Source organism: Bacillus sp. 01N42_2, from assembly GCF_056399565.1.
Genome location: NZ_JBFTRO010000003.1, coordinates 1 through 113,305, shown reverse-complemented (window position 1 = coordinate 113,305; position 113,305 = coordinate 1). Strand labels below are relative to the sequence as shown.

The window sequence follows — 113,305 nt, the reverse complement described above, 5'->3', positions numbered from 1 at the left end:
CCGTTGTTATATTTTGAAATGATTTGTTTGGCGATTTTTTGGTTAATGCCGCTGCTTTTGGTTTTGCGGATGACGAGGTTGGTTTCCAGCAATTCTTCTTCAAGCACCGTCATTTTCTTTTTTAACTTGTAAATTTCCTGCATGGCGGAAAGCTGAAGCGTTTCAAGCTCCTGTTCCACGTCTTTCATCGGATCTCTTTGAGAATATGAGAATGCAATAAGCGCTATACTGACGATAAACAACGCAATAATAGCAATTTCCACGTTTCATCACCTTCTATTATTAATTTGCCCTTCTTTTTTATACCATAAAACGCCGCCATTCTAAAGGAAATAGAGAAAAAAACAGAATTTTGTCGGAAAATCTTTTTTATTCGGGGGGCAAACGGATATTTCTCTATAGATTTCGCATATGAAAGCCCTTTTTTGTCCTGTTTCGTCATTTTTTGTATGCGTCTTGCGCAAGGTCATTCAGAGGATCAGAAACATAAACTGATGTTTTCTGCACTTAAACAACATTTCATGTAAATCAGCTCTAGCATTCCGTGCATTATAGTGGTATTATGTATAAGTCTGAATAAGTAAATGATATTTAGTTTGGAGGGAAAATAATGCGCGTTAATATTACTTTGGCTTGCACTGAATGTGGTGAGCGTAACTATATTTCTAAAAAGAACAAACGCAACAATCCGGACCGCGTTGAATTTAAAAAATATTGCCCACGTGATAAAAAATCTACGTTACACCGTGAAACAAAATAAGCTGTTTAAAACGGCGGAAAAAGCTGGAGCTTTCAATAAAGTTCTGGCTTTTTTGTCTTTCAGGGAGGTTTGAGAAACGTGAAAGCACAAATCAGAACCGATATAAAAGCAAAGCTTTCCGGCATAACAGAAAGTGAATGGGAGGCAAAAAGCCGCAGCATGCATAAAACGCTGTTTTCTTTAAAAGAATGGAAACAAGCCCGCATGATTGCCGTCACCATCTCGAAACGCTTGGAAATTCCGACACGGCCGATTATTGAACAGGCTTGGAAAGAGGGAAAACAAGTCTGTATCCCGAAATGCTTCCCCCAGACGGGAGCGATGGAATTCCGTACATTTTCTGCGGATGATCAGCTGGAAACCGTATATGCCGGTCTCAGTGAACCGATCGAAAGCCTGACTGAAAAAGCGGCTCAAAAAGACATTGATCTTGTTATTGTGCCGGGTGTGGCTTTTGACCGGGAAGGCTTCAGAATCGGATACGGCGGCGGATATTATGATCGCTTTCTGACCGGTTATGAAGGACGTACCGTGTCGCTTCTCTTCGACTGCCAGCTGACAGACCGCATTCCCCGCATGCCCCACGATATTCCGGTCGATATGATCGTGACTGAATCTGAAACCATCGCATAAAAAACTTCTTGCATCCGAATAATTCTCGCTGTTTGACAAACGATAGGGGCAGGAGGGATAAAATGAAAAAATTGTTGATCTACTCATTATGCGCCGTCTCTGTTTTTGCCGTTTACCAAAACCGCTACCGTCTGATGAACACCGTGCTCAGCCAGCCGGGGATCAGACGGTCGTTTATTCATCTCTTTTTAAAAATACCGTTTATCAGAAATAAGTTCATTCAGCAGGCCTTTTAAACAAATCCCGTTTTCAGCGGGATTTTTTGCATGAAAAAACCTGCCTGTAATGACGGCAGGTTTTTCTCGTCATATCAGTTTTTTTTCAGGAAACCGAGAAGGATTGAAATGATCGGTGAAATGTACAGGAAAAAGGTAAACGGCAGGTAATCGATGACAGAAACCCCTAATGCGCTTGCCATGAAAGCGCCGCTTACTCCCCAAGGAATCAGCGGATTGATCAATGTTCCGCCGTCCTCAATCGATCGTGCAAGGTGAAGCCGCTTAATGCTGAGCCTGTCATATAAAGGTTTATAAGACTGACCCGGAATTAAGATCGACAAGTATTGCTCGCCTGTCGCAAGGTTTACGCCAATGCTTGAGAAGACGGTCGCCATGACAAGACGTCCTTTCGTATGCACGCCTTTTATCAATCCTTGAAGCAGCGCTGCGATCAGGCCTGTTTTTTCCATCAGGCCGCCGAGCGCAAAGGCGATCATGATCAGAGAGACTGACCCCATCATGGATTGGAGTCCGCCTCTGTTGATAATGCTGGCTACAGCCTGGTCGCCGGTTTTAAAAGCCGTGCCGCTTTGCAGGGCGGATATAAATCCTTGAATGCTGCTGTCAGGAATAAAAACGGCAGTCAGAAGCCCTGCGGAAATAATACCGGCGGTAAGCACCGGAATAACGGAAACCCGTCTGACCGCCAAAATGATTACCAAAAGAGGTGAAAGAAGCGACCAAGGCGTAACGTGCACGGCCTCTTTAATTCCGGAAATGACTGCCTCAATATTTTGCGTTGAAGCGGCATTTATTGAAACGGATGAACCGAGAATATAAAAAAGAACGATTGTGATCAAAAGTGCCGGAACGGTCGTGCCCATCATATGGCGGATATGCTTAAAAATCGGAATTTCGCCGATACCGGCGGCAAAATTCGTCGTGTCGGACATCGGTGACATTTTATCACCGAAACAGGCCCCGCAAATGACTGCTCCCGCCGTCCATTCGAGCGGAACTCCCGCCGCGCTTGCCACCCCTAACAGCGCGACGCCGATTGTACTGACAGTTGTCAGACTTGAGCCGACAAGCGTGCTGATGATCATGCATGAAAATAATGCGGTCAATAGCAGCTGACTCGGCTGTATTATTGATAAAGCGTAAACAGTGACGGCGGGAATGGCCCCGCTGTACATCCAGGCGCCGATCAGCATACCGATCAAAGCCAGCACGATAATCGGCTGTACACCGTTTTTCAATCCGCTTACAATTCCTTTTTCAAGACTGCCCCACGAGAAACCGAGCCGCAAACCTGCCAGAGACAGAATAATGACACAAAAAAACAGCGGCATATGCGGCTCCGTATGAAAGAAAAACAGGCAGGAAATAATGACTGCTAACATTAAAACAAATAAACCGATGGCTGAAATGAACGTCAGCCTTTTTTCTTGTTTCAAAACAACACCCCATCAAACTTTAATCCTTTTGTGCTTTTGGGCACGAAAGTATTGTAACAGAAAAACGCATAAATGAGTGTTTTTTTACAATTATGAATATAGATTTTACCAAAAAGACACAAGTGAATTTTATCCAATTGTTTTTTACTTGACGCCTGCTTTAGAGATGAAATACGCTTATACTGAGAAGAAAAGAAATGGTGAAGAAGATGAATTCATTTTATGACGTACAGCAGCTGTTTAAGTCATTCGGACATATCGTGTATTTCGGTGACAGACAAGCTGAAATTGACTTTATGAAAGATGAATTAAAGGAAATGTACTTGTCAAACGTGATTGAAAGAGACATATGGCTGAAGGCCTCCGGAGTTCTACAGCAGGAATCTGAGAGGATCAAAAGAAGAGACAACAGCAGGATTTAATAAGAAAAGGAGATCATTATGGAAGAGACATGGTTTGCGGGGATTGATCTTGGGGGAACAACTATCAAGCTGGCCTTTATCAATATGTACGGTGAAATCCAGCATAAATGGGAGGTTCCGACCGATAAGACAGGAAACACTATAACGGTCACGATTGCAAAAGCGCTTGACCAGAAGCTGGAAGAATTGAACAAGCCGAAACGAATCTTGAAATGGATCGGCATGGGAGCGCCCGGACCCGTGGAAATAGCGACAGGGATGGTTTATGAGACGACTAATATGGGGTGGAAAAACTATCCGTTGAAAGACCATCTGGAGGCGGAAACGGGTATTCCGGCCGTTATTGAAAACGATGCCAATATCGCGGCGCTCGGAGAAATGTGGAAAGGCGCAGGTGACGGAGCCAAAGATGTCATTTTAGTGACGCTCGGAACCGGTGTCGGCGGAGGCATCATCGTCAACGGCGAAATCGTTCACGGTAAAAACGGGGCCGGCGGAGAAATCGGTCATATTTGCAGCATTCCGGAAGGGGGAGCTCCGTGCAACTGCGGAAAATCCGGCTGTATCGAAACGATTGCGTCCGCAACCGGCATCGTCCGCATCGCAAAAGAAAAACTTGCGTCGGTTTCCGACTCTTCGCTCTTGCAGGTGCGTGATCTGACGGCACGTGACGTGTTCGATGCAGCAAAACAGCAGGATAAAACTGCGCTTGAAGTCGTTGATTATGTCGCAAAACATTTAGGCCTCGTGCTCGGAAATCTGGCAAGCGCCATGAACCCGACGAAAATCGTGCTCGGCGGAGGCGTGTCTAAAGCAGGCGAAATACTGCGGTCAAAAGTGGAAGAGACCTTCAAAATCACCGCGTTCCCGCGTTCTGCGGAAGCAGCCGATATTTCGATTGCGGCACTGGGAAATGACGCCGGAGTCATCGGCGGAGCATGGATTGCCAAAAATGAATGGCTTAAATATCAAAACTGCTAGAGAAAGTCTGCCTGCCCATATAGCGGGCGGCTTTCTTTTTTTATCTCCCCTGTCATATAGTTTTAAAAAAGGGGGATGAACATGGCGGGAATTCGTGTCAAACCTGAAATAAAACGGCATATGAAAGATGTTGCACAGGTGCTTTCAATTGATAAAAAACTGTTGGAAGACGCCAATAAAACGGCGGAAAGCGATGAATTATTTTGTCCCGGCTTCCTCGTGAGCGGTCAGCCAGAATGTCCGATAGAAACGCTTAGCGGGCTTTCGCAATACATCCGGCACTATGAAAGCGTTCTTTCCGCTGATCAATGGGTGAAGGAAGAAAAGGTGTACGGCTCTCAATCGGTTTATGAAGAAATTGAGAAAATAACGGAGGTCTTTCCGTTTGTCACGTGCCGTAAAATCGGCAGTTCCGTTTTGGGAAAACCGCTCTATGAGCTGAGAATAGGCGCGGATACGGCCGAGAGAAACGTGCATGTAAACGCCTCTTTTCATGCCAATGAATGGATTACCACGTCGGTTGCGATTAAATGGTGCAAAGAATATTGCGCGGCATTATGCGAAAATAAAACGGTTTTCGGACATTCCGCTATTGATATATTCAGCCGGACATCCTTATCATTCGTTCCGCTCGTAAATCCTGACGGTGTGGATCTCGTACTTTACGGATGTGAAGATTTATCAGAAAAAAATGAATTTCTCAATGAATTAAATGAGCACCGCCCGGATTTCCGCGAATGGAAGGCGAATATAAACGGCGTTGATTTAAATAAACATTTCCCATCGAATTGGGAGATTGAACAGAGGCGCAAACCGAAGGCTCCCTCGTACCGTGATTTTCCGGGCACGGCGCCGCTCACTGAACCGGAGGCGCAGGCGATGCACCGGCTGATAACGGAGCAGCCGCCTGACAGGCTGATCGCGCTTCATACACAGGGAGAAGAGATTTATTGGGGGTACGAAGGATGTGAACCGGAGCAATCATGTGAGGTCATCCGGGAGTTCGAAGCGATAAGCGGAAACCGCTATCAAGGTGTAAAAACCATTGACAGCCATGCCGGTTTCAGGGATTGGTTTATACAGCAATACGGAAAAGAGGGCTATACCGTTGAGCTCGGGAAGGGGAAAAATCCTTTGCCTTTTCATCAGTTTTCGGATATTTATCAAGCGACGGAAGGAATATTGTGGAGGGCGCTTGTTTTTTGAGACATCTGTGAAATTTCTCATTTGTTTATATTAACAAATATGGGACAATAGAAAAGAATGGAGGGAAGGCTGGTGAGATACTTGTGTTGTGTTCTGCTGTCCGCGTTCGTTCTGTGTTTAGCGGCCTGTGAACCATCTCATCAGCAGCCTGACACAGACGTCTCAGCAAAAGCAGCAGAACAAAAAATCGTTCCGCTCAGTAAAAATGAAGCGGAGAAAACGGAAGGATGGCTGGATAACAGGACCATTCTGTATACAGCACATAATCAGCTGATGAAATATGACCTTTTCAGCGGAAAATCCGAACGGCTCTACGAAACAAAGGGCCATATTGTCAATGTAAAGATCAGCCTGAAAAAAAAGCTGATTCTCGTTCAGGTGACAAACCGCGGACAGACTGAGCTTGTGCTCATGAACAAGCAGGGGAAAAGACTTTATCACAAAGCCTTTAACTCTTATGAGCTGGAGACGGCTTGGAATCCATATGACCCGTACCAAATGATGATTACCGTTTTTTCTGAAACATGGGACTTCACAGCCTATACGGCCGATATGAAACGCGGCATTTTAAAACTGAGTCCCGTTCAGGCCCCCTTTGTCCATTGGACGTCCTCTGATGAATTTCAATATATTAAGCAAGGAAAAACGGAGGAAGAGGGCCCTTTATATTCTTATGATCTGCAGACGGCAAAAGAAAAAAGAGTGCTTCAACATGTCATCTGGGCAGATTCCCGCCCGGGTATGACGCTTGCCGTCAGACAAACGGATAAACCGGACGGCGACGGCGAGTTCCTTTTCCAAAAGCCGGCATCCGTGACACACCGCTTTCCTCTTCAAAAAAAGTATGAGAGCTTTGCGCCGATGGAATATGATTACGATCAGATCCACAAGCGGTTTTACACGTTTAAGCCGGAGGGCCGGTTATACAGGCTGATCAGCTTTGACTTGGGGGACAAACGGGAGCGGACGGTGCTTAACAATACGGAAATGGAACCGATTCAGATCTCTCCGAACGGGGAATACGCTTTATACGGCTTTACGTATGATCGTCTGATTTCACTGAAAACAGGCATGACAGAACCAATCATAACAAATGAAAAAGGAGTTTGAATCAAATGGCAATCGCAGATGTGACAATTATTCCGATCGGAACAAAAACACCGAGCGTCAGTGAGTATGTAGCGGACGTGCAAAAGATTTTGGAAGGCTACAAAGCAGCCGGCAAAATCAAATTTCAGCTCACACCGATGAACACTTTGATTGAAGGGGAGCTGAGCGACTTGTTCGCGGTCATTCAGGAGATCCACGAAGCCCCGTTCCAAAAAGGGCTGCACAGAGTGGCGACCAATATCCGCATTGATGACAGGCGTGATAAAGAAACGACGCTGGAGAGCAAAATCAAAAGTGTCAGCAAACATTTGCAGCAATAAAAAATAAGCCTGTATCCTAATGGATACAGGCTTTTAATGTGCAGTCGGATATCCGCTTGTAACAACGGTCATTACGGTAAACCAGCCGAACACGCCCAGTGTGGCGGCGGCTAACAAAAATCCCAGGATATTTCTCTGTCTGACAGCCCGCAGGACTCCTAACACAGCTAATAATGCGACAAGGCCGAAGATTACAACAAGTAACATCATGCTCCCCCTTTGTCATTGGAACCTGAAAATCTTTCCATTTTATTTTAACCGTTTTCATTTTGTTTGTCGATAGTGTTTTCCCAGCCGCATTCATTGAATCTTCGGCAGAAAACCTTCATAATAAGGGCATATACATAAAGAGGTGATGAAAGTGAAATGGAGACGAATGCCGGCCGGTCCGATTCAGGCAAACGCCTATTTTCTCGTCAGCGAGGATCAATCTTGTCTAATTTTCGATCCGGGCGGGGAAGCGGACAAACTCAACAATTACATAAAAGAAAACAATTTGAAGCCGCTTGCGATCTTGCTGACGCACGCCCATTTTGACCATATCGGCGCGCTTGACGAGGTAAGAGACAGGTGGGATGTTCCCGTATATCTTCACAAAAATGAAGAAAAGTGGCTGGAGGACTCTTCCTTAAACGGATCAGGCATATTGCGCGGCATCGCTGTCACGGCACGGCCCGCCGATCGGCTGATTGAAGGCGACGGCATATTGGACATCGGCCCTTTCCATTTGGAGACGCTGTTTACGCCGGGACATTCACCTGGAAGCGTTTCTTATTATGTGAAGGACGCTGATTTGGTGATTTCAGGCGATGTGCTCTTTCAGGGAGGCATCGGCCGGACGGATTTACATGGAGGAAATCAGGACGTATTGCTTGATTCCATCCATCAAAAACTGCTCACGCTTCCCGGACATACACTTGTGTTAAGCGGTCATGGCGCGGAAACGGACATCCAGACAGAGCAGGAGCGAAATCCGTTTATTAATGGATTTTCATTGTAAACGAAAAAAGACAGACCGTAATCGGTCTGTCTTTTTCAGTCAGTGGGTTCCGCCGCCCGGTGTCATAATAAAAATAGAGTAATATGTAAATCCGGCGAAAAATACGGTTAAGTACGCTCCGAAAATATAAATATACATCCGCTCAGTCAGATTCAAATAAGAAAGAAATACAAAAAAGATCGTCTGTCCAAAAAACAAAAGAGATGCGTCTTTCATGCCGCCTAAAAAAAACATGACTGCAAAAATCCCCGTCCAAAATCCTAACACCCGGAACATGCGATTCATTCCTTATCCCCTCCCGAGAGTCTATCTGAAGTTTATTATAATAGATCGGCAGTTAAAATGTAAACATTTTCATGATTATATTTATTGTGGAATTTATGTCTTTCCCTGTGTTTTATATCTTATGCCGTTCTCTAAAAAAGATCCGAAAAATCTTTTTGAAATACGTTTAGCGAAAAAAAGTTCAGGGTACTTATGTTAACAAAGAGACGGATAATCCGAGGGAGGAATTTTTAAAAATGAAAGATCTTATTTTTTATTCATACCCGAGCTGCACATCATGCCGAAAAACGAAACATTGGTTAAAAGCCCACAATATTGACTTTCAAGAGCGCCACCTATTCAGGGAGACACCGTCAATTGATGAATTGAAGCAAATCTTATCCTTAACAACCGAAGGAATTGATGAAATATTAGCGACGAGGAGCCAAACATTTAAAAACCTCAACCTGAACATTGAAGAAATGACTGTAAATGAAGTGCTGAAGCTTTTGACTGAAAAGCCGAAGCTGCTGCGGCGTCCGATCCTGATTGATCGCAAAAAGCTTGTTGTCGGATATAATCCAGGAGAATTGATGAAGCTGACGAAGAAAAAAACGGTACATCAATCTGTATCATAAGAAAAAAACGAAGATCCGCTGATCAAACATTATCAGCTAATCTTCGTTTTTTGCGGTTCCAGGACTGGGCTAGCTGGATTCGAACCAACGATCACGGAGTCAAAGTCCATTGCCTTACCGCTTGGCTATAGCCCATCGAATGCTAATTACAGTATGTGCATCCGGCGCCGGTTTATACATACAAGTCAGATTTGAATGGAGGAAACCCGTGAAACATTTAAATGAAGTATTATCTCAAGTATTAATGGAAGAATCAGGCGAAATCATACGTCAATGGCTGCTCATCCCCGAACCGGGGCGGCCTTCAGATGATCAGAAAGCGGAAACGCAGCACCGCCTGTTAATTGAAATCGTTGCCGGCATTTTATCGGGGAAAGACGGCGGAGAAGAGGAGCTGACAAAGTGGGCGCTGCAGTTCGCAAGAGACAGGGCTGTGCATGAAGTCCCGGTCTATGAAAGCGTCGCAAGCTTTAAAGAATTCCGGAGATTGGTCTGGAACCGCATACAGACATGCAGTGAAACGATGTCTGAGAAGCCTGATACAAATGCGGTATTTACATGGGGAGAAAAGCTGAACCAAGCAATTGACCATATGATTGAAGTATTTACAGAGGAATATCATAAAGTGACGATAACGCAATTAAACGCCCAAAAAGAAATGATTAACGAACTAAGTGCGCCGATTATGCCGATTGCCGACGGTATTGGAATTTTGCCGCTTGTCGGCGAAATTGACACTTACCGGGCAAAAATGATTTTGGAATCGGTGCTTGACCAATGTTCTTCGCTCCGGCTTTCTTATTTATTTCTCGATATATCAGGTGTGCCGATTGTGGATACGATGGTCGCTTATCAAATTTTTAAAGTGATTGACAGCACAAAACTTCTTGGCATAGAAACGACAATCTCAGGCATCCGGCCGGAAATCGCGCAAACCGTCGTGAAGCTCGGCATCGACTTTTCTCAGGTGAAAACGGAGCAGAGTCTGGCGAAGGCGCTGGCAAAAAACGGTTTTGTCGTAAAAGAATCATTAAGATGATATAAAGCTGAATGGCCGAGAGGGATTCCCCCCTCAGCTATTCAGCTTTGTCAGCTTTGTCAGCTTCAATCGTAATGATATGATGGCTGTCGATTTCTTTTACTGTAAATGTGTACCCTTCAAAATCAATGGTGCTTCCGGGTTTTGCATCAATATGCTGAGTAAGGAACCAGCCCCCGAGTGTATCGACTTGATCGGCCGTAATCTCAGTTCCGAGTACGTCATTGACGTCACTTATCAGCAATTTGGCGTTGAGAAGATAACGGCTGTCTCCAAGCTTTTGAACGGAAGGTGTCTCATCCGTATCAAATTCGTCCCGGATCTCGCCGACGATCTCTTCAATGATGTCTTCCACGGTTACTAATCCCGCGGTTCCGCCGTACTCATCAATGAGAATGGCCATATGGGCGTGTTCTCGCTGCATTTTAACGAACAATTGATAAATCGGGATCGTCTCAATCACGTGGATGGCCGGCTGAATGTAAGGGCTGAGCTCGTGTTTTGTAAACGATGCCCCTTCAGACAGGAATCTGAATAAAACTTCTTTTATATTGATGATGCCGACAACATGATCTTTATCTCCCTTTACGACAGGATACCGGGTATATTTATTTGTTTTGATAATGTCGCGGAGCTTATGTCCTGATCCGCTGTCTAACGGCAGGCTCACCATTTCATTCCGGGGCACCATGATTTCTTTCGCAGTGCGCTTATCAAATGTGAAAATGTTATTTACGTAATGCAGCTCGCTTTTTTTAATCATGCCGCTTCGGTAGCTTTCAGCAAGCAGCACCCGCAATTCTTCTTCCGTATAAGCCATTTCATGTTCTGAAGCCGGCTTCAAGCCGAACAGGGCTGTAATCAGGCGGGCGGAATGGTTAAGCAGCCAGATGAACGGAAACATTAACTTATAAAACAAAATGATCGGTCTGGCAAACAAAAGCGTAATCCGCTCGGCTTTTTGAATGGCAAAACTTTTCGGGGCGAGTTCACCGATGACAACATTCACATATGTAACAAGCAAAAATGCGATAATCAGCGACAGTACATGGGAAACCGCTTCATGAAGCCCGGTTTTTAAAAATAACGGCTGAAGCATTGCTTTGACTGTCGGTTCACCAAGCCAGCCGAGTCCCAAGGCGGTTACGGTGATGCCCAATTGGCACGCCGATAAATATTCATCAAGGTGTGTAATGACATGCTTGGCTGCTTTTGCCCCTTTCACACCTTCCTGAATGAGCTGATTGATGCGGGAGCGCCTTGCTTTAACGATTGAAAACTCGATGGCGACAAAACACGCCGTTAATAAAATAAATAGTACGATGGCAGTCAGTTTGATGATATACAATGTAACGCCTTCCGCGAAGGAAGGCTTGCACCTCCCTTTTTTCGGAATAATACCACTCTGGAAAGCTGCTCAAACATCAAACCTGGTTTAGCCAACTTCATTTACGGTAATTAAAAACAAGAAAGCGAAACTGGAGGCTGACAAGAGATGAAGATACATTCGGGGACGGACTGGTTTTGGTACCAGCTCGGTCCGCATGAAAAAGCGGAAGCAAAAAAAATGATCCACCACAATCACTGGCCGCAATGCGAAAAGTGGTTTGAACATGAAAATCATATAAACTTTCTGCGTGCAGATACAAATGATCAAAATAATGAAGCAGTTTTCGGATCTTTAATCTATCATCAAGGATTAGATGATGAAAAAAACCATACCGTATTTCACTTTTATATTACGAGAGACTTCTTTTTTACGATTAATTTTGATTTTTCGCTGCTGCGCGGTGTAAAAGAAAAGCATGCCACACAGCAGATTCAAACCTGTGAAAATCCGATTGAAGGCTTTTTTGTTCTGCTGGGAGAGCTGATGAATTCCTATCTGATCGGACTGGATGAATTTGAAGTCAAGCAGCGGACGCTCAAATGGCAGATTCATGATGACAACAGCAAAGGAATCTTGGAAAACGTGCATAAGCTGCGCCATGAGCTGTTCATTTGGAAAGGCCTGATACTGGGGGCTAAAAAAGTGGAAATGGCTTTAAAAGAAGCGTTTCTTCCGAAAAATGACAGGCAGAAAGATTACCTCAGGGCTCATCAAAAGATGGAAAGAGGGATTACATATATCAATGAGTTCGATCAGGAGCTGAGCAATCTGCTGCATGCCGAGGAAGTCATTACCTCTCAAAGAGGAAATGAAATTGTAAAAGCATTGACGATCTTTACAACTCTCTTTACACCGATGACGGCGCTTGGCGCTCTCTGGGGAATGAACTTTGATAATATGCCGGAGCTTCATTGGAAATATTCGTATATTTGTTCCATCGTGCTTATTATCGTATCAACCCTGCTGATTTACATTTATCTGCGGCAGAAGGGCTGGACAGGGGATATTCTGCGGGAGAATCAAAAGAAATATTTGCGGAAAGAGAAGAAACGCTAAGAAGAGCAGGCACATGCCTGCTTTTTTGGCGGCCGAAAATGACTGAATGGTTCCGGATTTCATTCAGTAAATCAATATCATGCAGCTGATTTTTGATCTTTTTACGTTTTACACTGTGTAAAAAATATTATTTCTCTTTTGCCGGCTCTTGTCTATTTGATTTACAATACGTGTCGGAAGGAGGGAAATCTTATGGAGAATATAGAAACATACAGCAGGAATATTATAAACGAGGCCTATACGGCAAGAGCTTCAGATATACACATTGTGCCGCGTGAAAGGGATGCTTTCATTCATTTTCGCATTGGTCATGCTCTTGTGAAAAAAAGAGTTTTAAAAAAAGAGGAATGCGTAAGGCTTATTTCTCATTTTAAGTTTTTATCGGCGATGGATATAGGAGAAAGACGAAAGCCGCAAAACGGATCATTGTCTCTGCCGCTTCCATCTGAAACCGTTCATTTAAGGATGTCAACCTTACCGACAATGAATGATGAAAGTCTTGTCATCAGGCTGTTGCCTAAGCGGCAGATTCCCCCTCTGGATAAACTGTCCTTATTTCCGGGGGCAGGCGCCGCACTATTGTCCTTTCTGAAGCATTCCCACGGCTTGATTCTTTTTACCGGTCCGACCGGATCTGGAAAAACGACCACTCTCTACTCACTTGTCAATTATGCAAAACGGCATTTTAACCGGCGGATTGTCACGCTTGAAGATCCCGTAGAAACGAGAGATGAAGATGTTTTACAAGTTCAGGTGAATGAAAAAGCCGGAGTCACATACTCCGCCGGTTTAAAAGCGATTTTAAGACATGACCCCGATATGATCATCTTAGGGGAAATCAGGGATGCCGAGACGGCTGAAATCGCAGTCCGCGCGGCTATGACGGGGCATCTTGTTCTTTCAAGCCTGCATACAAGAGATGCTAAAGGCGCTATATACAGGCTGCTGGAGTTTGGGGTGAACATGACGGAAATTGAACAAACCGTTATTGCCATTGCCGCTCAGCGTCTGGTTGATTTAACGTGTCCGTTTTGCAAAGCGGAAAACTGCTCCGTGTACTGCCGGCTTTATACGCAGACGCGCCGTGCGGGAATCTATGAACTGCTTTACGGGAAAAATCTCACTCAATGCTTTCAGGAAGCAAAAGGAGAGCACGCCAATTTTCAATATCAGACGCTCCGCAGGCTGATCCGAAAAGGAATCGCGCTCGGCTATGTCACGACTGACAACTACGATCGGTGGGTGTATCATGAAGCGGATTAAAAGAACCTGGCCGTTGAAGGATCAAGCGGCTTTCTTGAAAAGGCTCGGTGAAATGACCGAAAAAGGGTACAGTCTGATCGAAGGGCTCAGACTGCTGAAACTCCAGCTTCATAAACGCCAGCTTGCAGAGCTGACGGACGGAATCCGCCGGCTGAGGGAAGGCGATGCGTTTTACGAAGTGCTTGAGGCATTGTCTTTTCATAAAGAAGCTGTCTCTATCTGCTATTTCGCGGAAAAACACGGAGAATTGCCCGGAGCGATGAAACAAAGCGGCGAATTGTTACAGAGAAAGCTCATGCAGACGAATCAAGTCAAAAAAATGCTCCGGTATCCGATGTTTTTAATCTGCTCCGTCTTTGTCATGTTTTATATTCTGCAAAGTATGATCATCCCGCAATTTTCAGGGATTTATCAATCAATGAATATGAATACTTCCGGTTGCGTCAGTTTCATTTTTTCGTTTTTTCAGCATTTTCACGAAGCTTGCGCACTGGTGCTGTCAGCCGCTCTCAGCTTGTTTTTGTTCGTTTGGTTTTTATGTAAGAAAAAATCCCCGCAAGACAAAATGCTTATCGTTGTGAAAATCCCCTTAATAGGAAAAGCAGCCGTTCTTTTTAACAGCTACTTTTTCTCTTTACAGCTCAGCAGCCTTCTGAAATCCGGTCTTTCTATCTATGACAGCTTAACGGCTTTTAAGGAACAATCTTTTCTGCCTTTTTATCGTGAAGAAGCGGATATGCTCATTACACGTTTGAAAGCAGGTGAGACAATAGAATCCGCTCTTTCCGGGCATCCGTGTTATGAAAAAGATCTAGCGGCTGCAGTCAGCCACGGACAGGCAAACGGCAGGCTTCATCGCGAGCTTTATACGTACAGTCAGTTTATGATGGAGCGCCTTGAACAAAACGCGGAGAAGTATACAGGCATTCTCCAGCCTGTCATTTACGGCGTGGTGGCCGGTATGATTCTGATTGTCTATATGTCAATGCTGATGCCGATGTACCAGATGATGAACCAAATGTAAGGGAGTGCTTCGTCTGAAAAATCAAGATGGATTTACTTTAATTGAAATGCTGATCGTATTATTTATCGTTTCAATTCTGCTTTTAATAACGATTCCTAACGTTACAAAACATAATCAAAGCATACAGCATAAAGGCTGTGAAGGACTGCAGAATATGGTGAAAGCCCAAGTGACGGCGTACGAAATAGACCATGAAGGAAGAATGCCGGATATGAAAGACTTACAGTCAGAGGGATATATCAAAAAGAATACAGCCTGTCCGAATGGAAAACAGATCTTAATTAGCGGCGGGGAAGTTACAGTTGAACAATAACAGGCTGACAGAAAGCGGATTCACCCTTCTTGAAAGCCTGATTGTGTTAAGCCTGGCGTCCGTTCTGCTGACGGTCTTGTTCACGGCGCTTCCGCCGGTTTATACCCATCTGGCCGTTCGGCAAAAAACGGAACAGCTCCAAAAAGATATCCAGCTTGTTCAGGAAACGGCTGTCGCAGAGCATAAAAGAACAAAAATCATTTTTCTCCCAAAAGAGCATAAATACAAGTTCCAGTCAGCCGGAAAGGCTGTCGAGCGTTCATTTGATTCGCTTCATATTACACTTATGACCTTGCCGGAGAGTCTTGAATTTAATGAAAAAGGCCATCCGAATTCCGGCGGAAAGATTCAATTGAACCACGCAGGGGTCACTTATGAAATAACAGTTTACCTAGGGAGCGGAAATGTCCATGCAGAACGGAAATAAAGGGTTCTCTACTATTGAAACACTATCAGCAATGGCCATTTGGCTGTTTCTTATGATTTCTATCGTTCCGGTCTGGACGGACATGCTGACGGATAATTTGAAAACAGAGGAACGTCAAAAAGCGCGCCAGCTTCTCCAGGAACGTATCAGCGCTTATATGATGTCCGGAAAAAAGCAGCCGTCTTCCGGTGTGACGTGGAAGGAGGATGGTGATTATTATAAAGTTTGTACGGCTGTCCGCGGCGAAAAAGAAATGTGTCTCAGCATTCTCAAAACAGACTGGCTTTACGCTTCTTAATGTTTTGTTTTCCTTGGCAGTCTGTCTCTTCTTATCAAGCACCCTGAGCCCGATTTTACATTTGTTTTTATCAGGCCAAAGCGATAACGGCGGAATAGACAGCCGGGAGTATCATATTGCCGTTCAGCAGATTATGAATGAATGTAAACAGGCAGAGACTGTAAAGCCGGCGGACAGCGGACGGGCATTAAGCTGCCGGAAAGCAGGAGGCGAAGAAGTGCGTTTTGAAATCTACCATATGATGATAAGGAAAAGAGTGAACGGAAAAGGCCACGTGCCGATCCTGCATCATGCGGCATCTTTAACGGCTGGTGTGAAAAACGGCCTGCTTTTATTAGAGATCTCAAGCGATACAGGTAAAAAGAATCAGGCAGCCATTCCGGTTTACAGCTCTTTAAAAGGTGATTAAATGTACAAATCTGACGGGTTTATATATCCCGCGGTTCTGTTTGTTTCTGCCGCGGTTTTACTTGTCATCAGCTATACTTCATCTGATTTCATCACCCGAAAAACCTTTGCAAAAGAGGCCGGGGAGTACTGGATCGGTGAGAACCTGCTTCAAAACGGCGCGCTGCTGTCAAGCCGTCATGTGATAAAGGGACAAAAGGACCGAACCGATACACATCGTTTTCCGTACGGAACCGTTTCCTTTCAGATCACCGAAAGCGGTAACCCGGAAGCGGTTCAGGTTACAATTCAGGCGGAAACAGCGTCAGGGACGAGACGGGAGGTTCACCTTTTGTTCAATCAGAAGAAGAAACAGCTGATTCGATGGACAGAAGTATAAAAAAGAGGCAGCGGGACAACACTTCATAGTAAAGACAGCAATATGAGGTGAGAGCCGTGAAAACAAACGATTATGTAAAATATATGACTGAGCAATTCGTTAAATATTTCGATACGCCGAAACAGGAACGGAAAGAGCGAAAAGAAGTGCGGAAAGAAAAGAAAGTGCCGGCTTCCCAGCACTGGTTCGGAATATTGCCGTATGGTTTTAAGCTGTGGATGCAGCGGAAAAAATAAAGTGTAACACACGAAGGTCCTCCTGATACAGGAGGCCCTTTATTGGTATTCCTCAATGACGGCAATTTTATTTACTTTTTGGCTGTAGGGATTAAAAGAAATCGTAACAAACACACCAAATTCTTTAGCGCCTTCCCGCAATGTCAGGTGGTATTGTTTTACCGCTTCATCTGTTCTTTTACGGTCCCACACCTTTTGAATAAATAACGTTTGAGCGAGCGGATATCTTTTTTTAGCTTCTTTTTCCGCGATTTTTTCCCATTTTGATTTATGGTGAACAGCATAGTAAGGCGCCGCTTCCGCCTGATCCATTCCTGAAACCCCGAAAACAAGAAGAGAAAGGCAAATCAGACTTTGTTTGATCATCATTCTTCGTCCTTTCGCTGTATATGATTTCCAATTTGTTCTGAACACTTCATTATTTTCTCACATTTTATTAGAAAAAATTCCAAAAAGGTGTGTAATTTGGAGCAAAACGATGTTTTTAAAAGATTATATTCTTAAAAACGAACAATTTGACCGTTTTTGACATTTTTCAAGACGATAAACCTTGATTATACTTTGTTTGTGCAGTTCTTTAAAAAGAACGATTGTTATATTTATTAACAGTTTTACAGGGGGTAAGGCATGTTCCGATTGTGGCGAATGGAGAAAAGGGGTAAGGGGAGATGGAGGATAATGCTGTTTTTGCGGCTTACGTTCATTTTCTGCCTGTCCGTGACGATATGTGCTCAGTTTACGGGTGACACGAGTTCCTCCTTTAATGATGTGAAAAGCTTCAGTCTTCCGGTTCAAACGTGCGGAGATTTTCGATATTCAGATGACAATTGCCGTTATGACGAACGCTGGGATCAAAGTGATTTACATATAACAAATCAAACTGATACGTCGGGCGCCGTGTGTGCGCCGCTTCAACTCTATGCCGAGCTGGAGAATAAGGGAAAAGAGCGGACTGTTTCTGACTGGAGGTGGGAACTCCATAAAATCGCCTCTCAGCAACAGCCTCTGCAAAACGGAAATGTTGTGGATAAAGGGCTTATTACTGATAAAAAAAGCAAAACGATTTATAAAATTGAGTCAAAGCGGGCCCTGCAGCCAGGCATATACGCATTCAAGGTTTACAAGCCTGAAGGGTATCCTGCGAATGATGAAAAGTATGAGTGGTCAAAACCGATGAAGCTTGTCAAATGCCAGGAAAAGGCGACGGCTTCCGATCAGAAGAAAACAGAAAAACAACCGGCTGAGCCGGTAAAAGAAAGCGGGGAAGAACATGAAAAGAACGCTGAAACTGATCAGTAATATTTTGTATGCCGTCATTTTCAGTTTGATTATTGTGCTGACGTTAACGGTGATCTCGACCCGGGCTTCCGGCGGTGAGCCGGCCATCTTCGGCTATACGCTGAAATCCGTGCTGTCGGGTTCAATGGACCCGGAATTTAAGACGGGTTCGCTCATAGCGGTAAAGAAAATTTCTGACGTGAATGATTTAAAAAAAGGCGATGTCATCACTTTTACACAAAATGACGGATCAGCCGTAACACACAGAATTATCGGGATCACAAAAAAGGGCGGGCACCTGATGTTTGAGACAAAAGGAGACCATAATGCCGCTCCGGATGCCGCTCCTGTTCAAGCTGAAAACGTGGCGGCTCAGTATACGGGATATCAGCTTCCGTATGCGGGATATGTCATACATTTGGCAAGCCAGCCGATCGGAACGGCGATTCTGCTAATCGTTCCCGGCGTCATGCTTTTGATTTACTCAATAACAGTTATTGTCAGCGCTCTCCGCGATATCGAGCGGAAGACGAAAGCGCTGGAAGAACATGCGAAAAACGGGACGATGTCCACATGAATACAGTTGCAACCTGGCGACAGGATTTGATAACAAAAAAGAAAAACTAGGGGGAATACAAACATGGGTATGAAAAAGAAATTAAGCTTGGGCGTTGCCTCAGCCGCACTTGGTTTAGCATTAGTTGGAGGAGGCACATGGGCCGCATTTAATGATGTGAAGTCGACGGACGCCACATTTGCGTCAGGAACGCTTGATTTATCAGCTAAAGAACAATCAGCCAATGTCAATTTGTCAAACTTAAAACCAGGTGATAAATTGACGAAAGATTTTGAATTCAGAAATAATGGTTCGCTTGCCATTAAAGAAGTGCTGATGGCTTTGAATTTTACTGACTTCAAAGGAGCGAAAAAAGGAAACGAATCTGCGGAAGATTTCCTCAGCCAGTTTGAGATTACGGTTCTGACAGTCGGCAAAGAAGGCGGCAACGGCTATCCTAAAAATATCATTTTGAAGGCAGCCAGCCTGAAAGACTTATACTTAATGTCAACAAAACAGGATAAAGCAGCTGCCGAAGCGATCAGCAAACACATTGATCCGAAATTCCTGAGCGAGAGCGGAAAAGTCAATGTGGCAACCATTAACGGCAAGACGGCGCCTGAGTATGACGGAGTTCCGAAAACGCCTGTTGATTATGATCAGGTGCGGATGGAAATCCAATTTAAAAATGATACCGCAAAAGGTGCGGACGGACTGAGTGTCCAAAACAAATTCCAAGGCAATGCGATTTCTCTTCAATTCTCTTTTGAAGCGACGCAATGGAACGGCTTGACCATTACAAAAGATCATACGGATAAAGACGGTTACGTGAAGGAAAACGAAAAGGCTCACAGTGAGGATAAAAACTAATCCGAACGTCGGGCAGATAAAAGAGGAGTTGTGCACATATGGCGGCACTACTCCTCTTTTTGCGATTTTCTCCATTTTTGATAATCTAAAAATTCACGAAATTGTTTTTTTGATACCCCGGATGTCATCGCATCACGAACTAATTTCTCCCATTCACTATCTAATTGACCATCGTATTCGGTTTCATGTTTTTCATCAAGTAAAGTATGAACCGAGACGTCCAGAACAGCGGAGACTTTTTCTAGAAATTGAATGGAGGGGTTCGTCTGTAAATTTCGTTCTATTGAGCTTAAATAAGACTTCGCTACCCCAGCTTTTTCAGCTAGTTCTGATAGTGAGTAGCCTTTTTCTTTTCGGTATTGTTTAATACGCTGGCCAATCAATGTCATCACCTTCCTTGTGATATTATAGCACATTCAGAAAGGATTTACGGTATGACTTCTGGCGGCCTGGATATGTTGAGAAGACTTTTTATGCGAATGCAGGTATTTGCGTATTTCTTCCAGGCTGATATTTGCTTTTTGAGCTTCTAATATCAGCTCAACCCATTCCTTATCTAATTGCGAAAATTCCATTTTTGCATTTTTCATGCATTTTCTCCTCCTAAAATACTTGTTTATGTATTTCAGCCAATCCGCCCATGACCTTATCTTTACATGTCTGGAAGTGATTCATCGCATGCGAAACGCCAGAAATTTTTTCTATATACTTTTATTATAATATAGAATTTCCAGAAAAAACGGGAAAGGTGTCGAATGGATAACGCTTATCCAGAAAAATTACTTTGCAGGAAAAATAAACCGCCGTTTTCAATCTGAATATGAATTTTCGGCTGATATAAGGCTTTCAGCGCTTGTTTTTCCAAATGGTATTCCTCAGGTTTTTCTTCTGTCTGCTCATAAAACTGATCGAGCAGCCTGAGGTCCTTTTTCCATCTGGCGATCGCGCTGTCAGCCCAGTCTGACGGCTCTTTGGCGGCAGCGTCTTTTAAGTAATGCTCCATCCTTTTAATTCCGCTTTCCGGCTTAATCATCGGCGATATGGTAAAGCAATAGTCTGATATTTGTGATGTCATCGGCAGAGGTGCAAGCTTCTGCTGAAATCCCTCAACGATTGTTCCAGAAACAAGATGCAGGCCTAAAGACAAAAGTCTGTCTTTTTTCATGTCGGATTGGTATGAAATCACTACATTTAATCCAAGCCAGGGCTGAAGCGGCACTCTGGCTCCGGCTGATACAATTTTCTCATATATTCTTGTAAATCTCCCATTTTGTTTAACTGCTTGAAAGATTTGAAAGAGGCGCGGGGCTCCAAAGTAAATAAACTCGCCGTCCATATCCTCCGGAGCCGTTTCTTTATCAGTGATGAACGTAATCTTCATCGGGTTCGGTTCGCCGCCCGTTTTTTCACGCCAATGCCAATAAAACGGGCGGTTCATAATTTGTTTGTCCATCTCGACCGTCAACTGAACCGTCATAAAACCCGGCCCGTGTTCAGTAATCGGGCAGTGGTTCGCTTCAAAAAAGCGCAGTAAAAATTGGTGAACCTCCTGCTGTCTCATGTCGCGCTTCCTCCTTTTAGATTAAGAGCCTTTTTTTCTGGCGGGTTTTTCCGTACCGTACGATAAGAAAGAGGTAAGGTTGTCCATTTTGATCCGCATTTCTTCCTCTGTCAGCGAGTGGCATAAAATATCATGTAAATGATCTTCAAAATTGCTCACTTTGATTTTTGTTAAAATGTCATCTAGTTCTCCGACGACATTTTCAAATAAATGAATTTTGTCATACAAGAGTTTTAAGATATGCTCTTCCACCGTATGTTTTGTCGCCATATTGTAGATGTGGACATCTCTTTCCTGACCGAGTCTGTGAATCCTTCCGATTCTTTGTTCAAGCCGCATCGGGTTCCACGGGAGGTCATAGTTGATAATATGGTTGCAAAATTGCAGGTTGATTCCTTCCCCTCCGGCTTCTGTAGCGATCAGGACCTGCACTTTGCCGCGGAAGAGATCCTTCATCCAGTCTTTTTTTCCGCGCTTAAATCCGCCTCTGAACGGAACGGAGCTTATGCCGTTCTGCTGAAGGAACCACTGCAAGTAGATCTGTGTCGCCCGATACTCAGTAAAAATAATGACCTTGTCATTAATCTTTTTAATCAAGTCAACAACTTGAATCGCTTTTGAGTTTTGCGTGACTTGATTGATGCGGTCCATTAAATTGGCGATCGTCTGTTCATCGAAAGCGGGCGCTTGTTTGTCTTTTTGATCAAGCATTTTTTTAAGCGTCATATACACGGCTTCCCTGCTTGAACAGCACTCCCGTTGCAGCGTCATAATGGAAAATGCGCTTGCGGGCTTTTCTGTGCCGTTTTTCAGTGCGTTAATGTCATCGTAGAGCGCCTGTTCCGTCGGTGAAAAGGTGATCGGCACTGTTTCCACGTGGCGCTTCGTCCATGTAAGGCCGGTGTCGCTCCGCGTGTTGCGGATCATCACTTTATTGACGAGCTCTTTCAAATGCTCATGAGCGTCAATCCCGTCCTTTTGATTGAACGTTTCTTGAAATCCGCTTTCATTTCCTAAGTGGCCGGGTTTTAACAGTGACACTAAATTGAAAATTTCTTCGATCCGGTTTTGAATCGGGGTCGCCGTCAGAAGCAGGCAGTATTTCTTCACAAGACTTCTCGCAAATTCATAATTTTTCGTTTTGCTGTTTTTGAGCTTATGCGCTTCGTCAATAATGACGAGATCATACGGAATCGAAAGCACAATCTCCTTGTGAGGCGAACGCTTGGCCGTATCAATAGAAGAAACGACGATATCGCACTGTTCCCACACATAGCTTTTTTTCTGTTCAACAGCGGGTATTAAAAACTTCTCCTGAAGCTCTTTCACCCACTGGGACACGAGTGATGCCGGCACAAGAATCAGGATTTTTTTGGCCAGCCCGCGAATCATGTATTCTTTTAAAATCAGTCCCGCTTCGACCGTTTTTCCGAGCCCCACTTCATCAGCCAAAATCGCTTTGCCGTTCATTTTTTCAACGACTTTCTGCGCGACTTCAAGCTGATGGGGAAGCGGAGTGAAATCGGGCAGGTATAAAGGAGCCCTCAACCCTTCGAATTCAGGAATGGCAAGGGTCTGCTGGACTTCAGCCGACAGTTTGTACATCTCCCAATTTGACCAGGGACCGTCCGTTTTCAGCCGCTCAGAAAACTCTCCCGGCCAGTTTGCATCAAATATGATCTCTGCTGTCATATGTAACAAAACCGCCTTTCTTTTAAAAAACTGATTTATCATCATTTTTGTTGCCGGACGTAAGTGAGGGTGGTAGGATATAAGTAATCATTTCACTAAAAGATATTGCTTTAGTATGTCCATAACAATTGGTAAATATGAGCGAATGACAGCAAGGGGAGAGACTCGGACGAAAAATGTGCATCCGGGCGCCGAAGGAGCAAACTGCGGAGTGAATCTCTCAGGCAAAAGAACTCTTGCTCGACGCAACTCTGGAGAGTGTCTGCGATTTGAAGCAGCAGACCACCAAAGGGGACGTCTTTATGATGTTTTCATAAAGTAAACTTTCAGGTGCCGGGACAGAGAAACCTTCATTTTCATGAGGTGTTTCTCTGTCCTTTTTTATATGTCTTTACAATGCGCCAATGACTGAAGGGGGAAGATGATGCTGAAACGAACACCGCTTTATGACGTGTATAAAGAATACGGCGGAAAAACGATTGATTTTGGAGGATGGGAGCTGCCGGTTCAATTTTCTTCTATTAAAGAGGAGCATGAAGCCGTCCGCACAAAGGCGGGTCTGTTTGATGTATCCCATATGGGAGAAGTCGAAGTCTCCGGTAAAGACGCCCTGTCTTTTCTGCAAAAAATGATGACAAATGACGTTGCCGATTTAAATCCGGGAAGCGCCCTCTATACCGCCATGTGTTATCCTGACGGCGGTACGGTCGATGATTTGCTGATCTATCAGAAAAGCGAGAGCTGCTATCTGCTTGTGATTAACGCGTCCAATATTGAAAAAGACATCGCTTGGCTGACAGAACACGCGGAAGGGGATGTCACGCTGACCAATCAGTCTGACGGGCTTTCACTGCTAGCCGTTCAGGGGCCGAATGCTCAGGCGGTTCTTGCGAAGCTGACTGAACGTGATTTGTCTTCCTTAAAACCGTTTACGTTTATTGATGGAGCTGACGTTGCCGGCCGCCAAGTCCTGCTTTCAAGAACAGGCTATACCGGTGAAGACGGGTTTGAACTCTATTGTAAAAATGAAGATGCGGTTCATCTGTTTAAGGAGATTCTTACAGCGGGAGAGAATGAAGGAATCGTTCCGTGCGGCCTCGGCGCGCGTGATACGCTGAGATTTGAAGCGAAGCTCGCTTTATACGGTCAGGAATTGACGAAAGACATTACGCCGATTGAAGCCGGGATCGGATTTGCCGTAAAACCCAAGAAAGATTCCGACTTTTTCGGGAAGTCTGTATTGAGTGAACAGAAAGAAAAAGGAGCTCCGCGTAAGCTGGTCGGGCTTGAGATGATTGAAAAGGGGATTCCGAGACACGGTTATGCCGTAAAAAAAGACGGTGCTCTGATCGGGGAAGTCACGACAGGCACACAATCCCCGACGTTAAAGAAAAATATCGGCCTTGCCTTAATCAAAACGGAATTCAGTGGAATCGGAACGGAAGTCGAAGTGGAAATCCGCAAAAAAACGGTAAAAGCAAAGATTGTCCGCACACCGTTTTATAAACGCCCAAAACAGAGCTGAAAAAGGAGAGTCATATGAAGCATCGATATTTGCCCGCGACAGAACAGGATAAAAAAGAAATGCTGAAAGCCATCGGCGCAGATTCAATTGATGAACTGTTTGCCGATATTCCGGAAGATGTGAGGTTTCAAAAAGACTACCAAATTAAAAAAGCAAAATCAGAAACAGAGCTGACAAGAGAGCTGACAAAGCTTGCGGCGAAAAATAAGGACGCTGTTACATATGCATCTTTTCTGGGGGCAGGAGTGTACGATCACTATCAGCCGGTTATCGTCGATCATGTGATTTCCCGGTCAGAGTTCTACACGGCATATACGCCTTACCAGCCTGAAATTTCACAAGGAGAGCTGCAGGCGATTTTTGAATTTCAAACGATGATTTGCGAGTTAACAGGTATGGATATTGCAAACTCCTCCATGTACGACGGGGGAACGGCGCTGGCAGAAGCGGCGATGCTTGCGTCAGGACATAACAAAAAGAAAAAAATCGTCATTTCCGCCGCCGTGCATCCGGAATCACGGGATGTCCTGAAAACATACGCAAAAGGCCAATATATTGAAGTTGTAGAGGTGCCTGCAAAAAACGGCGTCACAGACCTTGACGCATTAGAACATGCCGTCTGTGATGAAACGGCCGCTGTAATCGTCCAGTATCCGAACTTCTTCGGACAAATTGAGCCGTTAAAGGACATTGAGCCGCTCGCACATAAAGGGAACAGCCAGCTGATTGTTTCTTCTAACCCGCTCGCCCTCGGTATTTTGACTCCGCCCGGAGCATACGGAGCTGATATCGTCGTCGGGGACGCGCAGCCTTTCGGTATACCTGCGGCGTTCGGCGGCCCGCACTGCGGCTATTTTGCAGTAACGAAAAAACTGATGAGAAAGGTGCCGGGCCGGCTTGTCGGCCAGACGGAGGATGAAAACGGGCGGAGAGGTTTTGTTCTCACCCTTCAGGCGCGCGAGCAGCATATCAGAAGAGACAAGGCCACCTCTAACATCTGCTCAAACCAGGCGCTGAATGCGTTAGCAGCTTCAGTCGCGATGACTGCGCTCGGAAAAAACGGCGTCAAAGACATGGCCCGCCAAAATATACTGAAAGCCGATTACGCGAGACGCCAAGCGAAAAAAGCCGGCTTGCACGTAGCATTTGACGGCCCGATGTTTAATGAATTTGCCGTCAGGCTGAACCTCCCCGTCAAGGAAGCAAACCGGCGGCTCCTCAAAGACGGCATCATCGGCGGATATGACTTAGGCCTTGCGTATCCGGAATTGAATCAGCATATGCTCATTGCCGTCACAGAGCTGAGAACAAAAGAAGAGATCGATTCGCTTATTGCGGGATTGGGGGATCAACATGAATAATCAAGATCAGGCGCTTATTTTTGAAATGTCCCGCGAAGGGCGTATCGGTTACAGCCTTCCGGAGCTTGATGTGCCGGAAACAGAGCTTGAAAGCCTTCTTCCCGGTGACTACATCCGCGATGAAGACGCAAAGCTGCCGGAAGTATCAGAGCTTGATATTATGCGGCATTATACCGCTCTTTCCAGAAGAAACCACGGAGTTGATTCAGGTTTTTATCCGCTCGGCTCCTGTACGATGAAATACAATCCGAAATTAAATGAAAAAATTGCCCGGTTCCCTGGCTTTTCCGCCATTCACCCGCTTCAGGACGAGGACACGGTTCAGGGGGCGCTTGAGCTTTTATACGATTTAAGCGGACATTTGGAGGAAATTACGGGCATGGACGAGGTGACGCTTCAGCCTGCCGCGGGCGCTCACGGCGAATGGACCGGCCTGATGATGATCCGCGCCTATCATGAAGCGCGCGGGGACTTCGGACGGACGAAGGTCATTGTCCCTGATTCAGCCCACGGCACGAATCCGGCATCCGCTACGGTCGCCGGTTTTGAAACAATTACCGTCAAGTCGAATGAACACGGACTGGTTGACATTGAAGATCTGAAAAGAGCGGTAAATGAAGAAACAGCGGCGCTGATGCTGACGAATCCGAACACCCTCGGATTATTTGAGGAAAACATTACGGAAATGGCTGAAATCGTCCATCAGGCCGGCGGAAAACTTTACTATGACGGAGCGAATTTAAATGCCGTTTTAAGTAAAGCAAGACCGGGAGATATGGGATTTGACGTCGTTCACCTTAATCTGCATAAAACATTTACCGGGCCGCACGGCGGGGGAGGACCGGGTTCGGGGCCGGTCGGAGTAAAAAAAGAATTCATTCCGTATCTGCCGAAACCCGTTCTCACGAAAAAAGAGGGCCGTTTGACTTTTGACGATGACCGCCCGCAATCGATCGGGCGCGTAAAGCCTTATTACGGCAACTTCGGCATTAATGTCAGAGCCTACACGTATATCCGTTCCATGGGGCCTGACGGCTTAAAAGCAGTGACCGAAAACGCGGTTTTAAATGCAAATTATATGATGAGAAGACTCGCGCCTTATTATGATCTCCCGTATGATCGTCATTGCAAGCATGAATTTGTGTTATCGGGAAGAAGGCAGAAAAAGCTCGGCGTAAGAACGCTTGATATCGCTAAACGGCTTTTAGATTTCGGTTATCACCCGCCGACTGTGTATTTCCCGCTGAATGTTGAAGAAAGCATCATGATCGAACCGACGGAAACGGAATCCAAGGAAACGCTTGATGCGTTTATAGATGCGATGATTCAAATTGCGCGGGAGGCGGAGGAATCGCCTGAAATCGTTCAGGAGGCGCCGCATACCACGGTAGTCAAAAGAATGGATGAAACCAAGGCCGCAAGAAAGCCGGTTTTAAAATACGAACATACATCTGACGGGGTGTAAAAAAAAGAGCTTCCGTATAAACGGAAAGCTCTTTTTCATTATTGGTTCTTTGCTTTAATTTTTCCGCCCCATTTTTTAAATCCGCCTTTCAGGTTGTAAATATCCTTGCAGCCGTGTTTGCGGAGCGTCTGTGCCGCGCGGCCGCTGCGGACATTGTTTTGGCAGTACAGATAAACGGGTTTATCAGGACGGATTTCGCTTTTGCGCTGTTTCAGCTGTGACAGCGGAATGTTGCGCGCGCCGAGAATATGGCCGCCTTCAAATTCATTCGGTTCACGGACGTCAATCAGCTGCGCTTTTCTGTAGCCCGCGCGGAATTCCTCTTCCGTAAGTGTTTTCATTAAACGTTGTTGGTAAAAATACGACACGATCATATAAACGATAAACGCCGCAACAATAATTAAAGCAATCATATTAGACAATGCGATTCTACTCCTTTAGCTTATAAAATCAAAACCCTGCTTCCTGAAAACAAGGCTTACCGGACGTTTTGGGACAAATACTATTATAGTAAAGCATGGAGCGATTGTCATCCTTAATGAAACGAAATATTTTTCATTTTTACGGCAGTTTGATAAACTGATTTTATTAAAATGATAAAGAAGGGTTCAATGTATGGAAAAAGAAACATGGCGGTTTATTGACTCAGGGAACGAAAGCCCAGCATTTAACATGGCGCTGGATGAAGCGCTTTTATATTGGCACAGCCAAAAGAAAATTCCCCCGGTGATCCGTTTTTACGGGTGGAATCCGGCAACATTGTCTGTCGGATATTTTCAAAATATTAAGAAGGAAATTAACTTTGACGCAGTACATAAACACGGTCTCGGGTTTGTCAGAAGACCGACAGGCGGACGGGGTGTTCTGCATGATAAAGAATTGACATACAGCGTCATCGTTTCAGAGGATCACCCGGAAATGCCGGCCACGGTGACAGAGGCGTACCGGGTCATTTCAGAAGGCATTCTGCAGGGATTCAGAAACCTTGGGCTTGATGCCTACTTTGCGATTCCGCGCACGGAGAAAGAAAAAGAAAGCCTGAAAAATCCGCGCTCGTCCGTTTGCTTTGATGCGCCTTCGTGGTATGAGCTGGTCGTCGAAGGACGGAAAGTTGCGGGAAGCGCCCAGACACGCCAAAAAGGCGTTATTCTTCAGCACGGCTCCATCCTGCTTGACATTGATGAGGACAAGCTGTTTGATCTGTTTTTATATCCGAGCGACAGAGTCCGTGAGCGCATGCAGCGGAATTTCAAAAACAAAGCGGTAGCCATCAACGCCTTAGCCCAAAAACCGGTAACGATGGATGAAGCCAGAACCGCTTTTAAAGCCGGTTTTGAGGAAGGCCTGAACATTCATCTTGAACCTTACACGCTCACTCCTGAAGAGCTTGCGTTTGTCAATGAGCTGGCCGAGACGAAATACGCGTCTGACGAATGGAATTATAAGCGCTGATTAAGGCTTGACAGGCCGGAAGCATCCTTGTTTTTTCATAACCGTTAGTGTAAACTTGTAATGGTTTATTAAGTTAAGGTGCTTTTTGGGAGGGGTACGATGACAACACCAAGTATGGAAGATTATATTGAACAGATTTATATGCTGATAGAAGAAAAAGGATATGCGCGGGTTTCTGATATCGCGGAAGCTTTGGCAGTCCATCCCTCCTCTGTAACGAAAATGGTTCAAAAACTAGATAAAGACGAGTATTTGATTTATGAAAAATATCGCGGGCTCGTATTGACGTCAAAAGGCAAAAAGATCGGCAAACGGCTCGTATACAGACACGAATTGCTTGAGCAGTTTTTACGAATCATTGGTGTTGATGAAGAGAAGATTTACAATGATGTAGAAGGAATCGAACATCATCTGAGCTGGAACAGCATTGACCGCATCGGCGATCTCGTCCAGTATTTTGAAGATGACGACAGCCGGAAAAAAGAATTGAAATCCGTACAGAAAAAAACCGAAACTCCCGGTGAATAAAAGGGCGGCCCAAATAGGGCGCCCTTTTTTTAATGTCTTCATTCTTTGGTCTATTTCCCCAAGCCGTTTCTTAAAATAATAATACACCTTGGATGGAAGGGAGAGGGCGCGCTATGCAGATTGACGGCGTATTTTCGGGCGGGGGAATAAAAGGGGTGGCGCTTGCCGGCGCTTATGAAGCGCTGGAAGAAAAGGGCTTTCGCTTTGAAAGGCTCGCCGGAACAAGCGCCGGCGCGATTATTGCCGCATTGATCGCTGCGGGCTACACGAGCAGAGAGGTTCATGCGATCATCGATGATGTCGACGGAAGGCAATTGCTTGATCAGAGATGCTCATTCCTCCCGCTGAAAATCCTGCAGTGGGTGTCGATATATTGGCGCCTCGGATTATACAGAGGCGATGTGCTGGAAAAGTGGATTGCGGATAAATTAAAAGCGAAGGGCATCATCGCGTTCGGCGATATGAAAAAAGGATCGCTCCGTCTGATCGCTTCAGATCTGACGAACGGAACGATGATCGTGCTTCCCGACGACCTTCCCCGCTACGGATTAAATCCGGAGGTGTTCCCGGTTGCCAGAGCTGTCAGAATGAGCTGCAGCATCCCTTATTTTTTTGAACCGATTAAACTGAAGACCGAAAAAGGCATTTCAACGGTTGTTGACGGCGGCGTGTTAAGCAATTTTCCGATTTGGCTGTTTTCAAAAGAGCGCAAACGGCCGGTCATCGGAATTTCACTTTCCCCTAATGAAAAAGAGCGTCCGAAGAAATCAATCCGGAACGCTTTTGAGCTGTTCGGCGCTTTGTTTGAAACGATGAAAGACGCTCATGATGCCAGACATATCGCGACAAAGTACGAACAGAATATTATTTTTATTCCCGTGGAACATGTGATGGCGACGGAGTTTCACCTCACACCGCAAAAAAAACTAGCTCTCATTGAGCTAGGAAAAAGCAAAACAGAGCAATTTTTGAAGAAATGGAGCTATTAAAAAAGCGCTCTGTTTTTCTTTTTATTCTTTTTACCTTCTATGACGGTAAGCTGGGTCTGGCTTTTTTTCTTAAGAATCATCGGCTTCGGTCTGCTGCTGCTCGGCACGCTCCGCAAATGGCTGACCCGCCCCCTGTGGCCGGCGCGGTGCTTCGCTTTTTGCTCCTTCATTCGGAGCCGCGATTGTTTGGCCGCTTTTCTGAAAGCGGTTCCGTCACGTCCGGCGCGGCGGTTCAGGACCGATCTCACGATAAAATAAATAATGATGCCTGCGATAATGACGGTGATCGCTCTTGAGATCATCTGTCCGGGGTTTGTGACCGCCGCATAAATGAAACCGAATGCGCCAAGCGCTATTAATACAGCAAAAAAAGGTTGTACACGATGATTCATAACTGCCCACCTCCGAAAATAATAACAGGTAACGGTTCAGATTGCGTTGTGAGACGGCTTTTCGCTCTGTTCTGAAATGTCTTCCAGTCTGAGAAGCTCGTTAAAGCTTTCTATGGCAACCTCGACCTGGTCATCTTCCGGTTCCTTTGTCGTTAAAAGCTGCAGCCACAGGCCGGGATAACCGAGCACCTTCAAAACGGGGATATTCCGAACCCTGTTCGTCAGCTGAAGCACTTCAAAGGAGATGCCGAGGACGGCCGGTATAAGCGCAATCCTGTCTAAAATCCGCACCCAAAGCGGATCTGTCGGAACGAGTAAATAGACAAACATGCCGACAATGATCGTAAATAAGATAAAGCTTGAACCGCATCGGTAATGCAGCCGCGACTGTTTCTGAACATTTTCTATCGTAATTGGTAAATTCTGTTCATAACAGTTTATGACCTTATGTTCGGCTCCATGATATTGAAACACTCTTTTAATTAACGGCGTCATTGATAAAAAATAAATGTAGCCGAGAAGCAGGATAAGCTTAAACAGGCTTTCGATGCCGATCTGCGCTGCGTCTGAGGAAAAAACGGGCCTTACAAGCTCAGCTAAAAAGACCGGGACGAGCGTAAAAACGAATTTGCTGAACAAAAACGATAGAACGCCGATCACCGCCAGGCTGAAAAACATCGATAAGCCCGAACCCTTCTTATCTTCCTGTTCCAGCTTGGCGTCATCTTGGGGGTCAAGCCCGTAACGTTCGCTGGAGAAGTTTAAATGCTTTGTGCCGTTGGCGCTTGCCTCGATAATTGCGACGATTCCCCGCAAAAAAGGAATCTTTTTTAAAACCGAAAGCTTGGGGTTCGGCACTCTCGGAAGCTTGAAAAAATCAATGCTTCCGTCATTCCTGCGGATGGCGGTAACATAATTTTTTCTGCCGCCGAACATTACCCCTTCAACGACAGCCTGACCGCCGTATGCGGGCGGCGTTTTGTGTTTGGACATTGTTTATCAACCTGCCTGTTTTCTTAGGATTTACTAACCATTTCCTTTCACTCTATTGTACAGGAAACAGCGGTAAACCTCTAGTTTGACAGCCGGAAAATCAATGCTTTTTCTACAAGCAGTATACCCGGTTTCCTTAGAATTTACTCATTAAATGAAAATATGGCGGAACTTTTTATGACTTTTCAATTTTGGGGCATTCTATGACTGGAGGTGCCATGATGACCAGCGAAAAACATTCAGAACAGGAAGAAAAAAAGAAGCAGGGTGATGATCAGCAGCCTGTTTCATTTACCGGCAGAATTTGCGGTATCGGATTTGCCGGCGGTGTATTTTGGAGTTTGATCGGCTATCTCGGATATATCTTTCATTTTTCAGAGATCAGTCCCAACATGATTCTTCAGCCGTTTATGATCGGAGAATGGAAAAAACAATGGCTCGGCACGATGGTCAGCATCGTTGTCATCGGATTCATTTCGATTGCCGGGGCATTTATATATTTCGTCTGTCTGAAGCGTTTTAAAACGATGTGGCCGGGGATGGTATACGGTGTCATTTTATGGTGTGCGGTTTTTTTCTTATTCAATCCGATTTTCGAAGACGTGAAATCTGTCACTGAATTGAAATCAGATACAATCGTGACGACGATTTGCCTTTACATTCTGTATGGTTTGTTTGTCGGCTACTCGATTTCTTTCAACTACAATGAGCTTACGTCAGACAAGCTTGCAAGGGCGCTCGGCAACAAGTGAATAAGTGTATAATCCCTGTCCGGTATGGTAAAATGTTCACGAGAAGTGAACATTTTTTATGCTGAAAACCGGATGGGGATGCTCCCGCGGTGTCAGGCGGCAGTCAAGAATCGGCGAGGAGGAGAAAAGGAATGAAACTTGAGAAATTGCGAAATCTGTTCGGTCAGCTGGATATAGACGGAATGTTGGTGACAAGCTCCGCCAATCTGCAGTATATGACGGGATTTACGGGTTCGTCAGGTCTTGCGGTCATATCGAAAGAACGCGCGGCATTTATCACGGATTTCCGTTACACCGAGCAGGCGAAGGCGCAAGTGAAGGGCTTTGATATTATCGAGCACGGCGGAAGCTTAATCCAAACCGCTGCGGATACGATTCTTGAGTACGGCATTAAAAAACTCGGCTTTGAACAAAACAGCATGACGTACGGAACATATGCATCCTACCAAGCGGTGCTGCAGGAAGCGGAGATGGTTCCCGTCGCGGATTCCGTTGAAAAGTTGCGCTTGATTAAGTCAAGTGAAGAGATTAAGATATTAGAGGAAGCTGCGAAGATTGCGGATGATGCGTTTGAACATATTCTGACGTTTATCAAACCGGGCATCTCAGAGATTTCAGTTGCGAATGAGCTTGAATTTTATATGAGACGTCAGGGAGCAGACGGTTCTTCCTTTGATATGATCGTCGCCTCGGGAGTGAGATCCAGCCTTCCGCACGGAGTGGCAAGCGGCAAATTGATTGAAAAGGGAGACTTGGTCACGCTCGATTTCGGCGCGTATTATAAAGGCTATTGTTCTGATATCACACGCACCGTCGCGGTCGGAGAGCCAAGTGATAAACTGAAAGAAATTTATCAGGTCGTATACGATGCCCAGGCGCTTGGCGTTTTGCATATTAAACCCGGCATGACGGGAAAAGAAGCGGATGCCCTGACGAGGGATCACATCACCGCAAAAGGCTACGGACAGTATTTCGGCCATTCAACAGGACACGGATTCGGAATGGAGGTCCATGAATCACCGGGGCTGTCTTTCAGGTCATCGGCCGTTCTTGAGCCGGGCATGGCGGTAACGGTTGAGCCGGGCATATACATACCGGAAGTTGGGGGCGCAAGAATCGAAGATGATATCATCATCACAGAGGACGGCAACCGGACAATTACGCATTCCCCTAAAGAATTAATTATTTTGTGATTGGAATATAGGAGGACATCAAACATGATTTCAGTTAACGATTTTCGTACAGGATTAACGATTGAAGTAGACGGCGGCATTTGGCGCGTCGTTGACTTCCAGCACGTAAAGCCGGGAAAAGGCGCGGCATTTGTCCGTTCTAAACTTCGCAATCTGCGTACGGGCGCTATTCAGGAGAAAACATTCCGTGCTGGTGAAAAAGTGGCGAAAGCGCAAATCGAAACAAAAACGATGCAGTATCTTTATGCCAACGGAGATCAGCACGTGTTCATGGATACAAGCTCATATGAACAGCTTGAATTGAACGAAAACCAAATCGAAGAAGAATTAAAATATCTTTTGGAAAATATGTCTGTGCACATCATGATGTATCAATCTGAAACGCTCGGTATTGAACTGCCGAACACAGTTGAACTGAAAGTTGTTGAAACAGAGCCGGGAATTAAAGGCGACACGGCGTCAGGCGGCACAAAACCTGCCAAAACGGAAACAGGTCTTGTCGTAAACGTACCGTTCTTCGTGAACGAAGGCGATACGCTTGTTGTAAATACATCAGACGGCTCTTACGTGTCAAGAGCGTAGTCAAAGACATACGAAGTCTGCTCCTTTTACGGGGCAGGCTTTTTTTGCGTTCTGAAACAGAATCTTTCTTCTATATGAAAATAGTGAGACTACTTCCGTCAGCTAGAGCATATAGTGTAACAAAATGCTTGAAGTTGGGGGATTGCAATGAAATTTTTGTTTGGTTCAATCAATTCTACTGTTTTAACGATGGCCGGTTTACGAGTTTTGTCCTCTCTCATTGAATTATCGGCGGCCATTATCATGCTTGTTACAAACGACATCAGAAAAGCGGTTGTGGTGAATAGTATTTTGGCAATCGTCGGCCCGCTGATCTTTATCATCACGATGACGATCGGCATTTATCAGATTGCCGGACAGCTTTCATATGCAAAATTGATTTTGATTTTCGCGGGGGTTGTGCTGATTCTAGCCGGTGTTCACAAATAGGGGTCCGGGTGTCATAAAGTCTGTCCCGGATCATACAGTTTAAAGAAGCCAATCGGTAAAAAAGGAGGAGACTCTATTGAATGAAATTACAGAGGTTCTCCCTGAATTATTGAGACATGCCATCTCCGCCGTGTCTGAAGAAGCGTGGCGGGATACAGAGGAAATCAGAATCCGCGTCGGCAGGCCGGTTGAACTGATCCGAAAAGGACAACCTTTGTTTTTGTCATATATCTGTACGGCCGGCGACGCACAGCTGATCCTCAGCCGGCTCAGCAATTACAGCATGTACACGCTGGAAGAAGAGCTGAAAAAAGGATATATCACAATCAGAGGAGGCCACCGTGTGGGGCTCGCCGGAAGAGTCATCGTCGAAAACGGAGCCGTCAAAGGACTCCGGGATATTACTTCCTTTAATATTCGAATCGCCCGGGAGAAGCTAGGCATTGCAGAACCGCTCATTCCTTTCTTATGGAAAGAAAACTGGCTGAATACGCTGATCATCGGCCCTCCGCAAACGGGGAAAACGACCTTGCTTCGTGATTTGGCCCGGCTTTCAAGCACCGGATCGAAACGCATTCCGGCGAAAAAGACCGCTATCGTAGATGAACGCTCAGAAATTGCCGGCTGCCTGCGGGGCATTCCCCAGCACAGTTTCGGCCGCAGAGTGGATGTTCTTGACGCCTGTCCGAAGGCGGAAGGGCTGATGATGATGATCCGCTCTATGAGTCCCGATGTCATGATCGCAGATGAGATCGGGAGAATGGAAGACTCAAAAGCGCTGATGGAGGCGCTCCATGCCGGCGTAACCGTTATCGTATCCGCGCACGGATGGAATATGAAAGACTTGATCAAGAGGCCGTCGCTGAAAATGCTTTGGGAGGAAAAAGTGTTTGACCGGTATGTTGAGCTGTCACGACGCCGCGGTCCGGGAACGATCAGCAGGATGTACGGAAAGGACGGGGAACCGGTTCCGCATGCTGAAAGCGTGATGACATGCTGAAGCTTTTGGGTGCCGTGTTCATTCTGACGGCGACGACATGGACGGGATTTGAGATCGCCAAAATCTATATTGAAAGGCCGAGACAGATCCGTCAGCTGCGCGCGGCGCTGCAATCGCTTGAAGCGGAAATTATGTTCGGGCATACGCCGCTGCACATTGCTTCGGGACAAATCGCCGCACAGCTTTCCAAGCCTGTATCATCATTGTTCCAAGCTTTCAGCAGGAGGCTTGAGCAGGGAAGCGATTCCGCCAAAACAGCCTGGGAACAGAGCTTGAAACATAACTGGCCCTCCATGGCGATGAAAAAAAGCGAATACGATGTGCTGAAGCAATTCGGAGAGACGCTCGGGCTCCATGACCGCGTTTCTCAGCAGAAACATATCAAGCTTGCGCTTACACATTTGGAAGCGGCGGAAGCGGATGCCGGACGGGCGCAGGCGAAAAATGAAAAAATGGTGAAAAGTTTAGGGTTTTTAGCCGGACTGTTACTCATTCTTCTATTGATGTAAACATGAGGGGAGCAAACATAAAATGGGAGTCGACGTAAATGTCATTTTTCAAATCGCCGGAGTCGGTATCGTGGTTGCGTTTCTGCACACCATACTTGACCAAATGGGAAAAAAAGAATACGCCCAATGGGTGACGCTGCTTGGCTTTATCTATATTTTATTTATGGTGGCGACGATTGTCGATGACCTGTTCAAAAAGATCAAAGCTGTGTTTCTATTCCAAGGATAGGGGGGCTTACAGATTGAGATTGTTCAAATTGTAGGTTTAGGCCTGATCGCCACGTTTCTCTCCCTGATCGTAAAAGAACAGAAACCGACTTTCGCGTTTATGATTGTCGTCTTCAGCGGCTGCGTGATCTTTCTTTATCTCGTCGACCAGATTTACGACATTATCAGAATGATAGAAAAAATAGCCGTCAATGCAAATGTCAATATGGTCTATGTGGAAACCATTTTAAAAATTATCGGCATCGCCTACATCGCTGAATTCGGAGCACAGCTGACAAAAGATGCTGGCCAGGGAGCGATTGCTTCGAAAATAGAGCTGGCCGGGAAGATTTTGATCCTCGTGATGGCCGTGCCGATACTGACTGTTATTATTGAAACGATTCTCGGACTTATTCCTTCTTAATCATAAAGGGAAAGGGGGCGCAAACAATGAAGCGCTTTCGGTGGGCGGGGGCTTTTTTGTTCATCCTCCTCTTAATTTTTCAGACTGAATGTGTACAAGCTGCCGGAACAGACGGTGCGGCGCAGGAAACCGCAGTTCACCAAGAAACGGCTGATGAAGTGGCGAAAAAGCAGGCCGAAGCGCTGAAAACAGAAGGCATCGGAAAGTTCTGGGACGACATTATGACAGAATACGGCGGCCTTCTGCCGGAAAGCCAAAAGGGAAGCATCATCGACTTTATTAACGGAGAAAAAACGTTCTCGCCTGAGGCGTGGCTGAAGGCCTTATTTTCCTATCTGTTTCATGAAGTGCTCGCAAACGGAAAACTTCTGGGAACTTTGATCCTTCTCACCATTTTTTGCGTCATTCTGCAGCTGCTGCAAAATGCGTTCCAGCAGAGCACCGTCAGCAAAGTGGCTTATGCGATTGTTTATATGGTACTGATTATTCTCGCTTTAAACAGCTTTCATGTCGCCGTCAATTATGCCAGTGAAGCGATTCAGACGATGACAAGCTTCATTCTCGCGCTGATCCCGCTTTTGCTCGCGCTTTTGGCATCTTCCGGTGGAGCCGTTTCCGCTGCCTTTTTTCACCCCGTTATTTTATTTCTGATGAATACGAGCGGCCTGCTTATTCAAAACATCGTTATGCCGCTTATTTTCCTGTCAGCGATTTTAAGCATCGTCAGCACAATGACAGATCAATATAAAGTCACACAGCTTGCCAATCTCCTCAGAAATATCGCGATCGGCGCGCTTGCCGTATTCCTCACCGTGTTTCTCGGTGTCATCTCCGTTCAGGGGGCTTCGGCTGCCGTGACAGACGGGATCACCCTCAGGACTGCAAAATTTATAACGGGCAATTTTATTCCCGTGCTCGGCCGAATGTTTACGGATGCGACCGATACGGTCATCAGCGCCTCACTCTTATTAAAAAACACTGTGGGAATCCTCGGTGTCGGAATTTTGATCTGCATCTCCGCATTTCCAGCAATCAAAGTGCTTTCTCTCGCTTTTATTTATAAGCTCGCGGCTGCCATTCTGCAGCCGCTCGGAGGCGGGCCCGTCATTACGTGTCTCGGCGTCATCAGCAGAAGCGTGCTCTATATTTTCGCGGCGCTCGCCATTGTCTCTCTCATGTTTTTCCTCAGCATCACAGTCATTATTACAGCAGGCAATCTCACCATGATGATGAAATAAAGGAGGCCCATTGGATATGAGCTTTTTAACAGAATGGCTGACAAGCATTATTTTGTTTATCTTATTTGCCATCGTCATCGACATGCTGCTGCCCAGCTCCAGTATGCAAAAATACGCAAAGATGGTTGTCAGCCTGCTGTTAATCATTGTCATGCTCAACCCGATATTCAAACTTTTCAAAACAGACCCGGAGATCATCTTCGATTATTTGACAAAACAAGAGCAATCTCAATCCGCGGACATAAAAAATCAAATCAAATCAGAAAAAAAAGAAATACAAGCATCAAACCGCGCATATGTTTTAGAAGAAATGGCTGTCCAACTAAAAAAGAAAGCGGAGGAGATGTTCAGTCATGACGAATACAAAATAGACGACATCCGCCTTACAGCGGAAGAACAGGTTCGTTCAGAAGAAGATGTAAAAACGATCAGCGTGTATATGGCCCCATCTTCTGAAAAAACCGTGCAAACCGTCGCACCGATCGACATCCGCACAGACCGCAAATACGAACCCGAAGGCGCAGCCGGCAAAAAGGAGGCTGCAAACATCAAAGAAAAACTTGCGGATATATGGGAAATCGGCAGTGAGAAAATTACGGTTTATATGGAAGGCGGGGAGAAAAACGGCCATGAATAAAAACGGACTATGGGCCATACTCAAAAAACAGCTGATGATCGGACAGGCGAAAGACGGAGAAAAACCAAAACTGACAAAATATCATTACTTTCTGTTCGTGTTTGTGCTCGGCGTATCTTTTATGCTGGTCAGCCAGATGTTCTCTTCACCGGAAAAAACCGGGAAGGGCGAAACGGCGCAGACCGTCATGTCCGGCCGTACGGACGATAAGAGCGGGCAAAAAAGCGCACCCGTTTTTAAAGCATCAAAAGACAGCAGCGCCAAAAACACGATTGATGATTACGAGAGAGACTATGAAAACCAGCTGAAAGAGATCCTTGAAACAATTATCGGCGTAGAGGATGTATCAATAGTCGTAAACGTAGACGCCACATCTTTAAAAGTATTTGAGAAAAATAAAACGAAAAAAGACACCACCACTGAAGAAACCGATAAAGAAGGCGGCAAAAGAAGCGTAACCGATCAAACCTCTGAAGAACAAATTGTCATGATTCGAAACGGGGATCAGGAAACCCCGGTCGTCGTCCAGACGAAAAAACCCGATATCCGCGGTGTACTCGTTGTCGCTCAAGGAGTGGACAACGTTCAAATAAAAAAAACCATCATTGATGCCGTCACAAGGGTGCTTGATGTCCCGAGCTACCGTGTAGCGGTTGCCCCTAAAAAAATCAAGGAGGATTCATAAATCATGCTGAAAAAACAAACGGTTTGGCTTTTAACAATGCTCAGTCTCGTCGTGGTATTAAGTGTTTATTATATTATGTCGCCGGAAAGCAAAAATGCCGTGCAGATGAAAACCGAAAAAAGCAGCGGGGAAATCGCCACAGAAAAAACGCCGGCTCCTAAAACGGAAGAAAAGAGCGAAGGCGGCACAGAAAAAGAAGACGGAACAAAAGGCACAAAAGATTCTAAAGGCACAAAAGAGGATAAAGAAACGTCAGCCGAAGCATCGGAAAAAGACGGATCGGTCGCCACAGAAACAGCTGATGAAAATTTATTTACCGCATACCGCATGGAACTTGAAGACGCGAGAAGCAAAGAAAGAGAACAGTTAAACAGCATCGTTTCAAGCGATGATGCGACAGCAAAAGAAAAAAGCGAAGCCTACGATAAAATGACGGCGCTGAGCAATGCGGAAGGGACAGAAAAACAGCTGGAAACGCTCATTAAAACGCAAGGCTACAAAGATGCGCTCGTGGATGCCGAAGGTGACAAAATCAACATTACGGTCATGTCTGACAAACATTCCAACGCAAAAGCTTCCGCCATCATTGACCTGGTGGAAAAAGAAATCAAGAATATGAAAGACGTCGCCGTAACGTTTGAACCGACAAAATAAGATGCCTGAACCGCCCGCACCCGCTGCGGGCTTTTTTGCTGTCATTTTAGATCAGTGTTGAATTTACACAACCGCTCCTGTAAGATAAACATAGTATGTACTTTTAGTAGCAACCCATAAATTTCTATTTTTTATACATAGGAGTGGAACTGATGTTAAAAATCAACGAAATTCATGAATTGATAAAAAGAATCGATGAATCTTCCATTGACGAATTTGTTTACGAGATGGAAGGCGTAAGTCTGAAGCTGAAAAAAAATGAAGCGCCGGCAGTGAATATAACGGGACAAGCTCCAGCTGTTCCCGCCGCTTACGCACCTGCTCCGCAGGCTGCAAAACCGGAAGCGCGCGAAGCCGATCCTGTTCAGGAAGCGCCGAAACAAGATGAAAACCTGCACAAAATTACGTCTCCGATGGTCGGAACGTTTTATGCTTCTTCATCGCCGGAAGCCGGCCCTTACGTAAACCAAGGTTCAAAAGTGAACGAAAATACAGTGGTGTGTATCGTAGAAGCAATGAAACTCTTTAACGAGATTGAAGCGGAAGTAAAAGGAGAAATCGTTGAAGTGTTAGTTGAAAACGGCCAGCTGGTCGAATACGGACAACCTCTATTTCTTGTAAAAGCTGAGTAAGGAGACCTGCTATTATGATTAAAAAGCTATTGATCGCCAACCGAGGAGAAATTGCCGTCAGAATCATCCGGGCCTGCAAAGAGCTTGGCATTGAAACTGTAGCCGTTTATTCTGAGGCAGATAAAGAGGCCCTGCATGTTCAAATGGCCGATGAGGCTTTTTGTATCGGGCCGAAAACATCAAAAGACAGCTATTTAAATGTAACGAACATCGTCAGCGTCGCAAAGCTGACCGGTACGGATGCGATTCATCCGGGATACGGATTCTTAGCTGAAAATGCCGATTTTGCCGAGCTGTGCGAGGAATTAAACGTGACGTTTGTCGGCCCTTCGGCTGACGCCATTTCGAAGATGGGGACAAAAGATATCGCACGTGACACGATGCAGCAGGCGGGCGTGCCGATTGTGCCCGGTTCAAAAGGAATCATAAAAAATACCGAAGAAGCGGTTTCGCTTGCGGGTGAAATTGGGTATCCTGTGATTATAAAAGCCACTGCGGGCGGAGGCGGAAAAGGCATCCGGGTCGCACGCACAGAAGAAGAGATGATTAAAGGCATCGAAATCACCCAGCAGGAGGCCGCTACGGCATTCGGAAATCCGGGTGTGTACATCGAGAAGTACATAGAAGATTTCCGCCATGTTGAAATTCAGGTGCTTGCCGATAATTACGGAAACACGATCCATCTTGGAGAGCGTGACTGTTCTATCCAAAGACGTCTGCAAAAACTTCTTGAAGAGTCGCCGTCACCTGCGCTTGATTCTGAAATCAGAGAGCAGATGGGTGAAGCAGCGGTAAAAGCAGCGAAGGCCGTCGGTTACACGGGAGCCGGTACAGTAGAGTTCATTTATGACTACAGAGAACAGCGCTATTACTTCATGGAGATGAACACGCGTATTCAAGTAGAGCACCCTGTCACAGAAATGGTGACGGGAACCGATCTGATCAAAGAACAGATCAAAGTGGCATCCGGACAGGAGCTCTCGCTCAGACAGGAAGACGTTGAATTTAACGGCTGGGCGATTGAATGCCGCATCAACGCTGAAAATCCTGCGAAAAACTTCATGCCTTCACCTGGTAAGATTAACATGTACCTGCCGCCGGGCGGACTCGGCGTGCGCGTGGATTCAGCCGCATATCCTGGCTATTCGATCCCGCCGTACTATGACAGCATGATTGCCAAAGTCATCACATACGGAACAACGCGTGATGAGGCGGTCGCACGGATGAAACGCGCGCTGAGCGAATTTGTGATTGAAGGTATTGAAACAACGATTCCGTTCCATCTGAAACTGCTTGAACATGAAACATTTGTCAGCGGAGAGTTTAATACAAAGTTTTTAGAAACATATGATGTAATGGGCTCATAATTTTTGCGGGAGGTGAATTGAATGGAAGACAACAGTGTGCTTAAAATGGATCATGATGAGGGTCATTTAGGCAAAGTTGAAATTGCTCCTGAAGTCATTGAAGTCATTGCCGGCATCGCCGCTTCCGAGGTTGAAGGAATAGCTGAAATGCGCGGCAATTTCGCCACGGGCGTCGTAGAACGCTTCGGCAAAATCAATCACGGCAAAGGCGTAAAGGTCGATTTAGCCGATGACGGGATTACCATTGACGTCTATTGCGTCGTTCAATTCGGGATTTCGATCCCGAAAGTGGCGGCAAGCGTTCAGGAGAATATCCGCCAAACCTTATTAAATATGACGTCTCTGACCATCAATGAAATCAATATTCATATCGTCGGCATTCAATTTGACACGAAAGCCCAAGAAGTCGAAATCGACGAAGAAATGTAATGAGCGTATAAAAACCAAGGGGATGGGCAGCCCTTTGGTTTTTTATACGTTTCCCTTCTTTTCAGGCATGAAGAAAGCCGGCTTACAAACGGCAGCCGAGTTTCTTCATGCTGTGAAATCCGAATGAAATTCAAAGGGTTTGTGAAAACATTCGGCATTAGGGTGAAAAAACCTAAATTTCGACATGCGATTGGGAAAAAAATATGTTATGATCTCTTTAGGCTTAACGACAAGCGGATAAAGAGGATCTGAAGGAGAAAGAAAATGAAAAGAAGAACAGCTAGAGAAAAAGCTTTGCAGGCACTTTTTCAGATTGATGTCAGCGATATTGCACCGAACGAGGCCATCGAGCACGCGCTTGATGGCGGAAAAACAGATGACTTCTTTGAACAGCTGGTGTACGGAGTGCTTGAACATCAGGTGCAGCTTGATGAAATGATTTCCGGCCATCTCGTCAATTGGAAGCTTGACCGGATTGCAAATGTAGACCGCGCGATCCTCCGTCTGGCGGTGTATGAAATGGTTTATACTGACGACATTCCTGCTAACGTGTCATTAAACGAAGCCATCGAGCTGGCAAAACGGTTCGGCGACGATAAAGCTGCAAAATTCGTAAACGGGGTTCTTTCTAACATCAAAACTGATATTGAATCATAGGAGGAAAGAAAATGACTGCAACAATCATCGACGGAAAAGAAACGGCTAAAGAAAAACGCGAACAATTGGCAAAAGAAGTAGAAGAGCTGAAAGCACAAGGCGTAGTGCCGGGCTTGGCGGTCATTTTAATCGGCGACGATCCCGCCTCTGTTTCATATGTGACAGGCAAGAAAAAAGCCGCTGAAACAATGGGAATGAAGTTTAAGCTTGACCGCTTTGACTCAAGCTTAACCGAAGCGGAGCTTTTAACAGTGATTGACGAGTACAATCAAAATCCGGAATTTCACGGCATTCTCGTCCAGCTGCCGCTCCCGGATCATATTTCTGAAAAAGCCGTCATCGAGCGGATCTCCCCTGATAAGGATGTTGATGGTTTCCACCCTCTCAACGTCGGGAAAATGCTGCTTGGAGAAGATACATTTCTTCCTTGCACACCGCACGGAATTGTCGAGTTATTGAAAAAGACGAACGTAGATCTTTCCGGCAAAGAAGTTGTTGTAGTCGGACGAAGCAATATTGTCGGTAAACCGGTCGGCCAGCTGCTGCTGAACGAAAATGCGACCGTCACATATTGCCATTCCCGTACAAAAAATATGTCTGAGCATACGAAAAAAGCAGATATTCTTGTGGTTGCGGTCGGTAAAGCGAACTTCATCACAGCTGATCAAATCAAAGAGGGCGCCATTGTCATTGATGTCGGCGTCAACCGCCTCGAAAGCGGAAAACTCTGCGGAGACGTTCAGTTTGATGAAGCGAAAGAAAAAGCATCTTTCATTACGCCGGTCCCGGGCGGAGTAGGTCCGATGACCATCACGATGCTTGCGCATAATACTGTTAAATCTGCCAGACGTACGTTATCATAGATAACCGGAGACAGTCACAAAAAGTGTGACAATGAGCACGATACCCGCTTCTTAAGGCTCCTTTCAGCCAGAGCGGGTTTTTTTCTTAGTTCAGGGCAAAAAGCCTTTATGAAAGGAGTGCAGGATGTGAGTGAAGCGGCATATGTCACGGTTTCCGCACTGACCAAATATATTAAACGAAAATTCGATGTAGACCCTCATCTTGAAGACATTTGGATTAAAGGTGAGCTGTCCAACGTTAAAATCCATACAAGAGGCCACATCTATTTTACTTTAAAAGATGAGCATGCCCGCATGCAGGCCGTCATGTTTCAAAGGCAAAGTTCAAGGCTTGCGTTTAAGCCTGAGGACGGAATGAAGGTCATCGTAAGAGGCGGCATCTCCGTCTATGAACCGAGCGGAAGCTATCAGCTGTACGCGAAAGAAATGCAGCCGGACGGTGTTGGGGCGCTTTACTTAGCCTATGAAGAATTAAAGAAAAAACTTGCCGGCGAAGGGTTGTTTGATGACCGGCATAAGCAGGCCATCCCCGCTTTTCCAGCCACGATCGGGGTTGTCACCTCACCGACGGGAGCGGCCGTCAGAGACGTCATTACCACACTCAAAAGAAGATATCCCCTGGTGAAAGTCATTGTGCTTCCCGCGCTCGTTCAGGGTGAAAACGCCAGCAGATCGATTGTGAAGCGCATTGAAGAAGCCAATTCGCAAAAGATGTGTGACGTTCTGATCGTCGGAAGGGGAGGGGGCTCGATCGAAGAATTGTGGGCGTTTAACGAAGAAATCGTCGCCCGGGCGATTTTTGCTTCCGCCATTCCGGTTATATCGGCCGTCGGACATGAAACAGATTTTACAATCAGTGATTTCGTCGCGGATATCCGGGCTGCAACGCCGACGGGAGCGGCAGAAATCGCCGTTCCTCACACGACGGACTTAATGGAACGGACAAAAACGGCGGAAGTCCGCCTGACAAGAGCGATGCAGCAGCATATCGGCAAGAAAAAAGAACGGGTTCAATCGCTTCAGTCATCTTACGCATTCCGTTTTCCGAAACGATTGTATACCCAAAAAGAACAGCAGTTTGACCTTTTGTATCAGCAATTCCAAGCACAGCTCACAGGGCTTACGGAGCGGAAAGAAAGGCAGCTGGAGCGGAATACGTACAGATTAACGGCGCTTCACCCTGAAACCCAGCTGAAACAGGCGAAAAAACGGTTCGAAGAGCGCTCAAATCAGCTGACGCGGAGCATGAATGTCCAGCTGAAGCAGCTTCATTCGCAGTTTCAGACGGTTCTTGGTAAACTGAATGCATTAAGTCCCCTTCAAGTTATGGAGAGAGGATACAGTCTGGCCTATAAAGACAAAGAGCTGATCAAAAGCGTTGATCAAGTGGAACAACATGATACGCTTGAAGTAAAGATGACAGACGGCGTTTTGACGTGTGAAGTATTGCAAAAGAGAGGCGAACGATAATGACAGAAACCAAAAAAAGTGAAGAGCTGACATTTGAAGAGGCGATGAAAGGCCTTGAAGGCATTGTCGCAAAGCTTGAAGAAGGAGACGTGCCGCTGGAGCAGGCGATTAATTATTTTCAGGAAGGAATGGCCCTTTCAAAAATGTGCCATGAAAAGCTTCAGCATGTCGAAAAACAAATGGACTTTATTTTAAAAGATAACGGAGAACTTGCACCTTTCAGCGTTCAGGAGGAAGACGAAGGTGACAAATAAACTGGACGCATTTTTAGCATCGCGCAAACAACTGATTGAGCGGAATCTTTCCTTGTATACAGAACGGCTCGCCATGCCGGAAACCCTCAAAAAATCTATGCTGTATTCTTTGGAAGCGGGCGGAAAGAGGCTGCGCCCCCTCGTAGTCTTAGCCGTTTTGAATGCTTACGGAAAAGATGAAAAAGACGGGATTCCGGTCGGATGCGCTGTTGAAATGATTCATACGTATTCTTTAATCCATGATGATCTGCCTTGCATGGACGATGATGATTTGCGCCGGGGAAAGCCGACAAACCATAAAGTCTTCGGAGAAGCGGCAGCCGTATTGGCCGGAGACGGGCTTCTGACAGAAAGCTTTAAATTAATCACATCTCACGTGTCTGACGCGGTTTCAGCGGAAAAACGGCTCCGTCTCGTCGAGGAACTGATTAAAGCGGCAGGAACGGAAGGAATGGTCGGCGGGCAGGCTGCCGACATGGAAGCGGAACAAAAGCAGGTAACGCTTGAGGAGCTGGAATCCATCCATGAGCGGAAAACGGCCAAGCTCCTCGGCTTTTCCGTGACGGCAGGCGCTATTTTGGCAGATGCGCCGGAGGATGAAATCGAAAAGCTGCGTCTGTTCAGCAGCCATATCGGCATCGGATTTCAAATCAGAGACGACATCCTTGATATTGAAGGGCATGAGGAGAAGATCGGCAAACCGGTCGGTTCAGACACGACGAATGAAAAATCAACGTATCCGTCGCTTTTAACGCTTGAAGGTGCGAAAGAGAAACTTTCGTATCATATCAGCGAGGCGAAACGGATCATCAGCGGCTTGTCTCTTCAGAAAGAACTGCTGCATGACCTCTGCGATTTAATAGCGGCGAGAGATCATTAAAACGATCCTGATTTGAAGGGGCTGCCGCTCCTATGGTAAAATGTAAGCAGTTTCGATGAAAATAAAAAGAGAGTCTTTTTCTTTTTTCAAAAAGACACTGTTTAATTTGCAGAAATTCATGCTGAAAGTGAGTTGATCCGCTTTGGATCTTTTATCAATACAGGACCCGTCATTTCTTAAAAAGATGTCAATTGAACAGCTGGAAGAGCTGGGTGAGGAAATCCGCAATTTTCTCATCACATCGCTGTCTGCCTCAGGCGGCCATATCGGGCCGAACCTTGGGGTTGTCGAGCTGACGATTGCGCTTCACAAAGAATTTGACAGTCCGAAAGATAAATTTTTATGGGATGTCGGACATCAGTCCTATGTTCATAAACTGTTAACCGGACGCGGCAAGGAGTTTGAAACCTTGCGCCAATATAAAGGGCTTTGCGGTTTCCCGAAACGCAGCGAAAGCGAACATGACGTATGGGAAACAGGCCACAGCTCAACATCGCTCTCAGGCGCGATGGGAATGGCTGCCGCCCGCGATATTAAAGGGACGAAAGAATATATCATCCCGATTATCGGGGATGGCGCTTTAACCGGAGGAATGGCGCTTGAAGCACTGAACCATATCGGTGATGAGAAAAAAGATATGATCGTCATCCTGAATGATAATGAGATGAGCATTGCGCCGAATGTCGGGGCGATTCATTCTATGCTCGGCCGGCTTCGCACGGCCGGCAAATATCAATGGGTAAAAGACGAGCTTGAATATTTATTTAAGCGCATCCCGGCCGTCGGCGGAAAATTGGCCGCCACTGCTGAGCGGATAAAAGACAGCTTAAAATATATGCTTGTGTCAGGCATGTTTTTTGAAGAGCTGGGTTTTACGTATTTAGGCCCGGTAGACGGTCATTCCTACCACGAGCTGTTTGAAAACCTGCAATATGCCAAAAAAACAAAAGGTCCTGTCCTTTTACATGTCATCACAAAAAAGGGCAAAGGCTATAAACCGGCAGAGACCGACACAATCGGGACATGGCACGGGACTGGCCCGTACAAAATCAATACGGGTGATTTCGTCAAGCCGAAAGCCGCGGCGCCTTCATGGAGCGGACTCGTCAGCGGGACCGTGCAGGAGCTGGCGCGCGAGGATGACAGAATTGTCGCGATTACACCGGCCATGCCGGTCGGTTCTAAGCTGGAAGGGTTTGCGAAAGAATTTCCGGAGCGCATGTTTGATGTCGGAATCGCAGAACAGCATGCGGCGACGATGGCCGCGGGAATGGCGCTTCAAGGCATGAAGCCGTTTCTCGCGATCTATTCGACCTTTTTGCAGCGGGCGTATGATCAGGTCGTCCATGACATCTGCCGTCAAAACGCGAATGTATTTATCGGCATTGACCGCGCGGGTTTGGTCGGCGCTGACGGGGAGACCCATCAAGGCGTCTTTGACATTGCCTTTTTGCGTCATATACCGAACCTCGTTTTAATGATGCCGAAGGATGAAAATGAAGGCCGCCATATGGTCAATACAGCTCTTGCTTATGAGGAAGGTCCGATCGCGATGCGCTTCCCGCGCGGAAACGGGCTCGGTGTAAAGATGGATAAAGAGCTGAAAACCATTCCGATCGGAACATGGGAAGTGCTCCGTCCCGGAAAAGACGCGGTGATTTTAACGTTCGGAACGACCATTGAAATGGCGCTCGAAGCGGCTGAAGAACTGCAAAAAGAAGGCCTGTCTGTGCGTGTCGTCAATGCGCGGTTCATAAAACCGATTGATAAACAAATGATGAAGGCGATTCTTAATGAAGGTCTGCCGATTTTAACGATTGAAGAAGCCGTGCTTGAAGGCGGATTCGGAAGCACGATTCTTGAATTCGCTCATGACCTCGGCATGTATCATACGCCGATTGACAGAATGGGCATTCCTGACCGGTTCATTGAGCACGGAAGCGTAACCGCCCTGCTTGAAGAAATCGGTCTCACAAAGGCTGAGGTTATGAACCGGATTAAATTGCTGATGCCGCCGAAGACACATAAAGGAATTGGATCATGACAGCAAAAAAAGAACGATTAGATGTACTTCTTGTAGAAAAAGGCCTTGCGGAAACGCGGGAAAAAGCGAAACGCGCCATTATGGCGGGCATCGTATACTCAAATGAAAACCGATTGGACAAACCGGGTGAAAAAATCGCCCGGGATCTTCCGTTAACGGTAAAAGGAAACCCTCTTAAATACGTCAGCAGAGGCGGATTAAAGCTTGAGAAAGCTCTTGAGGTGTTTCCCGTCTCAGTAAAAGGCAAAACGATGATTGATATCGGCTCGTCTACTGGAGGATTTACAGATTGCGCCCTCCAAAACGGCGCCGAACGGTCCTATGCAGTAGACGTCGGCTATAATCAGCTCGCTTGGAAGCTGAGACAGGACGAGAGGGTCGTCGTCATGGAACGGACGAATTTCCGCTATTCCGAGCCTTCCGATTTCACAGAGGGTCTGCCGGAATTCGCGACGATCGATGTTTCTTTCATCTCACTCCGTCTTATTCTGCCGGTTTTAAAAACGCTGCTTGTGCCGGGAAGCGATTGTATCGCACTGGTGAAGCCGCAATTTGAAGCCGGACGTGAATCAGTCGGAAAAAAAGGCATTGTCAGAGATCCCGGCGTTCATGCTGACGTTCTCCGCCGTATGAATCAGTTTGCCGCTTCTGAAGGATATACAGTGAAAGGACTGTCCTTCTCACCGATTACAGGGGGAGACGGCAATATCGAGTTTCTGCTTCATTTGAAGTGGGAGGGAGAAGACGGAAGCGGCGCTGAACTGCCGGAAGAAGATATTCTCCGTACCGTCCGCGAAGCACATGAAACATTAAAAGCCAAAAAGACAGATGTACCGGAATAATAGGGGGCTATTATTCCTTTTTTCTGCCATCATGTACTTTTTATCAAGAAGCGGTTAACATAATGACAAGAACAGCTTGAAAACAGAGGTGCTTACATGACAAAAGGCCAAAGGCATATAAAAATCAGAGAGCTTATTACAAGCCATGAGATTGAAACGCAGGATGACTTAGTTGACATGCTGAGAGAAGAAGGGTATAAGGTAACCCAGGCGACTGTTTCCAGGGACATTAAAGAACTGCATCTCGTAAAGGTGCCGACCAATAACGGTTCCTACAAATACAGCCTGCCGGCGGATCAGCGGTTCAACCCGCTGTCAAAACTGAAGCGTTCATTAATGGATGCGTTCGTAAAAATTGACTCAGCAAGCCACATGATCGTATTAAAAACGATGCCGGGGAATGCGCAGGCAATCGGCGCTTTGATGGATAATCTCGAATGGGAAGAAATCATGGGCACGATCTGCGGAGATGACACAATTTTAATCATCTGCAGGACGCCTGAAGATACGGAGGGCGTTCAAAGCCGTCTTTTGGAGCTGCTGTAGCGTAATTATCAGATAAAAGGTGGAATGCTGTTTGTTAGCTGAACTATCAATAAAAAACTTTGCCATTATAGAGGAACTGACGATTTCGTTTGAACGGGGGCTCACCGTCCTGACGGGAGAAACAGGGGCCGGCAAGTCAATTATTATAGACGCCGTTTCCCTGTTGGTCGGCGGCCGCGGGTCGTCTGAATTTGTCCGTTACGGTGAAACAAAGGCCGAGCTTGAAGGACTGTTTCTTTTGGACAGCGGCCATCCCGTTTTTGAGGTGTGCCGTGAGCAGGGAATAGACGCATCTGACGACATGATTGTCATGAGAAGAGACATTAATGCCGGAGGAAAAAGCGTCTGCCGTGTCAACGGAAAATTAGTAACGATTGCAGCTTTGAGGGAGATCGGCAGACTTTTATTAGATATTCACGGGCAGCATGACAACCAGCTTTTAATGGAAGATGACAAACATTTAGAGCTTTTGGATAAATTTGCGGGCGCTGAGGCCGAATCAGCGCTTCAGGCATACCAAGAAGGCTACGACCGTTATATGAAGCTGCTCAAAAAAGTGAAGAAGCTGTCGGAAAGCGAACAGGAAATGGCGCATCGGTTAGATCTGATCCAATTTCAGCTTGAAGAAATCGAATCAGCGAAGCTTGAATTGAATGAAGACGAACTTCTTCAAGAAGAGCGGAAGCAGATATCCAACTTTGAAAAAATTTATGAATCATTGCAAAACGCCTATAATGCGCTTCGCAGCGAACAGGGGGGGCTTGACTGGGTAGGAATGGCCTCTGCCCAGCTTGAAGACATTTCGGATATCAATGAACCGCTGCAAAAGCTGTCAGAAAGTGTGTCAAGTTCCTATTATCTGCTGGAGGATGCAACCTTTCAAATGCGCAATCTGCTAGATGATCTGGAGTATGACCCGGAACGGCTGAATTTTATTGAAACCCGTTTAAACGAGATTAAACAGCTGAAGCGTAAATACGGAGCGACGGTCGAAGACATTCTGGAATACGGCTCCAAAATAGAAGAGGAAATTGATCAAATCGAAAACCGCGACAGCCACCTTGAAGCGCTGAAGAAGGAACTGGAGTCCGTCGGCAAAGATGTGGCCGTAGAAGCCGCCAATTTATCAAAAATCAGAAAAGCCTGGGCGAAAAAACTGGCGGAAGCAATTCATCAGGAATTAAAGAGCCTGTATATGGGCAAATCAACGTTTGATACGGAATTCCTCGTGAAAACCGATCCGTCTGCCAGTGAAGCGCCGGTTGTCAACGGACAGCCCGTGCAGCTTACCCAAAAGGGAATTGACCTTGTGAAATTTTTAATTTCAACGAACACAGGTGAGCCGTTAAAACCGCTGTCAAAGGTCGCATCCGGCGGCGAACTTTCAAGGGTGATGCTGGCGCTGAAGAGTATTTTTTCTTCTCAGCAGGATGTCACCTCCATCATATTTGATGAAGTGGACACTGGCGTAAGCGGGCGGGTTGCCCAAGCCATCGCGGAAAAAATCCATAAAGTATCGACCGGTTCACAGGTGCTCTGCATTACACACCTGCCGCAGGTTGCCGCTATGGCGGATACGCACCTTTTGATCGCAAAAGAATTCAAAGACGGACGGACGACAACGCATGTAACGCCGCTTTCAAAGCAGGATAAGGTAGCGGAAATCGGCCGTATGATTGCGGGTGTTGAAGTGACCGACCTGACAAAACGGCATGCGCAAGAGCTTTTAAAACAGGCCGGACAGGTAAAAACGACAGGATAAGCTGCTGATACAGGCAGCTTATTTTTTTGTTCCATTTCTCTAACAGTGTATCCAATGTTTTTCTTCGTATGCCGGTTATAAATCAAGCGCAGGAAGGCAAAAGTATAGAGGTAGCAGAAAAAGAAAGTGGTGTGGGATAGGAGCGAGGAGAGTGAAGGAATGAATGCACGATAACATGAGGAAAGCAATAGGTGTAATTCTCCTTGTTTCTTTACTAAGTGTAGGCTTTTTTAAGCCATTTAAAGAATATTTACTGATACCGTCAGAAATGAGCGTCTTTGAAAACCAGACACAAGCCGTTCCGGTCAATGCATCAATAAGTGCTGAAAAGGGTGAATTATCAGAAGCCTTTACGCTGAGAGAAGAGCACGGTCATGCAAGCATAACAGGGCAAAAACAAGGCCGGTCAGAAGTAGTATATGATCTTGCCGGGTTTCCCATTAAAAAAACGAAAGTGCGTGTCCTTCCTGAATTGAAGGTCATTCCGGGCGGACAGTCCATCGGTGTAAAACTGCATTCAGTCGGTGTTTTGGTCGTCGGCTTTCATCAGGTGATGACAAAGGATGGGAAAAAGTCTCCGGGAGAACAAGCGGGAATTGAATCTGGCGACATCATTATTAAAATGAACGGACAAAAAATTGAAAAAATGAGCGACATCGCCCCGTTTATTCAAAAAGCGGGTAAGACCGGGGAATCTTTGGATTTGTTGGTGAAACGCGATAAGCAAAAAATCAAGACAAAGCTGATTCCGACAAAGGACGAAGCTGAGGGAAAATATCGAATCGGCCTTTATATCCGTGATTCGGCAGCCGGTATCGGCACGATGACATTTTTTGAACCGAAAACAAAAAAATACGGCGCATTGGGCCACGTCATTTCTGATATGGATACGAAAAAACCGATTGTTGTGGAAGACGGCGAAATCGTCCGTTCAACTGTAACATCAATTGAAAAAGGAAAAGGCGGCAATCCCGGCGAAAAACTGGCAAGGTTTTCGTCAGAACGGAAAACGATCGGCGATATTAACCGCAACAGTCCGTTCGGCATTTTCGGGAAACTGCATCAGCCGATTAAAAACAACATTTCCGACAAAGCGCTTCCGATTGCTTTGTCAAATGAAGTAAAAAAAGGACCTGCGCAAATGCTGACGGTTATTGAAAATGATAAAGTAGAGAAATTTGATATTGAAATCGTCAGCACCACTCCGCAAAAATTCCCGGCGACTAAGGGAATGGTGTTAAAAGTGACCGATCCGAAACTGCTGAAAAAAACCGGCGGAATCGTTCAGGGAATGAGCGGAAGCCCGATCATCCAAAACGGGAAGGTCGTCGGAGCCGTAACCCACGTGTTTGTCAATGATCCGACAAGCGGCTACGGCGTTCATATCGAATGGATGCTTTCTGAAGCGGGTGTTGATGTTTATGGAAAAGACAAAGCAAGCTGACTGCCGGATCATCCGGCAGTTTTTTTATGTGCGCGTTCTTCACTTCTTTCCAGGATTCATGTAAAATAAGACATGAAGATTTTTCGACAAATTCACGTTTCCTGATTTGTCAAACTTAATTTTTAGTCGAAAAACCTAGAAAATGCTAGAAAAACAAAGATATTCCACTATTATTGGTAAATATGGATTTTTTAAAAGGGGAAGTAGTGGTTTTGTCGAATGTAACATGTAGCAGTCAAATAGGTTGTGTCCTGTTAATACATTGGGGGAGGAAGAAACGTGGAGAAAATTAAAGTTTGTGTTGCTGATGATAATCGAGAGCTTGTAAGCCTGTTGAGTGAATATATAGAGGGACAGGATGATATGGAAGTAATCGGCGTTGCTTATAACGGGCAGGAATGTCTTTCTTTGTTTAAAGATAAAAATCCCGATGTGCTCGTTTTAGATATTATTATGCCGCATCTGGACGGACTTGCGGTTTTAGAGCGGCTCCGTGAATCAGAGCTTGAGAAACAGCCGAACGTTATCATGCTGACGGCATTCGGTCAGGAAGACGTTACGAAAAAAGCCGTCGATTTAGGCGCGTCCTATTTCATCCTGAAGCCGTTTGATATGGAAAACCTTGTCGGCCATATCCGCCAGGTAAGCGGAAATGTCAGCAGCGTCACACACCGTGCGCCGTCTACACAAAGCAGCATCATCCGCAGCCAGCCGGAGCCGAAACGGAAAAATCTCGATGCCAGCATTACAAGCATTATCCATGAGATCGGTGTGCCTGCCCATATTAAAGGCTATCTTTATTTGCGGGAAGCCATTTCCATGGTGTACAACGATATTGAACTCCTCGGCAGCATCACAAAAGTCCTTTATCCCGACATCGCCAAAAAATTCAACACGACCGCAAGCCGTGTAGAACGGGCCATCCGCCACGCGATTGAAGTCGCTTGGAGCAGGGGAAATATTGATTCCATTTCTTCGCTGTTCGGGTATACCGTAAGCATGACAAAAGCAAAACCAACCAACTCAGAATTCATTGCGATGGTTGCTGACAAGCTGAGATTGGAGCATAAAGCTTCGTAACGCAAGCTTTATGGCAAGATGACGTTTTACGCCTTCTTTTCCGTGCATGAATGCGGAAGAGAAGGCGTTTTGAGTTTTTCTGACGAAGATCTCTCCGGCCCGAGGAATCTTAATGCTGCATAAAAGCGGGATTTACGGCATCTACACATATAACACGGGAGCTGATACTTTGATGATTTCGCCGTCTCTGATATAAAAGCGGGGGACGCGGCGGCTTAACACAGATACGACTTCGTAGTTAATCGTACCGAGCATTTCGGCAATTTCATCAACGGAAATCTCGGCTCCTTTTTGTTTGCCGTAAATGACGACTTCTTCTCCTTGTTTGCCCTCACTATCACCCAAACTGACCATAATCATATCCATCGTCACTCTCCCCGCCACCGGCACTCTTCTGCCGCGGTGAAGAATAAACCCGCGGTTGGAAAGGGCGCGCGAGTAGCCGTCAGCATAGCCGATCGGAATTGTCGCGATGATTTCACCCGGTTCGGCGATATATGTGGCGCCATAACTGACGGTCCGGGGCTCTGTCACCATGGCTTTCACATAAGCGATACGCGCCTTTAAGCTGAGTGCGGGCGTGAGATCTACGAGGTTGAGCTCCTTTATATAAGCGGACGGGTATAGTCCATATAAACCGATGCCTAAACGGATCATATCGGCGCTGAATTCGGGAAAAGCGATAGCGGCGGCTGTGTTGCACATATGGACAGTAGGCAGCGGGATGTCTTGATTTTTTAAAAAGCGGAGAAAGCTGATGAACTTTTCATGCTGCAGCATTGTCAATTCAGTATCAGGTTCATCCGCTGTTGAAAAATGGGTAAAGATCCCGTCCCATGACAGGTATGTACTCGACTTGAGCGCTTTTACAACTGCTAAAAGGTCTTCTTCTGTGCGTACACCCAGCCGGCCCATTCCGGTATCCACATTGATATGAATGGACAGCCGTTTCGAATCAGCTTCTTTTTCCAATATCTGATTTGCTTTTTTGACCCAGCTGACTTGAAACGCTGATAATGTTATATTCCACAAGGCAGATTTTTTTACACAGCTGAGAGCTGTAAAGCCGAGCACAAGGATAGGTGCCGTAATTCCCGCTCTCCGTAACACAATTCCCTCTTCAACGCTGGCAACCGCGAGCTCGCTCGCGCCGCTTTCCAGTGCCTGCCGCGCTACTTCCACAGAGCCGTGGCCATAAGCATTTGCTTTTACGACGGCCATAATCTTTGACTTCTTCGGAATATGGCGGCGGATCGCCCGTACATTCTTTTTTATCGCATCAAGGTCAACTTCAATCCAAACTTCCCGGCAAAGTTTTTTCATCGCGATTCCTTCTTTCCTTAATGAGATTCAGTACTGACGTGTTTTCATGCTTTCAATCTGCATTTTATTCACACTGAACTGAAATCATTCAAAACATGAGAAGGTGACCGCTGATGTTTAAAATCAAGTTTTCGGGAAATCAGTGCGCCTGCTTTATTTATGCAGTAAGGGCTGCATGGCAGCCCTTAAATTGACTTCACAATATTCTGATCTGAAAATTGGTGTTCAAACATTTTGGACTGGCTTACAGCATTGTTTTGAATGACAATGCCGATATTTCCCCCTCCGGAACCGAAAACGGTTTTTGATGCAGTCAGCGGACTGATGGATATGGCGCCGCCAACATTGACAACGCCGTTTCCTGATACGTTGTTTATCGTAATCGGGCAACCGCTCATTCTATTTTTTCTCCTTTCTCTCACAGTCTACTATCTATATGTACGCTGTAATATGAAATAAGATTAAACAAAACGGCAAAAAAAACCGGCTGCTGCGAGCCGGAAAGGGAGGGAAATACAGATATCATAGTGTTTTCGTTACATTTTGATCAGAGAATTGCGAGTTTAGAGATTGAGACGTGCTGAATTGGTTTAATTGCAGAACAATACCTATATTTCCTCCTCCTGAGCCGTAGACGGTTTTTGATACGGTTAAAGGGCTTATCGAAAACGCCCCGCCGACATTGACAACTCCGTTTCCGGAAAGACTGTTAATCGTAATAGGAAAACCAGCCATCATATACGGTCTCCTTTCTATTAATCTATTTACTATATGTACGCTGCGAATCAGTAATAGGAGTAAACAAAGCGGTAAAAAGTTATGAAACAAAAAAACTGCCGGACGTCCGGCAGTTTTTTGATTACTTTTCAAACGGCACCCAGCCGCCTGTATTCTGGATCATTTCCCATAACGGTTCAGGAAGTCGGTATTTCTCAATTTCAGATGCTTTAATGGCTTTTTCGATTTCCTGTTCGCGGCCTTCTTTGACCAGCACCGCCCATTCAGGGTTAATTAAAATGACACGTCCCAGAGCCACCAGCGGAATCCCGCTTTCTAATACGGCGAGCGCTTCGTCCGCGGTATAGATGGAACCGACCGCCATCAGCGGCACTTTGTGGCCGACGCGTTCGTTTAATAAATCCATCCGTGTCCGTGAAGTATCTGCGCCGCGGCGGGCTTTGGAATTGACATCCATCAGTGAAATATGCAGATAATCCAAGTTTTCTTCCGCAAGTGCATCAGCGAGCATGAATGTTTCTTTCATTGTAAGCCCCGGCGTTTCCGGCTCTTCAGGTGACAGACGGTAGCCGAGAACAAATGGATGTTCAGCGTGTGCATCAATTGCCTGTTTGACAGCGTCAACGACTGCAAGCGGGAACGCAAGGCGCTTTTCATCGCTCCCGCCCCAGCGGTCTGTGCGCCGGTTTGTTTTCGGAGAATAAAATTGTTGAATCAAGTATCCGTTTGCCCCGTGAATTTCTACACCGTCAAAGCCGGCTTCAATCGCTCTGCGTGTCGCTTCGCCGAATGCTTTTACAATGTGCTCAATCTCTTGTTCAGTGAGAGCCCGGGAAGTTTGTCTGCCGTCTTCTTCTGAACCGCTTGGGCTGACGACGTCGTTATTCGGTACGAGTTCAGGAGGGCATTCCAATCCGCCATGGTGAATCTGCACAACGGCTTTCGCTCCTTGAGACTGGATCGCTTGAGCGAGTTTTTTCAAGCCGGGAATGTGAGAATCATCATAGATGCCGGGCTGGCCGGGAAACGCTTTGCCGTCAGGTGTTACGTTTGCACATGCCGTAATGACCATGCCCATTTCTTTTGAACGGGGAGTAATGTAGCTCAATTCACGTTCAGAAATCGTTCCGTCATCGTTTGAGGAATAGTGTGTCATCGGTGCAACGGAAATACGGTTTGGTATGGTAACGCCGCTTTCGAACGTAAAAGGTTCAAACAGCGGTTTATATGTTTGCTTCATTATTTCGCCTTCTTCCTTAAAAGTTTAACTCGTCCGTATTCTAGCTTATGTTTTAATTGTGTGCAATTATTTTGCTTGTTCTTCTTCCTGAGGTTATGACCGGCCGAACCATTTAAACGACTGGAACGGTTTTCTCCGTTCCTTTTCAGGGTCTTTATACCCGCCTGAAATTTGATGGCCGATCGAGCTGAATATGACAGCGGCGGCGAATAGGAGAATGATTTTTTTCATATGCATATCTTCTTTCTTATCTTTTACAAGGTTATTTATAAGCATACGCTTGTGTGAAAAAACCGTCAAATTTGTTTTTATTCTTTTTTCCACTTTCCTGCGGCGAATATCGTTCCGATCTGAATCACAACACTTAACAGAGCGCACACTGCCACAACTGTGTTGCTGTCCATAGAAGACACCCTCCTTTTTGTTAGGTTAATGTATCATATGACAGCTGTCTCTGTTTTGACAAAACCGTAATGCGGTGTTTCATATTTTTCAACAAAAAAGGGCGCTTTTTAGGCGCCTTTACTTTTTTTTCAGCCGATGCAAAGCGATTTGAACGGCGATGGCGTCATCCAGATAGCCGATCGGAAACATGTAATCCGGAATCACGTCTGTCGCTAAAATATAATACAGGAGCGCACTCCCTAGAATCGGGCGGTCTTCAGCCGGTGTTGATTCATCCATATATTGATGATGCATGTTTTTCAAGTGATCAATAAAAGGGCCGACACTTTCTTCATTATTCATTTTCTTTTGAAACTCATCACAAATCAGGCGATGGCCCTGCTGGGTTTTGGCATATTGTTCATATCTGGTCAGTTCGCGTTCAATTTGTTCACGGGAAAAAGGCTGATCAAACATCTCCCCCATGTTCAGCATATCCTGAATCGCGTGCATCGGATCTTGCGGCGCAGTCTCTTTTTCATGGCCGATGTCTATTCCTGACGCTTCAAGCAATTCCTCCAGCGGGGTGCGGAGGTGCTTTGAAAATTCCTGAAGATGCTTTAAATTGGCCTTCTGCTTGCCGTTTATAATCCGGGAGATGGTGGCCGTATCAATGTTGGCTAATGCGCCGAGTTTTCTCATGGAGAGAGAGTGCTTATCAAGCAGTGATTTTAAAAGGGGGCCCAATGTCTTATGTTCATTTTCTGCCAAGGGTGTCACCTCGTTTCCGCCGGAATGATGATAATCAGTCAATAATTTTTGCAGAAAAGGTACCTTTTCTGTGCTGATGAATAGGATAGTGTAGATTCAACTGCACAACATGTTGAAAAGACATCAAAGAATGGGGAGAACATAACATGGCTTGGTTATTGATTTTAGGTTTGGCAGTGTCCTCGAGCATTGATAATTTAGGAGTGGGGATGTCATACGGCATCAGAAAGATCAAAATATCGCACGCATCAAATATAATGATCGCTTTTATCTGTTTTTTATTCAGTTATATCGGAATTTATTTCGGCAAATGGATTTCAGCCGTTTTACCGGGCTTTTTTCCCGTTTTGCTGGCGGCTTTTATTTTATCTGTGATCGGCATTCGCATCATCCTGCTGGCCGTGCCGAGAAAAAAAGAAAATACAGCGCCTGCTGACACATCTGGAAAAAAAGGCCGTTTCGCCGGTCTGCTGCAAAATCCGGAGACAGCGGATGCTGACGGTTCGGGAGAAATCGGTATATTGGAATCCATGGTTCTCGGGGTGGCCGTATCCGCAAATGCGCTGACCAACGGATTAAGCGCGGGCCTGATCGGGCTTTCTCCCGCTGCCATTTCCGTCACTGCGGCGATCGGAAGCTTTCTGACCATATGGATCGGCTGCCTGCTTGGGAAAAAAGCTGCGTCACTGCGCATCGGTTCTTTCCATGTCGGACAGTTCAGCACGGTGCTGAGCGGAGTGATTATTCTCATCATTGCCGTCAATACGCTGCTCTTTTAAGTTGTCCCGTTCATTTTATGAAAAGCTCAAAATAAATATGAATCATTCTGTTCGGGAGAGCGCATGACGGGCTCTCTTTTTTTGCCGATCTGTCATTTTTTCAAAATGAACAGAAAGTCGTCCCTTTCCGTTAAATTTTGCATATTCGGCCTTCAGACAGAACCTTTTTCATAGACGGATCAGCTCGCTTTCTTTCTAAGTTCAGGTAATCAGCGGGTCAGAAAGCCTTTATTCCAAATATGGAAAAACGCTGGAGGGACGAAGGCGCCCTTTACAAATCCGCCATTCTGTACAAAGATAAAGCCGAATGAGAAAACGTGAGGTGATCTGTGTGAAGTCTGTCATCCTTCTGATCTTCACTGCATGGCTGCTGTCAGGCTGCGAGTATACCGCTGAGGCGGATTCGGCGCCGTCATTTACACAGGAAGGAACATTTATAAAAGCGGCCGGAAACGATATGATCGCACTGGAAATTGACGGAGAGCGGCGCGAGGTGAAGGTGCCTTTTGCTAAGCGGCTTGAATGTCAGTTTCTGCCTGAACATACGGCGGTGCAAATCACCTATAAAAAAGAGAGCAACGGACAATTACGGCTTGAAGAACTGAAAAAAGAAACAGATATGTGAAAAACGGGGAGGAAAAAACGTGGGCCTACTGACAAAAAGCGCTGCTGCATTCGGTGCCGCCCTTCTTCTGCTTGCGCCGTCCGCTTATGCAGCCGAGCCTTTGCAAGGGAAGACCATCTATATTGATGCCGGACATGGCGGAGAAGACAGCGGGGCCGGGGGAAATGGACTGCTGGAGAAAAACATCAATTTAGCGGTGTCAAACAAGGTAGCTGCCAAATTGGAAGCAGAAGGTGCAATACCTGTTGCGTCAAGGACTGATGATACTTTTTTAAGTTTGGACGATCGGGTGGCGAAAGCAAGCGCCAGCCAATCCGATTTATTCGTCAGCCTTCATACGAACTCAGCCGTATCGACGGCATCGGGTACAGAAACGTATTTTAATTCAACATATGAAGGAGCAGACAGCGAAAGGCTTGCTTCTGATATCCAACAGCAGCTTGTCTCGTCTCTAGAGATGAGAGACAGAGGTGTAAAAGAAGCCCCTTTTTATGTCATTACATATTCAAAAATGCCTAGTGTGCTGGCTGAATTAGGCTTTATCACAAATCCTCAAGATGCGGACAAGCTGAAAAACGCTGACGGGCAAGAACACGCCGCCGACGCCATTGTAAATGGAATCGAAACCTATTACAGCGGCCAATAGTCGTAAAATATGTGTAAATAGCGCCCTCCTTATGTGCATAACGATTATAATAGAGAAAACCGATGACAAACACCTGAGGTGACACACATGACGACTATTTTTGCCCACCGGGGGGCGTCGGGTGACTATCCCGAAAATACGATGCCCGCGTTCACAAAAGCGATTGAGGACGGGGCGGACGGAATCGAACTTGACGTACAGATGACAAAAGACGGCCGTATCGTGGTCATTCACGATGAAACCCTTGACCGAACGACGTCTTTACAAGGATTTGTGAAAGATACGGCGTATGACAAAATCAGAACCGCCGATGCCGCCGGAAAATGGAAAGATTCTTTTAAAGGAGTCAGAATTCCGCTTTTGTCAGACGTGCTGCGTTTTGCGGAGCCCGCCGATTTTCTGATCAATATTGAGCTGAAAAACAGTGTATTCCGCTACGAGGGAATGGAAAAAGAAGTGATCAAAAAAGTCAGGTATTACGGATTGGAAAAGCGCGTTATTTTTTCTTCATTTAATCATGAGAGCCTCGCGCGTTGCCATGCCTTGGCGCCTGAGATTGAACGGGCGGTGCTGACGATGGATGTGCTGTACCGGCCTGAACAGTATCTCGCTTCAATTCCCGCTTCAGGTTATCATCCGAAGCTTGGTACGCCGGCGGTCAGCGCTGAAGCGATCAAACATCTTGTAAAACACCAAGTGAAGCTCCGTCCGTTCACCGTTAATCGTCCGGAAGATATGAAGCAGCTGATGAAAGCGGGAGCAGACGCATTTTTTACCGATTATCCAAAGCTGGCTGTTTCTATAAAAGAAGAATGCCGCCATTAAGAAGACTGTTCAGACAGTCTTTTTTTTATGGGCAGAAACCGGAGGGGCGATCATAACGTGATCAGGAGGTTCATATAGTGTAACAGGGCGTTTTATGTAAGCGTTATCTTTTATTTTACTGAAAGTGAGGCAAAAGTGTGGGGAAAACGGTTATCGTCAGTGCGGCAAGAACACCGTTCGGAAAATTCGGCGGTGCATTAAAAGAGGTAAAAGCAGCCGAGCTTGGCGGCATTGCCATAAAAGAAGCAATCAAGCGCGCCGGCATCGGTGAAAGCGAAGCAGAAGGAGCGGTGATGGGAATGGTTGTCCAAGCGGGTGCGGGGCAGATTCCGGCACGGCAGGCTGCAAGGTATGCCGGGCTTCCATGGTCCGTTCCGGCTGAAACCATTAATAAGGTTTGTGCATCGGGGCTTAGAGCCGTTACCTTCTGTGATCAAATCATCCGGGCAAATGATGCCGACGTGCTGATTGCAGGCGGAATGGAAAGCATGAGCAACATCCCGTACGCCATTCCGGCCGGCCGCTGGGGTATAAGAATGGGAGACGGGGTTTTTCAGGATTTAATGGTCCATGACGGGCTGACCTGTGCGTTCGATCAGGTGCATATGGCTGTCCACGGAAGCGCTGCGGCCGAAAAGTACGGCATTTCCCGAGATGAACAGGATAATTACGCTCTTTCAAGCCAAAAACGCGCGGCTGAGGCGGCTGAGACGGGCAAATTGCAAGAAGAAATCGTTCCGGTTACCTGGACCGATAAAAAGGGCAAACAGCATAATGTTACGCAGGATGAGGGGCTGCGCCCTGATACAAGCCTTGAGCAGCTCGCAAAGCTTAAGCCTATTTTTACAGCCGGCGGAACGGTTACAGCGGGAAACGCTCCCGGTGTAAATGACGGCGCCGGAGCATTTGTGCTGATGTCAGAGGAAAAGGCCGCGAAGCAGCATGTCAGACCGCTCGCTGCGATACTTGGCTTTGCGTCTGTCGGACTGGAAGCGTCTGAGCTTGCCAGCGCACCGGGAGAAGCGATCAGCCGGCTTTTGAAAAAAACCGGACTGTCCGTTGACGATATTGATTTGTTTGAAGTAAACGAAGCATTTGCGTCCGTCGTGCTCGTCAGCGAAAAGATTGCCGGATTCAGCCGGGAGAAAGTGAATGTAAACGGAGGGGCGATCGCGTTCGGCCATCCGATCGGCGCAAGCGGCGCCAGAATCATCATGAGTTTGATATACGAATTAAAGCGGCGCGGAGGAGGTTTAGGCATAGCGGCGATATGCAGCGGAGCGGCCCAAGGAGACGCCGTCCTGCTGGAGGTGTACTGATATAACGAGGGGAGCGTCAGATGAAGATGAAAACAATCATGGTCGCAGGTGCGGGTCAGATGGGAGCAGGCATCGCGCAGACGGCTGCAGAAGCTGGGTTTTCCGTCATGTTATACGATGTGGAGCCGGAATCGGTGACAAAAGGCCTTAACCGCATAAAGACAAATCTGGAGAAAGATCAGGCGAAAGGACGCAAGACACGGCATGAAACAGAATCCGTTTTCAGCCGCATCTCCCCGGCAGCGCTCACAGAAGCGGGAGATGCTGATTTTGTAATAGAAGCCATTGCCGAAAACAAAACAGCAAAAACTGAATTACTCGGCACACTTGACAAAATGTGTCCCCCTCATACCGTATTGGCAAGCAATACGTCTTCTCTTCCCATTACGGAGCTTGCCGCTGTCACAAAAAGGCCTGACAAAGTAATCGGCATGCATTTTATGAATCCGGTTCCTGTCATGGAGCTTGTCGAGGTCATCAGAGGGCTTGCTACGTCGGAAGAAACGGCTGAAACAGTAAAGAAGCTTGCCGTCCGGATGAAAAAAACGCCTGTCGAAGTCAATGATTTTCCAGGCTTTATATCTAACCGTATATTAATGCCGATGATTAACGAGGCCGTTTATTGCCTTTACGAAGGGGCGGCTTCAAAGGAAGCGATTGATGAAGTGATGAAGCTCGGCATGCGTCATCCGATGGGGCCTTTAACATTAGCCGACTTCATCGGATTGGATACATGCCTTTCCATAATGGAGGTTCTCTATGCGGGGTTCGGAGATTCGAAATACCGCCCATGCCCGCTGCTCAGAAAATATGTCAGCGCCGGCTGGCTCGGCAAAAAAAGCGGGCGCGGTTTTTATGAGTACAACAGATGACATAAAAATCATGGGGGAGGCCTGCAGCCGTGCATTTTACAGAAGAGCACATCATGATGAGAAAAATGGTGCGCGATTTTGCACGCAAGGAAATCGCACCGATGGTTGAAATCATGGAAACAACCGATGAATTTCCGGACCGGCTGATTAAAAAAATGGGAGAAGCGGGTTTAATGGGCATCCCCGTGCCGGAAGCATACGGCGGAGCGGGGGCTGATACAACATCTTACATTTTAGCGATTCATGAAATATCAAAAGTCAGCGCGGCTGTCGGCGTCATTTTATCCGTCCACACATCGGTAGGGACAAACCCGATTCTGCATTTCGGGACAGAAGCCCAAAAACAAAGGTATATTCCAAAGCTGGCAGCGGGCGAATACGTCGGGGCTTTTGCGCTTACTGAGCCTCAATCCGGATCTGATGCGGGAAGCCTGAAAACAACGGCTGTGCGAAAAGGCGGTTCATATATTCTGAACGGTTCAAAAATCTTTATTACAAACGGCGGAGCGGCAGATTTGTATCTGACATTTGCCTTAACGGACCCGGGAAAAGGGAGAAAGGGGATTTCCGCTTTTATCGTTGAAAAAAACACACCCGGCTTTTCTGTCGGAAAGAAAGAAAAAAAGCTCGGTTTGTTAGGTTCCAATACCGTCGAATTGCAATTTGACCAAGCGGAAATTCCAATTGAAAACCGGCTCGGCGAAGAGGGCGAGGGTTTTTCAATCGCCATGAAAAACCTAGATGTCGGACGGATCGGCATAGCGGCTCAGGCGCTCGGAATTATCGAAGCGGCGCTCGGCTGCTCGGCGGAATACGCCAAAACCCGCAGCCAGTTCGGCAGGCCCATTGCCTCGAATCAGGCTGTCTCTTTTAAACTTTCTGACATGGCGACGAATGCGGAAGCTGCCAAACTATTGGTCTATCATGCCGCTGATCTGTATCAGCGCGGGCTTCCGTGCGGAAAAGAAGCATCGATGGCAAAGCAATTCGCGTCTGATGCGGCGATGAAAGCGGCAGTGGAGGCTGTGCAGATTCACGGCGGCTACGGCTATATGAAAGAGTATCCCGCGGAGCGTTTATTTCGGGATGCGAAGGTCACGCAAATCTATGAGGGCACCAATGAGATTCAAAGGCTGATTATTTCTAAGTATCTTCTTCAATAAAAAGCGCGGAAAAGGAGCGAAACCATGGAATCTTATTCTCCCGGTTTAGATGGCGTCATTGCGGTGGAAACGGGGATTTCTTTTCTTGATACACAGCAGGGCAGGATTTTAATCAAAGGCCATGATCTGATCGAGCTTTCTAAAACGGCCGGCTATATGGATATTGTCCATCTCTTATTGGAAGACAGACTTCCTGATGCGAAAGAGAAGGCGGCGCTTGAAGATGACATCCGGCGCGGCGGAGACCTTCCCGAGGAAATCTTGCATATATGCCGTCTGCTGCCTGAACATACTCATCCGATGGACGGTCTGAGGACAGGCTTGTCCGCACTTGGCGGCTTTGACAAGAATATTGATGACCGCACCTCTTCTGTAAATCGGCACCGTGTACGCGGGCTGATAGGCAAAATGCCCAATCTGACCGTCAACAGCTATCGTGTCATAAACGGTCAGGAACCTTTAGCGCCTGTCGGAACCTTATCGTACAGCGCAAACTTTTTATATATGATTACCGGAAAAACGCCGTCCTCCTTGGAAGAAGAAATATTCGACAGGTCGCTTCTTTTATACAGTGAGCATGAATTGCCGAACTCAACATTTACAGCCCGTGTCATCGCTTCGACGCAATCGGATATTTACGGCGCTCTCACCGGAGCCGTCGCCTCGCTTAAGGGAAACCTTCACGGCGGAGCGAACGAAGCGGTGATGTACATGCTTGAAGAAGCGAAGGATACAGACGGGTTTATTCAATTGTTAACTCAGAAACTCGCAAACAAAGAAAAAATCATGGGCTTCGGACATCGTGTCTACATGAAAAAAATGGATCCGAGGGCGCTCATGATGAAAGAAGCATTGAAAAAGCTGTCTGATCTCTCGGGGGATTTCCGTCTCTATCACATGTGTGAAGCCGGCGAAACCGTCATGCGGGAGAAAAAAGGCCTTTATCCGAATTTAGATTACTACGCAGCGCCGGTCTATTACATGCTCGGCATTCCGATACCGCTGTACACGCCTATATTCTTCAGTGCACGAACCGTCGGCCTGTGCGCGCACGTCATTGAACAGCACAGCAGAAACCGGCTTTTCCGCCCGCGTGTCCGCTATACCGGAGCGCGCCTGTAAACAGATAAGAAAGGAAGATGAAAACATGACAGAAACCCGCCGAATGGACGCCGTGATCGAAGAGATTTCTGATTACGTGCTCCATCAGGAGATTGACAGTTCAGAAGCTTTCACTACGGCAGGACATGTGCTTCTTGATACGATAGGCTGCGGAATTTTGGCGCTCAGCTATCCCGAATGTACAAAGCTGCTCGGCCCGATTGTCCCGGGAACCACTGTACCGAACGGCAGCCGGGTCCCGGGCACGCCTTTTGTATTAGACCCCGTCACGGCCGCCTTTAATATCGGATGCATCAACAGGTGGCTCGATTATAATGATACGTGGCTTGCGGCGGAATGGGGTCATCCGTCTGACAATCTCGGAGGCATATTGGCTTGTGCGGACTATATTTCCAGAGTGAGAATGTCTGAAGGGAAAGAACCGCTTACCGTGCGCGATGTGCTTCGCGCAATGATCAAAGCGCACGAAATTCAAGGGATTCTCGCTTTAGAAAACAGTTTAAACAGAGTCGGGCTTGACCATGTGCTGTTTGTGAAAGTGGCGACTGCGGCTGTTTGCGCCCACATGCTGGGAGGCTCAAAAGCGGAAATCAATAACGCCGTATCTCACGCCTGGATTGATAATTCAAGCCTCAGAACGTACCGGCATGCGCCGAACACCGGGTCGCGCAAATCATGGGCGGCCGGTGACGCGACGAGCAGGGGCGTGTATTTGGCCCTGATGGCGCAAAAAGGTGAAATGGGGTACCCGACGGCGCTGACCGCACCGGTGTGGGGATTTCAAGACGTATTATTTAACCGGCAGGAAATAAAGCTTGCCCGCCCGCTTGGATCCTATGTGATGGAGAATGTATTGTTTAAAGTATCCTACCCGGCTGAATTCCACGCCCAGACAGCGGCGGAATGCGCGGTCCGGCTCCATCCGCAGGTGAAAGACCGCATCGGGGAAATCGACAGGATCACGATTATGACGCATGAATCAGCAATCCGGATTATCGATAAAAAAGGGCCGCTTCACAATCCGGCAGACCGGGATCATTGCCTGCAGTACATTACGGCAATTGGGCTTCTTTTCGGAGATATAAAGGCAGATCATTATGAAGAGGAAACGGCGTCTGACCCGCGAATTGATACATTGCGGGGCAAAATGGAGGTGACGGAACACAAAGCGTACTCAAAGGATTACCTAGACCCGCATAAGCGATCTATCTCAAATGCCGTACAGGTGCATTTTACAGACGGCACAGCTACGGAACGGATCGAATGTGAATACCCGCTCGGGCACCGGTTCCGCAGAAACGAAGCCGTACCGAATATTCTTGCCAAGTTTTCAGCAAACATCAGCACTCATTTTTCATTGAAGCAGCAGCGTAAAATAGAAGAAGCCTGCAGACATAGCGGACGGATGCAGCAGCTCAGCGTTATTGAATTTATGGACTTATTTCTCATATAAAATAGGAGGGTGACAAACATGACGTGGATCGTCAGCAGGCAGTCGTCTCAAGAGGAGCTTGCAGAGCGGTTCCGTACGCTGATGACAGCGCCGGATGTATTGCAGATCCCCGGTGCTCATGATGCGATGGCTGCTCTTATCGCCAAGAAAACGGGGTTTTCGGCTCTTTATTTATCAGGCGCGGCTTACACGGCGAGCAGGGGGCTGCCCGATTTAGGCATCATCACGTCGGCGGAAATGGCTGAACGGGTTAAAGATTTGGTCCGCTCCTCTGATCTGCCGGTCCTTGTGGATATTGATACGGGTTTCGGAGGTATCCTGAACGCTGCCCGGACGGCGAAAGAAATGTATGAAGCGCGCGCAGCCGCCGTGCAGATGGAGGATCAGCGCCTGCCGAAAAAATGCGGGCATCTGAATGGGAAGCAGCTCGTGCCGATTGAAGAAATGGCGCAGAAAATCAAAGCGGTCAAGCAGGCCGCGCCGACTCTTCTCGTTGTTGCAAGGACAGACGCCAGACAGCAGGAAGGGCTGGATGGCGCCGTAAAAAGAGCGGCCGCTTATATAAAAGCGGGTGCTGACGCTATTTTTCCGGAAGCGCTCCAATCCGAAAGCGAATTCAGAGCGTTTTCCAAACAAACCAGTGTGCCGGTTCTCGCAAATATGACCGAGTTCGGAAAAACGCCGTATTACAGTGCGGAAGAATTTTCCGATATGGGCTGTCACATGGTCATTTACCCGGTCACATCACTCAGAACGGCGGCCAAGGCTTTTGAGCGTATTTTCCGCCTTATAAAAGAAGAAGGCTCGCAAAAAGCGGGGCTTTCCGATATGCAGACGAGAAAAGAATTATATGAAACGATCGCTTACGATGACTATGAAGAACTGGATCAATCCATTGCTAAAACGATACTGCCGGACGACTGAAAAAGCCCTTTTTTACAAGGGCTTTTTTTACAGCTTTTTTTTCCTGAACCGCGGGCTGACTTGGTTGCGTTTCCGATCTCTGTACAGAATAAACCCGGCCAGAATATAAAGGCCGAATAAAAAAAACGCCAGTCCGGCAGCTCCCTGAAGAAAAAGGGACGGAAACGGGGCAAACACATGCCCGAATAATGCATCTCTCATCAGCTTAATGCCGAGCGCCGCGACAGCGCCGGGGAGGACGAGAATCAAAAGCGCAACAAGCCGGCTCATATTCAGAAAACCCCTTTACGATGTGATTTCCTTTATTGTCCAATCGAAAAAATATTTTGTCAAGAGATGAAAACATGGTAACATAGGGGTTGTGCAAATTATTGCAACGGAAAATACAGGTGTGCAAATTTTTTCATATAAAGGGGTATCGGGATGCAGAAGGTGCTGATTATAGGTGCTGGTAAAGGAGGCACGGCGCTCTTACAGATTTTGATGAAAACAAAGCTGATCCAAATTATTGCGGTGGTTGATCAAGATCCGGAGGCGCAAGGGCTGCAAGAAGCCCGGAAATATGGAATTGCAACCTCATCAGATTGGAAATCTTACATAACCGAAGATATAGATATCATCATCCATACAACGGGCGACAAGGCGGTCATGGATGAGCTTCTCCAACAGAAAAAAGAACAAACCATCGTCATGCCGGGAAAATTGGCGTACATGATGTTTCAGCTGATGGAGGAAAAACAGGAGCTTATTCAAATGCTGAAGTCCCAGACGTATAAGCATGACCGGATTTTTAATTCAACGCATGACGGCATGATTTTTATAGACGTCAATGAAACGATCATTTTATTTAATCAAATGGCTGAAAAAATGGTCGGTCAAAAACGGGAAGATGTCATCGGCCGCCAAATTAAAGACGTAGTGCCGAATACAAAACTGCCGCGGATTCTGGAAACGAGAGAGCCGGAGTATAACCAGAAGCAGCTCCTCGGAAAGCACCTTCAGATTGTCACGACAAGACTGCCGATCATTGATGAAGGCGGGAAGCTTCTCGGGGCGTTATGTGTGTTTAAAGACATCACGGACGCGGTTGAGCTGGCAGAAGAGGTCACGAACTTAAAACAAATCCGCACTATGCTTGAAGCGATTATTCAATCGTCAGACGAAGCCATTTCCGTCGTTGATGAAAACGGCATCGGAATGTTAATCAACAAAGCGTATACAAAAATGACCGGGCTGGCAGAAAGCGAAGTCATCGGAAAACCCGCCTCCACCGATATTTCGGAAGGGGAAAGCATGCATCTGAAAGTATTGGGGACAAGGCGGCCCGTACGGGGGGTAAGGATGAAAGTCGGCCCTAATAAAAAGGATGTCATCGTGAATGTTGCCCCTGTTATTGTCGACGGTATTTTAAAAGGCAGCGTCGGCGTCATTCACGATGTGTCAGAAATTAAAACGCTGACGGCTGAATTGAACCGGGCGCGCCAGATCATCCGCACGCTTGAAGCGAAATACACGTTTGATGACATTATCGGCACGAGTGAACAAATGCTGGTGGCCCTTGAACAGGCCAAGCTCGGGGCGAAAACGCCGGCGACGATTCTGCTGCGGGGAGAATCCGGCACCGGAAAAGAACTTTTCGCCCACGCCATCCATAACGAAAGCGACCGAAAATACAATAAATTCATCAGGGTCAATTGTGCAGCCCTGTCTGAATCCCTGCTTGAATCCGAGCTTTTCGGCTATGAGGAAGGCGCGTTTACGGGCGCTAGGCGCGGGGGCAAAAAAGGGCTTTTTGAAGAAGCGAATAACGGCAGCATTTTCTTAGATGAAATCGGGGAGCTGACCCAAAGCACCCAGGCGAAACTGCTCAGGGTTCTGCAGGAAAAAGAAATTATCAGAGTCGGAGGCACTAAAGCAATTCCTGTCAATGTCAGAATTATCGCAGCGACAAATGTCAACATCGAAAAAGCCATGGCGGAAGGGACGTTCCGGGAAGACCTGTATTACCGGATTAACCGTTATCCGATCTCCATCCCGCCGCTTCGGCAGCGTAAAGAAGATATTGAAGCGCTGAGCATTCGGCTCATTGAAAAAATCAATCAGGATTACGGACGCAATGTAAAGGGACTCTCGCCCAACGCGCTGCGTGCTTTATCAGCCTACAGCTGGCCTGGAAACGTACGAGAGCTCGAAAATGTGCTCGGCCGGGCGATGATATTTTTAGAGCCGAACATGGAGCGGATCGAACAGCAGCATCTGCCTGTTTTTGAAACAGAGCTGAATGAAAAAAACGGCGCTCAAAGTGATTTTCCGGATGTGGAAGGAGAAAAACTCTCTCAAGCCGTTGAAAAATTTGAAGCGCATGTCATTCAAAAAACACTTGAAAAGCACAAATTCAACCGAACCAAAACGGCAAAAGCGCTTGGCGTCAGCATTCGGAATCTGTACTACAAAATGGACAAGTACGGCCTTGCAAATGACGGCATGCAATAAATTGCAGAAACAGCGCAACCAGCTGCATGTTTTCTTGAAAAAAGGCCGGAATAACCCTCCCGCATATTTGGCACGGAACTTGCATTGATAAAAGCGGATTCGCACAAGGAAGGTGGTACAAAATGAAGCTAAGAGACCTAGTTGAAAAAGCCGCGGCAAAAAACGCAAAAACCATTGCAGTGGCCCACGCAGCAGATAAAGAAGTGATCCAAGCCCTCAAAATGGCGGCAGAACACTTATCGGCACGATTTTTACTGACGGGTGACAGTGAAAAGCTGAAAGAACTCCTGGCAAACGAGCCGAAGTTTAATGCTGAAATCGTCCACGCCGATTCACCTGAAGAATCTGCAGCAAAAGCAGTGCGGGCAGTGCGTGAACAAGAGGCGGATATTTTAATGAAAGGGAATCTGCCGAGCTCAACTCTTCTGAAATCGGTGTTAAACCGACAGGAAGGGCTGCGTTCAAAGAAGGTGTTATCACATGTATCCGTTTTTGAGGTGCCGGACTATGACCGGCTGATGTATGTAACGGATTCGGCGCTGAACATTGCCCCGTCTCTTGAAGAGCTTCGGCATATTCTGCAAAATGCGGTTCATGTCGCACATTCAGTAGGGAACCCTATGCCGAAAGCAGCAGTCCTTGCCGCAATTGAAACGGTCAACCCGAAAATGGAGGCGACGCTGAACGCCGCTGCAATCGTCCAAATGTGCAATAGAGGACAAATTACGGGCTGCATTGCGGACGGACCGCTTGCTTTGGATAATGCCGTATCCCAAGCGGCCGCGCTCCAAAAAGGAATTTCCGGAAGCGTTGCGGGCCAGGCGGATATTCTCTTGGTTCCTTCAATTGAGGCCGGAAATATGCTTTACAAGTCAATGATTTATTTTGCGAAAGCAAATGTTGCTGCCGTCATCGCCGGTGCGAAGGCGCCGATTGCATTAACGAGCAGAGCGGATACCGCAGAAAATAAACTGTATTCAATTGCGCTTGCGATTTGCGCATCACAAGAACAGTAGGAGGAACGAACCTATGGAAATTTTTAAATATATGGAGACTTATGATTACGAACAATTGGTATTCTGCCAAGATGAACAATCTGGATTAAAAGCGATCATCGCGATTCATGATACGACGCTCGGTCCTGCACTCGGCGGAACAAGAATGTGGACATATGACAGTGAAGAAGCTGCGATTGAAGATGCATTAAGACTCGCAAAAGGCATGACTTATAAAAATGCGGCTGCCGGACTAAACCTGGGCGGCGGGAAAACCGTTATTATCGGGGACCCGCGCAAGGATAAAAATGAAGAAATGTTCCGCGCGTTCGGCCGGTACATCCAAGGCTTAAACGGAAGATATATTACGGCGGAAGACGTCGGCACCACCGTTGAAGATATGGATATTATTCATGATGAAACAGACTATGTAACAGGGATTTCTCCTGCATTCGGTTCCTCAGGAAATCCGTCTCCGGTTACGGCGTACGGCGTATACAAAGGGATGAAAGCTGCTGCTAAAGCGGCGTTCGGCACTGATTCACTGGAAGGAAAAACAATTGCTGTGCAAGGCGTGGGAAATGTGGCTTATAATCTTTGCCGCCACCTTCACGAAGAAGGCGCTTCTTTAATCGTGACGGATATCAATAAAGAATCTGTTAAACGTGCCGTTGAGGACTTTGGCGCCCGTGCAGTCGATCCGGACGACATTTACTCACAGGCGTGCGATATTTATGCTCCGTGTGCTCTCGGCGCTGTCATTAACGATGACACGATTAAACAGCTGAAGGCGAAAGTCATTGCGGGAGCGGCCAATAACCAGCTGAAAGAGACACGTCACGGCGATACCATTCATGAGATGGGAATCGTATACGCACCGGACTATGTCATCAATGCCGGCGGCGTCATCAATGTAGCAGATGAGCTTTACGGCTACAATGCAGAGCGGGCTTTGAAAAAGGTTGAAGGCATCTATGCAAACATTGAACGGGTGCTCGATATTTCTGCGCGTGACGGCATTCCGACATACTTAGCGGCTGACCGTCTTGCTGAGGAACGAATTGAGCGCATGCGCCGTTCAAGAAGCCAGTTTCTGCAAAACGGCCAAAGCATATTAAGCAGACGGTAGGAAATTGATCTGGAGGTATGAAAATGTTCGAACAGGAAAAACGCATTCTCATTCTGAATCCAGGCTCAACATCAACGAAAATCGGCGTCTTTCACAATGAACGCTGTATATTTGAAAAGACGCTGCGGCACCCCGAAGAAGAGCTGAAAACATTTAACAGCATTATCGCCCAATACGAATTTCGAAAAATAAGCATACTTGAGTCTCTGCACGAACAGGGCATCAACATTTCAAAGTTTGATGCCGTTTGTGCCAGAGGCGGCCTGCTCAGACCGATTGAGGGCGGAACATATGAAGTGAATGACGCCATGATCACTGATTTGAAAAACGGCTACAACGGCCAGCATGCTTCCAATCTGGGCGGAATTATTGCCAGGGAAATTGCTGACGGGCTAAATATCCCGGCATACATCGTCGATCCGGTCGTAGTGGATGAGATGACTCCGCTCGCTAAAGTATCAGGGATGCCTGAAATCAAGCGGAAAAGCATTTTTCATGCTTTAAACCAAAAAGCCGTTGCCCGTCAGGCGGCGGCGTCCCTCGGCAAGCGGTATGAACAGATGAAGATGGTCGTCACCCACATGGGCGGAGGGATCACAGTCGGCGTTCATGACTGCGGAAGGGTGACGGATGTCAACAACGGGCTTCACGGTGAAGGACCTTTAAGTCCGGAACGTGCGGGAACCGTTCCGGCTGGAGATCTGGTGGAAATGTGTTTTTCCGGCAAATATTCAAAAGCCGATATGATGAAAAAACTTGTCGGCACCGGCGGACTGTCCGGCTACTTGGGAACAACGGACGCATTGAAAGTGGAAAAACGAATTCAGGACGGAGATGAGCATGCAAGGCTCATTTATGATGCCATGGCTTATCAAGTAGCAAAAGAAATCGGGGCGGCAAGCGCCGTTTTAAAAGGAAAAGTAGACATTATCGTCCTGACGGGCGGATTAGCGTACGGGAAACGTTTCGTATCCGCCATCAGATCGTACATAGATTGGATTTCGGATGTACTGGTGTATCCGGGAGAAAATGAACTGCAATCTCTCGCGCAAGGCGCGCTTCGGGTTTTAGCCGGTGAGGAGCAGGCAAAACAATATCAGATCGGCGAAGGAGTGAAAACAGATGGCGACTGAGTATGATGTGGTCATTCTGGGCGGCGGAACAGGCGGTTATGTCGCCGCCATCAGAGCGGCCCAGCTCGGCTTAAAAACGGCCGTTGTAGAAAAAGAAAAACTCGGCGGAACATGCCTGCATAAAGGATGTATTCCGAGTAAAGCACTGTTAAGAAGCGCGGAAGTGTATCGAACCGCAAAGGAAGCGGCATCGTTCGGCATTGAAACGGAAGGTGTCTCCCTCCGTTTTGACAGTGTGCAAAAACGAAAGCAGGGAATCGTTGACCGGCTGGCCGGCGGTGTCGCCCACCTGATGAAAAAGGGGAAGATTGATGTATTCAACGGGTACGGACGTATGCTCGGCCCTTCCATCTTCTCACCTCTTCCAGGTACGGTTTCCGTTGAATACGCAAATGGCGAAGAAAACGACATGCTGATACCGAAACAATTGATTATCGCAACCGGTTCGAGACCGAAAATGCTGCCGGGTTTAGAAGCTGACGGTACATATATTCTGACGTCAGATGAAGCGCTTGAGCTTGAACGTCTGCCCCAATCCATGATGATCGTCGGCGGCGGTGTCATCGGTATTGAATGGGCATCCATGCTGAACGATTTCGGCGTCGATATCACTGTGATCGAATATGCGGACCGCATTTTGCCGACTGAGGACCGTGATATTTCAAGCGAAATGGAAAAACTGTTAATGAAAAAAGGAATTAAGATCGTGACGGGAGCGAAAGTGCTTCCGGATACATTGAAAAAAGCGGACGGTGTTTCAATTGACGCTGAAAAGAATGGAAAAAGCGAAACGTATCATGCAGAAAAAATGCTTGTTTCCATCGGCCGCCAGCCCAACATTGAAGGAATCGGCCTTGAAAACACGGACATTGTAACGGAAAACGGTTCTGTCGTCGTAAATGAAGCCGGACAGACGAAGGAATCGCACATTTATGCGATCGGTGATGTTGTCGGCGGACTGCAGCTTGCACATGTCGCATCCCGTGAAGGCATCATTGCCGTTGAACATATGGCGGGTCTTAATCCGGCGCCTCTTGATGCCGTTCTTGTGCCAAAATGCATTTATTCAAATCCGGAAGCGGCGAGTGTCGGTTTGACAGAAGAAGCAGCCGAACGCAAAGGACACGAACTTAAGGTCGGAAAGTTTCCGTTCATGGCGATCGGAAAAGCTCTTGTTTACGGGGAAAGCGACGGCTTTGTCAAAATCGTCGCCGACCGGAACACAGATGATATTCTCGGTGTTCATATGATCGGTCCGCACGTCACCGATATGATCTCTGAAGCGGGGCTTGCCAAGGTGCTCGATGCGACGCCGTGGGAAATCGGCCAGTCCATACACCCGCACCCGTCGCTTTCAGAGGCGATTGGAGAAGCTGCACTAGCCGCAGACGGAAACGCGATTCATTTTTAAAAGGAAAGAAGGAGGGGTTTGAATGACTACAAACCGCCATCAAGCATTAGGGCTTTCTGACGCGGAAGCCGTTGAAATGTATAGAACCATGCTGTTAGCCAGAAAAATCGACGAAAGAATGTGGCTGTTAAACCGCTCGGGCAAAATTCCGTTCGTTATTTCATGTCAAGGGCAGGAAGCGGCCCAAGTAGGCGCGGCCTATGCTTTAAACCGCGATACCGACTATGTGCTTCCTTACTACAGAGATATGGGAGTTGTTCTTGCATTCGGTATGACTGCAAAGGATTTGATGATGTCCGGTTTTGCGAAAGCGGCTGACCCGAACTCAGGCGGAAGGCAGATGCCGGGACACTTTGGTCAAAAGAAAAACAGAATCGTAACGGGCTCCTCTCCTGTTACGACGCAGGTCCCTCACGCAGTGGGGATCGCGCTTGCGGGACGCATGGATAAAAAGGATATCGTTTCTTTCGTGACCTTTGGAGAAGGATCTTCCAATCAGGGAGATTTTCACGAAGGGGCGAACTTTGCCGCCGTGCATAAATTGCCGGTCATTTTCATGTGTGAAAACAATAAGTATGCCATTTCTGTCCCGTATGACAAACAGGTGGCCTGCGAGAATATCTCCGACCGGGCGGTAGGCTACGGCATGCCGGGCATCACTGTTGACGGAAACGATCTGCTTGAAGTTTATCGGGTCGTGAAAGAAGCGCGCGAACGTGCGTCTAAAGGCGAAGGCCCTACATTAATCGAAACGGTTTCCTACCGTTTGACGCCGCATTCGAGTGACGATGACGACAGCAGCTACAGAGAACGCAAAGAAGTAGAAGAAGCAAAGAAACAAGATCCGCTTCTTATATACAAAACATACCTTCAAGAAGCCGGGCTTCTTAGTGAAGAAGAAGAAAAGACCATGCTGGATGACATCATGGCGATCGTAAACGAAGCGACAGACGAAGCGGAGAAAGCGCCATATGCATCTCCTGAATCAACGCTTGATCACGTTTATGCGAAGTAGGGAGGAATACTTATGTCTGTAATGTCTTATATTGACAGTATTAATGCAGCAATGAAAGAAGAAATGGAAAGAGATCCGCGCGTTTTTGTTCTCGGGGAAGACGTCGGGAGAAAAGGCGGCGTGTTTAAAGCCACGGCAGGTCTCTATGAGCAGTTCGGAGAAGAGCGGGTGATGGATACGCCGCTTGCGGAATCAGCGATTGCGGGTGTCGGCATCGGCGCCGCCATGTACGGCATGCGTCCGATCGCGGAGATGCAGTTTGCCGATTTCATTCTTCCTGCGGTCAACCAAATCATTTCAGAAGCGGCAAAAATCCGCTACCGTTCAAACAATGATTGGAGCTGTCCGATGGTCATTAGAGCGCCTTATGGCGGCGGCGTGCACGGGGCGTTGTATCATTCCCAATCTATGGAGGCCATCTTTGCCAACCAGCCGGGCCTTAAAATTGTCATGCCTTCAACTCCTTATGATGCAAAAGGGCTGTTAAAAGCTGCTGTCCGTGACGAAGACCCCGTACTGTTTTTCGAGCATAAGCGGGCGTACCGCCTGATTAAAGGCGAAGTCCCTGCTGACGATTACGTCCTTCCGATCGGTAAGGCGGATGTAAAACGCGAAGGCAGCGACATTACTGTCATTACGTACGGTTTATGCGTCCATTTCGCTCTGCAGGCTGCCGAGCGTCTTGAAAAAGACGGAATTTCCGCGCACATATTAGATTTGCGTACGGTCTATCCGTTAGATAAAGAAGCCATCATTGAAGCCGCATCTAAAACGGGTAAAGTATTGCTGATCACAGAAGATACGAAAGAAGGCGGCATTATGAGCGAAGTCGCCGCCATTATTTCTGAGAACTGCTTATTTGATTTAGACGCACCGATCAAGCGGCTTGCGGGTCCTGACGTTCCGGCGATGCCTTATGCGCCGGCAATGGAAAAATACTTCATGATGAATCCTGACAAAGCAGAAGCCGCGATGAGAGAATTAGCGGAGTTTTAAAGACGTAAGGAGGTTTTTGACATGGCGATTGAACAAATGGCTATGCCTCAGCTCGGAGAGAGCGTGACGGAAGGGACGATCAGCAAATGGCTGGTATCCCCGGGTGATCAAGTGAATAAATATGACCCCATCGCGGAGGTCATGACAGATAAAGTGAATGCGGAGGTGCCGTCTTCTTTTACCGGTACGATTACAGAACTAGTAGGGGAAGAAGGGCAGACTCTTGCAGTAGGCGAGATCATCTGCAAAATTGAAACAGAAGAAACGGCAGCCGAAGAGGCGCCGAAGCGGGAAGAAGTGCAGAATCCCCCTGCAGACACCGATTCAAACCGTGCAGGTAAAGATCAGTCAAATAAAGCGCGATATTCGCCGGCCGTGCTCAGATTAGCGGGAGAACACGGCATTCAGCTTGAAGAAGTGGAAGGAACGGGTGCAGGCGGAAGAATTACGCGAAAAGACATTCAAAAGATCATTGATTCGGGAATGCAGCAGAAGACGGAAGCACCGGCACCGGCTGCCGTCCAAACAACACAACAAGCACCGAAACAGGAGCAAAAACAAGCGCCGGCACCAGCTCTGTCAGCCGGTGATATTGAAATTCCGGTTACAGGCGTCAGAAAAGCCATCGCAGCCAATATGCATAAAAGCAAAACAGAAATTCCGCACGCCTGGACGATGATGGAAGTTGACGTCACAAACATGACGGCGTACAGAAACAGCATGAAAGACTCGTTTAAACAAAAAGAAGGCTTCAATTTAACATTCTTCGCTTTCTTTGTAAAAGCGGCGGCGCAGGCTCTTAAAGAGTTCCCGCAAATGAACAGCATGTGGGCGGGGGACAAAATCGTCCAAAAGAAAGACATCAACATCTCCATTGCCGTTGCCACAGAAGATTCGCTGTTTGTTCCGGTTATTAAGCATGCTGATGAAAAAACGATTAAAGGCATAGCCAGAGAAATAACGGATCTTGCGAAAAAAGTGAGAGACGGAAGACTTGCCGCCGATGATATGCAGGGCGGCACCTTTACCGTCAATAACACGGGATCTTTCGGCTCTGTTCAGTCTATGGGCATTATCAATCATCCGCAGGCAGCCATTCTTCAGGTAGAATCAATCGTCAAACGTCCGGTTGTCATGAATAACGGGATGATTGCCGTGCGTGATATGGTTAATCTTTGCCTGTCTTTAGATCACAGAGTGCTTGACGGGCTCGTATGCGGCCGTTTCCTCGGACGCGTCAAAGAGATCTTAGAAAACATTGACGAAAATACTTCAGTCTATTAAAAAAAACTCCCTTTTGCCCTGGCGGCAAAGGGAGTTTTTTTCAGTTTCATTCTGAATCTTCGGGAACGAGCATGGTGAGATGATGTTTTTTTACTTCGATCGTGCAAGGCGCCTTTCCATATACCTCGCCGTCCGTATCCGCGTCCATTTCACGTCCGGTTTCGATTTCAATCTTGGAAGCCTGAATATACGAAAGCTCCCCTTTAAAATCATCAAATGAACCCTGCTCCATCGTCATCAGCTCCCGCAAAGCGGCAAGGCTTGTACTGCGGCAGATTAACACATCGGCTAACCCGTCCTGAAGGCTGGCATCAGGCAGGGGTACTCTGTTTGTCCCGATAAAATGCCCGTTCATTACAAGCACCATAACGGCCTCGTCTTCTTTCACCTCACCGTCGATCGTCAATCTGACGGGAAAAGGGTTCGCGCTTGTCATCGTCCGCAAGGCGCTCGTGAAATAGCTGATTTTCCCGAGCAATGCTTTTTCTTTTTCATTAATATGGCTCGATGCTTCAGTGATCAGCCCGATCCCCCAGAAGTTTAAAAAATAGCCGTCATCCGATTTACAGACGTCTATCATTCGTTTATGCCCGGCTGCGAGCGCTTCAGCGGCCTTTTGAAGGTTTTGCGGGATGCCGAGCGCCCGTGAAAAATCGTTGCACGTTCCCCCCGGCAAAATGCCGACAGCGGGTCTGTGATCAAGCTTGCTGATGCTGTTGATGCATTGATGCACCGTGCCGTCTCCGCCTAAAATGTATAAATGGTCAACCGAGCTGTCGAGATTTTCACAAAACTGACTGGCATCATCCTGATGTTTGGTCGGTTTAATCAAAAGCTCGTCAGCTGACTGGGCCAAAATGGGGACGACCGTGCCGAGGGTTTTATCAATCTGTTTTTGACCGGCGTTTCCGTTATAAATTAATACTGCTTTCCGTTGGCTCATACGACTGCTCCTTTATTTCAGACAATCTCTTTAACAAGTTTCCCGTTTTTAAAAGGTCATAAACTTACATCGAAAACATAAAAGGGACAAAAAACAATCAGAGATGAGCGGTGTCATTTGCCGATAGGGCAGGTTCCTTGCTATCATAAGAGAAGATGATCAAAAAGGAGAGGTCCCAGTTGAATATGGATTTTAATTTATTTATGAATGATGTCGTGCGTCAAGCCCGCCAGGAAATCACAGCCGCCGGTTATACGGAGCTGAAAACCGCCGAGGAAGTGGACGAAGCGCTTTCGAAAAAAGGAACGACACTTGTTATGGTCAATTCTGTGTGCGGATGCGCAGGCGGAATTGCAAGACCTGCGGCGTACCATTCCGTACATTATGATAAACGCCCGGATCAGCTTGTGACGGTTTTTGCCGGACAGGACAAAGAAGCGACAGCAAAAGCGAGAGAATACTTTGAAGGCTATCCGCCGTCCTCTCCGTCCTTTGCGATTTTAAAAGACGGGAAAATCATGAAAATGGTGGAACGCCATGAAATTGAAGGACATGAGCCTATGGCCGTCGTCACAAAACTGCAGGAAGCATTTGAAGAATATTGTGAAGAAGTATAAGTAAAAAGGAAAACCCCGGAGCCGAGCGCTTGCGGGGTTTTTTTTATATGGTGTTTGTATAAATATAAATATTTATGCACCGGCAATCAGCTGTCACTCATTCGAAAAACAATGACTATAATAAATAAAGAAAGGGAATTATATTTTTTGAAAATAGTATTGCATAACTAGTAAAAAGTGTTTAAAATACAGATTAACGAATAAATATTCAAGTTTAAGAGATAAGCAGATATGGGGGAAAATAATCATGAAGAAATGGCTGTTGGTATTGACTGCCGCATGTATCACCTTTGCGCTGTCCGCCTGCGGATCAGGCAATTCAGGCTCAGAAGGCGGAAAGAACAAACTGATTATGGGTACATCGGCTGATTATAAACCGTTTGAATATAAAGACGGCGATCAGATCGTCGGATTTGACGTTGATCTTGCAAAAGCTCTGGGCAAAAAGACCGGCTATGACGTTGAGGTGCAGGACATGGACTTCAACAGTCTGATTACATCGCTGAAGTCTAAGCAGGTTGATATGATTTTATCAGGAATGACACCTACGCCGGACCGGAAAAAGCAAGTAGATTTCTCAGATATTTATTATACTGCTAACAATATGATCGTTACGAAAAAGGGAAGCAGCATTAAATCTCTGAATGATCTGAAAGGCAAAACCGTCGGTGTTCAGCTCGGCTCCATTCAAGAAGAAAAAGGCAAGAAGCTTGCTTCAAAATACGGTTTTCAGCTCGAAGACCGCAACCGCATTTCAGACTTAACGGAAGAGATTAAATCCGGACGTTTTGATGCCGCGATTATTGAAGACATCGTGGCACAGGGCTATTTCAGTTCAAATCATGATCTGCAGGGCTTTGTCTCAGCAGATGCGAAATCAGACGAATCGGGCTCCGCGATTGCGTTCCGCAAAGACAGTGATCTGACAGCGAAGTTTAACAAAGCGCTGAAAGAAATGGAGAAAAACGGAGAAATCGAAAAACTGAAGAAAAAATGGTTCACCAACGAGAAATAAAAGAAAGCTCAACTTTTCGTTGAGCTTTTTATCTTGAATAAAGGTAAAGGAGATCACACGTATGAATTTGGATTTCTCAGCGACAATACCCCAAATTCCTTTTATATTGGAAGGCCTTGCCGTCACATTAAAAATTGTGCTCGTTTCAGCGGTCATCGGCCTTGTATTAGGCATCATTCTCAGTCTGTTTAAAATCAGCACGATCAGTCCGCTGAAATGGATTGCGGATTTTTATACTTCAATTTTTCGCGGCACGCCGCTCGTGCTGCAGCTGATGATCATTTATTTCGGTATGCCGCAGCTCCTCGGCTTTCAGATCGACCAATTTTGGGCTGCGGTCACCGCCTTATCGCTCAATTCTGCCGCTTACGTCTCTGAAATTATCAGAGCGGGAATCAACGCGATTGACAAAGGACAAAAAGAGGCTGCCGTCGCTCTCGGCGTGCCGTACGGAAAAATGATGAAAGATCTGCTTCTGCCGCAGGCATTCAAAAACATTTCTCCGGCCATTATAAACGAATTAATCACTTTGACGAAAGAATCGGCTATCGTCACGGTTATCGGTCTCGGCGATATTATGAGACGGGCCTACCAGTCCGGCGCCGCAACATACAACTATTTAGAGCCTCTTATTGTGGCGGGCTTAATCTATTACGTGCTCGTTTTGATTTTAGCATTCATCGGAAAAGGCGTAGAAAGGAAGCTGAAAGCCAATGATTAAGGTCGACAACCTTTCAAAATCATTCGGGAAACATGAAGTATTGAAAAACATTTCAACACAGATCCAAGAAGGTGAAGTCGTCGCCGTCATCGGGCCTTCCGGCTCGGGCAAATCAACGTTTCTGCGCTGCTTAAATCTGCTGGAAACCCCGAGCGGCGGAACGATTGCCATTAAGGAAAAAGAAATCACCGCCGCTAAAACGAATAAACTGAAAGTGCGGGAAAATATCGGCATGGTATTTCAGCATTTTCATCTGTTTCCTCATAAAACGGTGCTTGATAATATCACATACGCGCCGGTCAGTGTGAAGAAAGAGTCCAAAAAGGCGGCGGAAGAAAAGGCGTGCGCGCTCCTCGAAAAAGTCGGGCTGCTTGAAAAACGGAACGACTATCCGAACCGCTTGTCAGGCGGGCAGAAGCAGCGCGTCGCCATCGCGCGGGCGCTTGCTATGAATCCTGACATCATGCTGTTTGATGAACCGACCTCAGCCCTTGACCCGGAAATGGTCAAAGAAGTCCTTGAGGTGATGAAAGAGCTCGCGCAGACGGGCATGACGATGGTGATCGTCACGCACGAAATGGGGTTTGCCAAGGAAGTCGCAGACCGCGTATTATTCATGGATGATGGCACAATAGTGGAAGACGGGCCGCCGGAAGAATTTTTTCTTTCTCCGAAGTCAAAAAGAGCACAGGACTTTTTAGAAAAAATATTATAAAATATAACTGTAAGAAAAGAAGAAGAATGCTCTTCTTCTTTTTTTTGAGAACGAAACAAACAGAATGGAGCAAGCAATGTTTAAAATCGGTTACCGCACACTAAAGACCGCACTTGGAACGGCGCTGGCCATTTATTTAGCCCAGCTGTTGCATCTGCAAAACTTCGCATCCGCAGGAATCATCACCATATTGTGCATCCAAATTACGCAAAAGCGGTCGCTTCAGGCCTCGTGGGCCCGATTTGCCGCCTGTTTATTGGCGATCGTCTTTTCATATGTCTTTTTCGGACTGATCGGCTATTATCCGTTTGTGATCGGAATATTGCTCGTGCTGTTCATTCCGACTACAGTCGTTTTAAAAATAAACGAGGGGATCGTCACCAGCTCAGTTATCATTCTTCATTTATATATGTCCGGCGGTATTACGCCGGCGTTTATCTGGAATGAGTTCCAGCTGATCACCGTAGGTATCGGCGTCGCGCTGTTAATGAATCTGTATATGCCGAGCCTGGACAGAAAACTTGCGGCGTACCGGAAAAAAATCGAGGACAACTTTGCCGTCATCTTCGCCGAAATCGAACGATATTTGTTAACAGGTGAGCAAGATTGGACGGGGAAAGAAATACCGGAGACGCATCAGATGATTCAAGAGGCGAAAAACCTCGCGTACCGGGACGTGCAGAATCATATTTTGCGCCATGAAAATCTCTACTATCATTATTTTAAAATGAGACAGAAACAATTTGAAATTATCGAAAGGCTGCTGCCGAAGATTACCTCTGTTTCAATAACGGTGGAGCAGGGAAAAATGATTGCCCATTTTATCCATGAATTAAGGGAAGCCATCCATCCCGGCAATACCGCCCATAAATTTTTAAAAAGACTGGCGGAAATGAGAACGGAATTTGAAGAAATGCCGCTCCCGGCAACACGCGAGGAATTTGAAGCGCGGGCGGCTTTATTTCACCTGCTCGGTGAGATGGAACAATATCTCGTGATTAAAAGTTATTTCAAAGGCATCAAGCTGTAAAAACATCGCATGAGTCCCCCTTTCATTGGTCATTCTAATGAAAAAAGGAGGGGAGCCCATGCGATTTTTTTTATTGTCAGCAATCCTGCTGCTGTCTCCGCTTTGGCCGCTTGGCGCGAATCCTTTGCCGGGTGACCCTTACATTATCGTCAATAAAACCACAAATGCGCTTGCGGTTGTGAAGGATAATCGAATAGAAGGCATTTATCAGGTGGCGACGGGAAAAACAGATGATCTGACGCCTGAAGGAGAATTTACGGTAACGGTCAAGGCTGTAAATCCGTATTACCGGAAGAAAAATGTGGAGGGAGGCGCGCCGGAAAATCCGCTCGGCGTCCGCTGGATCGGTTTTGATGCGAAAGGAACCGACGGCAGGATATACGGCATTCACGGAACAAACAGAGAAGAGCTGATCGGAGGGTTTGTATCAAACGGCTGCATCCGCATGAAAAACCGGGATGTCATCCATATTTTTCGGATTATCCCTCCCGGAACAAAAGTATTGATTACAAAAGAAAACCGCTCATTTGAGGACATTGCAAAAGAGCGGAAAGCCCTCATAAAAAAGCAGGAAACCCCCGTGCAATGAGGCGCCCGCTTTTTTATCGCAAATACATCATAATGCCTGAGAGGACTGTTGACAGTATAAATACGCCTAAAATGACGATGACTGCGCTTTTCATGAATTTCTGAGACATCGTTTCACTCCTTAAGATTACTGTCTATCATTTTAACGTGTTTTGCTTGTATGAACAAGCCATATCCTATGACAGAAAGCAGGTGCCCGCGCGATGAAAAAACTTGATCATATCGGTATTGCCGTCAGCTCTATTGATGCCGCAAGAGGATTTTATGAACGGATGCTGGGGCTTACGTATATGGGAGACGAGCTGGTAAACGGCCAAAATGTGAAAGTTGCTTTTTTAGAAGCGGGAAGCACAAAACTTGAACTGATTGAGCCGCTGTCAGAAGCGTCTCCCGTCAGCTCTTTTTTACAGAAAAGAGGCGAAGGGCTGCATCATTTGGCGTTCAGGTGCGCCGATCTTAAGGAAACGATCAAGGAGCTTGAATCAAGCCGCATGACTTTGATCCATCAGGAACCGCAAAGCGGAGCGGGCGGGAAGAAGGTCGCATTTCTCTCCCCGAAAGAGGCGAACGGGGTTTTGATTGAGCTTTGTGAAACAATTGAAAAAGGAGAAACTCAAGATGAGCATGAGTGACCATATCAGACACTTAAACGAAAGACGTTCCTTTTTAACAAACGGCGGCGGTGCGGAAAGAAATGAAAAACAGCACAAAAAAGGCAAGCTGACGGCAAGAGAAAGAATTTCCTATTTATTGGATGAAGACAGTTTTTCAGAGCTTCAGCCGTTTGCCAAAAGCCGCATGCCCGAATGCCAGAATGCTCCGGGAGACGGCGTCGTTACCGGATACGGGACAATTGACGGACGGCCCGTGTATTTATTTGCTCATGACTTTACCGTTCTCGGCGGGACGCTCGGTGAGACACATGCCGAAAAAATCGCGGCGGTGATGGATCTGGCGGCTAAAAATAAAACCCCGATCATCGGACTGAACGACTCAGGTGGTGCGAGAATTCAGGAGGGTGTGGTATCATTAAATGGATACGGTCATATTTTTAGGCGGAACGTCCTTTACTCGGGAGTGATTCCGCAAATTTCTGTTATCCTCGGGCCATGTGCCGGCGGTGCTGTTTATTCACCCGCTCTGACGGATTTTGTGATTATGGCGGAACAGACGTCGCACATGTTTATTACAGGCCCTAAAGTCATTGAACAGGTGACGGGTGAACGGATTGACGCGGAAAGTTTAGGCGGTGCGGGAATACATAATGTGATAAGCGGAAATGCCCACTATTCCGCACGAACGGAAAAAGAGGCTCTTTCCGCGGTGAAAACCCTGCTTTCTTATCTCCCGCACGGCAGACAGACGTCAGTGCCCGTTAAAAAGGAAGACGTCAGACCGTTATTAAACACCCTCGTTCCCGCGGACAGTTCGAAACCTTACGATGTGTTACAGGTGATAAAAGAACTGGCGGATGACGGAACGTTTTTTGACATTCAGCCGTATTTTGCCAAAAACATTGCTGTCGGTTTTCTGAAGCTCGGACGTCGCACGGTCGGTTTTGTCGCAAACCAGCCGAAACATTTGGCGGGGAGCCTCACGATTGATGCCGCTGACAAAGCGTCGAGATTCATCCGTTTTTGCGACGCATTTCATATTCCGCTGTTAACGATCGCTGATGTTCCCGGATTTCTGCCGGGCCTTCAGCAGGAGCATGCGGGAATCATCCGTCACGGAGCAAAATTGCTGTATGCTTTTGCCGAAGCGGCGGTGCCGAAAGTGACGCTCATCATCAGAAAAGCTTACGGAGGCGCTTATGTCGCCATGAATTCGAAAGGGCTCGGAGCTGATCTTGTATTTGCCTGGCCCAATGCGGAAATTGCCGTGATGGGAGCAGAAGGCGCGGCATCGATTTTATACCGCAGAGACATACAAGCTTCTGACGATCCGGAAAAAACGAAGCGCGAAAAAAAAGCCATATATGAAAAGGAAAACGCCGGTCCGTATAAAGCGGCTGCCTGCGGTATGGTGGATGACATCATCCGGCCGGAAGACTCGAGGAAAAAATTGATTCAGGCATTTGACATGCTTGCGCATAAGGAAGAGGAAAGACCGAAAAAAAAGCACGGTAATATACCGCTTTAAACGGAGGAACTGAAAATGGTAAACGAAAAACGCCTGCTTGAAGAATTTCTGGAACTTGTTCAAATTGATTCAGAAACAAAACACGAAGCGGAAATCAGCAAGGTGCTCAAACAAAAATTTACTGATTTAGGATTGAGCGTAAAAGAAGACGATACAAAAGAAGTGACGGGGCATGGGGCCGGCAACTTAATTTGCACCTTAAAGGGCACAAAAGATGCGGATACGATTTATTTCACATCGCATATGGACACTGTTGTCCCGGGAAAAGGCGTTAAGCCGATTGTGGAAGACGGCTATGTCAAAACCGACGGCACGACGATTCTAGGCGCTGATGATAAGACGGGCCTTGCCGCAATGTTTGAAGCCATTAAAGTGCTGAAAGAACAAAACATCGAGCACGGAACGATTGAATTCATCATCATGGCCGGAGAAGAATCAGGATTAGTCGGAGCAAAAGCAATGGATCGTTCAGACATTACCGCGAAATACGGTTTTGCGCTTGATTCAGACGGAAAAGTCGGCAACATTATTGTAGCCGCGCCGACACAAGCGAAAGTGAGAGCAACCATTTTCGGAGAAACGGCTCATGCGGGAGTAGAACCGGAAAAAGGCATCTCCGCGATTACAATCGCATCAAAAGCAATCTCAAAAATGCCGCTCGGCCGTATTGATAAAGAAACAACGGCTAATATCGGACGTTTTGAAGGAGGCACGCAAACCAATATCGTCTGCGATCAAGTTGATATTCTGGCTGAAGCGCGTTCGTTAGTGCCTGAAAAAATGGAAGCGCAAGTGCAGAAAATGAAGGAAGCTTTCGAATCTGCGGCAGCTGAGATGGGAGGCCGCGCAGAAGTGGACATTGCAGTCATGTATCCGGGTTTCAAATACCAGGACGGCGATCAGGTTGTGGAAGTCGCGAAAAAAGCGGCGGCAAAAATCGGCCGGCCGAGCGAACTTCAGACGAGCGGCGGCGGAAGTGACGCGAACATCATTGCCGGACACGGCATTCCGACAGTCAACCTGTCAGTAGGTTATGAACAAATCCATACGAAAAATGAAAAAATGCCGATTGAAGAGCTCGTCAAAACGGCGGAAATGGTCGTTGCCATTATCGAAACAGCAGCCAACTAAAAACGAAGCACCCAATGAATTGGGTGCTTTTTTTTCGTAAGGTACACATGAAAAAACCTGCCGGAATTCACACGGCAGGTTCAAGATTATGATTTTGCGGGCTCCGCCTGAGCCGCAGCTTGTTTCTTTTTATGATGCGTCTGCTGTAAAAGCACGTTCTGCACTGTTAAAAACAGCCCGCTTGTAAACCAGTAAAGCGGAAGCGCAGCCGGTACGTTAAGTGAAAAAATGGTCATCATGACAGGGAAAATAAAGACCATGATTTTTGCTGACTGCATCGCGGCCGGATTTTGAGCGGCCGGTGAATATTTCTCGTTTAACTTTTGGGAAATATAAGCCTGTAAGAAATACATGGCGCCCGCGCACAGTGATACAAGAATATCAGAATGCCCTAAGCTGAACCACAGAAACGAGTGTGAAGCGATTTCCGGCGTTGAGCGGATGGCGTAATAAAAACCGATCAAAATCGGGAATTGCACCAGCATCGGAAGGCATCCCATTGCCATCGGATTCAGATTGTGCTCACGGTAAAGCTTCATCATTTCCATTTGCAGTTCTTTTTGTTTCTCCGCATCTTTCGTTTGTTTCATTTTAGCCTGGATGCTGTCGATCTGCGGTTTGATCACAGCCATTTTTTCCTGGAACACCCGCTGTTTCTTAAATTGGTTCACAAACAAAGGCAATACAACGATCCGGACGATAATCGTCACCAGAATAATAGACAGTCCGTACTCACCGTGGAACAGGCCCGCCACACCTTTTAAAAGTGCCGAAAACGGCTCGATCAGGTAATCGTGGAAAAAACCGATATTCCCGAGGCCTCCCGTCTGAGTCTGAGATGTCGCCGCAAAAGCCGAGCGGCCTGTGCACAGTACGATAAAAAATAATCCGAATGCTATCCATTTTTGATATGTTTTAGACAATTATGTCTCCTCCTTTTTATCTTCACTTGCCGTTATAAAAGGAGGAAGCTGACATCTTCATCATCATTCGCCGGTGAATTCATGCGGATGACTTTACGTATCCAAGTTGTAATGCGATGATATATAATAATAAGAAAGTCTGTTCGGTTCAGCTGAACGACTGCTTGATGTTCATCTATTCGTTTCGTTCTCCAATGCTCGCCTGCGCGGCGCTCACGCAATAGAAAAGCGATGCCGATCGCGGTCAGAGCGGGAAGAATAATTGTGAAAAAATCGACTAAAAATAAAAAGTCATTCATTGACTCAAGAATCATTTTATCACATCCATTCAGCTCTTATTTTACTACATATATATAAGGTTGTCTATGAAAGGAAAGGAGGCGCCGGGAGTGGCCGGAAAAGGGAGAATTATATTTCATATCGATATGAACAGTTTTTATGCCTCTGTGGAAATGGCGTATGATTCGACTTTAAAGGGAAAACCTCTCGCCGTTGCCGGAAACGTGAAGGAACGGAGGGGAATCATCGTCACCTGCAGCTATGAAGCGAGAGCGCGGGGCGTAAAGACCACCATGCCGGTGTGGCAGGCGAAACGCCTCTGTCCGGAACTTATCGTTGTTCCTCCGAATTTTGACCGCTACCGGAGTTCGTCAAAAGAAATGTTCAGCATTCTGAGGGAGTATACGGATTTGGTCGAGCCTGTTTCTATTGATGAAGGATACATGGATATTACGGACACACCGCACGGACACAGGGCGTATGAGACAGCCGCAGACATTCAGGCAAGGCTGCAAAAAGAGCTTTTGCTTCCGTCAAGCATCGGCATCGCTCCGAATAAGTTTCTCGCCAAGATGGCGTCTGATATGAAAAAACCGCTCGGCATCACCATTTTAAGAAAAAGAGAGCTGCCGGACATATTGTGGCCTCTCCCGATCGAAGAGATGCACGGTATAGGAACGAAAACTGCGGAAAAAATAAAAACGCTCGGCATCAAAACGATCGGTGATTTGGCAAAAGGAGATGAACGGGCGCTGAAAATGCTGCTCGGCATAAACGGGCCGAGGCTGAAGGATAAGGCGAACGGCATCCACCGCGCAGAAGTCGATCCCGAACGGATTTATGAATTTAAAAGCGTCGGCAACTCATCCACCCTTTCGCATGATTCGGCTGACTGGGATGAATTAACCGGCGTGTTTGACCGCCTCGCGCTGTCTGTAAGCGAACGGCTCCAGCGTAAGGAGGTCATGGCCTGCCGGCTGTTCATCATGATCCGCTATGCGGATTGGAAAACGGTCACAAGAAGCATGACCCTCAGCAATCCGGCTGATCAGAAAAAAGACATCATGAATGCGGCGATGGAACTGTTTGACAAGCACTGGAACCAAAACCCGGTGAGGCTTCTCGGCATCACCGGAACGGAACTGGTCGAAAAACAGCAGGCGTATAAACAGCTTGACCTGTTTTCATTCAAAGAGGATGCAAAGGAAGAGCCGATTGTTCAGATGATGAACGAGCTGAATGAAAAATACGGCCGGCACATGATCCGAAAAGGCGCCGTCATGAAAAAAGAAGAAAGCAAAACAAGGGGAACGAGCTTTAACAGAGACTTTTTTCAGGATGAAAAGAAAAGGTGAATAACTTGAAAAAAGGGGTTATGTATGATAATTTCTTTAGTATAAATATCATTTTATTTTAATTTAAATTTTAAAATGGTTAAACGTTTGAAGAAGGGACGTTAGAATATGTCAAAACAACAAATCGGAGTTATCGGTCTTGCGGTAATGGGTAAAAATCTGGCTCTTAACATTGAAAGCCGGGGATTTTCTGTGTCTGTATACAACAGATCAAGCAGCAAAACGGAAGAGTTTTTAGAAGAGGCAAAAGGCAAAAATGTTGTCGGTACATACAGCATTGAGGAGTTTGTCCAGTCTCTTGAAACACCCCGCAAAATTTTATTAATGGTTAAAGCGGGAACTGCAACGGATGCGACGATTCAATCTCTTCTTCCTCATCTGGAAAAAGACGATATTTTGATTGACGGCGGAAATACATACTTCAAAGATACACAGCGCCGGAACAAAGAGCTTGCCGAAAGCGGCATTCACTTTATCGGGACGGGTGTATCAGGCGGTGAAGAGGGAGCGCTTAAGGGGCCTTCTATTATGCCGGGCGGCCAAAAGGAAGCGCACGAACTCGTGAAGCCGATTTTGGAAGCCATTTCTGCTAAAGTGGACGGAGAAGCTTGTACGACATACATCGGCCCGGACGGAGCGGGGCACTATGTGAAAATGGTGCACAACGGTATCGAATACGGTGACATGCAGCTGATCTCTGAGTCTTATTTCATTTTGAAACAGGTGCTTGGACTGTCTGCCGAAGAGCTTCACGAAGTATTCGCTGAGTGGAACAAAGGTGAGCTTGACAGCTATCTGATCGAAATCACGGCTGACATTTTCACTAAAAAAGATGAAGAAACGGGCAAACCGCTTGTTGATGTCATCCTTGATAAAGCAGGCCAAAAAGGAACGGGTAAATGGACAAGCCAAAGCGCTCTTGACTTAGGCGTGCCGCTTCCGATTATCACTGAATCTGTTTTTGCGCGTTTCATTTCCGCAATGAAAGAAGAGCGTGTGAAAGCAAGCAGCCTGTTGTCCGGACCTGACGTTAAGCCGGTCACTGAAAACAAAGAAGAGCTGATTGAAGCGGTCAGAAAAGCGCTCTTCATGAGTAAAATCTGTTCTTACGCACAAGGTTTCGCCCAAATGAAAGCTGCATCTGAAGAATACAACTGGGATCTGAAATACGGTGAAATCGCGATGATCTTCCGCGGCGGCTGTATCATCCGCGCGGCGTTCCTGCAAAAGATCAAAGATGCGTATGACCGTGAACCGGAGCTTGACAACCTGCTGTTAGACAGCTATTTCAAAAACATTGCAGAAAGCTACCAAGGCGCCCTTCGCCAAGTGATTTCACTTGCCGTAGCCCAAGGCGTGCCGGTACCTTCGTTCTCAAGCGCACTTGCATATTACGACAGCTACCGTACGGCAGTGCTTCCTGCAAACTTGATTCAAGCGCAGCGTGACTACTTCGGCGCGCATACGTACGAACGCACGGATAAAGAAGGCATTTTCCATACTGAATGGATGAAGTAATGAAGAAGCCCCCGCAATAACTGCGGGGGCTTTTCTGATATGTAAAAACCGCGGGCCTTATGAACAGCGCCGCGGTTTTTTAATTTCTTCTTATATATTCCACCAGTGAAGTCCGTCTTTTTCTAAGAGGTCGTCTGAAGCCTTAGGTCCCATTGATCCGGCTTCATAATTCGGGGAAAGGGTTTTGTCGGCTGCCCATGTTTCGGAAATCGCGTCGACGAAATTCCAAGAAAGCGCCACTTCGTCCCAATGGGCAAAGTTCGTTGCATCGCCGAGCAGACAGTCGTGAATCAATTTTTCATAAGCTTCCGGTGTGTTCATTTCGTCACTGCAGTTGCTGCAGTAGTCCAGCTTAATCGGCTGAGCATGTGCGGCCCCGCCTAGTTTTTTAGCATTCAGATATAAAGTGATGCCTTCATCCGGCTGGATGTGGATGACAAGCAGGTTCGGGTTTACATTCGTTTCATTGCCGTAATATAGGTTCATCGGAATGTCTTTAAATTGAACGACGATTTTCGTTGATTTTTCTTTCATCCGTTTCCCTGTTCGGATATAAAACGGAACGCCGGCCCAGCGGAAGTTGTCGATTAACAGCTTTCCGGATACGAATGTTTCTGTATTGGAATCCGGTGCTACGTTTTGCTCATCTGTATAGCTCGGTACAGAGTTTCCATTGATCGTTCCCGCTTGGTATTGTCCGCGGACGAAGTAATCGCTCACTTCATTTGGAGCGACAGGGCGGAGAGCTCTCAGCACCTTCACTTTTTCGCTGCGGATTTCTTCCGTGTTCAGTTTAATAGGCGGTTCCATCGCTAACAGAGCGACCATTTGTAAAATGTGGTTTTGAACCATATCGCGGAGTGCGCCTGATTTTTCATAATATCTCGCGCGATCCTCAACGCCGAGATCTTCACTTGACGTAATCTGGATGTTTGAGATGTAGCGGTTATTCCAAAGCGGTTCAAAAAGCGCATTCGCAAAACGGATGACTTCGATGTTTTGAACCATTTGCTTGCCCAAGTAATGGTCGATCCGATAAATTTGATCTTCTGTGAAAGCTTCCCGTATTTCTTTGTTAAGCTCTTTCGCACTCGGCAGGTCATGGCCGAACGGCTTTTCAATTACGAGACGGGACCAGCCTTTTGTCGCTGTGACACCTTCATTTTTAAGCGATTTTGCGATTGTGCCGAAAAACTCAGGGGCCATTGCCAAGTAAAACATTCGGTTATTCGGGATTTCATATGTATGTTCAAGCTGATCAAGCAGGACATTCAGCTCCTGATAGGAACCCGGATTCGTTACATCAAACGGATGGTAATAAAAATGAGATGTGAAATCATCTATGTCTTTTTGCCCAGCCGAAGAAACAGACGTTTTAACGGTTTCACGGAGGTCCTCGTTTGACCAAGGTCTTCTTCCAACACCTACAACTGCAAACTCTTCACCAATCTGACCATTTTTATATAAACGGTGAATGGATGGGTAAAGTTTTCGTTTTGCCAAATCCCCTGTGGCACCAAATATTACAATTACTGCTTTTGGTTTGTCGTTTGTTTTCACTTAGAGTACCTCACTTTATCTGAAGCATGGTTTAAAACCCCGCATATTTCCTTCATTTTAAATCTAAAATTCATTGAAAGCAAATGTTTCAGCCTGTTTTTTGAGGTTTGCGGAAAAAAATTAATCAGGCCGGAGAAGCCCCGGGTGAATTCACATTTTCAGCCTGATCCTGTATCCTTAGTAGTACAAAGATCTAGGAGGAAGCATTGTGGAATTATTATTTTTAGGGACGGGGGCCGGCATGCCGGCAAAGGCGAGAAACGTAACGTCCGTCGCGCTGAAGCTTCTTGAAGAAAGGCGTTCCGTATGGCTGTTTGATTGCGGAGAAGCCACTCAGCATCAGATATTACATACAACACTCAAACCGAGGAAAATTGAAAAGATTTTTATCACCCATCTTCACGGTGACCATGTTTACGGTCTTCCGGGTCTGTTGGGAAGCCGGTCATTTCAGGGCGGTGAAGAAGAGCTGACGATTTACGGGCCAAAAGGCATAAAAGCATTTATCGAAACAAGCCTGAATGTGACGGCGACCCATTTGACGTATCCTCTTACCGTACATGAAATTGAAGAGGGAACGGTTTTTGAAGATGAGCAATTCATCGTTACCGCAGCATCCGTCATTCACGGTGTAGAAGCGTTCGGCTACCGTGTACAGGAAAAAGATATTCCCGGTGCATTGCAGGCCGGCAGACTGAAGGAAATGAATATTCCGCCCGGCCCCGTCTATCAGAAGATCAAAAAAGGCGAAACAGTCACGCTTGATGATGGAAGAATAATTGATGGACAGGATTTTTTGGAGCCGCCGAAAAAGGGGAGGATCGTCGCTTTTTCAGGGGATACCCGGGCATCAGAGCGGGTAACCGAGCTTGCGCGCAATGCCGATGTACTTGTTCATGAAGCGACGTTTGCCAAAGAAGATGCAAAGCTTGCGCATAATTACTATCATGCGACGACAGAACAGGCTGCACAAACGGCAAAAAAAGCAGGCGCCAAACAGCTGATCTTAACTCACATTAGCGCAAGGTATCAAGGCGAATCGCCGATAGAGCGTCTGGAACATGAGGCGAAAGCGGTATTTGAAAACAGCAGGATCGCATTTGACTTCATGGAAGTCACAGTGGAACGCTCTTAAAAAATGGACGCTTGACATATTGATTTGAGGGTATATAATAAAACGTAATAATTACGATTTGATCGAGAGGTGAAAAGGATGCGTGTGAATGTAACATTGGCCTGCACAGAGACAGGGGACAGAAACTATATCACGACGAAGAACAAACGGACGAATCCGGATCGATTGGAAATGAAAAAGTATTCACCCCGGTTGAAAAAGTATACTTTACATCGTGAGACGAAGTAGATCACGATAAAAAAGCCATTGTGCTCCGGCACAATGGCTTTTGTTTTATGAGTTTACCGCCTGATAGGCCGGAGCATTCATTTGCTGGCGCGCCGCACACCAAACATCATAAATGGCAAGGTGGACGATATGCGGTTCATCGTGATGAATGGCGTGAGAACTGTTTTTGGCCTGAATCCATCCGCTTTGATAAGAGACATCAAGCATGCTTCTGTGCAGTTTCATCCATTCTTCATGAGCGTGCTTTAAGCGCTTATCACGCTCTCCGGATGATAAAATCAACAGCGGCATATCGTTAAAATGAATCTGCTGGTGCTTGATCTGCCGAAGGCTCGTCAAAAATTCCGCGTGTGATCCTTCTAATCTGAACTGCTTCAGGTAGGCCGCTTTCATTTCTTCGGGAAGAAGCGGAAGCACTTTCGTCTCCTGATCTTCAGAAACCGGGTCAAGGAGCACCATTCCGAGAATATCCCGTCGGTTTCGGCTCGCCCAAAGTCTGCTGATAATCGTGCCGTATGAATGCGAGACGACAAGGTAAGGAGGCTTGACGCCCGCCTTCAGCAGAAGGGCGTTTAATTCCTGTACCATGTGATCTGCCGTTCGCTTGTTTCTGCTTTGGCCGCTTTTGCCGATTCCGGCTCTGTCATATGTGAAAACCCCAAATTCTTCATCTATGTCAGTGAGTAATGGTGTCCATGTTTCAGAAGAAGTGCCGCAGCCGGCTTCAAAGACGATCGTCACTTCGCCGGCACCTTTACGGTGTTTTGTATAAAACGGACAGCCGTCAATCAGGTATGTCCTTTCCATCCATGCTGCTTTCATTGGAGTCATCCCCTCTAATTGGTTCTATAAGGAAGACGGAGATGCTTCGGCGATCGTTTCTCAAAAAATAAAAAAAGAGACAGCCGATGATAAAAATTCCGGCTGTCTCTTCTGTCACCATGCTCTGTCGTATTGAACCGGCGACGGTATTTCTGTATTCAGCTGCTTCGCTGCACTTCTTGCAAAATGCGGATCGCGCAGAAGTTCTCTCGCGACAAAAATAAGGTCAGCGCGGTTGTTTTGCAGAATTTCTTCGGCCATTGTTCCTGTCGTTATCAAACCGACGGCGCCTGTTGCGATTTCGGCCTGCTCACGGATTTTCTCCGCAAAGCTCACTTGATAGCCGGGGAAGACGTTAATATCAGCTTGAACGAGTGCGCCTGAGCTGCAATCAATCAAGTCGACTCCCTGCTCCTTCATCCACTTCGCAAAGCCGATATGATCGGCAATGTCCAGACCCTTATCAGTATAATCAGATGCGGAAACACGGACAAATAGCGGTCCGTCCCAGACTTCCTTGACGGCTTCAATGGTCTCGCCTAGGAAGCGGTAGCGGTTTTCATGTGAGCCGCCGTATTCATCTGTACGGTGATTGGACAGCGGTGACAAAAATTCGTGCATTAAGTAGCCGTGTGCCGCATGAAGCTCGATAATGTCAAAGCCGGCTTTTTTCGCACGCGCCGCGGCCTGTTTGAATTCCTGAATGGTTTCTTTAATTTGTTCTATCGTCATTTCAGCCGGTGTTTTGGACTGCTCATCGAACGGAATGGCTGAAGGAGCGTAAATTTCTCCGTCAAGCTCTGCTTTACGTCCCGCGTGCGCGAGCTGAATGCCGATTTTAGACCCTTGCGCTTTCACCTGTTCTGTCAGTTTGGCAAAGCCTTCGATATGATCGTCGCTCCAAATGCCCAAATCCTGATCGGTAATACGTCCCTGCGGATTAACGGCTGTCGCTTCAACGATAATCAGACCGACCTGACCGATTGCACGCGATATGTAGTGCGCCATATGAAAAGGCTGCAGTTTTCCGTCCTTCTCATGTGAGGAATACATGCACATCGGTGCCATAACAATACGGTTTTTGATCGTTACATCTTTAACGGTCCATGGTGTAAATAATTTTCTGGCCATTTATTTCGCCTCCCGGAATGTTTTTAGACATTGATTATAACAACTCATGATCATCCAGTCATATAAACTGCTCACAGCTGAACACATCGTTCTTATTGTTCTGAACGGGCATTTTTCTTATACACATCGGGGCCGTATCTTCATAACAGGCATTTACAGCCGATCATTTAGCAAATATAGATGAGAAACGCACCGATGACTGCGTGGCGTCCTTTGAACCAGATTGTCAGGATGAAAATACTGCCTTGAAAACAAAAAGTCTGACCGTGACGGTGGTGAGCGGGGTTATTTTGATGTCGGGCTTTCGTCTGTTTATATAAAAAGGGCATCAACGGCACATGCTGTTGATGCTTTTTTTGAAATGCTAGGGTTTGGAGAGCACTTCAATTCCGACGTTGACCATTTTGTCCAGTCCCATAAAAGACAGGCAGATTTTGGCGCGTCTTTTTCTTTTATCGATCTTTTTAATAATGCCTTCCATTCCTTTAAGAGGCCCTGAGGCAACGGTTACTTTTGAATTTTCAATATAGACTTTTGAATAATCTACAGTGTCTCCTTCTCCGATCAGCCTGATAATAGGGAGGATTTCTTCATCATTAATTGTCGTGAAATAGGTTTTACGCTCTTTGGAATAATATGCGCCGTTATTTACGATTCTGCATGAAATGGGGAGTTCTTTGATTTTATGAAATGTCCGCTCTGTCATCTTTGTTTTAAACAGCACATATCCCGGAAACATTTTTTTGAGTGCCTCGTATTTGATTCCGGCTTTTCGTTCTGTGACTTTTTTCTTGGGTATGATTGAGTAGAGAGCCTGCTCATCAAACTGCAGACGCAGAAATTTTTGCACTGCTTCTTCTTTTCCCGACTCTACAAAAAGTGCGTACCATTTCATGACTGATCCTCCTTAGAATAATAAGAAATTATTATACAAAGAAAGTATTTAATGGATAATATTTAAAATGATTAAAAAATTTTCTATTTCGTCTTTTTTTTACATAATATATGAAAATGAAAAATAAGTATAGACCCAATTGACAGAGAAGCGATGAATTTTCTTTGACATGAAAAGGGTTCAGAGAATTATCTGACATTTTATCCACCGAACATAAAACTGTGAAATAAATGTCAGAAAATAAAGAAAAAACCCCTTGACATTATTAACTATAAATTGATATTATTCTCTTTAAATAGCAACTATTTGTTAAATTTATTAAATTAAAGTAAAGCACCTATTAAATTTCAATCGCTGTTTCGGCACGTTGAAGAGGAAATAGGGATTATAAAAATGATTGTAGTGTATATATCTACATATACATGATAAGGGAGAAGTGTGCCGTCACGGCTGTTTTCGGGCATATTGGCACTGCAGCTTGTCATGAGAAACATTCAGTAAACAAGCAATATGTTTTTATATAAATTATGTTAGAAAAGGAAAACACAATGCGTTTGCGATTTTTAAACCTGTGCTGAATCGCAAACGCGTTTGTGTTTTTATTTTTATGCCGGTGTTTACACCAGTCAATATATGAGATAAGAGACGTTTTTGTATTGAGAACCACATGTGGTGTGCAAAATTGACGATGCGGAAAGGATGGGGATAAGATGCTTACGTTTGTTTTCCCGGGGCAGGGTTCTCAATTTAAAGGAATGGGAGCCGGACTGTTTGATGAATTTCAAGATCTGACACGTCAGGCTGATGACATATTAGGCTACTCTATAGAAGAATTGTGCCTGGAGGATCCGAATCACCAGCTGGGGAAAACGCAATTTACCCAGCCGGCGTTATATACGGTGAGTGCACTCAGTTATTTAAAGAAAATGAAAGAGTCCGGCAGAGAGCCAGATTACGCCGCAGGGCACAGTTTAGGAGAATATAATGCGTTATTTGCGGCCGGCTGCTTTGATTTTAAGACCGGTTTGCAGCTTGTGAAAAAAAGAGGGGAGCTCATGAGCAAGGCAGCTCCCGGAGGCATGGCGGCGGTTTTGGGGTTTACGGCTGAACAAGTAAAAGATGTTTTATCCGATTATCATCTGACCGGCATTGATATCGCTAACCATAATTCACCTTTACAAATTGTGATCGCCGGAACGAAACAAGACATTGAAAAAGCGCGCCCCGTCTTTGAAAAAGCCGGCGTGAGAATGTACCTTCCTTTAAATGTGAGCGGCGCTTTCCATTCCCGCTATATGAAAGATGCTGAAAAAGAGTTTGCGGATTATTTAGAAGAAACGGCGTTTTTGCCTCTTCGTTTTCCGGTGATCTCAAATCTTCATGCCGCACCTTATAAGAATGATGAAATCAAAACAAATCTGACTTTGCAAATGACCAATCAGGTAAAGTGGACGGACACGATACGCCGTCTGATGGGACTTGAAAATAATGAAATTACAGAAGTCGGGCCCGGGGAAGTGCTGACAAAACTGACGCGGCAGATTAAAAAAGATGCCGTCCCATTACCTATGCCGAAAGAAGAGTCTGATATTGCTGATGTTACAAGTGCGGCAGCTGATTCACAAAAAACGGCGGGAATGAGATTAGGGAACGAAGATTTTAAAAAAGATCATAACATCCAATATGCTTACATGACGGGCTCCATGTACAGGGGAATTGCTTCGGAACAGATGGTCATTAAAGCGGCAAAAGCGGGAATGCTGGGCTTTTACGGAACAGGCGGATTGAGTATCGAACGGATCGGACAGGCCATCGGAACCATCCGGTCTGCACTGCGGCAAGGGGAAACATTCGGAATGAACCTTCTTCATCATATGATGTCACCTGACAAGGAAGTCAGAATGATAGATTTATATTTGAAAAACGGCATTCATCTTATTGAAGCATCGGCATTTATGGGCATAACCCCCGCTCTCGTTATATACAGGGCAAAGGGATTAAGCAGGAATCATGACGGATCGGTGTCAGTTCAAAACAGAATCATCGCGAAAGTATCTCGGCCTGAAGTCGCTGAGGCCTTTCTGAATCCGGCTCCGGCTCATATGCTGGAAAGACTTGTGTCTGACAATCGGCTGACAGCCGGGGAAGCGGCGCTTGCAAAAGAAATTCCGATGGCTGATGACATTTGCGTTGAAGCGGATTCAGGAGGGCATACCGACCAAGGGATTCCGTATACTTTAATGCCTGCCATGATCAGACTCAGAGACCGCATGATGGAGAAGCACGGTTATGCGAAAAAAGTAAGAATCGGCGCAGCCGGCGGCATCGGCACTCCGGAAGCTGCTGCTGCCGCGTTTCTGCTCGGCGCCGAATTTATCGGAACCGGTTCTATTAATCAATGCACGGTCGAAGCCGGGACAAGCGATTCAGTGAAAGATCTGCTTCAGGAAGCGAACGTGCAGGATACGTCATATGCTCCCGCGGGAGATATGTTTGAAGCGGGAGCAAGGGTGCAGGTGCTGAAAAAAGGCCTGTTTTTCCCGGCCAGAGCCAATAAACTCTTTGACTTGTACAGACAATACAATTCTTTAGATGAAATAGATGAAAAAACGAAAACATTAATTGAAGATAAGTATTTCCAGCGCAGTTTTGAAGAAGTGTATGAGCAGTTGAAACATGATAAATCTCCTGAACAGATCGCCAAAGCCGAACAGAATCCGAAACACAAAATGGCGATGGTATTTAAATGGTATTTTTCCCATACGACGAGGCTCGCTCTGGAAGGAAAAAGCGAAAGTAAAATAGATTACCAAATTCATTGCGGCCCTGCACTCGGCGCATTTAATCAATGGGTGAAAGGAACCCCGCTTGAAAATTGGAGAAACAGGCATGTCGATCTGATCGGCAAACAGCTAATGGAAGAAACAGCCGGCCTTCTTGCGCAAAGGCTGGTATCGATTACAGGCTGAGTATGACCGGACATTACATTTTTTCTGCGGAGGACTACCATGCTGATTGAAAATCATGAATTAACGATGAGCCATGTCGGGTTAGGGAATTTGAATGAGTACGCGCTGCTGCTGTTATTCGGCAACGCACACAGTCACCATTTAACGGACGGAACGGGATTCCGGCCTGATCAGATGGCCGATCACCAAGGGCTGATTTTGTATCCGGCTTATTTTATGACACATCTCAAAGTTCCTTCAGATAAGCCTCTTGATCAGTACCGATTATGGGACGAGGTTTCCGTCGGAGTCGATATCTCCCGGTTTGGAGAAACCATATTAGAATCTGATTATTTGTTTGGGCCGAAAGGAGCGGTCAGCACTGATAAAAGCGAGTGGGACCGCGGGCGGTTTCCTTCTATGAAAGCCAATAGTTTAATTGTCGTCGACGTCACACAAACAGAAGGTTCGACCCGCAAAGTCTCAGCGCCTAAGGCTGAATGCATTGCGGAACTTTCTAAGCTAGCCAAGCCGCCTTACGCGCTGATGCGGTCAAAGAAAATCAGAACGGATGCTTTCGGTATGAAGCCGGGCAACCTCAAAACAGCAGACCCCGTTTCATATCGGGTTCCTGTTGATCAGGATGCTGCGCCGGGGCATGCCATGGTGTTTGCGAAATTCAGCAAGATAATGGATGCGGCGGAATTTGAATGGATGACGCGCCGGTCGAAGCCGGGTTTTCCGGTTTCAATCGCGCGGCATTTATTTTTGCTTGAGAGAGAGACGTATTATTACGGAAATTGTTTTGCAGATGAAGAGCTTGATATTTATATGACGGGACACATTGAAGAATGCGATCCCGACTTTCACGGTGATTCCCTCGGTATGATCTCAGTGGCGAAAATCAGCTATCAGATTGAAGTCTATATGAAAAGAAATCATACATTGCTGGCCATTTCCAAGGTGGATAAGCTGCTGGCGGTGCCGACCTCTTCACAAGATCATATTCCGGATTATAAACGGGTCATCAGAAGTTTATAAAATGAAGAATGGAGCTGAAAGCAAATGGAACAAACCAAGGAAATGAAGCAGATCATCGCTCAAATCATCCAGGACATTCAAGAACAGCAGTCATATCGGGCCGTCGAAGCGGGAGATGATGTGAGAGTCATAGAGGATCTGGGCTTCTCATCACTGGATATCGCTCAATTAGTCGCACAGATGGAGATGGAAACCGGAGTAGATCCTTTTTCCCAAGGAGAAACAATTTCCAGCATTACAACCGTCGGCAGCATTTGTGATATTTATCAAAAATATATGGACAGTGCTCAATCATGATAACAGAAAGCGGGGGAGATATCAGCTGGGTGACTGATAAGCTTAGGGAAACGCAAGACAGTGAGTTTCTCATTTTTAAAGGGCAGACTTTTACGTATGATGATTTGCTGACACGAATCAGCTTTTTTCAGAAAGAACTTGAACAAAACGGAATACGTGAAGGAGAATGTGTGGCGCTTATCGGGGATTATTCCCCGAACGCCATTTTTTTGCTGATGGCGCTTCTGTTAAACCGAAATATCGTTGTCCCTCTCAGCAATGAATCAAGGGAAAAGCATCTCGATATGTTTGAAGACGCGAAAGTGAATCAAATCATTGAAATAAATGAAAATGACAGCTGGACGCTTCGTGAAGGTTCTAAAAGCGCCTCTCACCCTCTGCTTGATGACCTGCGAGAGAGAGGAGAGTCAGGCATTATTATTTTCACATCGGGAACCTCCGGCAAAAGCAAAGCATCCGTGTTAAGCGCCGGCCGGCTGCTTGAAAAATACAAAACGGCGAAAAGAAAACCGCTGCGTACACTCATTTTTCTGAAATTGGATCATATAGGCGGCATTAATACGCTGTTTGCGATTCTGTTTAACGGGGGAACAATCGTCACATCAGACAGCAGAACGCCGGAGTCCGTTTATCGGGCGGTCGACAAACATGCTGTCCAAGTACTCCCCGCCACCCCGACCTTTTTAAACATGCTGCTGATGTCCAAGGCGGATGCCGGCTATAACCTCTCTTCACTCCAGCTGATCACTTACGGCACAGAACCGATGCCCCTATCAACGCTGCGCGGCATTCACCGGCTGTTTCCGGGTGTACGGCTGAAACAAACATACGGATTAACTGAACTGGGTATATTCTCAACGAAATCAAAAGACAGCCAATCCACTTGGATGAAAGTAGGCGGTGCCGGAACAGAGACCAAAATTACCGGAGGCACGCTTTGGGTCCGTTCTGAGTCGGCGATGCTCGGCTATTTAAATGCACCGTCACCTTTCGATGAAGACGGATGGTACGACACCGGTGACCAGGTGGAAACAGACGGCGAATATATAAGAATTCTCGGAAGAAAGAGTGAAATTATTAATGTGGGCGGAGAGAAAGTTTTTCCGGCAGAGGTGGAAAGCGTTTTTCTGGAGATACCGAATGTCCGGGATGTTCTCATAACGGGCAGAAAAAATCCGATTACGGGCGAGATTGTCGCGGCAGAGGCCGTACTTGAAAAAGAGGAAGATATCAAATCTTTCAGAAAGCGGGCCGTAGCTCATTGCAGACAGAAGCTGCAGCCGTATCAGATACCGCAGATCATCTCTGTTACAGATCGGAAACTGTCTAATGACCGATTTAAAAAAATAAGAAACGTGTAAAACAGGAGGTACATATGAATAACGGAAAAGTAGCGGTCGTCAGCGGAGGAAGCCGGGGGCTCGGAAAAGCGATTGTTCAGGCGCTTTTGGATGAGGATTACAAAGTAGCCGCTTTCAGCCGCAGTGAATCTGATTTTATTAACACATTGAGAGAGAGTGAAAAGTACCGCGGCCGTTTTTATTGGGAAGCGGCGGATGCGGCGGATGATGCCGCCATGAAACAGTTTGTTCTTCAAGTATACCGCAAGTTTTCCAGAATAGACGGCTTGGTCAATAACGCCGGTTTGAACCTTGATCAGCTGCTGCCCCTGACAAATGATGATGACATTGACCGCATCCTCAATCTGAATATCGGTTCAGTCATCAAGCTGACCCGAAACGTTTCCCGGGTCATGCTGAAACAAAATTCCGGATCAATCGTTAACATAAGCTCCATTATCGGCTCAAGAGGATTTAAAGGCACTTCTGTCTACAGCGCATCCAAAGCGGCTCTTGACGGCTTGACGCGAAGCCTGGCCAGGGAGCTCGGGTCCAAAGGAATCCGTGTCAATTCACTTGCGCCCGGTTTTGTGGACACCGATATGACGAAAAATATGCCGGAAAAACAAAAATCGCAGATTATCAGAAGGACGCCGATGGGACGTTTAGGCGAAACAGACGATATGACCGGACTCGTTCGTTTCCTGCTTTCTCCTGAATCGTCCTTTATGACCGGACAGACAATGGCAATAGACGGCGGATTAACTTGTTAAAGCACAGAAAAATTCTTTTGTACAAGGGATGGTATCCTCATGAAATGTATTAACGAATTTTTAAGAACGGTAATAGCGCAAAAGCTGGGTGCCGAGGTGACCGAAGCAGAAGATAAAACCGCTTTTTTTACTCTTGGCGTGACGTCTCTCATCAGTGAAGAAATCATGACCATATTGCATAAAGAATTTACCGGCCTTTCTGAAACGCTGCTGTTTGAATATCCGAACATTGAGAAATTGAGTGAGTTTTTAAGTGCGCAGAAACGAAATCCCGAAAGCGTTCTTGAATTCAAAGAAACGGAGCCTGATACGGGAAGCCGGCTGGAAGAAGAATTGCTTCCTGTACAGGCGGCTGAAAAGGTGCCTGAACCGGGAACGGACAGGAGTTCTGATATTGCGGTTATCGGAATGAGCGGGATGTTTCCGAAAGCGGAAAACCAGCATGATTTTTGGAACAACTTAATGGAAAATAAAGATTGTGTCTCCGAAATCCCTGAGGACAGATGGGACAGCTCTTATTACTCGGAAGAGAAAACGGCAGAATACGCGTCATACAGTAAATGGGGAGGTTTTATTGATCGTCCGGATCGATTTGACCCGCTGTTTTTTTCTGTTTCCCCGTGGGAAGCTGATTTAATGGACCCTCAGCAAAAATTGTATGTCACGTGCTGCTGGGAAGCGATGGAGGATGCCGGTTACGGGAACCCGGCGGCGAGGCCGACGGATCAAATCGGTGTATTCGCCGGAGTGACCTGGAATGAATATTCATTAATTGCACACGAAGAAGGTTTCCTCAAAGATCAGTATAAAGGCCCCGGCTCCTTATATTGGGGCATTCCGAACCGGGTTTCTTATTTTCTTGATCTCCATGGGCCGAGCATCGCTGTTGATACGGCGTGTTCTTCATCGCTTGTCGCCATCCATCAGGCTTGTCAGGCCATTATGTCGGGCGACTGTGAAATGGCGCTTGCCGGAGGCGTCAACCTCAGCTTACACCCGCAAAAATACATGTTTTTAAGCCAATCGCATTTTCTGTCTTCTGAAGGAAAATGCCGCAGCTTCGGTGAAGGCGGAGACGGTTACGTGCCCGGTGAAGGCGCGGGAGCCGTTTTGTTAAAACCATTGAAAAAAGCGATTGCGGACAACGACCACATCTACGGTGTCATTAAGGGGTCCGCCACTAATCACGGCGGCAAAACGACCGGGTATACGGTGCCGAATCCGGAAGCGCACCGGGACCTGATTTTATCCGCTATAAACAGAGCCGCGGTAAGTCCGGCGGATATCAGCTACATTGAAGCTCACGGTACCGGCACGGCACTCGGCGATCCGATTGAGATACGCGGTCTGTCTATGGCATTTGAGAAACAGACCGATGAGAAAAATGACTGCGGAATCGGCTCGGTGAAATCCAATATCGGACATTTGGAAGCGGCTGCAGGGATCGCCGGTTTAATCAAGGTGCTTTTAAGCATGAAACATGAAACGCTTCCCGCCAGTCTGCACGCCGAGGAACTGAACCGCAAGATTTCTTTTTCTGATTCGCCATTTTATGTCGTCCGAAACAACCGGCCGTGGCCGGCTGAAGGAGATAAACCGAGAATCGCCGCAATCAGTTCATTCGGCGCAGGAGGCTCTAATGCTCATCTGATCGTAGGTGCTTATCAGCCAAAACGGCAAGCGGACGGGAATACTGAGCAAAAACCGCATGCGGTCGTACTAAGCGCACATTCCGAACAGCAGCTGAAAGAATATGCCGGGAAATTAAGCTCTTTTCTTACCCGATTGGAAAACCCGCCTTCTGCCGGCGGATACAGCCTGGAAAATATCGCTGCCACCCTATTGTCAGGCAGAGAGCCTTTCTCCTTCCGGCTTGCTGTCATTGCATCATCCCTTTCAGAGCTGAAACAGCGATTGAACGGATTTGTAAGCGGTCACAGAGACGGAAGGCATATTTACTTCGGAAAAGCGTCACCTGGGCGGCCGGACGTTTCAGGCCAATCCGTTTCAGATCCTGAGAAATTTGCCGCGCTGTGGGTGAAAGGCTTTCAAGATTGCAAAAAGCCGGAAACGCCGTATCAGAAAGTTCCGCTTCCTACGTATCCGTTTTTAAAGGAAACGTCCTGGCTGACCGATCAAAAAAAGCGGTATACAAAAAAGCCTCAAAATACCAAAAGTCGTGAAGCGCTGCATCCTCTGCTTGATGAGAATGTTTCATCCGCCCGGAAAGGGACGTTTCAAAAGATATTTTCCAAGGATGAATATTTCTTTAAAGATCATTTAGTGAACGAAAAATATGTGCTTCCCGGAGTCTGTCATCTGGAAATGGCGGCATACGGCGCGGGATTGTGGGGAGAACGCCCGGTCGTCTCTCTTCAAAGTGTGTGGTACATGGAGCCGATTGTGACAGGGACAGACCCAACATCCGTCATGATAGAGTTTGAAGCAGAAAAAGAGCGTATAAGCTATGTCATTAAAGAAAAAGGAGCGGACGGCACCCTCTTTTCGCAAGGAGAAGTGATTTGTAAAGAAAAAGGAGCGCTTTTTGAGGCCCCGGTCTTTCAGCTCCCGGCGCCATTTACGCAGAGAACGGAGCCGAAAGGCATCTATCACTCGTTCTCTAAGGCGGGAATCGTGCAAAAGGACAGTTTTCAGGTCATCCGCGAATTCTCTTATACAGAAAGGAAAGCACTGGCCAAATTAACGCTCCCGTCACACTTGGAAGCCGATTTTAAACAGTACATCCTGCATCCGTCCTTAATGGATGGCGCTGTTCAAACTGCAATGGCGCATGTGCTGCAATTTCAAAAAGAGCCTGCGCTTATCGTACCGTTTTCCTTCGGAGAAATACAGCTGCTTGAACCGTTAGCGAAAACCGTATTTGTGCATGCGGAGGTAAAAGCGGCCTCCGTTCACCAATTTGATCTGCATATTTGTGATGAGCGCGGCGTGCTGTTGGCGGCAGTGAAAGATTTTATCATAAAAGAGGTGCAGGAAAGCGCCGGGTTTAACCAAAAAGCCGGCGCCACGCCGAAGAAAAGCCGTGAAACAGAATTGCTTATGACACCGGTTTGGAACACCGTCACCATTCCGGAAACCGGCATGTCTTTCATGCGTGAAGAAAAAATAATCGTCATCGGGGCCGGGCCGGATTTTCAGCAGGCTTTGAAAGAGATGTATTCCGATGTCAGTTTTCCGGACATCACTTCTTTGGACAGCGCGGAACAAATGGCTGAAACACTGAAAGCGCAAGGCTCTTTTCAACACATGATATGGGCGGCACCGGATCATCCCATTCCATCCGTTTATGATGCGGATACGGCCGGCGGACAGGAGCACGGGGTCATGCAGCTTTTCCGGCTGGTAAAAGCGCTTCTGCTTCTGAATTTTGACACGGAACCACTATCATTGACAATCTGCACGTTTCAAGCACAGCCGATTCATGAACATGATGAGGTCAATCCGCTTCATGCAAGCATACACGGATTAGCGGGATCGCTCGCAAAAGAATACACCAATTGGAGCATCCGGCCTCTTGATTTGGAATCTCAAAGGGGAGACCGGCATCTTCCCGATGTCTTTTCTTTACCGGCGGACCCCGAGGGAAATCCGTGGGTCTTTCGTGCAGGTCAGTGGCACCGCCAGCAATTGGCCGTCTGCCAGCCTCATGCAGATGAGCCTTCGTTATACCGGCACGGCGGGGTTTATGTGATAATCGGCGGAGCAGGCGGAATAGGAGAAGTATGGACTGAATATATGATTCAGACCTATCAGGCGAAAATTGTCTGGATCGGGAGACGGAAAAAAGATACACAGATTGAAAGAAAGCTGAAAAGACTTGCGGCTTTAGGTCCCGCACCGCAATATTTCAGCGCGGATGCTGCGGATTATGATTCTCTCAAGCGGGCGTATGACACCATTGTGAAGGAAAATGGACAGGTCCTCGGAATCGTTCATTCCGCCATCGTGTTATCAGACAGAAGCTTTGCCAATATGGAAGAGGATCAGTTCCGCGCTTCACTTTCTGCAAAAACTGATGTCAGCTTGCAGATTGCCCGGGTAGCTGAAGGGGAACCGCTGGATTTCTTGTTGTTTTTCTCTTCGATGATGTCGTTTCAAAAAGCGCCGGGACAGAGCAATTATGCCGCCGGGTGCACGTTTAAAGACGCTTTTGCTAAGCGGATCTCACAAAAAGCGCCGTATGCCGTAAAAGTTGTCAATTGGGGTTTTTGGGGAAGTGTCGGCGTCGTGGCTTCAGAACAATACCGGAAACGGATGGAGCGGGACGGCGTCGCTTCTATTGAGGCGCCCGAAGCGATGAAAACGCTGGAAACCCTGCTTTCCGGACCTCATGACCAGTTGGCGCTGATCAAAATGACAGATCCGGTTTTTATGAAAGACGATCTGAAAGAACAAGTAACGGTTTATCCGGAAAAGATTCCTCCCGCACTCGGACAATTAGCAGTTAACATCATGCAGAATGACGAAGCTGAGCGGTTAAAAGCATCAAGTGTAATGAGCTGCATGAGAGAGATGGAGTCCCTCATCGAAAAAATGCTTGTATCAACCCTTTATGAGATGGGCGCAAGGCTTGATGAGACTTTGCCGTTATTTCAATCAGCTGCCGGCATAACGGAACAATACAGCAGATGGCTGAAAGAGAGCTTTGTCTTCCTGACTGAATTAGCGCAAACGGATCTAGGGCAAATGTGGGAGGAATGGGAGCGGAAAAAAGAGACTTGGCTGCGCCAGAAAGACATGAGGGCGCATGTCAGATTGGCAGAAGAGACATTGCGTGTGCTTCCAGACATTTTAACCGGTAAGCTTCCGGCAACGGAAGTGATGTTCCCTGACTCCTCCTTCCGTCTTGTGGAAGGCATTTACCGCAATAATATCATTTCTGATTTTTTCAATGACAAGCTTGCTGACACATTGATTGCAGTGCTGCGGGAACGTCTGGAAAAAGACCCGCAGGCGAAAATCCGCATTTTAGAAATCGGGGCCGGAACGGGCGGGACGAGCGCCGCGGTCATGAGAAAATTGAAACCGTATGAAGCGCATATTGCCGAATATTGTTTCACGGATATTTCTAAAGCATTTCTTTTACATGCAGAAGACATATTCGGTCCGGAATATCCTTATGTCACTTATAAAATATTCAACGCTGAGGAGCCGGTATCAACAGAAGCGCCGGACATCGGCACGTATGACGCAGTGATCGCGACCAATGTGCTTCATGCGACAAAAAATATACGCTCTGCGCTGCGCCATGCGAAAGCAATGCTGCAAAAAAACGGCCAGCTGTTTATAAATGAGATCAACAGCCGTACCATATTCAACCATGTGACGTTCGGCCTTCTTGAAGGCTGGTGGCTGTATGAGGATCATGATTTACGGATTCCGGGCTGTCCGGGGGTTGAGCCGGCCGGCTGGGCGGAAGCGCTTTCGCTTGAAGGATTCGTCCATCCTCTGTTTCCGGCTGAAGCCGCACACGACTTAGGCCAGCAGATTATAGCGGCTGAAAGTGACGGAATAGTCAGGCTTGCCCTCCCGCAGGCATCAGAAGAAAAACCGGAGCGCCGTCCGTATGACGCAGATGGTCTTTCGGATAATACCTTGCATTTCAGCTTGAGAGAAAAAAGCGTTGAACTGATGAAGAAGTTAATCGGTGAAGCGCTTAAAGTGCCGGCGCATCGCCTTTTATCCCATGAACCTTTAACCGCATACGGATTGGATTCCATACTGGTCGTCAGACTGACCAACGCGTTAAAAGACGTCTTCGGTTCTGTCAGCAGCACTTTGTTTTTTGAATATCAAACCATTGATGAGCTTGCTGATTACTTTCTGTCTTCCCGTAAAGAAGCGCTCGAGCGGCAATTCGGGAATGGACGGGCTCATCTCGAAAACGCCGGACGGGTGCAGGCTCCCGCAGAAAGCGCCGCGCCGATTCCAAACGTAAGAGAACGGGGCATCACATATCTGACGGAATTAATAGGAAAAACGCTGAAGATTCCGAGCGGGAGAATGGATGCGTCGGTTTCCTTAACCGCATACGGTTTGGATTCTATTCTGGTCGTCAGGCTCACAAATGCTTTTCGTAACGTGTTTGACCAAATGACCAGCACCCTCTTTTTTGAATATCAGACGATAGAAGAAATCGCGGATTACCTGCTTCTTTCTCAGCGGGGAGCATTTATGAAAGCGATGGGTGTGCGTGAGGAGCAGCTGTCTGATCACACAGATAACCTGAATGTAAAACAAAACAAGATTCCTCAAAACGAGGAAGGCAGCAGGACAAACGGAGATCCCTATATCCAGGATATCGCTGTCATCGGTCTGTCAGGCCGGTATCCGGGCGCCGATCACGTTGATGAGCTGTGGGAAAATGTAAAAACCGGCAGGCATTCTATTACTGAAGTGCCGAAAGATCGCTGGGACTGGAAAACGTTTTATAACGAGGAACGCGGAAAATGGGGGTCCATTTATTCGAAATGGGGCGGTTTCCTCGATGACATTGATAAATTTGATCCGCTGTTTTTCCGTATATCTCCCGCGGAAGCTGAAAGGATGGATCCGCAGGAAAGGTTGTTTCTGCAGACTGCTTATTCAAGCATTGAAGATGCGGGGTACACCCCGGCCGCGCTTTGTGACAGCCGGAAAATCGGAGTCTTTGTCGGTGTGATGAACAGCAATTACCCGACAGTTCCCAGCGACTGGTCTATCGCAAACAGAGTATCGTTTTTGTTCAATTTTCAAGGGCCGAGTATGGCTGTGGATACAGCATGCTCTTCTTCTTTAACAGCTGTTCATCTCGCTGCAGAAAGCCTGCGGAGCGGAATGAGTGAAACAGCGATTGCCGGCGGAGTCAATCTTATCGTTGATCCGGCCCACTATGAGCGGCTGTCCGCTTTTTCAATGCTGTCTCCCGGTGATAAATGCAAATCTTTCGGAGACAGTGCGGACGGTTTTGTTGACGGTGAAGGAGTAGGGGCGATTGTGTTAAAGCCGCTTGCTCAAGCGGAGAAAGACGGCGATCATATTTACGGCGTTATCAAAGGAAGCATGCTGAACGCAGCAGGCAGGACAAACGCTTATATGGTGCCGAATCCGAAAGCGCAGTTTGATCTGATCGCAGAGACGTTGAAACGGACAGACATTCACCCGAGAACGGTCAGTTACTTGGAGGCCCACGGAACGGGCACTGCGCTCGGTGATCCGATTGAAATCGACGGGTTAACAAAAGCTTTTCGCCTGACAACAGAAGACAGGCAGTTTTGTTCCATCGGTTCAATTAAATCAAATATCGGACATTTAGAAAGCGCTGCCGGGATTGCGGGGATCACCAAACTGCTTTTGCAATTGAAACATAAGAAGATTGCCCCTTCATTGCATGCGGCGGAATTGAATCCGAATATTGAGTTTGAGCACACTCCGTTTTTCGTACAGCAAAAAGAAACGGAATGGAAACGACCTGTCTTGAATATCACGGGTGAAATGAAGGAATACCCGAGAATTGCCGGCATTTCCTCGTTTGGAGCAGGAGGTTCAAACGCACATGTCATCATTCAGGAATATGTGCCGTCTGACAGCTTGAAACCAATGGAAAACGCGTCTGTTTCTCCGCAAAAACCGGCTGTTATTATTTTATCAGCGCGAAATGAGCAGCAATTGACAGAGCGCGCCCGCCAGCTTCTGGATGATGTCATAAGAAAAAAACGTTCTGACGGAGATTTGACCAAGATCGCTTATACGCTTCAGGCAGGAAGAGAACCGATGGCTGAGCGGCTTGCATTTACGGCCGAGTCGATAGAAGAACTGAAAATGAAGCTTATGAGTTTCTCAAACGATCATAATATCGAACATGCTCATATCTGGCGGGGCAGAACTGCCAAACATCATTCATTGGCGGCTTCGCTCACTTCTGATGAAGATATGGCGCTTACCATAAATGCCTGGCTGAAAAAAGGGAAATACGGAAAGCTGCTTGACCTTTGGGTTAAAGGACTTGACGTCGATTGGTCAGCTCTTTATCAGCGCAACCCGGGCCGCATCAGTCTCCCGGCTTATCCTTTTGCCAAAGACCGATATTGGGTCACAAAAGCTGATGTGTCACTTGACAAAACAGGCTCAGCGGAAAGTGAGAAAGCAGCCAGACTTCACCCGCTGCTCCACGCGAATACATCGACCTTTACCGCCCAGCGCTTTACTTCTGTTTTTTCAGGGCGTGAACCGTTTTTTGCCGATCACATCGTCAATGGAAAACCGGTGCTTCCGGGCGCGGCTGCTTTAGAAATGGCCCGGGCCGCCGTTACACTTGCCGCTGAGGGCTTGCCGGGCGGGAAAGCGGGTGTCCGGCTCAAACAGATCGTTTGGCTCCGTCCGGTGACGGCGCTTTCTGAAGGCGTGACGCTTCATGTAAAGCTTCAGCCGGAAGAAAACGGAGACATCGCTTTTGAAGCGTATGCCGAAGGAGAAGAGCCGCTTGTCTTTTTCCAGGGAAAGGCCGTGCTCGAAGAGACGGAGCGTGCTCCTGTACTCAATGTGGAAGCGGTTCAGGCGCGCTGCGGCGGCCGGCGTATGTCAAAGGCTGAGTGCTATGAAGCATTCGACAGCCTCGGCATTTCCTACGGACCGTCTCATCAGGCGCTTGACGCCGTCTATGCCGGGAGCGGAGAAGTGCTCGCAAAGCTCACTCTTCCGCCGTCCGCCCGTGAAGAAAAGGAGCTGTTCATTCTGCATCCGAGCATGCTGGACGCCGCCCTTCAGGCTTCTATCGGTCTCGTGCTCTCAGACGGTTCCGCGTCCGGACGGCCGTTTCTGCCGTTTGCCCTCCAGGATATGCAGGTGTTTTCTGCGTGCCGGGAGACGATGTGGGCGGTGCTCTCCTCAGCGGACGGCGCCTATCATCTTGAGCTGTGTGATGAAAACGGCGAGGTATGTGTCCGATTGACGGGGCTCACCGCCCGTTTTCTGGAAGAGGAAACGGAGGGAAAACCGCTCTTGCTTCAGCCAAAGTGGCAGGAATCACCGCCGGGTGAAGGCGGACAAGAAGAGTCTTTCAGATACGTGACGCTGTATGGCGGAATGAATGCTGAGGACATAAACGGCGCCGTATGTGCGGCTGACGGCGAAGGTCCGCTTGAAGACCGTTATGACGCCTGCGCGGCGGAGCTGTCAGCGATCGTCACCCGTCTTATCAAAGAAAAACAGAAGAAAAAAACGCTGATCCAGCTTCTTGTCCCCGACAGGGGGGAAGACAATGTATTGGCGGGGCTGGCCGCTTTTCTGAAAACGGCTCACCTTGAACATCCGAAGCTGTACGGCCAAGTCATCCAAGCCGATCCGGACGAGCCAGCATCATCGCTTTTTGCCAAACTGAAAGAAAACCGGGTGCATCCTGAACAAGCGGAAATCCGTTATGAAGACGGCAAACG

The 113,305-nt window shown here is 46.8% G+C and carries 120 protein-coding genes, 1 tRNA gene and 1 riboswitch (1 of these 122 cut by a window edge); of the genes, 92 read left to right on the top strand and 29 right to left on the bottom strand.

What is annotated here, in order from left to right; translation table 11 throughout:
• Positions 1-263, bottom strand: partial view of a hypothetical protein gene (locus tag AC1DN5_RS08075; RefSeq protein WP_016938950.1) — the 5' portion only. It extends 91 nt beyond the left edge of the window; the window shows 263 of its 354 coding nt (coding positions 1-263); it begins with the start codon at positions 261-263; its stop codon lies off the left edge, out of view.
• A gap of 347 nt (positions 264-610) precedes the next feature.
• Between AC1DN5_RS08075 and rpmG (AC1DN5_RS08070) the strand changes: the two genes are divergently transcribed.
• From rpmG (AC1DN5_RS08070) to AC1DN5_RS08060, 3 genes are all read left to right on the top strand, one after another.
• Positions 611-760, top strand: coding sequence for a 50S ribosomal protein L33 (rpmG, locus tag AC1DN5_RS08070; protein WP_003153056.1), 150 nt, complete (start codon positions 611-613; stop codon positions 758-760).
• A 78-nt stretch (positions 761-838) separates the two neighbouring features.
• A complete protein-coding gene (locus AC1DN5_RS08065; RefSeq protein ID WP_060964755.1) occupies positions 839-1,393 on the top strand; it encodes a 5-formyltetrahydrofolate cyclo-ligase in 555 nt (184 codons plus the stop codon).
• A 62-nt stretch (positions 1,394-1,455) separates the two neighbouring features.
• Positions 1,456-1,629, top strand: coding sequence for a hypothetical protein (locus tag AC1DN5_RS08060; protein ID WP_016938952.1), 174 nt, complete (start codon positions 1,456-1,458; stop codon positions 1,627-1,629).
• 74 nt (positions 1,630-1,703) lie between these two features.
• On the opposite strand, the gene nhaC is transcribed toward AC1DN5_RS08060, so the two are convergent.
• The gene (gene nhaC / locus AC1DN5_RS08055) at positions 1,704-3,068 is read right to left on the bottom strand and encodes a Na+/H+ antiporter NhaC (RefSeq protein ID WP_366969159.1); all 1,365 of its coding nucleotides are present in this window, start codon (positions 3,066-3,068) and stop codon (positions 1,704-1,706) included.
• A 197-nt stretch (positions 3,069-3,265) separates the two neighbouring features.
• Here nhaC and AC1DN5_RS08050 point away from each other — a divergent pair, with 197 nt between their 5' ends.
• The 5 genes from AC1DN5_RS08050 to AC1DN5_RS08030 all read left to right on the top strand — a co-directional run bounded on the left by AC1DN5_RS08050 (position 3,266) and on the right by AC1DN5_RS08030 (position 7,107).
• The gene (locus AC1DN5_RS08050; protein WP_045926728.1) at positions 3,266-3,490 is read left to right on the top strand and encodes a YqgQ family protein; all 225 of its coding nucleotides are present in this window, start codon (positions 3,266-3,268) and stop codon (positions 3,488-3,490) included.
• 18 nt (positions 3,491-3,508) lie between these two features.
• Positions 3,509-4,471 carry a glucose kinase GlcK gene (gene glcK, locus AC1DN5_RS08045; RefSeq protein ID WP_016938955.1) on the top strand — a complete coding sequence of 321 codons (963 nt, stop codon included), beginning with the start codon at positions 3,509-3,511 and terminating at the stop codon, positions 4,469-4,471.
• An 81-nt stretch (positions 4,472-4,552) separates the two neighbouring features.
• A complete protein-coding gene (locus AC1DN5_RS08040; RefSeq protein WP_366969160.1) occupies positions 4,553-5,677 on the top strand; it encodes a M14 family metallopeptidase in 1,125 nt (374 codons plus the stop codon).
• A 72-nt stretch (positions 5,678-5,749) separates the two neighbouring features.
• Positions 5,750-6,787: a YqgU-like beta propeller domain-containing protein gene (locus tag AC1DN5_RS08035; RefSeq protein WP_366969161.1), complete on the top strand. Its 1,038-nt coding sequence runs from the start codon at positions 5,750-5,752 to the stop codon at positions 6,785-6,787.
• Positions 6,788-6,792: 5 nt separating this feature from the next.
• Positions 6,793-7,107 carry an MTH1187 family thiamine-binding protein gene (locus AC1DN5_RS08030; RefSeq protein WP_045926724.1) on the top strand — a complete coding sequence of 105 codons (315 nt, stop codon included), beginning with the start codon at positions 6,793-6,795 and terminating at the stop codon, positions 7,105-7,107.
• Positions 7,108-7,140: 33 nt separating this feature from the next.
• Here the strand turns inward: AC1DN5_RS08030 and AC1DN5_RS08025 are convergent, their stop codons facing one another.
• Entirely contained in the window at positions 7,141-7,314 is a 174-nt protein-coding gene (locus AC1DN5_RS08025) for a DUF2759 domain-containing protein (RefSeq protein WP_003153076.1), read from the bottom strand.
• Positions 7,315-7,468: 154 nt separating this feature from the next.
• Here AC1DN5_RS08025 and AC1DN5_RS08020 point away from each other — a divergent pair, with 154 nt between their 5' ends.
• The gene (locus AC1DN5_RS08020; protein WP_016938959.1) at positions 7,469-8,107 is read left to right on the top strand and encodes an MBL fold metallo-hydrolase; all 639 of its coding nucleotides are present in this window, start codon (positions 7,469-7,471) and stop codon (positions 8,105-8,107) included.
• Positions 8,108-8,146: 39 nt separating this feature from the next.
• On the opposite strand, the gene AC1DN5_RS08015 is transcribed toward AC1DN5_RS08020, so the two are convergent.
• The gene (locus AC1DN5_RS08015) at positions 8,147-8,392 is read right to left on the bottom strand and encodes a DUF2626 domain-containing protein (RefSeq protein ID WP_003153078.1); all 246 of its coding nucleotides are present in this window, start codon (positions 8,390-8,392) and stop codon (positions 8,147-8,149) included.
• Between the two features lie 236 nt (positions 8,393-8,628).
• Between AC1DN5_RS08015 and AC1DN5_RS08010 the strand changes: the two genes are divergently transcribed.
• A complete protein-coding gene (locus tag AC1DN5_RS08010; RefSeq protein ID WP_045926723.1) occupies positions 8,629-9,009 on the top strand; it encodes a Spx/MgsR family RNA polymerase-binding regulatory protein in 381 nt (126 codons plus the stop codon).
• Between the two features lie 64 nt (positions 9,010-9,073).
• Here AC1DN5_RS08010 and AC1DN5_RS08005 read toward each other — a convergent pair.
• Positions 9,074-9,144, bottom strand: a tRNA-Gln gene (locus tag AC1DN5_RS08005).
• Between the two features lie 73 nt (positions 9,145-9,217).
• Between AC1DN5_RS08005 and AC1DN5_RS08000 the strand changes: the two genes are divergently transcribed.
• The gene (locus tag AC1DN5_RS08000) at positions 9,218-10,048 is read left to right on the top strand and encodes an STAS domain-containing protein (protein WP_366969162.1); all 831 of its coding nucleotides are present in this window, start codon (positions 9,218-9,220) and stop codon (positions 10,046-10,048) included.
• Positions 10,049-10,085: 37 nt separating this feature from the next.
• On the opposite strand, the gene AC1DN5_RS07995 is transcribed toward AC1DN5_RS08000, so the two are convergent.
• The gene (locus AC1DN5_RS07995; protein WP_366969163.1) at positions 10,086-11,396 is read right to left on the bottom strand and encodes a hemolysin family protein; all 1,311 of its coding nucleotides are present in this window, start codon (positions 11,394-11,396) and stop codon (positions 10,086-10,088) included.
• Between the two features lie 147 nt (positions 11,397-11,543).
• On the opposite strand from AC1DN5_RS07995, the gene AC1DN5_RS07990 reads away from it, so the two are divergent.
• From AC1DN5_RS07990 to AC1DN5_RS07950, 9 genes are all read left to right on the top strand, one after another.
• Complete coding sequence (locus tag AC1DN5_RS07990; protein WP_049627017.1) at positions 11,544-12,494, top strand: magnesium transporter CorA family protein; 951 nt, start codon at positions 11,544-11,546, stop codon at positions 12,492-12,494.
• A 192-nt stretch (positions 12,495-12,686) separates the two neighbouring features.
• Positions 12,687-13,757 (top strand): competence type IV pilus ATPase ComGA, encoded by a 1,071-nt coding sequence (gene comGA / locus AC1DN5_RS07985; protein ID WP_047475626.1) that lies wholly within the window; start codon positions 12,687-12,689, stop codon positions 13,755-13,757.
• Positions 13,744-14,781, top strand: coding sequence for a competence type IV pilus assembly protein ComGB (comGB, locus tag AC1DN5_RS07980; protein ID WP_327815250.1), 1,038 nt, complete (start codon positions 13,744-13,746; stop codon positions 14,779-14,781). The genes comGA and comGB overlap by 14 nt, the downstream gene beginning before the upstream one ends.
• 4 nt (positions 14,782-14,785) lie before the next feature.
• Entirely contained in the window at positions 14,786-15,094 is a 309-nt protein-coding gene (comGC, locus tag AC1DN5_RS07975; protein ID WP_327815252.1) for a competence type IV pilus major pilin ComGC, read from the top strand.
• Positions 15,084-15,521 (top strand): competence type IV pilus minor pilin ComGD, encoded by a 438-nt coding sequence (gene comGD, locus AC1DN5_RS07970; protein WP_326351356.1) that lies wholly within the window; start codon positions 15,084-15,086, stop codon positions 15,519-15,521. The genes comGC and comGD overlap by 11 nt, the downstream gene beginning before the upstream one ends.
• The gene (gene comGE, locus AC1DN5_RS07965; protein WP_049627015.1) at positions 15,505-15,819 is read left to right on the top strand and encodes a competence type IV pilus minor pilin ComGE; all 315 of its coding nucleotides are present in this window, start codon (positions 15,505-15,507) and stop codon (positions 15,817-15,819) included. The genes comGD and comGE overlap by 17 nt, the downstream gene beginning before the upstream one ends.
• Complete coding sequence (gene comGF, locus AC1DN5_RS07960) at positions 15,728-16,228, top strand: competence type IV pilus minor pilin ComGF (RefSeq protein WP_327815254.1); 501 nt, start codon at positions 15,728-15,730, stop codon at positions 16,226-16,228. Before comGE ends, comGF begins: the two co-directional genes overlap by 92 nt.
• Positions 16,229-16,606, top strand: a complete 378-nt coding sequence (gene comGG / locus AC1DN5_RS07955; protein WP_327815256.1) for a competence type IV pilus minor pilin ComGG — start codon at positions 16,229-16,231, stop codon at positions 16,604-16,606. It abuts the gene before it with no gap.
• A 56-nt stretch (positions 16,607-16,662) separates the two neighbouring features.
• Positions 16,663-16,842, top strand: coding sequence for a YqzE family protein (locus AC1DN5_RS07950; RefSeq protein ID WP_016938971.1), 180 nt, complete (start codon positions 16,663-16,665; stop codon positions 16,840-16,842).
• Positions 16,843-16,881: 39 nt separating this feature from the next.
• On the opposite strand, the gene AC1DN5_RS07945 is transcribed toward AC1DN5_RS07950, so the two are convergent.
• Complete coding sequence (locus AC1DN5_RS07945; RefSeq protein WP_016938972.1) at positions 16,882-17,211, bottom strand: DUF3889 domain-containing protein; 330 nt, start codon at positions 17,209-17,211, stop codon at positions 16,882-16,884.
• A 258-nt stretch (positions 17,212-17,469) separates the two neighbouring features.
• On the opposite strand from AC1DN5_RS07945, the gene tapA reads away from it, so the two are divergent.
• The 3 genes from tapA (at position 17,470) to tasA (ending at position 19,546) form a co-directional block, all read left to right on the top strand.
• Positions 17,470-18,141, top strand: a complete 672-nt coding sequence (gene tapA / locus AC1DN5_RS07940) for an amyloid fiber anchoring/assembly protein TapA (protein WP_327815259.1) — start codon at positions 17,470-17,472, stop codon at positions 18,139-18,141.
• Positions 18,113-18,697, top strand: a complete 585-nt coding sequence (sipW, locus tag AC1DN5_RS07935) for a signal peptidase I SipW (RefSeq protein WP_016938975.1) — start codon at positions 18,113-18,115, stop codon at positions 18,695-18,697. Before tapA ends, sipW begins: the two co-directional genes overlap by 29 nt.
• Positions 18,698-18,760: 63 nt before the next feature.
• Positions 18,761-19,546, top strand: coding sequence for a biofilm matrix protein TasA (gene tasA, locus AC1DN5_RS07930; RefSeq protein WP_016938976.1), 786 nt, complete (start codon positions 18,761-18,763; stop codon positions 19,544-19,546).
• Between the two features lie 47 nt (positions 19,547-19,593).
• Here the strand turns inward: tasA and sinR are convergent, their stop codons facing one another.
• The 4 genes from sinR to AC1DN5_RS07910 all read right to left on the bottom strand — a co-directional run bounded on the left by sinR (position 19,594) and on the right by AC1DN5_RS07910 (position 22,799).
• On the bottom strand, positions 19,594-19,929 hold the full coding sequence (gene sinR / locus AC1DN5_RS07925; RefSeq protein ID WP_003226345.1) for a transcriptional regulator SinR: 336 nt from the start codon (positions 19,927-19,929) through the stop codon (positions 19,594-19,596).
• A gap of 33 nt (positions 19,930-19,962) precedes the next feature.
• Entirely contained in the window at positions 19,963-20,136 is a 174-nt protein-coding gene (gene sinI / locus AC1DN5_RS07920) for an anti-repressor SinI (protein ID WP_016938977.1), read from the bottom strand.
• 176 nt (positions 20,137-20,312) lie between these two features.
• A complete protein-coding gene (locus AC1DN5_RS07915; RefSeq protein WP_045926713.1) occupies positions 20,313-21,107 on the bottom strand; it encodes a YqhG family protein in 795 nt (264 codons plus the stop codon).
• A gap of 21 nt (positions 21,108-21,128) precedes the next feature.
• Complete coding sequence (locus tag AC1DN5_RS07910; RefSeq protein WP_045926712.1) at positions 21,129-22,799, bottom strand: DEAD/DEAH box helicase; 1,671 nt, start codon at positions 22,797-22,799, stop codon at positions 21,129-21,131.
• Between the two features lie 145 nt (positions 22,800-22,944).
• A riboswitch (glycine riboswitch) is annotated at positions 22,945-23,045 on the top strand.
• 178 nt (positions 23,046-23,223) lie between these two features.
• Between AC1DN5_RS07910 and gcvT the strand changes: the two genes are divergently transcribed.
• From gcvT to gcvPB, 3 genes are read left to right on the top strand one after another with little or no spacing between them, the layout of a single operon-like run.
• A complete protein-coding gene (gene gcvT, locus AC1DN5_RS07905) occupies positions 23,224-24,324 on the top strand; it encodes a glycine cleavage system aminomethyltransferase GcvT (protein WP_198697875.1) in 1,101 nt (366 codons plus the stop codon).
• A 14-nt stretch (positions 24,325-24,338) separates the two neighbouring features.
• Positions 24,339-25,685 carry an aminomethyl-transferring glycine dehydrogenase subunit GcvPA gene (gene gcvPA, locus AC1DN5_RS07900; RefSeq protein WP_366969165.1) on the top strand — a complete coding sequence of 449 codons (1,347 nt, stop codon included), beginning with the start codon at positions 24,339-24,341 and terminating at the stop codon, positions 25,683-25,685.
• Positions 25,678-27,150 carry an aminomethyl-transferring glycine dehydrogenase subunit GcvPB gene (gene gcvPB / locus AC1DN5_RS07895; RefSeq protein ID WP_188154556.1) on the top strand — a complete coding sequence of 491 codons (1,473 nt, stop codon included), beginning with the start codon at positions 25,678-25,680 and terminating at the stop codon, positions 27,148-27,150. The genes gcvPA and gcvPB overlap by 8 nt, the downstream gene beginning before the upstream one ends.
• A 38-nt stretch (positions 27,151-27,188) precedes the next feature.
• Here the strand turns inward: gcvPB and AC1DN5_RS07890 are convergent, their stop codons facing one another.
• Positions 27,189-27,572 (bottom strand): rhodanese-like domain-containing protein, encoded by a 384-nt coding sequence (locus tag AC1DN5_RS07890; protein ID WP_013352854.1) that lies wholly within the window; start codon positions 27,570-27,572, stop codon positions 27,189-27,191.
• 193 nt (positions 27,573-27,765) lie between these two features.
• On the opposite strand from AC1DN5_RS07890, the gene AC1DN5_RS07885 reads away from it, so the two are divergent.
• From AC1DN5_RS07885 to AC1DN5_RS07875, 3 genes are all read left to right on the top strand, one after another.
• On the top strand, positions 27,766-28,602 hold the full coding sequence (locus AC1DN5_RS07885; protein ID WP_016938983.1) for a lipoate--protein ligase family protein: 837 nt from the start codon (positions 27,766-27,768) through the stop codon (positions 28,600-28,602).
• 99 nt (positions 28,603-28,701) lie between these two features.
• A complete protein-coding gene (gene mntR / locus AC1DN5_RS07880; RefSeq protein WP_016938984.1) occupies positions 28,702-29,130 on the top strand; it encodes a transcriptional regulator MntR in 429 nt (142 codons plus the stop codon).
• A 113-nt stretch (positions 29,131-29,243) separates the two neighbouring features.
• Complete coding sequence (locus AC1DN5_RS07875) at positions 29,244-30,119, top strand: patatin-like phospholipase family protein (RefSeq protein WP_049627008.1); 876 nt, start codon at positions 29,244-29,246, stop codon at positions 30,117-30,119.
• Here the strand turns inward: AC1DN5_RS07875 and AC1DN5_RS07870 are convergent.
• Both AC1DN5_RS07870 and AC1DN5_RS07865 read right to left on the bottom strand, forming a co-directional pair.
• The gene (locus AC1DN5_RS07870; protein WP_016938986.1) at positions 30,116-30,511 is read right to left on the bottom strand and encodes an SA1362 family protein; all 396 of its coding nucleotides are present in this window, start codon (positions 30,509-30,511) and stop codon (positions 30,116-30,118) included. The genes AC1DN5_RS07875 and AC1DN5_RS07870 overlap by 4 nt on opposite strands.
• A gap of 36 nt (positions 30,512-30,547) precedes the next feature.
• A complete protein-coding gene (locus AC1DN5_RS07865; RefSeq protein WP_047475637.1) occupies positions 30,548-31,504 on the bottom strand; it encodes a DUF1385 domain-containing protein in 957 nt (318 codons plus the stop codon).
• A 221-nt stretch (positions 31,505-31,725) separates the two neighbouring features.
• Here AC1DN5_RS07865 and AC1DN5_RS07860 point away from each other — a divergent pair, with 221 nt between their 5' ends.
• From AC1DN5_RS07860 to spo0A, 26 genes are all read left to right on the top strand, one after another.
• Positions 31,726-32,256, top strand: a complete 531-nt coding sequence (locus tag AC1DN5_RS07860; RefSeq protein ID WP_016938988.1) for a YqhR family membrane protein — start codon at positions 31,726-31,728, stop codon at positions 32,254-32,256.
• A 131-nt stretch (positions 32,257-32,387) separates the two neighbouring features.
• Positions 32,388-33,449 carry a M24 family metallopeptidase gene (locus AC1DN5_RS07855; protein WP_016938989.1) on the top strand — a complete coding sequence of 354 codons (1,062 nt, stop codon included), beginning with the start codon at positions 32,388-32,390 and terminating at the stop codon, positions 33,447-33,449.
• 24 nt (positions 33,450-33,473) lie between these two features.
• Positions 33,474-34,031 carry an elongation factor P gene (gene efp / locus AC1DN5_RS07850; RefSeq protein ID WP_003153123.1) on the top strand — a complete coding sequence of 186 codons (558 nt, stop codon included), beginning with the start codon at positions 33,474-33,476 and terminating at the stop codon, positions 34,029-34,031.
• Positions 34,032-34,178: 147 nt separating this feature from the next.
• Positions 34,179-34,460 (top strand): YqhV family protein, encoded by a 282-nt coding sequence (locus AC1DN5_RS07845; RefSeq protein WP_016938990.1) that lies wholly within the window; start codon positions 34,179-34,181, stop codon positions 34,458-34,460.
• A gap of 76 nt (positions 34,461-34,536) precedes the next feature.
• Positions 34,537-35,460 carry a stage III sporulation protein AA gene (gene spoIIIAA / locus AC1DN5_RS07840; RefSeq protein ID WP_064777767.1) on the top strand — a complete coding sequence of 308 codons (924 nt, stop codon included), beginning with the start codon at positions 34,537-34,539 and terminating at the stop codon, positions 35,458-35,460.
• A complete protein-coding gene (gene spoIIIAB, locus AC1DN5_RS07835) occupies positions 35,454-35,969 on the top strand; it encodes a stage III sporulation protein SpoIIIAB (RefSeq protein WP_016938992.1) in 516 nt (171 codons plus the stop codon). Before spoIIIAA ends, spoIIIAB begins: the two co-directional genes overlap by 7 nt.
• 22 nt (positions 35,970-35,991) lie before the next feature.
• On the top strand, positions 35,992-36,198 hold the full coding sequence (gene spoIIIAC / locus AC1DN5_RS07830) for a stage III sporulation protein AC (protein ID WP_003153142.1): 207 nt from the start codon (positions 35,992-35,994) through the stop codon (positions 36,196-36,198).
• Positions 36,199-36,210: 12 nt separating this feature from the next.
• Positions 36,211-36,600, top strand: coding sequence for a stage III sporulation protein AD (spoIIIAD, locus tag AC1DN5_RS07825; RefSeq protein ID WP_076982559.1), 390 nt, complete (start codon positions 36,211-36,213; stop codon positions 36,598-36,600).
• 26 nt (positions 36,601-36,626) lie between these two features.
• Positions 36,627-37,838 (top strand): stage III sporulation protein AE, encoded by a 1,212-nt coding sequence (spoIIIAE, locus tag AC1DN5_RS07820; protein WP_064777768.1) that lies wholly within the window; start codon positions 36,627-36,629, stop codon positions 37,836-37,838.
• Positions 37,839-37,854: 16 nt separating this feature from the next.
• Entirely contained in the window at positions 37,855-38,475 is a 621-nt protein-coding gene (gene spoIIIAF, locus AC1DN5_RS07815; RefSeq protein ID WP_045926704.1) for a stage III sporulation protein AF, read from the top strand.
• A complete protein-coding gene (gene spoIIIAG, locus AC1DN5_RS07810; protein ID WP_366969168.1) occupies positions 38,468-39,160 on the top strand; it encodes a stage III sporulation protein AG in 693 nt (230 codons plus the stop codon). The genes spoIIIAF and spoIIIAG overlap by 8 nt, the downstream gene beginning before the upstream one ends.
• A 3-nt stretch (positions 39,161-39,163) precedes the next feature.
• On the top strand, positions 39,164-39,814 hold the full coding sequence (locus AC1DN5_RS07805; protein WP_366969169.1) for a SpoIIIAH-like family protein: 651 nt from the start codon (positions 39,164-39,166) through the stop codon (positions 39,812-39,814).
• A 152-nt stretch (positions 39,815-39,966) separates the two neighbouring features.
• Positions 39,967-40,446, top strand: coding sequence for an acetyl-CoA carboxylase biotin carboxyl carrier protein (gene accB, locus AC1DN5_RS07800; RefSeq protein WP_016938997.1), 480 nt, complete (start codon positions 39,967-39,969; stop codon positions 40,444-40,446).
• Between the two features lie 14 nt (positions 40,447-40,460).
• Positions 40,461-41,813 carry an acetyl-CoA carboxylase biotin carboxylase subunit gene (gene accC / locus AC1DN5_RS07795; protein ID WP_016938998.1) on the top strand — a complete coding sequence of 451 codons (1,353 nt, stop codon included), beginning with the start codon at positions 40,461-40,463 and terminating at the stop codon, positions 41,811-41,813.
• 21 nt (positions 41,814-41,834) lie between these two features.
• Positions 41,835-42,242, top strand: a complete 408-nt coding sequence (locus AC1DN5_RS07790) for an Asp23/Gls24 family envelope stress response protein (RefSeq protein WP_016938999.1) — start codon at positions 41,835-41,837, stop codon at positions 42,240-42,242.
• Between the two features lie 264 nt (positions 42,243-42,506).
• Positions 42,507-42,899, top strand: coding sequence for a transcription antitermination factor NusB (gene nusB / locus AC1DN5_RS07785; protein ID WP_016939001.1), 393 nt, complete (start codon positions 42,507-42,509; stop codon positions 42,897-42,899).
• A gap of 11 nt (positions 42,900-42,910) precedes the next feature.
• On the top strand, positions 42,911-43,762 hold the full coding sequence (folD, locus tag AC1DN5_RS07780) for a bifunctional methylenetetrahydrofolate dehydrogenase/methenyltetrahydrofolate cyclohydrolase FolD (RefSeq protein ID WP_016939002.1): 852 nt from the start codon (positions 42,911-42,913) through the stop codon (positions 43,760-43,762).
• A 126-nt stretch (positions 43,763-43,888) separates the two neighbouring features.
• Positions 43,889-45,232 carry an exodeoxyribonuclease VII large subunit gene (xseA, locus tag AC1DN5_RS07775; protein ID WP_045926701.1) on the top strand — a complete coding sequence of 448 codons (1,344 nt, stop codon included), beginning with the start codon at positions 43,889-43,891 and terminating at the stop codon, positions 45,230-45,232.
• Positions 45,232-45,486 carry an exodeoxyribonuclease VII small subunit gene (locus tag AC1DN5_RS07770; RefSeq protein WP_007408352.1) on the top strand — a complete coding sequence of 85 codons (255 nt, stop codon included), beginning with the start codon at positions 45,232-45,234 and terminating at the stop codon, positions 45,484-45,486. Before xseA ends, AC1DN5_RS07770 begins: the two co-directional genes overlap by 1 nt.
• Positions 45,476-46,366, top strand: a complete 891-nt coding sequence (locus tag AC1DN5_RS07765) for a polyprenyl synthetase family protein (protein WP_045926700.1) — start codon at positions 45,476-45,478, stop codon at positions 46,364-46,366. The genes AC1DN5_RS07770 and AC1DN5_RS07765 overlap by 11 nt, the downstream gene beginning before the upstream one ends.
• A gap of 142 nt (positions 46,367-46,508) precedes the next feature.
• Positions 46,509-48,410: a 1-deoxy-D-xylulose-5-phosphate synthase gene (gene dxs, locus AC1DN5_RS07760; protein WP_016939005.1), complete on the top strand. Its 1,902-nt coding sequence runs from the start codon at positions 46,509-46,511 to the stop codon at positions 48,408-48,410.
• Positions 48,407-49,252, top strand: coding sequence for a TlyA family RNA methyltransferase (locus AC1DN5_RS07755; RefSeq protein ID WP_045926699.1), 846 nt, complete (start codon positions 48,407-48,409; stop codon positions 49,250-49,252). The genes dxs and AC1DN5_RS07755 overlap by 4 nt, the downstream gene beginning before the upstream one ends.
• 96 nt (positions 49,253-49,348) lie before the next feature.
• Entirely contained in the window at positions 49,349-49,798 is a 450-nt protein-coding gene (ahrC, locus tag AC1DN5_RS07750; RefSeq protein ID WP_003153173.1) for a transcriptional regulator AhrC/ArgR, read from the top strand.
• Positions 49,799-49,829: 31 nt separating this feature from the next.
• Positions 49,830-51,560 (top strand): DNA repair protein RecN, encoded by a 1,731-nt coding sequence (gene recN / locus AC1DN5_RS07745; protein WP_045926698.1) that lies wholly within the window; start codon positions 49,830-49,832, stop codon positions 51,558-51,560.
• Positions 51,561-51,723: 163 nt separating this feature from the next.
• Positions 51,724-53,004 (top strand): SpoIVB peptidase, encoded by a 1,281-nt coding sequence (spoIVB, locus tag AC1DN5_RS07740; protein WP_366969171.1) that lies wholly within the window; start codon positions 51,724-51,726, stop codon positions 53,002-53,004.
• A 279-nt stretch (positions 53,005-53,283) separates the two neighbouring features.
• Positions 53,284-54,084, top strand: coding sequence for a sporulation transcription factor Spo0A (gene spo0A, locus AC1DN5_RS07735; RefSeq protein WP_366969172.1), 801 nt, complete (start codon positions 53,284-53,286; stop codon positions 54,082-54,084).
• A 141-nt stretch (positions 54,085-54,225) separates the two neighbouring features.
• On the opposite strand, the gene alr is transcribed toward spo0A, so the two are convergent.
• The 6 genes from alr to AC1DN5_RS07705 all read right to left on the bottom strand — a co-directional run bounded on the left by alr (position 54,226) and on the right by AC1DN5_RS07705 (position 58,540).
• A complete protein-coding gene (gene alr, locus AC1DN5_RS07730; protein ID WP_366969173.1) occupies positions 54,226-55,407 on the bottom strand; it encodes an alanine racemase in 1,182 nt (393 codons plus the stop codon).
• A gap of 185 nt (positions 55,408-55,592) precedes the next feature.
• Positions 55,593-55,805, bottom strand: a complete 213-nt coding sequence (locus AC1DN5_RS07725) for a spore germination protein (RefSeq protein ID WP_016939010.1) — start codon at positions 55,803-55,805, stop codon at positions 55,593-55,595.
• 124 nt (positions 55,806-55,929) lie between these two features.
• Positions 55,930-56,142: a spore germination protein gene (locus AC1DN5_RS07720; RefSeq protein ID WP_032864884.1), complete on the bottom strand. Its 213-nt coding sequence runs from the start codon at positions 56,140-56,142 to the stop codon at positions 55,930-55,932.
• A 124-nt stretch (positions 56,143-56,266) separates the two neighbouring features.
• On the bottom strand, positions 56,267-57,385 hold the full coding sequence (locus AC1DN5_RS07715) for an NADH-dependent flavin oxidoreductase (protein ID WP_316098686.1): 1,119 nt from the start codon (positions 57,383-57,385) through the stop codon (positions 56,267-56,269).
• Positions 57,386-57,478: 93 nt separating this feature from the next.
• Positions 57,479-57,616: a hypothetical protein gene (locus AC1DN5_RS07710; RefSeq protein ID WP_162829239.1), complete on the bottom strand. Its 138-nt coding sequence runs from the start codon at positions 57,614-57,616 to the stop codon at positions 57,479-57,481.
• A 291-nt stretch (positions 57,617-57,907) separates the two neighbouring features.
• Entirely contained in the window at positions 57,908-58,540 is a 633-nt protein-coding gene (locus AC1DN5_RS07705; RefSeq protein WP_188154552.1) for a helix-turn-helix domain-containing protein, read from the bottom strand.
• Positions 58,541-58,686: 146 nt separating this feature from the next.
• On the opposite strand from AC1DN5_RS07705, the gene ytaF reads away from it, so the two are divergent.
• From ytaF to prpB, 10 genes are all read left to right on the top strand, one after another.
• Positions 58,687-59,319 (top strand): sporulation membrane protein YtaF, encoded by a 633-nt coding sequence (ytaF, locus tag AC1DN5_RS07700; protein WP_366969174.1) that lies wholly within the window; start codon positions 58,687-58,689, stop codon positions 59,317-59,319.
• A 307-nt stretch (positions 59,320-59,626) separates the two neighbouring features.
• Complete coding sequence (locus tag AC1DN5_RS07695) at positions 59,627-59,944, top strand: hypothetical protein (RefSeq protein WP_047475650.1); 318 nt, start codon at positions 59,627-59,629, stop codon at positions 59,942-59,944.
• 19 nt (positions 59,945-59,963) lie between these two features.
• The gene (locus AC1DN5_RS07690; RefSeq protein WP_366969176.1) at positions 59,964-60,590 is read left to right on the top strand and encodes an N-acetylmuramoyl-L-alanine amidase family protein; all 627 of its coding nucleotides are present in this window, start codon (positions 59,964-59,966) and stop codon (positions 60,588-60,590) included.
• Positions 60,591-60,677: 87 nt separating this feature from the next.
• Positions 60,678-61,415 carry a glycerophosphodiester phosphodiesterase gene (locus tag AC1DN5_RS07685; RefSeq protein ID WP_366969177.1) on the top strand — a complete coding sequence of 246 codons (738 nt, stop codon included), beginning with the start codon at positions 60,678-60,680 and terminating at the stop codon, positions 61,413-61,415.
• Positions 61,416-61,552: 137 nt separating this feature from the next.
• Complete coding sequence (locus tag AC1DN5_RS07680; protein ID WP_099744633.1) at positions 61,553-62,734, top strand: acetyl-CoA C-acetyltransferase; 1,182 nt, start codon at positions 61,553-61,555, stop codon at positions 62,732-62,734.
• Between the two features lie 20 nt (positions 62,735-62,754).
• Positions 62,755-63,606, top strand: a complete 852-nt coding sequence (locus tag AC1DN5_RS07675; RefSeq protein WP_099744632.1) for a 3-hydroxybutyryl-CoA dehydrogenase — start codon at positions 62,755-62,757, stop codon at positions 63,604-63,606.
• Between the two features lie 29 nt (positions 63,607-63,635).
• Positions 63,636-64,769 carry an acyl-CoA dehydrogenase gene (locus AC1DN5_RS07670; protein ID WP_016939022.1) on the top strand — a complete coding sequence of 378 codons (1,134 nt, stop codon included), beginning with the start codon at positions 63,636-63,638 and terminating at the stop codon, positions 64,767-64,769.
• Positions 64,770-64,793: 24 nt separating this feature from the next.
• Positions 64,794-65,891 (top strand): citrate synthase, encoded by a 1,098-nt coding sequence (gene mmgD / locus AC1DN5_RS07665; RefSeq protein WP_016939023.1) that lies wholly within the window; start codon positions 64,794-64,796, stop codon positions 65,889-65,891.
• Between the two features lie 25 nt (positions 65,892-65,916).
• Positions 65,917-67,344, top strand: coding sequence for a bifunctional 2-methylcitrate dehydratase/aconitate hydratase (locus tag AC1DN5_RS07660; RefSeq protein WP_326351383.1), 1,428 nt, complete (start codon positions 65,917-65,919; stop codon positions 67,342-67,344).
• An 18-nt stretch (positions 67,345-67,362) separates the two neighbouring features.
• Positions 67,363-68,268: a methylisocitrate lyase gene (gene prpB, locus AC1DN5_RS07655; protein ID WP_049626991.1), complete on the top strand. Its 906-nt coding sequence runs from the start codon at positions 67,363-67,365 to the stop codon at positions 68,266-68,268.
• A gap of 27 nt (positions 68,269-68,295) precedes the next feature.
• Here the strand turns inward: prpB and AC1DN5_RS07650 are convergent, their stop codons facing one another.
• The gene (locus AC1DN5_RS07650) at positions 68,296-68,538 is read right to left on the bottom strand and encodes a DUF2627 domain-containing protein (RefSeq protein WP_016939026.1); all 243 of its coding nucleotides are present in this window, start codon (positions 68,536-68,538) and stop codon (positions 68,296-68,298) included.
• Positions 68,539-68,691: 153 nt separating this feature from the next.
• Between AC1DN5_RS07650 and AC1DN5_RS07645 the strand changes: the two genes are divergently transcribed.
• The 8 genes from AC1DN5_RS07645 to AC1DN5_RS07610 all read left to right on the top strand — a co-directional run bounded on the left by AC1DN5_RS07645 (position 68,692) and on the right by AC1DN5_RS07610 (position 78,724).
• Positions 68,692-70,761: a sigma-54 interaction domain-containing protein gene (locus AC1DN5_RS07645; protein ID WP_064779015.1), complete on the top strand. Its 2,070-nt coding sequence runs from the start codon at positions 68,692-68,694 to the stop codon at positions 70,759-70,761.
• 122 nt (positions 70,762-70,883) lie between these two features.
• Entirely contained in the window at positions 70,884-71,777 is an 894-nt protein-coding gene (gene yqiS, locus AC1DN5_RS07640) for a phosphate butyryltransferase (RefSeq protein ID WP_366969178.1), read from the top strand.
• A gap of 13 nt (positions 71,778-71,790) precedes the next feature.
• Positions 71,791-72,885: a branched-chain amino acid dehydrogenase gene (gene bcd / locus AC1DN5_RS07635; protein WP_007612452.1), complete on the top strand. Its 1,095-nt coding sequence runs from the start codon at positions 71,791-71,793 to the stop codon at positions 72,883-72,885.
• Between the two features lie 17 nt (positions 72,886-72,902).
• Positions 72,903-74,018, top strand: coding sequence for a butyrate kinase (buk, locus tag AC1DN5_RS07630; RefSeq protein WP_095241629.1), 1,116 nt, complete (start codon positions 72,903-72,905; stop codon positions 74,016-74,018).
• Positions 74,008-75,429 (top strand): dihydrolipoyl dehydrogenase, encoded by a 1,422-nt coding sequence (gene lpdA / locus AC1DN5_RS07625; protein ID WP_095241630.1) that lies wholly within the window; start codon positions 74,008-74,010, stop codon positions 75,427-75,429. Before buk ends, lpdA begins: the two co-directional genes overlap by 11 nt.
• Before the next feature lie 22 nt (positions 75,430-75,451).
• The gene (locus AC1DN5_RS07620) at positions 75,452-76,444 is read left to right on the top strand and encodes a thiamine pyrophosphate-dependent dehydrogenase E1 component subunit alpha (RefSeq protein ID WP_049626987.1); all 993 of its coding nucleotides are present in this window, start codon (positions 75,452-75,454) and stop codon (positions 76,442-76,444) included.
• 12 nt (positions 76,445-76,456) lie between these two features.
• Complete coding sequence (gene bfmBAB / locus AC1DN5_RS07615) at positions 76,457-77,440, top strand: 3-methyl-2-oxobutanoate dehydrogenase subunit beta (protein ID WP_016939032.1); 984 nt, start codon at positions 76,457-76,459, stop codon at positions 77,438-77,440.
• Positions 77,441-77,461: 21 nt separating this feature from the next.
• Entirely contained in the window at positions 77,462-78,724 is a 1,263-nt protein-coding gene (locus AC1DN5_RS07610; protein WP_366969179.1) for a dihydrolipoamide acetyltransferase family protein, read from the top strand.
• Positions 78,725-78,770: 46 nt separating this feature from the next.
• On the opposite strand, the gene AC1DN5_RS07605 is transcribed toward AC1DN5_RS07610, so the two are convergent.
• Positions 78,771-79,667, bottom strand: coding sequence for a YegS/Rv2252/BmrU family lipid kinase (locus AC1DN5_RS07605; RefSeq protein ID WP_188154545.1), 897 nt, complete (start codon positions 79,665-79,667; stop codon positions 78,771-78,773).
• 179 nt (positions 79,668-79,846) lie between these two features.
• Between AC1DN5_RS07605 and brxB the strand changes: the two genes are divergently transcribed.
• The 6 genes from brxB to AC1DN5_RS07575 all read left to right on the top strand — a co-directional run bounded on the left by brxB (position 79,847) and on the right by AC1DN5_RS07575 (position 84,354).
• Positions 79,847-80,284, top strand: coding sequence for a bacilliredoxin BrxB (gene brxB / locus AC1DN5_RS07600; protein WP_003153223.1), 438 nt, complete (start codon positions 79,847-79,849; stop codon positions 80,282-80,284).
• Between the two features lie 247 nt (positions 80,285-80,531).
• Positions 80,532-81,299, top strand: a complete 768-nt coding sequence (locus tag AC1DN5_RS07595; RefSeq protein WP_045927157.1) for an arginine ABC transporter substrate-binding protein ArtP — start codon at positions 80,532-80,534, stop codon at positions 81,297-81,299.
• Positions 81,300-81,360: 61 nt separating this feature from the next.
• Complete coding sequence (locus tag AC1DN5_RS07590) at positions 81,361-82,020, top strand: amino acid ABC transporter permease (RefSeq protein ID WP_016939036.1); 660 nt, start codon at positions 81,361-81,363, stop codon at positions 82,018-82,020.
• The gene (locus tag AC1DN5_RS07585; RefSeq protein WP_016939037.1) at positions 82,013-82,735 is read left to right on the top strand and encodes an amino acid ABC transporter ATP-binding protein; all 723 of its coding nucleotides are present in this window, start codon (positions 82,013-82,015) and stop codon (positions 82,733-82,735) included. Before AC1DN5_RS07590 ends, AC1DN5_RS07585 begins: the two co-directional genes overlap by 8 nt.
• 76 nt (positions 82,736-82,811) lie before the next feature.
• Positions 82,812-83,765 carry an aromatic acid exporter family protein gene (locus AC1DN5_RS07580; protein ID WP_016939038.1) on the top strand — a complete coding sequence of 318 codons (954 nt, stop codon included), beginning with the start codon at positions 82,812-82,814 and terminating at the stop codon, positions 83,763-83,765.
• A 58-nt stretch (positions 83,766-83,823) separates the two neighbouring features.
• The gene (locus tag AC1DN5_RS07575) at positions 83,824-84,354 is read left to right on the top strand and encodes a L,D-transpeptidase (protein ID WP_047475667.1); all 531 of its coding nucleotides are present in this window, start codon (positions 83,824-83,826) and stop codon (positions 84,352-84,354) included.
• 13 nt (positions 84,355-84,367) lie between these two features.
• Here AC1DN5_RS07575 and prli42 read toward each other — a convergent pair whose 3' ends face one another.
• Positions 84,368-84,463, bottom strand: a complete 96-nt coding sequence (gene prli42, locus AC1DN5_RS07570) for a stressosome-associated protein Prli42 (protein ID WP_016939040.1) — start codon at positions 84,461-84,463, stop codon at positions 84,368-84,370.
• 93 nt (positions 84,464-84,556) lie between these two features.
• Between prli42 and mce the strand changes: the two genes are divergently transcribed.
• The 3 genes from mce to AC1DN5_RS07555 are packed head-to-tail and all read left to right on the top strand — an operon-like array spanning position 84,557 to position 87,626.
• A complete protein-coding gene (gene mce, locus AC1DN5_RS07565; protein WP_366969180.1) occupies positions 84,557-84,985 on the top strand; it encodes a methylmalonyl-CoA epimerase in 429 nt (142 codons plus the stop codon).
• A complete protein-coding gene (locus AC1DN5_RS07560; protein WP_366969662.1) occupies positions 84,978-86,495 on the top strand; it encodes an acyl-CoA carboxylase subunit beta in 1,518 nt (505 codons plus the stop codon). The genes mce and AC1DN5_RS07560 overlap by 8 nt, the downstream gene beginning before the upstream one ends.
• Before the next feature lie 15 nt (positions 86,496-86,510).
• Complete coding sequence (locus tag AC1DN5_RS07555) at positions 86,511-87,626, top strand: M20/M25/M40 family metallo-hydrolase (RefSeq protein ID WP_366969181.1); 1,116 nt, start codon at positions 86,511-86,513, stop codon at positions 87,624-87,626.
• Positions 87,627-87,712: 86 nt separating this feature from the next.
• On the opposite strand, the gene AC1DN5_RS07550 is transcribed toward AC1DN5_RS07555, so the two are convergent.
• Positions 87,713-88,549, bottom strand: a complete 837-nt coding sequence (locus AC1DN5_RS07550) for a membrane protein insertase YidC (protein ID WP_049626980.1) — start codon at positions 88,547-88,549, stop codon at positions 87,713-87,715.
• A gap of 32 nt (positions 88,550-88,581) precedes the next feature.
• A complete protein-coding gene (locus AC1DN5_RS07545) occupies positions 88,582-88,863 on the bottom strand; it encodes a hypothetical protein (protein ID WP_003153239.1) in 282 nt (93 codons plus the stop codon).
• Between the two features lie 75 nt (positions 88,864-88,938).
• Between AC1DN5_RS07545 and AC1DN5_RS07540 the strand changes: the two genes are divergently transcribed.
• Both AC1DN5_RS07540 and gndA read left to right on the top strand, forming a co-directional pair.
• Positions 88,939-90,183 (top strand): DNA polymerase IV, encoded by a 1,245-nt coding sequence (locus AC1DN5_RS07540; protein ID WP_366969182.1) that lies wholly within the window; start codon positions 88,939-88,941, stop codon positions 90,181-90,183.
• Positions 90,184-90,291: 108 nt separating this feature from the next.
• Positions 90,292-91,701, top strand: a complete 1,410-nt coding sequence (gndA, locus tag AC1DN5_RS07535) for an NADP-dependent phosphogluconate dehydrogenase (protein WP_366969183.1) — start codon at positions 90,292-90,294, stop codon at positions 91,699-91,701.
• A gap of 90 nt (positions 91,702-91,791) precedes the next feature.
• Here the strand turns inward: gndA and zwf are convergent, their stop codons facing one another.
• Positions 91,792-93,261, bottom strand: a complete 1,470-nt coding sequence (gene zwf / locus AC1DN5_RS07530) for a glucose-6-phosphate dehydrogenase (protein WP_016939206.1) — start codon at positions 93,259-93,261, stop codon at positions 91,792-91,794.
• A gap of 208 nt (positions 93,262-93,469) precedes the next feature.
• On the opposite strand from zwf, the gene rnz reads away from it, so the two are divergent.
• Together rnz and rpmG (AC1DN5_RS07520) are read left to right on the top strand one after the other, a co-directional pair.
• Positions 93,470-94,396, top strand: coding sequence for a ribonuclease Z (rnz, locus tag AC1DN5_RS07525; RefSeq protein ID WP_016939205.1), 927 nt, complete (start codon positions 93,470-93,472; stop codon positions 94,394-94,396).
• Between the two features lie 78 nt (positions 94,397-94,474).
• Complete coding sequence (rpmG, locus tag AC1DN5_RS07520; protein ID WP_003153246.1) at positions 94,475-94,624, top strand: 50S ribosomal protein L33; 150 nt, start codon at positions 94,475-94,477, stop codon at positions 94,622-94,624.
• 45 nt (positions 94,625-94,669) lie between these two features.
• Here the strand turns inward: rpmG (AC1DN5_RS07520) and AC1DN5_RS07515 are convergent, their stop codons facing one another.
• From AC1DN5_RS07515 to loaP, 3 genes are all read right to left on the bottom strand, one after another.
• Entirely contained in the window at positions 94,670-95,446 is a 777-nt protein-coding gene (locus AC1DN5_RS07515) for an alpha/beta fold hydrolase (protein ID WP_316098756.1), read from the bottom strand.
• A gap of 114 nt (positions 95,447-95,560) precedes the next feature.
• Positions 95,561-96,577, bottom strand: a complete 1,017-nt coding sequence (gene namA, locus AC1DN5_RS07510; protein ID WP_016939203.1) for an NADPH dehydrogenase NamA — start codon at positions 96,575-96,577, stop codon at positions 95,561-95,563.
• Positions 96,578-96,941: 364 nt separating this feature from the next.
• Positions 96,942-97,472: an antiterminator LoaP gene (gene loaP / locus AC1DN5_RS07505; RefSeq protein WP_366969185.1), complete on the bottom strand. Its 531-nt coding sequence runs from the start codon at positions 97,470-97,472 to the stop codon at positions 96,942-96,944.
• 710 nt (positions 97,473-98,182) lie between these two features.
• On the opposite strand from loaP, the gene fabD reads away from it, so the two are divergent.
• From fabD to AC1DN5_RS07475, 6 genes are all read left to right on the top strand, one after another.
• Positions 98,183-100,441: an ACP S-malonyltransferase gene (gene fabD, locus AC1DN5_RS07500; protein WP_366969186.1), complete on the top strand. Its 2,259-nt coding sequence runs from the start codon at positions 98,183-98,185 to the stop codon at positions 100,439-100,441.
• 39 nt (positions 100,442-100,480) lie between these two features.
• The gene (locus AC1DN5_RS07495; RefSeq protein WP_016939201.1) at positions 100,481-101,461 is read left to right on the top strand and encodes an LnmK family bifunctional acyltransferase/decarboxylase; all 981 of its coding nucleotides are present in this window, start codon (positions 100,481-100,483) and stop codon (positions 101,459-101,461) included.
• 24 nt (positions 101,462-101,485) lie between these two features.
• Positions 101,486-101,758, top strand: a complete 273-nt coding sequence (locus tag AC1DN5_RS07490) for an acyl carrier protein (RefSeq protein ID WP_003153264.1) — start codon at positions 101,486-101,488, stop codon at positions 101,756-101,758.
• Positions 101,755-103,119: a long-chain fatty acid--CoA ligase gene (locus AC1DN5_RS07485; RefSeq protein WP_095241636.1), complete on the top strand. Its 1,365-nt coding sequence runs from the start codon at positions 101,755-101,757 to the stop codon at positions 103,117-103,119. The genes AC1DN5_RS07490 and AC1DN5_RS07485 overlap by 4 nt, the downstream gene beginning before the upstream one ends.
• A gap of 14 nt (positions 103,120-103,133) precedes the next feature.
• Positions 103,134-103,871, top strand: coding sequence for an SDR family oxidoreductase (locus AC1DN5_RS07480; RefSeq protein ID WP_049626971.1), 738 nt, complete (start codon positions 103,134-103,136; stop codon positions 103,869-103,871).
• Positions 103,872-103,910: 39 nt separating this feature from the next.
• On the top strand, positions 103,911-113,305 hold a 9,395-nt coding region (locus AC1DN5_RS07475; protein WP_476982767.1), incomplete at its 3' end, for an SDR family NAD(P)-dependent oxidoreductase.

What these genes read in the sequence shown, in the direction of transcription:
- rpmG (WP_003153056.1), top strand. Translation starts at nt 611, where the DNA reads ATGCGCGTTAATATTACTTTGGCTTGCACTGAATGTGGTGAGCGTAAC.
- AC1DN5_RS08060 (WP_016938952.1), top strand. Translation starts at nt 1,456, where the DNA reads ATGAAAAAATTGTTGATCTACTCATTATGCGCCGTCTCTGTTTTTGCC.
- AC1DN5_RS08050 (WP_045926728.1), top strand. Translation starts at nt 3,266, where the DNA reads ATGGTGAAGAAGATGAATTCATTTTATGACGTACAGCAGCTGTTTAAG.
- glcK (WP_016938955.1), top strand. Translation starts at nt 3,509, where the DNA reads ATGGAAGAGACATGGTTTGCGGGGATTGATCTTGGGGGAACAACTATC.
- AC1DN5_RS08040 (WP_366969160.1), top strand. Translation starts at nt 4,553, where the DNA reads ATGGCGGGAATTCGTGTCAAACCTGAAATAAAACGGCATATGAAAGAT.
- AC1DN5_RS08030 (WP_045926724.1), top strand. Translation starts at nt 6,793, where the DNA reads ATGGCAATCGCAGATGTGACAATTATTCCGATCGGAACAAAAACACCG.
- AC1DN5_RS08025 (WP_003153076.1), bottom strand. Translation starts at nt 7,314, where the DNA reads ATGTTACTTGTTGTAATCTTCGGCCTTGTCGCATTATTAGCTGTGTTA.
- AC1DN5_RS08015 (WP_003153078.1), bottom strand. Translation starts at nt 8,392, where the DNA reads ATGAATCGCATGTTCCGGGTGTTAGGATTTTGGACGGGGATTTTTGCA.
- AC1DN5_RS08010 (WP_045926723.1), top strand. Translation starts at nt 8,629, where the DNA reads ATGAAAGATCTTATTTTTTATTCATACCCGAGCTGCACATCATGCCGA.
- AC1DN5_RS07990 (WP_049627017.1), top strand. Translation starts at nt 11,544, where the DNA reads ATGAAGATACATTCGGGGACGGACTGGTTTTGGTACCAGCTCGGTCCG.
- comGA (WP_047475626.1), top strand. Translation starts at nt 12,687, where the DNA reads ATGGAGAATATAGAAACATACAGCAGGAATATTATAAACGAGGCCTAT.
- comGB (WP_327815250.1), top strand. Translation starts at nt 13,744, where the DNA reads ATGAAGCGGATTAAAAGAACCTGGCCGTTGAAGGATCAAGCGGCTTTC.
- comGE (WP_049627015.1), top strand. Translation starts at nt 15,505, where the DNA reads ATGCAGAACGGAAATAAAGGGTTCTCTACTATTGAAACACTATCAGCA.
- comGF (WP_327815254.1), top strand. Translation starts at nt 15,728, where the DNA reads ATGGTGATTATTATAAAGTTTGTACGGCTGTCCGCGGCGAAAAAGAAA.
- comGG (WP_327815256.1), top strand. Translation starts at nt 16,229, where the DNA reads ATGTACAAATCTGACGGGTTTATATATCCCGCGGTTCTGTTTGTTTCT.
- AC1DN5_RS07945 (WP_016938972.1), bottom strand. Translation starts at nt 17,211, where the DNA reads ATGATGATCAAACAAAGTCTGATTTGCCTTTCTCTTCTTGTTTTCGGG.
- tapA (WP_327815259.1), top strand. Translation starts at nt 17,470, where the DNA reads ATGTTCCGATTGTGGCGAATGGAGAAAAGGGGTAAGGGGAGATGGAGG.
- sipW (WP_016938975.1), top strand. Translation starts at nt 18,113, where the DNA reads ATGAAAAGAACGCTGAAACTGATCAGTAATATTTTGTATGCCGTCATT.
- tasA (WP_016938976.1), top strand. Translation starts at nt 18,761, where the DNA reads ATGGGTATGAAAAAGAAATTAAGCTTGGGCGTTGCCTCAGCCGCACTT.
- sinI (WP_016938977.1), bottom strand. Translation starts at nt 20,136, where the DNA reads ATGAAAAATGCAAAAATGGAATTTTCGCAATTAGATAAGGAATGGGTT.
- AC1DN5_RS07915 (WP_045926713.1), bottom strand. Translation starts at nt 21,107, where the DNA reads ATGAGACAGCAGGAGGTTCACCAATTTTTACTGCGCTTTTTTGAAGCG.
- AC1DN5_RS07910 (WP_045926712.1), bottom strand. Translation starts at nt 22,799, where the DNA reads ATGACAGCAGAGATCATATTTGATGCAAACTGGCCGGGAGAGTTTTCT.
- gcvT (WP_198697875.1), top strand. Translation starts at nt 23,224, where the DNA reads ATGCTGAAACGAACACCGCTTTATGACGTGTATAAAGAATACGGCGGA.
- gcvPA (WP_366969165.1), top strand. Translation starts at nt 24,339, where the DNA reads ATGAAGCATCGATATTTGCCCGCGACAGAACAGGATAAAAAAGAAATG.
- gcvPB (WP_188154556.1), top strand. Translation starts at nt 25,678, where the DNA reads ATGAATAATCAAGATCAGGCGCTTATTTTTGAAATGTCCCGCGAAGGG.
- AC1DN5_RS07885 (WP_016938983.1), top strand. Translation starts at nt 27,766, where the DNA reads ATGGAAAAAGAAACATGGCGGTTTATTGACTCAGGGAACGAAAGCCCA.
- mntR (WP_016938984.1), top strand. Translation starts at nt 28,702, where the DNA reads ATGACAACACCAAGTATGGAAGATTATATTGAACAGATTTATATGCTG.
- AC1DN5_RS07875 (WP_049627008.1), top strand. Translation starts at nt 29,244, where the DNA reads ATGCAGATTGACGGCGTATTTTCGGGCGGGGGAATAAAAGGGGTGGCG.
- AC1DN5_RS07870 (WP_016938986.1), bottom strand. Translation starts at nt 30,511, where the DNA reads ATGAATCATCGTGTACAACCTTTTTTTGCTGTATTAATAGCGCTTGGC.
- AC1DN5_RS07865 (WP_047475637.1), bottom strand. Translation starts at nt 31,504, where the DNA reads ATGTCCAAACACAAAACGCCGCCCGCATACGGCGGTCAGGCTGTCGTT.
- AC1DN5_RS07860 (WP_016938988.1), top strand. Translation starts at nt 31,726, where the DNA reads ATGACCAGCGAAAAACATTCAGAACAGGAAGAAAAAAAGAAGCAGGGT.
- AC1DN5_RS07855 (WP_016938989.1), top strand. Translation starts at nt 32,388, where the DNA reads ATGAAACTTGAGAAATTGCGAAATCTGTTCGGTCAGCTGGATATAGAC.
- efp (WP_003153123.1), top strand. Translation starts at nt 33,474, where the DNA reads ATGATTTCAGTTAACGATTTTCGTACAGGATTAACGATTGAAGTAGAC.
- AC1DN5_RS07845 (WP_016938990.1), top strand. Translation starts at nt 34,179, where the DNA reads ATGAAATTTTTGTTTGGTTCAATCAATTCTACTGTTTTAACGATGGCC.
- spoIIIAB (WP_016938992.1), top strand. Translation starts at nt 35,454, where the DNA reads ATGCTGAAGCTTTTGGGTGCCGTGTTCATTCTGACGGCGACGACATGG.
- spoIIIAC (WP_003153142.1), top strand. Translation starts at nt 35,992, where the DNA reads ATGGGAGTCGACGTAAATGTCATTTTTCAAATCGCCGGAGTCGGTATC.
- spoIIIAE (WP_064777768.1), top strand. Translation starts at nt 36,627, where the DNA reads ATGAAGCGCTTTCGGTGGGCGGGGGCTTTTTTGTTCATCCTCCTCTTA.
- spoIIIAF (WP_045926704.1), top strand. Translation starts at nt 37,855, where the DNA reads ATGAGCTTTTTAACAGAATGGCTGACAAGCATTATTTTGTTTATCTTA.
- spoIIIAG (WP_366969168.1), top strand. Translation starts at nt 38,468, where the DNA reads ATGAATAAAAACGGACTATGGGCCATACTCAAAAAACAGCTGATGATC.
- AC1DN5_RS07805 (WP_366969169.1), top strand. Translation starts at nt 39,164, where the DNA reads ATGCTGAAAAAACAAACGGTTTGGCTTTTAACAATGCTCAGTCTCGTC.
- accB (WP_016938997.1), top strand. Translation starts at nt 39,967, where the DNA reads ATGTTAAAAATCAACGAAATTCATGAATTGATAAAAAGAATCGATGAA.
- accC (WP_016938998.1), top strand. Translation starts at nt 40,461, where the DNA reads ATGATTAAAAAGCTATTGATCGCCAACCGAGGAGAAATTGCCGTCAGA.
- AC1DN5_RS07790 (WP_016938999.1), top strand. Translation starts at nt 41,835, where the DNA reads ATGGAAGACAACAGTGTGCTTAAAATGGATCATGATGAGGGTCATTTA.
- nusB (WP_016939001.1), top strand. Translation starts at nt 42,507, where the DNA reads ATGAAAAGAAGAACAGCTAGAGAAAAAGCTTTGCAGGCACTTTTTCAG.
- folD (WP_016939002.1), top strand. Translation starts at nt 42,911, where the DNA reads ATGACTGCAACAATCATCGACGGAAAAGAAACGGCTAAAGAAAAACGC.
- AC1DN5_RS07770 (WP_007408352.1), top strand. Translation starts at nt 45,232, where the DNA reads ATGACAGAAACCAAAAAAAGTGAAGAGCTGACATTTGAAGAGGCGATG.
- AC1DN5_RS07755 (WP_045926699.1), top strand. Translation starts at nt 48,407, where the DNA reads ATGACAGCAAAAAAAGAACGATTAGATGTACTTCTTGTAGAAAAAGGC.
- ahrC (WP_003153173.1), top strand. Translation starts at nt 49,349, where the DNA reads ATGACAAAAGGCCAAAGGCATATAAAAATCAGAGAGCTTATTACAAGC.
- spoIVB (WP_366969171.1), top strand. Translation starts at nt 51,724, where the DNA reads ATGCACGATAACATGAGGAAAGCAATAGGTGTAATTCTCCTTGTTTCT.
- alr (WP_366969173.1), bottom strand. Translation starts at nt 55,407, where the DNA reads ATGAAAAAACTTTGCCGGGAAGTTTGGATTGAAGTTGACCTTGATGCG.
- AC1DN5_RS07725 (WP_016939010.1), bottom strand. Translation starts at nt 55,805, where the DNA reads ATGAGCGGTTGCCCGATTACGATAAACAACGTATCAGGAAACGGCGTT.
- AC1DN5_RS07720 (WP_032864884.1), bottom strand. Translation starts at nt 56,142, where the DNA reads ATGGCTGGTTTTCCTATTACGATTAACAGTCTTTCCGGAAACGGAGTT.
- AC1DN5_RS07715 (WP_316098686.1), bottom strand. Translation starts at nt 57,385, where the DNA reads ATGAAGCAAACATATAAACCGCTGTTTGAACCTTTTACGTTCGAAAGC.
- AC1DN5_RS07710 (WP_162829239.1), bottom strand. Translation starts at nt 57,616, where the DNA reads ATGAAAAAAATCATTCTCCTATTCGCCGCCGCTGTCATATTCAGCTCG.
- ytaF (WP_366969174.1), top strand. Translation starts at nt 58,687, where the DNA reads ATGGCTTGGTTATTGATTTTAGGTTTGGCAGTGTCCTCGAGCATTGAT.
- AC1DN5_RS07695 (WP_047475650.1), top strand. Translation starts at nt 59,627, where the DNA reads ATGAGAAAACGTGAGGTGATCTGTGTGAAGTCTGTCATCCTTCTGATC.
- AC1DN5_RS07685 (WP_366969177.1), top strand. Translation starts at nt 60,678, where the DNA reads ATGACGACTATTTTTGCCCACCGGGGGGCGTCGGGTGACTATCCCGAA.
- AC1DN5_RS07675 (WP_099744632.1), top strand. Translation starts at nt 62,755, where the DNA reads ATGAAGATGAAAACAATCATGGTCGCAGGTGCGGGTCAGATGGGAGCA.
- mmgD (WP_016939023.1), top strand. Translation starts at nt 64,794, where the DNA reads ATGGAATCTTATTCTCCCGGTTTAGATGGCGTCATTGCGGTGGAAACG.
- AC1DN5_RS07660 (WP_326351383.1), top strand. Translation starts at nt 65,917, where the DNA reads ATGACAGAAACCCGCCGAATGGACGCCGTGATCGAAGAGATTTCTGAT.
- prpB (WP_049626991.1), top strand. Translation starts at nt 67,363, where the DNA reads ATGACGTGGATCGTCAGCAGGCAGTCGTCTCAAGAGGAGCTTGCAGAG.
- AC1DN5_RS07650 (WP_016939026.1), bottom strand. Translation starts at nt 68,538, where the DNA reads ATGAGCCGGCTTGTTGCGCTTTTGATTCTCGTCCTCCCCGGCGCTGTC.
- AC1DN5_RS07645 (WP_064779015.1), top strand. Translation starts at nt 68,692, where the DNA reads ATGCAGAAGGTGCTGATTATAGGTGCTGGTAAAGGAGGCACGGCGCTC.
- yqiS (WP_366969178.1), top strand. Translation starts at nt 70,884, where the DNA reads ATGAAGCTAAGAGACCTAGTTGAAAAAGCCGCGGCAAAAAACGCAAAA.
- bcd (WP_007612452.1), top strand. Translation starts at nt 71,791, where the DNA reads ATGGAAATTTTTAAATATATGGAGACTTATGATTACGAACAATTGGTA.
- buk (WP_095241629.1), top strand. Translation starts at nt 72,903, where the DNA reads ATGAAAATGTTCGAACAGGAAAAACGCATTCTCATTCTGAATCCAGGC.
- lpdA (WP_095241630.1), top strand. Translation starts at nt 74,008, where the DNA reads ATGGCGACTGAGTATGATGTGGTCATTCTGGGCGGCGGAACAGGCGGT.
- AC1DN5_RS07620 (WP_049626987.1), top strand. Translation starts at nt 75,452, where the DNA reads ATGACTACAAACCGCCATCAAGCATTAGGGCTTTCTGACGCGGAAGCC.
- bfmBAB (WP_016939032.1), top strand. Translation starts at nt 76,457, where the DNA reads ATGTCTGTAATGTCTTATATTGACAGTATTAATGCAGCAATGAAAGAA.
- AC1DN5_RS07610 (WP_366969179.1), top strand. Translation starts at nt 77,462, where the DNA reads ATGGCGATTGAACAAATGGCTATGCCTCAGCTCGGAGAGAGCGTGACG.
- AC1DN5_RS07605 (WP_188154545.1), bottom strand. Translation starts at nt 79,667, where the DNA reads ATGAGCCAACGGAAAGCAGTATTAATTTATAACGGAAACGCCGGTCAA.
- AC1DN5_RS07595 (WP_045927157.1), top strand. Translation starts at nt 80,532, where the DNA reads ATGAAGAAATGGCTGTTGGTATTGACTGCCGCATGTATCACCTTTGCG.
- AC1DN5_RS07590 (WP_016939036.1), top strand. Translation starts at nt 81,361, where the DNA reads ATGAATTTGGATTTCTCAGCGACAATACCCCAAATTCCTTTTATATTG.
- AC1DN5_RS07585 (WP_016939037.1), top strand. Translation starts at nt 82,013, where the DNA reads ATGATTAAGGTCGACAACCTTTCAAAATCATTCGGGAAACATGAAGTA.
- AC1DN5_RS07580 (WP_016939038.1), top strand. Translation starts at nt 82,812, where the DNA reads ATGTTTAAAATCGGTTACCGCACACTAAAGACCGCACTTGGAACGGCG.
- AC1DN5_RS07575 (WP_047475667.1), top strand. Translation starts at nt 83,824, where the DNA reads ATGCGATTTTTTTTATTGTCAGCAATCCTGCTGCTGTCTCCGCTTTGG.
- prli42 (WP_016939040.1), bottom strand. Translation starts at nt 84,463, where the DNA reads ATGTCTCAGAAATTCATGAAAAGCGCAGTCATCGTCATTTTAGGCGTA.
- mce (WP_366969180.1), top strand. Translation starts at nt 84,557, where the DNA reads ATGAAAAAACTTGATCATATCGGTATTGCCGTCAGCTCTATTGATGCC.
- AC1DN5_RS07560 (WP_366969662.1), top strand. Translation starts at nt 84,978, where the DNA reads ATGAGTGACCATATCAGACACTTAAACGAAAGACGTTCCTTTTTAACA.
- AC1DN5_RS07555 (WP_366969181.1), top strand. Translation starts at nt 86,511, where the DNA reads ATGGTAAACGAAAAACGCCTGCTTGAAGAATTTCTGGAACTTGTTCAA.
- AC1DN5_RS07545 (WP_003153239.1), bottom strand. Translation starts at nt 88,863, where the DNA reads ATGATTCTTGAGTCAATGAATGACTTTTTATTTTTAGTCGATTTTTTC.
- gndA (WP_366969183.1), top strand. Translation starts at nt 90,292, where the DNA reads ATGTCAAAACAACAAATCGGAGTTATCGGTCTTGCGGTAATGGGTAAA.
- rpmG (WP_003153246.1), top strand. Translation starts at nt 94,475, where the DNA reads ATGCGTGTGAATGTAACATTGGCCTGCACAGAGACAGGGGACAGAAAC.
- AC1DN5_RS07515 (WP_316098756.1), bottom strand. Translation starts at nt 95,446, where the DNA reads ATGAAAGCAGCATGGATGGAAAGGACATACCTGATTGACGGCTGTCCG.
- namA (WP_016939203.1), bottom strand. Translation starts at nt 96,577, where the DNA reads ATGGCCAGAAAATTATTTACACCATGGACCGTTAAAGATGTAACGATC.
- loaP (WP_366969185.1), bottom strand. Translation starts at nt 97,472, where the DNA reads ATGAAATGGTACGCACTTTTTGTAGAGTCGGGAAAAGAAGAAGCAGTG.
- fabD (WP_366969186.1), top strand. Translation starts at nt 98,183, where the DNA reads ATGCTTACGTTTGTTTTCCCGGGGCAGGGTTCTCAATTTAAAGGAATG.
- AC1DN5_RS07495 (WP_016939201.1), top strand. Translation starts at nt 100,481, where the DNA reads ATGCTGATTGAAAATCATGAATTAACGATGAGCCATGTCGGGTTAGGG.
- AC1DN5_RS07490 (WP_003153264.1), top strand. Translation starts at nt 101,486, where the DNA reads ATGGAACAAACCAAGGAAATGAAGCAGATCATCGCTCAAATCATCCAG.
- AC1DN5_RS07485 (WP_095241636.1), top strand. Translation starts at nt 101,755, where the DNA reads ATGATAACAGAAAGCGGGGGAGATATCAGCTGGGTGACTGATAAGCTT.
- AC1DN5_RS07480 (WP_049626971.1), top strand. Translation starts at nt 103,134, where the DNA reads ATGAATAACGGAAAAGTAGCGGTCGTCAGCGGAGGAAGCCGGGGGCTC.